Annotated in this window: 111 protein-coding genes, 2 pseudogenes, 2 CRISPR repeat arrays and 1 other annotated feature; of the genes and pseudogenes, 100 read left to right on the top strand and 13 right to left on the bottom strand. The window is 46.1% G+C overall.

Annotated elements, in window-relative coordinates; genetic code table 11:
* Positions 1–98: 98 nt before the first annotated feature.
* From ACQ4MX_RS03335 to ACQ4MX_RS03180, 32 genes are all read left to right on the top strand, one after another.
* A complete protein-coding gene (locus ACQ4MX_RS03335) occupies positions 99–1,136 on the top strand; it encodes an aspartate-semialdehyde dehydrogenase (RefSeq protein ID WP_134910072.1) in 1,038 nt (345 codons plus the stop codon).
* A gap of 36 nt (positions 1,137–1,172) precedes the next feature.
* On the top strand, positions 1,173–2,390 hold the full coding sequence (gene dapG, locus ACQ4MX_RS03330; protein ID WP_431089372.1) for an aspartate kinase: 1,218 nt from the start codon (positions 1,173–1,175) through the stop codon (positions 2,388–2,390).
* 40 nt (positions 2,391–2,430) lie between these two features.
* On the top strand, positions 2,431–3,312 hold the full coding sequence (gene dapA, locus ACQ4MX_RS03325) for a 4-hydroxy-tetrahydrodipicolinate synthase (RefSeq protein WP_431089370.1): 882 nt from the start codon (positions 2,431–2,433) through the stop codon (positions 3,310–3,312).
* Positions 3,313–3,665: 353 nt separating this feature from the next.
* Positions 3,666–5,345, top strand: a complete 1,680-nt coding sequence (locus ACQ4MX_RS03320) for a ribonuclease J (RefSeq protein ID WP_134910066.1) — start codon at positions 3,666–3,668, stop codon at positions 5,343–5,345.
* A 237-nt stretch (positions 5,346–5,582) separates the two neighbouring features.
* Positions 5,583–6,437 (top strand): ClpP family protease, encoded by an 855-nt coding sequence (locus ACQ4MX_RS03315; protein ID WP_431089369.1) that lies wholly within the window; start codon positions 5,583–5,585, stop codon positions 6,435–6,437.
* On the top strand, positions 6,434–6,646 hold the full coding sequence (locus ACQ4MX_RS03310) for a YlzJ-like family protein (RefSeq protein ID WP_134910062.1): 213 nt from the start codon (positions 6,434–6,436) through the stop codon (positions 6,644–6,646). Before ACQ4MX_RS03315 ends, ACQ4MX_RS03310 begins: the two co-directional genes overlap by 4 nt.
* A gap of 103 nt (positions 6,647–6,749) precedes the next feature.
* The gene (locus ACQ4MX_RS03305; RefSeq protein WP_431089368.1) at positions 6,750–9,419 is read left to right on the top strand and encodes a DNA translocase FtsK 4TM domain-containing protein; all 2,670 of its coding nucleotides are present in this window, start codon (positions 6,750–6,752) and stop codon (positions 9,417–9,419) included.
* 223 nt (positions 9,420–9,642) lie between these two features.
* Complete coding sequence (gene sleB, locus ACQ4MX_RS03300; protein WP_431089367.1) at positions 9,643–10,494, top strand: spore cortex-lytic enzyme; 852 nt, start codon at positions 9,643–9,645, stop codon at positions 10,492–10,494.
* 157 nt (positions 10,495–10,651) lie between these two features.
* Positions 10,652–11,932 carry an EF-P 5-aminopentanol modification-associated protein YfmF gene (gene yfmF / locus ACQ4MX_RS03295; protein ID WP_134910055.1) on the top strand — a complete coding sequence of 427 codons (1,281 nt, stop codon included), beginning with the start codon at positions 10,652–10,654 and terminating at the stop codon, positions 11,930–11,932.
* A 3-nt stretch (positions 11,933–11,935) separates the two neighbouring features.
* Positions 11,936–13,216 (top strand): EF-P 5-aminopentanol modification-associated protein YfmH, encoded by a 1,281-nt coding sequence (gene yfmH / locus ACQ4MX_RS03290; RefSeq protein WP_431089365.1) that lies wholly within the window; start codon positions 11,936–11,938, stop codon positions 13,214–13,216.
* Entirely contained in the window at positions 13,216–14,004 is a 789-nt protein-coding gene (gene ymfI / locus ACQ4MX_RS03285; RefSeq protein ID WP_431089363.1) for an elongation factor P 5-aminopentanone reductase, read from the top strand. Before yfmH ends, ymfI begins: the two co-directional genes overlap by 1 nt.
* Before the next feature lie 106 nt (positions 14,005–14,110).
* A complete protein-coding gene (locus ACQ4MX_RS03280) occupies positions 14,111–14,365 on the top strand; it encodes a DUF3243 domain-containing protein (protein ID WP_014281144.1) in 255 nt (84 codons plus the stop codon).
* 239 nt (positions 14,366–14,604) lie between these two features.
* Positions 14,605–15,378 carry a DUF3388 domain-containing protein gene (locus ACQ4MX_RS03275; RefSeq protein ID WP_431089361.1) on the top strand — a complete coding sequence of 258 codons (774 nt, stop codon included), beginning with the start codon at positions 14,605–14,607 and terminating at the stop codon, positions 15,376–15,378.
* 30 nt (positions 15,379–15,408) lie between these two features.
* Positions 15,409–16,527, top strand: a complete 1,119-nt coding sequence (locus ACQ4MX_RS03270) for a helix-turn-helix domain-containing protein (RefSeq protein WP_134910051.1) — start codon at positions 15,409–15,411, stop codon at positions 16,525–16,527.
* 84 nt (positions 16,528–16,611) lie between these two features.
* On the top strand, positions 16,612–16,776 hold the full coding sequence (locus ACQ4MX_RS03265) for a hypothetical protein (RefSeq protein ID WP_162833917.1): 165 nt from the start codon (positions 16,612–16,614) through the stop codon (positions 16,774–16,776).
* Positions 16,777–16,921: 145 nt separating this feature from the next.
* Complete coding sequence (locus ACQ4MX_RS03260) at positions 16,922–17,413, top strand: YajQ family cyclic di-GMP-binding protein (protein WP_025685003.1); 492 nt, start codon at positions 16,922–16,924, stop codon at positions 17,411–17,413.
* Positions 17,414–17,621: 208 nt separating this feature from the next.
* Positions 17,622–18,209 (top strand): CDP-diacylglycerol--glycerol-3-phosphate 3-phosphatidyltransferase, encoded by a 588-nt coding sequence (gene pgsA / locus ACQ4MX_RS03255; RefSeq protein WP_025685004.1) that lies wholly within the window; start codon positions 17,622–17,624, stop codon positions 18,207–18,209.
* Positions 18,210–18,304: 95 nt separating this feature from the next.
* The gene (locus tag ACQ4MX_RS03250; protein ID WP_431089359.1) at positions 18,305–19,573 is read left to right on the top strand and encodes a competence/damage-inducible protein A; all 1,269 of its coding nucleotides are present in this window, start codon (positions 18,305–18,307) and stop codon (positions 19,571–19,573) included.
* A gap of 248 nt (positions 19,574–19,821) precedes the next feature.
* Positions 19,822–20,883 carry a recombinase RecA gene (gene recA / locus ACQ4MX_RS03245; RefSeq protein WP_134910046.1) on the top strand — a complete coding sequence of 354 codons (1,062 nt, stop codon included), beginning with the start codon at positions 19,822–19,824 and terminating at the stop codon, positions 20,881–20,883.
* 195 nt (positions 20,884–21,078) lie between these two features.
* The gene (locus tag ACQ4MX_RS03240) at positions 21,079–21,828 is read left to right on the top strand and encodes a regulatory protein RecX (RefSeq protein ID WP_431089358.1); all 750 of its coding nucleotides are present in this window, start codon (positions 21,079–21,081) and stop codon (positions 21,826–21,828) included.
* A 377-nt stretch (positions 21,829–22,205) separates the two neighbouring features.
* The gene (rny, locus tag ACQ4MX_RS03235) at positions 22,206–23,750 is read left to right on the top strand and encodes a ribonuclease Y (RefSeq protein WP_014281153.1); all 1,545 of its coding nucleotides are present in this window, start codon (positions 22,206–22,208) and stop codon (positions 23,748–23,750) included.
* A gap of 76 nt (positions 23,751–23,826) precedes the next feature.
* Positions 23,827–24,621, top strand: a complete 795-nt coding sequence (locus ACQ4MX_RS03230; RefSeq protein ID WP_431091245.1) for a TIGR00282 family metallophosphoesterase — start codon at positions 23,827–23,829, stop codon at positions 24,619–24,621.
* 129 nt (positions 24,622–24,750) lie between these two features.
* Positions 24,751–25,011: a stage V sporulation protein S gene (locus tag ACQ4MX_RS03225; RefSeq protein WP_007430104.1), complete on the top strand. Its 261-nt coding sequence runs from the start codon at positions 24,751–24,753 to the stop codon at positions 25,009–25,011.
* Positions 25,012–25,136: 125 nt separating this feature from the next.
* Complete coding sequence (locus tag ACQ4MX_RS03220) at positions 25,137–26,150, top strand: dipeptidase (protein ID WP_431089357.1); 1,014 nt, start codon at positions 25,137–25,139, stop codon at positions 26,148–26,150.
* Positions 26,151–26,339: 189 nt separating this feature from the next.
* Positions 26,340–27,443: a low temperature requirement protein A gene (locus ACQ4MX_RS03215; RefSeq protein WP_431089355.1), complete on the top strand. Its 1,104-nt coding sequence runs from the start codon at positions 26,340–26,342 to the stop codon at positions 27,441–27,443.
* A gap of 112 nt (positions 27,444–27,555) precedes the next feature.
* Positions 27,556–28,128, top strand: coding sequence for a phosphate propanoyltransferase (gene pduL, locus ACQ4MX_RS03210; RefSeq protein ID WP_134910038.1), 573 nt, complete (start codon positions 27,556–27,558; stop codon positions 28,126–28,128).
* 295 nt (positions 28,129–28,423) lie between these two features.
* Positions 28,424–29,977 (top strand): tRNA (N6-isopentenyl adenosine(37)-C2)-methylthiotransferase MiaB, encoded by a 1,554-nt coding sequence (gene miaB / locus ACQ4MX_RS03205; protein ID WP_431089353.1) that lies wholly within the window; start codon positions 28,424–28,426, stop codon positions 29,975–29,977.
* A gap of 83 nt (positions 29,978–30,060) precedes the next feature.
* A complete protein-coding gene (locus ACQ4MX_RS03200; protein WP_431089352.1) occupies positions 30,061–30,513 on the top strand; it encodes a RicAFT regulatory complex protein RicA family protein in 453 nt (150 codons plus the stop codon).
* Between the two features lie 122 nt (positions 30,514–30,635).
* On the top strand, positions 30,636–31,058 hold the full coding sequence (locus ACQ4MX_RS03195) for a PaaI family thioesterase (RefSeq protein WP_431089350.1): 423 nt from the start codon (positions 30,636–30,638) through the stop codon (positions 31,056–31,058).
* A gap of 65 nt (positions 31,059–31,123) precedes the next feature.
* A complete protein-coding gene (locus ACQ4MX_RS03190) occupies positions 31,124–31,912 on the top strand; it encodes an NUDIX domain-containing protein (RefSeq protein ID WP_134910030.1) in 789 nt (262 codons plus the stop codon).
* Between the two features lie 67 nt (positions 31,913–31,979).
* Positions 31,980–32,546, top strand: coding sequence for a cysteine hydrolase family protein (locus ACQ4MX_RS03185; protein ID WP_431089347.1), 567 nt, complete (start codon positions 31,980–31,982; stop codon positions 32,544–32,546).
* Positions 32,547–32,662: 116 nt separating this feature from the next.
* Positions 32,663–34,126, top strand: a complete 1,464-nt coding sequence (locus tag ACQ4MX_RS03180; RefSeq protein WP_431091244.1) for a nicotinate phosphoribosyltransferase — start codon at positions 32,663–32,665, stop codon at positions 34,124–34,126.
* Between the two features lie 70 nt (positions 34,127–34,196).
* Here ACQ4MX_RS03180 and ACQ4MX_RS03175 read toward each other — a convergent pair whose 3' ends face one another.
* Positions 34,197–34,712 (bottom strand): MogA/MoaB family molybdenum cofactor biosynthesis protein, encoded by a 516-nt coding sequence (locus ACQ4MX_RS03175; RefSeq protein ID WP_431089346.1) that lies wholly within the window; start codon positions 34,710–34,712, stop codon positions 34,197–34,199.
* Between the two features lie 262 nt (positions 34,713–34,974).
* On the opposite strand from ACQ4MX_RS03175, the gene ACQ4MX_RS03170 reads away from it, so the two are divergent.
* The 3 genes from ACQ4MX_RS03170 (at position 34,975) to ACQ4MX_RS03160 (ending at position 38,591) form a co-directional block, all read left to right on the top strand.
* Positions 34,975–35,304 carry a four-helix bundle copper-binding protein gene (locus tag ACQ4MX_RS03170; RefSeq protein ID WP_431089343.1) on the top strand — a complete coding sequence of 110 codons (330 nt, stop codon included), beginning with the start codon at positions 34,975–34,977 and terminating at the stop codon, positions 35,302–35,304.
* 78 nt (positions 35,305–35,382) lie between these two features.
* Positions 35,383–35,637 (top strand) — a binding site (T-box leader).
* Positions 35,638–35,696: 59 nt separating this feature from the next.
* Positions 35,697–37,421 carry an arginine--tRNA ligase gene (gene argS / locus ACQ4MX_RS03165; RefSeq protein ID WP_431089340.1) on the top strand — a complete coding sequence of 575 codons (1,725 nt, stop codon included), beginning with the start codon at positions 35,697–35,699 and terminating at the stop codon, positions 37,419–37,421.
* A 201-nt stretch (positions 37,422–37,622) separates the two neighbouring features.
* Positions 37,623–38,591 (top strand): S-layer homology domain-containing protein, encoded by a 969-nt coding sequence (locus ACQ4MX_RS03160; RefSeq protein ID WP_431089337.1) that lies wholly within the window; start codon positions 37,623–37,625, stop codon positions 38,589–38,591.
* A 110-nt stretch (positions 38,592–38,701) separates the two neighbouring features.
* Here the strand turns inward: ACQ4MX_RS03160 and ACQ4MX_RS03155 are convergent, their stop codons facing one another.
* Both ACQ4MX_RS03155 and ACQ4MX_RS03150 read right to left on the bottom strand, forming a co-directional pair.
* Complete coding sequence (locus ACQ4MX_RS03155; RefSeq protein WP_431089333.1) at positions 38,702–40,894, bottom strand: ABC transporter ATP-binding protein; 2,193 nt, start codon at positions 40,892–40,894, stop codon at positions 38,702–38,704.
* Positions 40,894–42,651, bottom strand: a complete 1,758-nt coding sequence (locus tag ACQ4MX_RS03150; RefSeq protein ID WP_283655685.1) for an ABC transporter ATP-binding protein — start codon at positions 42,649–42,651, stop codon at positions 40,894–40,896. The genes ACQ4MX_RS03155 and ACQ4MX_RS03150 overlap by 1 nt, the downstream gene beginning before the upstream one ends.
* A gap of 589 nt (positions 42,652–43,240) precedes the next feature.
* Here ACQ4MX_RS03150 and ACQ4MX_RS03145 point away from each other — a divergent pair.
* Positions 43,241–43,543: a HesB/YadR/YfhF family protein gene (locus ACQ4MX_RS03145; protein ID WP_014281172.1), complete on the top strand. Its 303-nt coding sequence runs from the start codon at positions 43,241–43,243 to the stop codon at positions 43,541–43,543.
* A 135-nt stretch (positions 43,544–43,678) separates the two neighbouring features.
* Here ACQ4MX_RS03145 and ACQ4MX_RS03140 read toward each other — a convergent pair whose 3' ends face one another.
* From ACQ4MX_RS03140 to ACQ4MX_RS03130, 3 genes are all read right to left on the bottom strand, one after another.
* The gene (locus ACQ4MX_RS03140) at positions 43,679–44,191 is read right to left on the bottom strand and encodes a hypothetical protein (RefSeq protein ID WP_044644800.1); all 513 of its coding nucleotides are present in this window, start codon (positions 44,189–44,191) and stop codon (positions 43,679–43,681) included.
* Between the two features lie 200 nt (positions 44,192–44,391).
* A complete protein-coding gene (locus ACQ4MX_RS03135) occupies positions 44,392–44,835 on the bottom strand; it encodes a DUF441 domain-containing protein (protein ID WP_134910013.1) in 444 nt (147 codons plus the stop codon).
* A 22-nt stretch (positions 44,836–44,857) separates the two neighbouring features.
* Positions 44,858–45,829, bottom strand: coding sequence for a YpdA family putative bacillithiol disulfide reductase (locus tag ACQ4MX_RS03130; protein WP_431089329.1), 972 nt, complete (start codon positions 45,827–45,829; stop codon positions 44,858–44,860).
* 321 nt (positions 45,830–46,150) lie between these two features.
* On the opposite strand from ACQ4MX_RS03130, the gene ACQ4MX_RS03125 reads away from it, so the two are divergent.
* From ACQ4MX_RS03125 to ACQ4MX_RS03115, 3 genes are all read left to right on the top strand, one after another.
* On the top strand, positions 46,151–46,747 hold the full coding sequence (locus ACQ4MX_RS03125; RefSeq protein ID WP_044644797.1) for a metalloregulator ArsR/SmtB family transcription factor: 597 nt from the start codon (positions 46,151–46,153) through the stop codon (positions 46,745–46,747).
* A 446-nt stretch (positions 46,748–47,193) separates the two neighbouring features.
* The gene (gene rsgA / locus ACQ4MX_RS03120; RefSeq protein WP_431089327.1) at positions 47,194–48,291 is read left to right on the top strand and encodes a ribosome small subunit-dependent GTPase A; all 1,098 of its coding nucleotides are present in this window, start codon (positions 47,194–47,196) and stop codon (positions 48,289–48,291) included.
* Between the two features lie 76 nt (positions 48,292–48,367).
* A complete protein-coding gene (locus ACQ4MX_RS03115) occupies positions 48,368–48,706 on the top strand; it encodes a L,D-transpeptidase (RefSeq protein WP_431089324.1) in 339 nt (112 codons plus the stop codon).
* 43 nt (positions 48,707–48,749) lie between these two features.
* Here ACQ4MX_RS03115 and ACQ4MX_RS03110 read toward each other — a convergent pair whose 3' ends face one another.
* Entirely contained in the window at positions 48,750–49,769 is a 1,020-nt protein-coding gene (locus tag ACQ4MX_RS03110) for a flagellar motor protein MotB (protein WP_431089321.1), read from the bottom strand.
* A 216-nt stretch (positions 49,770–49,985) separates the two neighbouring features.
* Here ACQ4MX_RS03110 and ACQ4MX_RS03105 point away from each other — a divergent pair, with 216 nt between their 5' ends.
* Positions 49,986–50,138, top strand: a complete 153-nt coding sequence (locus tag ACQ4MX_RS03105; protein WP_200893384.1) for a hypothetical protein — start codon at positions 49,986–49,988, stop codon at positions 50,136–50,138.
* A 126-nt stretch (positions 50,139–50,264) separates the two neighbouring features.
* Here ACQ4MX_RS03105 and ACQ4MX_RS03100 read toward each other — a convergent pair whose 3' ends face one another.
* Positions 50,265–50,504 carry a hypothetical protein gene (locus ACQ4MX_RS03100; RefSeq protein WP_081473730.1) on the bottom strand — a complete coding sequence of 80 codons (240 nt, stop codon included), beginning with the start codon at positions 50,502–50,504 and terminating at the stop codon, positions 50,265–50,267.
* 393 nt (positions 50,505–50,897) lie between these two features.
* On the opposite strand from ACQ4MX_RS03100, the gene ACQ4MX_RS03095 reads away from it, so the two are divergent.
* From ACQ4MX_RS03095 to ACQ4MX_RS03005, 19 genes and pseudogenes are all read left to right on the top strand, one after another.
* Complete coding sequence (locus ACQ4MX_RS03095) at positions 50,898–51,218, top strand: hypothetical protein (protein ID WP_431089319.1); 321 nt, start codon at positions 50,898–50,900, stop codon at positions 51,216–51,218.
* Between the two features lie 67 nt (positions 51,219–51,285).
* The gene (gene essC, locus ACQ4MX_RS03090) at positions 51,286–55,281 is read left to right on the top strand and encodes a type VII secretion protein EssC (RefSeq protein WP_431089316.1); all 3,996 of its coding nucleotides are present in this window, start codon (positions 51,286–51,288) and stop codon (positions 55,279–55,281) included.
* A gap of 16 nt (positions 55,282–55,297) precedes the next feature.
* On the top strand, positions 55,298–56,140 hold the full coding sequence (locus ACQ4MX_RS03085) for a hypothetical protein (RefSeq protein ID WP_431089313.1): 843 nt from the start codon (positions 55,298–55,300) through the stop codon (positions 56,138–56,140).
* A 5-nt stretch (positions 56,141–56,145) separates the two neighbouring features.
* Positions 56,146–56,682, top strand: a complete 537-nt coding sequence (locus ACQ4MX_RS03080) for a WXG100 family type VII secretion target (protein WP_431089311.1) — start codon at positions 56,146–56,148, stop codon at positions 56,680–56,682.
* Positions 56,683–56,926: 244 nt separating this feature from the next.
* Positions 56,927–57,202: a WXG100 family type VII secretion target gene (locus ACQ4MX_RS03075; protein ID WP_013309990.1), complete on the top strand. Its 276-nt coding sequence runs from the start codon at positions 56,927–56,929 to the stop codon at positions 57,200–57,202.
* A gap of 205 nt (positions 57,203–57,407) precedes the next feature.
* Positions 57,408–59,432, top strand: a complete 2,025-nt coding sequence (locus ACQ4MX_RS03070; RefSeq protein ID WP_431089308.1) for a hypothetical protein — start codon at positions 57,408–57,410, stop codon at positions 59,430–59,432.
* Positions 59,433–59,508: 76 nt separating this feature from the next.
* Positions 59,509–60,261, top strand: coding sequence for a vWA domain-containing protein (locus ACQ4MX_RS03065; protein WP_025685035.1), 753 nt, complete (start codon positions 59,509–59,511; stop codon positions 60,259–60,261).
* Positions 60,262–60,273: 12 nt separating this feature from the next.
* Positions 60,274–61,110, top strand: a complete 837-nt coding sequence (locus tag ACQ4MX_RS03060) for a hypothetical protein (protein ID WP_431089304.1) — start codon at positions 60,274–60,276, stop codon at positions 61,108–61,110.
* 157 nt (positions 61,111–61,267) lie between these two features.
* Entirely contained in the window at positions 61,268–62,077 is an 810-nt protein-coding gene (locus ACQ4MX_RS03055) for an SDR family oxidoreductase (protein WP_431089301.1), read from the top strand.
* Positions 62,078–62,322: 245 nt separating this feature from the next.
* Positions 62,323–63,486: direct repeats of the CRISPR family, unit length 32 nt; unit sequence GTCGCACTCTATATGAGTGCGTGGATTGAAAT.
* Between the two features lie 88 nt (positions 63,487–63,574).
* Positions 63,575–63,844 carry a transposase gene (locus ACQ4MX_RS03050; protein ID WP_431089298.1) on the top strand — a complete coding sequence of 90 codons (270 nt, stop codon included), beginning with the start codon at positions 63,575–63,577 and terminating at the stop codon, positions 63,842–63,844.
* A 520-nt stretch (positions 63,845–64,364) separates the two neighbouring features.
* On the top strand, positions 64,365–64,685 hold the full coding sequence (locus ACQ4MX_RS03045) for a hypothetical protein (protein WP_431089296.1): 321 nt from the start codon (positions 64,365–64,367) through the stop codon (positions 64,683–64,685).
* Between the two features lie 371 nt (positions 64,686–65,056).
* Positions 65,057–67,546 carry a CRISPR-associated helicase Cas3' gene (gene cas3, locus ACQ4MX_RS03040; RefSeq protein ID WP_431089294.1) on the top strand — a complete coding sequence of 830 codons (2,490 nt, stop codon included), beginning with the start codon at positions 65,057–65,059 and terminating at the stop codon, positions 67,544–67,546.
* A 113-nt stretch (positions 67,547–67,659) separates the two neighbouring features.
* Complete coding sequence (gene cas5c / locus ACQ4MX_RS03035; protein ID WP_149094180.1) at positions 67,660–68,379, top strand: type I-C CRISPR-associated protein Cas5c; 720 nt, start codon at positions 67,660–67,662, stop codon at positions 68,377–68,379.
* Positions 68,376–70,331, top strand: a complete 1,956-nt coding sequence (gene cas8c / locus ACQ4MX_RS03030) for a type I-C CRISPR-associated protein Cas8c/Csd1 (protein ID WP_431089291.1) — start codon at positions 68,376–68,378, stop codon at positions 70,329–70,331. The genes cas5c and cas8c overlap by 4 nt, the downstream gene beginning before the upstream one ends.
* A 57-nt stretch (positions 70,332–70,388) precedes the next feature.
* Positions 70,389–71,264, top strand: coding sequence for a type I-C CRISPR-associated protein Cas7/Csd2 (gene cas7c, locus ACQ4MX_RS03025; protein WP_431089288.1), 876 nt, complete (start codon positions 70,389–70,391; stop codon positions 71,262–71,264).
* Positions 71,251–71,910 (top strand): CRISPR-associated protein Cas4, encoded by a 660-nt coding sequence (cas4, locus tag ACQ4MX_RS03020; RefSeq protein ID WP_431091243.1) that lies wholly within the window; start codon positions 71,251–71,253, stop codon positions 71,908–71,910. The genes cas7c and cas4 overlap by 14 nt, the downstream gene beginning before the upstream one ends.
* The gene (gene cas1c / locus ACQ4MX_RS03015) at positions 71,907–72,938 is read left to right on the top strand and encodes a type I-C CRISPR-associated endonuclease Cas1c (RefSeq protein WP_431089286.1); all 1,032 of its coding nucleotides are present in this window, start codon (positions 71,907–71,909) and stop codon (positions 72,936–72,938) included. Before cas4 ends, cas1c begins: the two co-directional genes overlap by 4 nt.
* 8 nt (positions 72,939–72,946) lie before the next feature.
* Entirely contained in the window at positions 72,947–73,237 is a 291-nt protein-coding gene (gene cas2, locus ACQ4MX_RS03010; protein WP_014281197.1) for a CRISPR-associated endonuclease Cas2, read from the top strand.
* 181 nt (positions 73,238–73,418) lie between these two features.
* Positions 73,419–74,614: a CRISPR direct-repeat array (repeat unit 33 nt; unit sequence GTCGCACTCTGTATGGAGTGCGTGGATTGAAAT).
* Positions 74,615–74,646: 32 nt separating this feature from the next.
* Positions 74,647–74,823: pseudogene (locus ACQ4MX_RS03005) on the top strand (terminase B); the annotation flags it as partial.
* A 16-nt stretch (positions 74,824–74,839) separates the two neighbouring features.
* On the opposite strand, the gene ACQ4MX_RS03000 reads toward ACQ4MX_RS03005, so the two are convergent.
* Positions 74,840–75,616, bottom strand: coding sequence for an IS630 family transposase (locus ACQ4MX_RS03000; protein ID WP_431089284.1), 777 nt, complete (start codon positions 75,614–75,616; stop codon positions 74,840–74,842).
* Here ACQ4MX_RS03000 and ACQ4MX_RS02995 point away from each other — a divergent pair.
* From ACQ4MX_RS02995 to ACQ4MX_RS02890, 22 genes and pseudogenes are all read left to right on the top strand, one after another.
* Positions 75,609–76,160, top strand: coding sequence for a hypothetical protein (locus ACQ4MX_RS02995; protein WP_431089282.1), 552 nt, complete (start codon positions 75,609–75,611; stop codon positions 76,158–76,160). The genes ACQ4MX_RS03000 and ACQ4MX_RS02995 overlap by 8 nt on opposite strands.
* Positions 76,161–76,186: 26 nt before the next feature.
* Positions 76,187–76,423, top strand: coding sequence for a hypothetical protein (locus tag ACQ4MX_RS02990; protein ID WP_431089280.1), 237 nt, complete (start codon positions 76,187–76,189; stop codon positions 76,421–76,423).
* 177 nt (positions 76,424–76,600) lie between these two features.
* Positions 76,601–77,143 carry a hypothetical protein gene (locus tag ACQ4MX_RS02985; RefSeq protein WP_431089277.1) on the top strand — a complete coding sequence of 181 codons (543 nt, stop codon included), beginning with the start codon at positions 76,601–76,603 and terminating at the stop codon, positions 77,141–77,143.
* 92 nt (positions 77,144–77,235) lie between these two features.
* Complete coding sequence (locus tag ACQ4MX_RS02980) at positions 77,236–77,907, top strand: hypothetical protein (protein WP_254328648.1); 672 nt, start codon at positions 77,236–77,238, stop codon at positions 77,905–77,907.
* Between the two features lie 770 nt (positions 77,908–78,677).
* Positions 78,678–79,358, top strand: a complete 681-nt coding sequence (locus ACQ4MX_RS02975; protein WP_431089274.1) for an RES family NAD+ phosphorylase — start codon at positions 78,678–78,680, stop codon at positions 79,356–79,358.
* A gap of 823 nt (positions 79,359–80,181) precedes the next feature.
* The gene (locus tag ACQ4MX_RS02970) at positions 80,182–81,579 is read left to right on the top strand and encodes a helix-turn-helix domain-containing protein (protein WP_431089273.1); all 1,398 of its coding nucleotides are present in this window, start codon (positions 80,182–80,184) and stop codon (positions 81,577–81,579) included.
* 394 nt (positions 81,580–81,973) lie between these two features.
* On the top strand, positions 81,974–82,141 hold the full coding sequence (locus ACQ4MX_RS02965) for a Spo0E family sporulation regulatory protein-aspartic acid phosphatase (RefSeq protein ID WP_404519201.1): 168 nt from the start codon (positions 81,974–81,976) through the stop codon (positions 82,139–82,141).
* Between the two features lie 43 nt (positions 82,142–82,184).
* Entirely contained in the window at positions 82,185–82,379 is a 195-nt protein-coding gene (locus ACQ4MX_RS02960; protein ID WP_044649082.1) for a hypothetical protein, read from the top strand.
* Positions 82,380–82,502: 123 nt separating this feature from the next.
* Positions 82,503–82,877, top strand: a complete 375-nt coding sequence (locus tag ACQ4MX_RS02955) for a DnaJ family domain-containing protein (protein ID WP_431089270.1) — start codon at positions 82,503–82,505, stop codon at positions 82,875–82,877.
* A 131-nt stretch (positions 82,878–83,008) separates the two neighbouring features.
* Positions 83,009–85,543: an ATP-dependent helicase HrpB gene (gene hrpB / locus ACQ4MX_RS02950; protein ID WP_431089268.1), complete on the top strand. Its 2,535-nt coding sequence runs from the start codon at positions 83,009–83,011 to the stop codon at positions 85,541–85,543.
* 288 nt (positions 85,544–85,831) lie between these two features.
* Entirely contained in the window at positions 85,832–86,416 is a 585-nt protein-coding gene (locus ACQ4MX_RS02945) for a general stress protein (protein WP_134909975.1), read from the top strand.
* Positions 86,417–86,567: 151 nt separating this feature from the next.
* Entirely contained in the window at positions 86,568–87,740 is a 1,173-nt protein-coding gene (locus ACQ4MX_RS02940; protein ID WP_431089266.1) for an acyltransferase, read from the top strand.
* A gap of 167 nt (positions 87,741–87,907) precedes the next feature.
* Positions 87,908–88,547: pseudogene (locus ACQ4MX_RS02935) on the top strand (CatB-related O-acetyltransferase).
* Between the two features lie 250 nt (positions 88,548–88,797).
* Positions 88,798–89,160 carry a helix-turn-helix transcriptional regulator gene (locus ACQ4MX_RS02930; protein ID WP_014281229.1) on the top strand — a complete coding sequence of 121 codons (363 nt, stop codon included), beginning with the start codon at positions 88,798–88,800 and terminating at the stop codon, positions 89,158–89,160.
* A gap of 19 nt (positions 89,161–89,179) precedes the next feature.
* The gene (locus ACQ4MX_RS02925; RefSeq protein WP_431091242.1) at positions 89,180–90,184 is read left to right on the top strand and encodes a Gfo/Idh/MocA family protein; all 1,005 of its coding nucleotides are present in this window, start codon (positions 89,180–89,182) and stop codon (positions 90,182–90,184) included.
* Between the two features lie 289 nt (positions 90,185–90,473).
* Positions 90,474–90,851, top strand: coding sequence for a DivIVA domain-containing protein (locus ACQ4MX_RS02920; RefSeq protein ID WP_431089265.1), 378 nt, complete (start codon positions 90,474–90,476; stop codon positions 90,849–90,851).
* A 100-nt stretch (positions 90,852–90,951) separates the two neighbouring features.
* Positions 90,952–91,386, top strand: coding sequence for an Rrf2 family transcriptional regulator (locus tag ACQ4MX_RS02915; RefSeq protein ID WP_431089264.1), 435 nt, complete (start codon positions 90,952–90,954; stop codon positions 91,384–91,386).
* A gap of 23 nt (positions 91,387–91,409) precedes the next feature.
* On the top strand, positions 91,410–91,913 hold the full coding sequence (locus tag ACQ4MX_RS02910; RefSeq protein WP_431089261.1) for a metallophosphoesterase family protein: 504 nt from the start codon (positions 91,410–91,412) through the stop codon (positions 91,911–91,913).
* A gap of 29 nt (positions 91,914–91,942) precedes the next feature.
* Entirely contained in the window at positions 91,943–92,266 is a 324-nt protein-coding gene (locus ACQ4MX_RS02905; protein WP_134909965.1) for a (2Fe-2S) ferredoxin domain-containing protein, read from the top strand.
* A 133-nt stretch (positions 92,267–92,399) separates the two neighbouring features.
* Positions 92,400–92,681, top strand: a complete 282-nt coding sequence (locus ACQ4MX_RS02900) for a hypothetical protein (RefSeq protein ID WP_431089260.1) — start codon at positions 92,400–92,402, stop codon at positions 92,679–92,681.
* Positions 92,682–92,786: 105 nt separating this feature from the next.
* Positions 92,787–93,389, top strand: a complete 603-nt coding sequence (locus tag ACQ4MX_RS02895) for a nitroreductase family protein (protein WP_134909962.1) — start codon at positions 92,787–92,789, stop codon at positions 93,387–93,389.
* A gap of 262 nt (positions 93,390–93,651) precedes the next feature.
* Entirely contained in the window at positions 93,652–94,575 is a 924-nt protein-coding gene (locus ACQ4MX_RS02890) for an NAD(P)/FAD-dependent oxidoreductase (protein ID WP_431089259.1), read from the top strand.
* Positions 94,576–94,585: 10 nt separating this feature from the next.
* Here the strand turns inward: ACQ4MX_RS02890 and ACQ4MX_RS02885 are convergent, their stop codons facing one another.
* Positions 94,586–94,915 carry a hypothetical protein gene (locus tag ACQ4MX_RS02885; protein WP_431089258.1) on the bottom strand — a complete coding sequence of 110 codons (330 nt, stop codon included), beginning with the start codon at positions 94,913–94,915 and terminating at the stop codon, positions 94,586–94,588.
* A gap of 141 nt (positions 94,916–95,056) precedes the next feature.
* The gene (locus tag ACQ4MX_RS02880) at positions 95,057–95,377 is read right to left on the bottom strand and encodes a winged helix-turn-helix transcriptional regulator (RefSeq protein WP_044645595.1); all 321 of its coding nucleotides are present in this window, start codon (positions 95,375–95,377) and stop codon (positions 95,057–95,059) included.
* Between the two features lie 292 nt (positions 95,378–95,669).
* Between ACQ4MX_RS02880 and zwf the strand changes: the two genes are divergently transcribed.
* From zwf to ACQ4MX_RS02845, 7 genes are all read left to right on the top strand, one after another.
* Positions 95,670–97,172, top strand: a complete 1,503-nt coding sequence (gene zwf / locus ACQ4MX_RS02875; protein ID WP_431089255.1) for a glucose-6-phosphate dehydrogenase — start codon at positions 95,670–95,672, stop codon at positions 97,170–97,172.
* Between the two features lie 56 nt (positions 97,173–97,228).
* On the top strand, positions 97,229–98,122 hold the full coding sequence (gene gnd / locus ACQ4MX_RS02870; protein ID WP_014281240.1) for a phosphogluconate dehydrogenase (NAD(+)-dependent, decarboxylating): 894 nt from the start codon (positions 97,229–97,231) through the stop codon (positions 98,120–98,122).
* Between the two features lie 149 nt (positions 98,123–98,271).
* Positions 98,272–98,946, top strand: coding sequence for an SOS response-associated peptidase (locus ACQ4MX_RS02865; RefSeq protein ID WP_014281241.1), 675 nt, complete (start codon positions 98,272–98,274; stop codon positions 98,944–98,946).
* Complete coding sequence (locus ACQ4MX_RS02860) at positions 98,925–99,194, top strand: hypothetical protein (RefSeq protein WP_137062855.1); 270 nt, start codon at positions 98,925–98,927, stop codon at positions 99,192–99,194. Before ACQ4MX_RS02865 ends, ACQ4MX_RS02860 begins: the two co-directional genes overlap by 22 nt.
* Positions 99,195–99,365: 171 nt before the next feature.
* On the top strand, positions 99,366–100,574 hold the full coding sequence (locus ACQ4MX_RS02855; RefSeq protein WP_431089251.1) for an MFS transporter: 1,209 nt from the start codon (positions 99,366–99,368) through the stop codon (positions 100,572–100,574).
* A gap of 55 nt (positions 100,575–100,629) precedes the next feature.
* Complete coding sequence (locus tag ACQ4MX_RS02850) at positions 100,630–101,076, top strand: OsmC family protein (RefSeq protein ID WP_431089249.1); 447 nt, start codon at positions 100,630–100,632, stop codon at positions 101,074–101,076.
* A 67-nt stretch (positions 101,077–101,143) separates the two neighbouring features.
* Positions 101,144–102,229, top strand: coding sequence for a lactonase family protein (locus ACQ4MX_RS02845; protein WP_431089247.1), 1,086 nt, complete (start codon positions 101,144–101,146; stop codon positions 102,227–102,229).
* Positions 102,230–102,654: 425 nt separating this feature from the next.
* Here the strand turns inward: ACQ4MX_RS02845 and ACQ4MX_RS02840 are convergent, their stop codons facing one another.
* A complete protein-coding gene (locus tag ACQ4MX_RS02840; RefSeq protein WP_431089245.1) occupies positions 102,655–102,930 on the bottom strand; it encodes a transposase family protein in 276 nt (91 codons plus the stop codon).
* Between the two features lie 409 nt (positions 102,931–103,339).
* On the opposite strand from ACQ4MX_RS02840, the gene ACQ4MX_RS02835 reads away from it, so the two are divergent.
* The 7 genes from ACQ4MX_RS02835 to ACQ4MX_RS02805 all read left to right on the top strand — a co-directional run bounded on the left by ACQ4MX_RS02835 (position 103,340) and on the right by ACQ4MX_RS02805 (position 110,800).
* On the top strand, positions 103,340–104,203 hold the full coding sequence (locus ACQ4MX_RS02835) for a LysR substrate-binding domain-containing protein (protein WP_431089243.1): 864 nt from the start codon (positions 103,340–103,342) through the stop codon (positions 104,201–104,203).
* A gap of 214 nt (positions 104,204–104,417) precedes the next feature.
* A complete protein-coding gene (locus tag ACQ4MX_RS02830; RefSeq protein ID WP_431089241.1) occupies positions 104,418–105,662 on the top strand; it encodes a cation:dicarboxylate symporter family transporter in 1,245 nt (414 codons plus the stop codon).
* Between the two features lie 140 nt (positions 105,663–105,802).
* Complete coding sequence (locus ACQ4MX_RS02825; RefSeq protein WP_431089239.1) at positions 105,803–106,495, top strand: aspartate/glutamate racemase family protein; 693 nt, start codon at positions 105,803–105,805, stop codon at positions 106,493–106,495.
* Between the two features lie 39 nt (positions 106,496–106,534).
* Positions 106,535–107,953 carry an aspartate ammonia-lyase gene (aspA, locus tag ACQ4MX_RS02820; RefSeq protein ID WP_431089237.1) on the top strand — a complete coding sequence of 473 codons (1,419 nt, stop codon included), beginning with the start codon at positions 106,535–106,537 and terminating at the stop codon, positions 107,951–107,953.
* A gap of 81 nt (positions 107,954–108,034) precedes the next feature.
* Positions 108,035–109,411, top strand: coding sequence for an NAD-dependent malic enzyme (locus ACQ4MX_RS02815; protein ID WP_431091241.1), 1,377 nt, complete (start codon positions 108,035–108,037; stop codon positions 109,409–109,411).
* Between the two features lie 550 nt (positions 109,412–109,961).
* Positions 109,962–110,117 carry a hypothetical protein gene (locus ACQ4MX_RS02810; protein WP_170970838.1) on the top strand — a complete coding sequence of 52 codons (156 nt, stop codon included), beginning with the start codon at positions 109,962–109,964 and terminating at the stop codon, positions 110,115–110,117.
* A gap of 173 nt (positions 110,118–110,290) precedes the next feature.
* A complete protein-coding gene (locus tag ACQ4MX_RS02805; protein ID WP_431089236.1) occupies positions 110,291–110,800 on the top strand; it encodes a hypothetical protein in 510 nt (169 codons plus the stop codon).
* A gap of 142 nt (positions 110,801–110,942) precedes the next feature.
* Here ACQ4MX_RS02805 and ACQ4MX_RS02800 read toward each other — a convergent pair whose 3' ends face one another.
* Complete coding sequence (locus ACQ4MX_RS02800) at positions 110,943–111,569, bottom strand: FMN-dependent NADH-azoreductase (protein ID WP_137062865.1); 627 nt, start codon at positions 111,567–111,569, stop codon at positions 110,943–110,945.
* 275 nt (positions 111,570–111,844) lie between these two features.
* On the opposite strand from ACQ4MX_RS02800, the gene murI reads away from it, so the two are divergent.
* The 5 genes from murI (at position 111,845) to ACQ4MX_RS02775 (ending at position 115,137) form a co-directional block, all read left to right on the top strand.
* Positions 111,845–112,648: a glutamate racemase gene (gene murI / locus ACQ4MX_RS02795; RefSeq protein ID WP_134909943.1), complete on the top strand. Its 804-nt coding sequence runs from the start codon at positions 111,845–111,847 to the stop codon at positions 112,646–112,648.
* An 89-nt stretch (positions 112,649–112,737) separates the two neighbouring features.
* Positions 112,738–112,968, top strand: a complete 231-nt coding sequence (locus ACQ4MX_RS02790) for a hypothetical protein (protein ID WP_431089234.1) — start codon at positions 112,738–112,740, stop codon at positions 112,966–112,968.
* The gene (locus ACQ4MX_RS02785; RefSeq protein ID WP_431089232.1) at positions 112,944–113,234 is read left to right on the top strand and encodes a hypothetical protein; all 291 of its coding nucleotides are present in this window, start codon (positions 112,944–112,946) and stop codon (positions 113,232–113,234) included. The genes ACQ4MX_RS02790 and ACQ4MX_RS02785 overlap by 25 nt, the downstream gene beginning before the upstream one ends.
* Positions 113,235–113,248: 14 nt before the next feature.
* On the top strand, positions 113,249–113,671 hold the full coding sequence (gene fosB / locus ACQ4MX_RS02780; RefSeq protein WP_431089230.1) for a metallothiol transferase FosB: 423 nt from the start codon (positions 113,249–113,251) through the stop codon (positions 113,669–113,671).
* A gap of 65 nt (positions 113,672–113,736) precedes the next feature.
* A complete protein-coding gene (locus ACQ4MX_RS02775; protein WP_431089228.1) occupies positions 113,737–115,137 on the top strand; it encodes an MATE family efflux transporter in 1,401 nt (466 codons plus the stop codon).
* The last annotated feature ends 206 nt before the right edge of the window (positions 115,138–115,343 follow it).

The following is a 115,343-nucleotide window of genomic DNA, read 5'->3' as shown; positions in this document are numbered from 1 at the left end:
AGATGATTCGATGATGCATCGGGTCTGATTTCTTGTTGGCGGTGGATGCTTTCAGAATAAAAAAATGGTTTTTTAGTCGAGAAGGGGAGATACACCAGATGAGCAATAGAAAGTTTAATGTAGCTGTCGTTGGAGCGACAGGCGCTGTAGGAGAACAAATCGTAAGTCTGCTGGAAAAACGGGATTTTCCTGTGGATAAAATTAAATTTCTTTCTTCGCCTCGTTCTGCCGGCACTTTAATTAGCTTTAAAGGTCAGCAAATTCCAGTAGAAATTGCAACCCCCGACAGCTTTGAAGGAATCGACATTGCCTTGTTCAGTGCAGGCGGAGACGTAAGTAAGGAACTGGCACCACATGCTGTTCGTCATGGTGCGGTTTGCATTGACAACACAAACGCCTTCCGTATGGACCCTACAGCTCCTCTTGTCGTTCCTGAGGTGAACAGCGACAAAATTGCCGAGCATCAGGGGATTATTGCCAACCCGAACTGCTCCACCATCCAGATGGTAGCTGCTTTGAAACCATTATATGATCAGTATGGCATTTCCCGTATCATCGTATCCACATATCAAGCGGTGTCCGGGGCTGGAAGTCGTGCCATTGATGAACTGAATCGTCAAAGTGCAGCGATCCTTAACGGTGAAGAAGTACAGCCAGATCTGCTGCCAGTCGGCTCATTGCCGGTGAAACATCAGATCGCTTTCAATGCTATCCCGCAAATCGACAAATTCCAGGACAACGGCTATACACTGGAAGAAATGAAAATGGTTCGTGAAACGAAAAAAATATTAGATGATGAATCTGTGGACGTAACAGCAACGTGTGTCCGTATTCCTGTCGTATACGGACACTCGGAATCCGTCTATGTAGAGCTTAAAAAAGATTATGATTTGGAAGAAATCCGCAATCTGCTTGCTTCGGCACCGGGTGTAACACTGGTAGACGATCCTGCTGCGCAGCTCTATCCGCTGGCATCCGAAGCCGCAGGGAAACCTGACGTATTCGTAGGACGTGTACGCCGTGATTTGGGCAACAGCCGTGGATTGAATCTGTGGGTTGTATCCGACAACCTGCTCAAGGGAGCGGCATGGAACGCGGTGCAAATCGCCGAGATTATTGCTGCAAATGCGGAGTAAAGTTCCTGAAGCAGGGAGTAAGATGGGGGAAAAACAATGAGTATTTTAGTTCAGAAATTTGGAGGCACCTCGCTGTCCACACCCGAAGCGCGTCAACTGGTGTTGGGACATGTCAAGCGGGAGCTGGAACAGAATGTTCAACTGGTTGTCGTTGTGTCGGCCATGGGGCGGAAAGGAGAGCCTTATGCCACCGACACGCTGCTTGATTGGGCTGCGTCTAACGGCGACAGTCTTCCTAGGCGCGAACGGGATTTACTGCTGTGCTGTGGTGAAATTATTTCTGCCGCTACATTGTGCAGCCTGATGGAAAATGAAGGTATTCCTGCTACGGTGCTGACCGGGGCACAAGCGGGCTTTATTACGGATAATCAATACGGCAATGCTCGTATTTTGGATATAAAGCCAGACCGTATCGTGGAAGAGCTGAACCAGGGTCGTGTTGTCATTGTGACAGGCTTCCAGGGACAGACTGCAAACGGTGATATGACCACCTTGGGTCGTGGAGGCAGCGATACTTCCGCTACCGCTCTGGGTGCTGCTCTACATGCGGATATGGTAGATATATATACGGATGTGAACGGCATCTTGACCGCCGATCCGCGCATTGTAGAAAATGCAAAGCCGCTTGCCCATGTCAGCTATACGGAGATTTGTAATATGGCTCATCAGGGGGCTAAGGTTATCCACCCCCGTGCCGTTGAAATCGCCATGCAGGCGAATATTCCTGTTCGGGTTCGTTCTACCTTTTCCGAAGGGGAAGGAACGCTGGTCACCCATCCGGAGGGCTTTAAGGACGTACAGGCAGACATCGTTGACCGTTTCGTGACAGGTATTGCGTATGTCGGCAACGTCACACAAATTACCGTAGAATTAAAGCCTGGCTCGGAGCATTTGCAATTACAAGTATTCAAATCCATGGCTGAGCATGGAATCAGCGTCGATTTTATTAATGTAACTCCATCCGGGGCAGTTTATACCGTGTTCGATATTGATGGAAGCAAAGCGGTTGAAGTATTGAACGGACTGGGCCTGGAGCCTAAAATTTTGGCAGGATGCGCTAAAGTATCCGTCATAGGCGGCGGTATCAATGGGGTACCGGGCATTATGGCAACGATTGTGGAGGCACTGGCAGAATCAGACGTACAGATTCTTCAATCGGCAGATTCCAACACAACAATTTGGGTACTCGTAAAAAAAGAAGATATGGTGCAGGCTGTACGCGCATTGCATAATAAATTTGAACTCCATCAATAGGCGCAATGTCCGTGCTCGGACTTGCAAAAAAGGAGGCAGCATGGTGAATTTCGGCAGACTGATTACTGCAATGGTGACACCCTTTGATCGGCAAGGAGAGATTGACTGGACTGCACTATCCTCGTTGATTGATTATTTAATAGAAGAACAACATTCAGAGTCTCTTGTCGTATCAGGAACGACGGGCGAGTCCCCTACCCTGAGCGATGATGAAAAAATCAAGCTGTTTGCATTTACTGTAGAAAAAGCAGCCGGACGATGTAAAATCATTGCCGGTACTGGCAGCAACAATACACGTCACTCCATTCATCTGACCCGTGCTGCGGAGCAGGCAGGGGTAGACGGTGTTTTGCTAGTAGTGCCTTATTACAATAAACCGAATCAGGAAGGGATGTATCAGCATTTTGAAAGTATTGCAAATTCCACATCCCTTCCAGTCATACTGTATAATGTACCAAGCCGTACCGCAGCCAGTCTGACGGCAGAAACGACGCTGCGTCTCGCGCAAATCCCTAACATTGTGGGAACCAAAGAATGCGCGTCGCTGGCGCAGATCACACAGATTGCAGCCGCAGCTCCGGAAGGATTCTTCATTTATTCGGGGGATGACGCTTCCGGGCTGCCTGCTATGGCTGTAGGTGCTTATGGAATTATCAGCGTGGCAAGTCATGTGGTAGGCGCAGAAATGAAGCAGATGATTGATGCACTTGTAGGGGGAAACGCACAGCAGGCAGCAAAATTGCATCAGCAGTTGTTTCCGGTTTTCAAGGGTTTGTTCGGCTGTCCTCATCCGCTGCCTAATCCGGTGGCTGTAAAATATGCGTTGGAGTTACGGAATGTTTCGGTCGGTTCTGTCCGGTTGCCGCTTATTCCTCCGACCGAAGAGGAAGCAGAATTTATTAAAAAGTTATTTGCCCGCTAATCGGCAAAAATGACTTTGAAATGTTAAATGAATATGAGAAATCATCCTTGTTAAAGGTAGCCGGGAGTAAAAAACCGGAGAATTTGTATAGTCTGACAAGGTACTTCGGCATGAGGGCGTTCTTATAGGGCGCCCTTTTTGTCGTACCTTTTAACCATGCATAAAGATAATTGAACAGGGAGTAATGGTTTTAGACGGGAGCGGGAAACCTATGCGTAACGAACAGGATGACTTGTTTTTTCTTATTTTAATCATGTATAATGAGGTCAAGTGACTGGGTGCGGTATTCTTTTGAAAATTAAATAAATAAATCAAGGTACGACGTCCAACTACCATAGGAGGTTTAGATTCATTTGTCTAAAAAAACAAACAACGATAAATTGATGATTTTCGCTTTGGGCGGCGTCGGTGAAATCGGGAAAAATATGTATGTCATTCAATACGGCAATGACATTGTCGTGGTGGATTCGGGTCTGAAATTCCCGGAAGAGGACATGCTTGGTATTGATATCGTTATTCCTGATATTTCCTACCTTACGGAGAACCGCGACAAAGTAAGAGGCATAGTGCTGACTCATGGTCATGAGGACCATATTGGCGGTTTGCCTTACGTGCTGAAACATTTGAACGTACCGGTATACGGTACCAAATTGACGCTGGGACTGGTGGAAAACAAGCTGAAGGAAGCGAATCTGCTTGGCGAAACCAAACGTATTTTGATCAATGCTGATTCCGAAATCAAACTGGGTTCCACGCTGAAAGCAACATTCTTCAGAACAAACCACAGTATTCCGGATTCGGTAGGTGTATGCATTGATACTCCTGAAGGCGCTGTTGTTCATACAGGTGACTTCAAGTTTGATCATACTCCGGTTAACGGACAATATGCAGATTTGCAGCGTATGGCTGAAATCGGCACACGTGGCGTACTGGCTCTTTTGTCAGACAGTACCAATGCGGAAAAACCGGGCTTTACTCCATCGGAAAAGAGCGTCGGCATCGTGCTGGAAGACATTTTCCGTAAGTCGAAACAGCGTGTAGTTGTAGCTACTTTTGCTTCCAACGTACACCGTATTCAGCAGGTCATTAATGCTGCGGAATCGACAGGACGCAAAGTGACGGTTATCGGTCGCAGTATGGTTAATGTCGTAGGGATTGCTTCCGATTTAGGTTATTTGGAAATTCCGGATGGAATGCTGATTGAGCCTGAGGAAGTTGGAAAAATGTCAGCGGATCGCGTAGTTATTCTCTGCACAGGTAGCCAAGGCGAACCGATGTCCGCTTTGACAAGAATGGCACGTTCCACACATCGTAAGGTGGATATTCTCCCTGGAGATTCGGTCATCATTGCTGCTACACCGGTACCGGGTAATGAAAAATATGTAGGTCGCACGATTGATGAATTGTTCCGTTTAGGTGCCAATGTTTATTACAGCGCAGCTAATCCGGGAATTCACGTTTCCGGACACGGAAGCCAGGAAGAACTCAAACTGATGCTGAATCTGATGAAACCCAAATTCTTCTTGCCAATTCATGGTGAGTTCAGAATGCAACGTCGTCATGCCCTCCTTGCCGAATCGGTAGGTGTAGAGCCAGACAACATTTTCATCACGGATATCGGTGAAGTTATTGAAATTCAGAACGGTGGAGCACGCAGAGCTGGTAAGGTTACAGCGGGCAACGTGTTAATCGACGGACTGGGTGTAGGAGATGTAGGGAATATCGTATTACGCGACCGTAAATTGCTGTCACAGGACGGTATTTTGGTTGTTGTTGTCACCCTGAGCAAGCAGGACGGCACGATCAAGTCCGGACCGGATATTATTTCCCGCGGTTTCGTATATGTCCGCGAATCGGAAGGTTTGCTGGATGAAGCGAATCGCATTGTCTCAAGCACACTGCATAAGCTCATGAGCGAGAATGTAAATGAATGGGCTTCCCTTAAAACAAACGTCAAGGATGCGCTGGGTCGCTTCTTGTATGAGCAAACTCGTCGCAGACCGATGATTTTGCCAATCATTATGGAAGTGTGAGTCAATTGAAATTTGCTCGAAAACCTGAATTAAAAACTTAAGTCACAGGCACACAGTCGCCTCTCTTCCCGCAGGAAATATTGGACGGTTTCCGCGGGAGGGGAGGCTTTTTTGGCTTTTCCGGGTGAGGAAATAAGGGGAGCCATGGGGGCGGGTATAAAATATTCCATTTCCATCCCATACTATAGGGTGAATACGGGTCACAAAGACGCGTAAAGCGAAAGGAAGATTACCCACATGGAACAATACAGCAACCTATCATCCGGCAGACAGGAAACGGAAGCACCGGATCAACCTATGCCTGAAGTCGGGCAAAGACCCATTTCCCCCGCTATGGAGGCCTTGCAGCAACTGGGACAAACCTCCATGCCCGGAAGCGAATCGAATATTTTTTGCATGACAATTATCGGTCAGATTGAAGGACATTTGATTTTGCCACCCCAAAACAAAACGACCAAATACGAGCACATTATTCCCCAACTGGTGGCAGCAGAACAAAACCCCCGTATTGAAGGCTTAATGATACTGCTGAATACAGTAGGCGGGGATGTAGAGGCCGGACTGGCTATTGCTGAAATGATCGCTTCAATGAGTAAACCGACGGTAACGATTGTCATTGGAGGCGGGCATAGCATCGGTGTACCTATCGCTGTCTCTTCCACCTATTCTTATATTGTCGAGAGCGCGACAATGACCATTCACCCGATTCGTATGAACGGCTTGGTCATTGGGGTGCCACAAACGTTTGAATATATGGAAAAAATGCAGGAGCGTGTTGTGCGTTTTGTGGTTTCCCACTCGCGTATTACCGAGGAGCGGTTTAAGGAGCTTATGTTTAAAACCGGTGAACTGAATCGGGATATTGGTACCGCGGTTGGAGGAGCCGATGCAGTGAAGTATGGCTTAATGGACGCCGTTGGTGGCATCGGAGAAGCGTTGAAACAACTGAACACCATTATTGAATCGCGTCGTCAGCAAAACGGAATTACAGGGACTCAGCAGCAGGCTCCGTTCGTACCTTTTCCCCCCAATGCTACAGGGAATCCGACTGGAACGCTCCCAAATGAGCATAATGGGGAGTTGCCCCAATGACATTATATACGGTAATGCCAATGGAAATGGTGTGGGAGGGCATGTGGAAGGAGACGGAGACGTTCGCGGAGGTTCGGGTTGACGGTTTACTCATGCAGGTACAGCCGCTCGAAAGTCGCAGGGGGATTATCGTCCGATTGCTGGACTGTCCACTGGAAACTTACCTTAATCCGCGTTATGAGCCTGGACAAGTCATCGAATGGTCGTAGAAGGTGTCGAGTAGGACGAAAATAGGTCGTTTAATGTCGAAAAAGAACATATGTGCGGATACCCAGTGACGTGGTATAATATTCTTCTGGGGGGTGACCTTGAATGTCCAGAAGAAGGAAAAGGAAAAAGAAAGCCGCGTTTGGCGGAGTTTTAAAATTCGAAATTTACGGCATTGTGCTGATTACATTGGCGGTCATTGCGCTGTCGGGTGAAGCGGCGGTCGGTCGCTCGCTATCCAAGATGTTCGGGCTTGTACTGGGGAAATTTTATTTTGTCATACCCCTGATCGGCATTTATTACGGTCTGATGGTGATGATTCATCGCAAATGGCCGAACCAGTGGAACTCGCGTAAAACGGGATTGCTACTGCTGGTATTTGCCTTTACGCTCATGAGCTCTATTTCATCTATGGAGCAGCGTTTGGGGCCGATCAATGCACTTCAACCGGGCGGAGTGATGAGCCAGATACATATAGATATGCGTGAGCAGTTGCTGTCACCTGACAAGGAAGGCCATACCTCAATGCTGAACAAGGATATTAGCGGGGGGTACATCGGGGCATTGCAGCTTACTGTGCTGTTGTGGCTGTTTGGTCTTACGGGTGCCAAGCTGATTATGATTGTAATGTTTGTGATTTGCTTTATGTTGCTGACCCAGCTATCTTATGTGGATCTGGTGCGCATTGTTCGGACGAAGCTGCTGGCGGCAGGGGGAAGCGTTCGGAAAAAATGGATTGGTAAAGCCACTCCACTTTCGGCATCCGGCAGAGGTACGGGGAATAAAAAAATCAAGTCCGAGTCGATTCCTGCTTATGAGGAAGATATGGATGATGATTTTGATGAAATGCAGCCTCCGGCGCGTAAGCAGCCGATTTTCTTTCAGCTGTTTGGCCTGAAAAAATCGGCTGGAGAGGACGAGAATGATCGTTTCGTTCATGCTGACGAGGATGATCATGAAGCTGAGGAAGCACAGCCCTTGTGGAGAAATGCCAAGCAAGCAGATGAATTGTCCGATACTGCTGAAAACTTGGATGAGGAAGCTTCTGTTCCGATAAAAAGGTCACCGATTATTCGGGATTTCTTCGAGCAGGTGAAGCAAGAGGAAAGAAGACCTGAGGATGAATCTGAGGCATCCCTGGCTGGGTCAGAACAGATGGATTCAACTTATGATGAGCCGCTGGATGATAACTTTATGGATGCCACTGTAAATATAGATGCGGACAGTGCGGCAGCAACAGGCCATAATAAACTGGACAGTACAAATGGACAGGCCCAAATGAACGCAACGGGGACATCAGGCGAAGAGGTTGAAGCCACAGCTGCTGCCATTCCTGCTCCACCGCCGCCCAAGCCCTACAAGCTCCCGTCGTTCCGTTTGCTTTCCAAACCACAAAACGTGGGCAAAGGCATTGGGCAAAAGGATTACATGCAAACGGCACGCAAGCTGGAGGCCACATTGGAGAGCTTTGGCGTACGGGCGAAGGTACTTGAGGTGGTCCGTGGACCTGCGGTGACGCGCTATGAAATTCAGCCGGACATTGGTGTGAAGGTTAGCCGCATTGTGAGTCTGACGGATGACATTGCGCTTGCGCTCGCTGCGAAGGATATTCGTATGGAGGCTCCAATCCCGGGTAAATCGGCTATCGGCATTGAGGTTCCGAATAATGAGGTTTCTATTGTAACGATGCGTGAGGTTATGGAGACGACCATTTTCCAAGAGTCTGTATCCAATTTGTCCATTGCCTTTGGACGTGATATTGCAGGACAGACGATTGTTGGTAATTTGGCCAAGATGCCCCATTTGCTTGTAGCAGGAGCTACCGGTTCGGGTAAATCGGTGTGTATCAATGGTATCATCACGAGTATCTTGTACAAAGCGAAGCCGGATGAGGTTAAGTTCCTCATGGTCGATCCTAAAATGGTGGAGTTAAACGTGTACAATGGGATTCCGCATTTGTTGGCACCGGTCGTTACCGATCCGAAGCGCGCTTCACTCGCTTTGAAAAAAATTGTAGTAGAAATGGAAAAACGTTACGAGTTATTTTCCAAATCAGGAACCCGTAACATTGAAGGGTATAATAATTTGATGAAAGACAATCCTGCTGCGTTCCTACCTTACATCGTCGTCATTGTGGACGAGTTGGCGGATTTGATGATGGTAGCTGCGGGCGATGTGGAGGATGCGATTGCACGATTGGCTCAAATGGCGCGTGCCGCAGGCATTCATCTTATCATTGCAACGCAGAGACCGTCTGTTGACGTAATTACCGGGGTTATCAAAGCCAATATTCCTTCGCGTATCGCCTTTGGTGTGTCCTCGCAGGTAGATTCCCGTACAATACTGGACATGGGCGGAGCCGAGAAGCTGCTCGGACGTGGGGATATGCTGTTCATGCCAATGGGTGCTTCCAAGCCGGTTCGCGTTCAGGGAGCGTTCATGAGCGATCAGGAAGTGGAGAACATCGTTAATTATGTACGTGAGCAAGGTGAAGCACAATATGATGAAACGCTTGTACCTGAGGTAGAAGAAGTATCGGCTGATGCCGATGAAATGCTGGATGAGCTGTACGATCAGGCCGTCAACATCATTTTGGAGGCCAAGCAGGCATCTGTATCTCTCCTTCAACGTCGCATGAGGATCGGCTATACACGTGCGGCCCGGCTGATTGACTCTATGGAGGCTCGTGGAGTCATAGGTCCTTACGAGGGAAGCAAGCCCCGTGAGGTGCTTATTTCAATGGAACAATATCAGCAAAACAAAGTAAGTTCCTGACCAAAGGCTTTAGTGGAAATTACATCCAAAATCGCTGTTTGTAAGTATGGTGTTGGTTTAAATTCGACAACACTATGCGTACAGACAGCGTTTTTTTGCTTTTTTTAGGAATAGGAACAGCCGAATGAAAGAAGATTAAAAGGGTGAATAGCTTTAAGCAGAGCTTGTCATAATAAACGTAGCCATCCTGTTAATCCCACAAAAGAAAGGTAGAGCGCAGCATATGAAAAAGACAATGGTCTGGATTTGCACGGGTATTTTCGCAGCCTCGGCTATCACGTACACAGGACTTATTGCGAACGTCTCTGCGCAGCATGCAGAGCCGCTGAGCACACAGCAGGAAGTACAAGTAACAGAAACAGAGCCTTCCCAAGCGACATTTAGCACGGAGGCGGTTAATTACGGTTCCTATGGTCAGGATGTATATGAACTGCAATCCCGTTTGAAGCTGCTGGGCTTTTTCGGGGCGGAAGTGGACAGCCATTTTGGCAGCAGTACAATGAAGGCTGTCAAGGGCTTTCAAAAAGAGTTTGGCATGACCCCTGACGGAGTGGTGGGTGCAAAAACAAAGTTAAAGCTGGTGAATGCAACTCCTAATTGGAAACCGACGGAAGCTCCTTTACATCGTAAAAACAAGAGTTCCACTCAGGGACAGACAACGGACAATAATAGTACGAATCAAAGTGATGAAACGATGGGATCGGCTAACACGATGGGGTTGTCTGACAACGATCTCAAAATTATGGCTAACGCAGTCTATGGTGAATCTCGTGGCGAGCCATTTGAAGGACAGGTTGCTGTAGCGGCGGTTATTTTGAACCGGGTAAAATCGCCCAGCTTTCCGAACACACCGTCGGGAGTTATTTTTCAGCCGGGGGCCTTTACAGCCGTGGCAGATGGTCAGATATGGCTATCGCCAAATGAAACCGCACAGAAAGCGGTACGCCAGGCATTAAATGGCTGGGACCCGAGCGGAGGCTGCCTGTATTATTTTAATCCAAAAACAGCCACCTCCAAATGGATTTGGAGCCGTCCGCAGGTGAAGACCATCGGACAGCACATTTTCTGTATGTAAAACGCCGAAGCAGCCGGGAGCTTGTCTCCGGTTGCTTCTTGGCTTTTGCATCGTTAGAATAAAGATTGGTACACTTTACCTCTTTACAAGGAAGCATGACGGTAGCAGTTGCCCACCAAAGGATAGACGAAATTGACGTCACAAAGGAGTTTTGGACTTGAACAAAACAGGTTTCGAGCGTGGTACGAGCAGACAATTAAGGATTCATGTACTGCCGACCAAGCGCTTCAAGACGTTTGCCATATCATTGTATGTAGGAACTCCGCTACGGGAGGAAACCGTAACCCGAGTAGGTCTTGCGCCTTTTGTGCTGCGTCGTGGTACGGAATCATATCCTCAAACCACGCAATTTAGAGAGCAATTGGAGCAATTGTACGGTGCCGGCTTTGGATTCGATGTATATAAACGCGGAGATTATCAGATCGTGCAATTTCGCATGGATACCATTAATGACAGCTTCGTAAACAGCCCGGACAGCTTGCTCGATCGTTCGTTTGCCTTTCTTGGAGAAGTGCTGACGAAGCCTGCCTTGGAGAATGGCGCGTTTCAAACCGGATATGTCCAGCAGGAACGGGAAAATGTACGGAAGAAGCTGGAATCTATAGTCAATGATAAAATCCGTTATGCGGGAGAGCGCTGCATGGAGGAAATGTGCAAAAATGAGCCTTATCGTTTGCATCCCCTCGGTCAGCGGTCTGATCTGGACAGTATAGATGCGAAGGGCTTGTATCAGGCTTATGGAGAATGGCTGAACAACGCCAGCATGGATTTGTATGTGGTTGGAGATACGACGTTGGAGGAAGTGGAGAAGTTCGTAGACCGCTATTTCCAACTGAACCGTTCGGAAGTAAAGGGCTATGCCCCTGAACAACCCAAAGCCGTGGAGCGTGATGTACAAACGGTGGTAGAGCGTCTTGATGTAAATCAGGGCAAGCTGAACATGGGATTACGCACCCCGATTACGTATGGTGATGATCGATATGCCTCTGCATTGATGTACAACGGGATTTTAGGCGGTTATCCTCACTCCAAGCTATTCGTCAACGTGCGTGAGAAGGAAAGCTTGGCGTACTACGCATCATCACGGTATGACGGGCACAAGGGCATAGGCACGATTCAATCCGGTATCGAAATTCCCAATTATGAAAAAGCGGTTACCATTATCCGCAAGCAATTGGAAGATACGCAAAATGGGGCGATTACCGAGCTGGAGATGACTCAAACACAGGCGATGATCCGCAATTTATTGAAGGAAATGCAGGATTCCGCTTTTGAAATGATTGCTTACGATTTTAACAGACAGCTTTCCGGCAAAGAGCGGACGGTAGATGAGCTGCTGAGCCAGGTGGAGGCCGTCAAGGTGCAGGATGTTCAGGATGCCGCCCGGACGTTCCGACTGGACACCATTTATTTCTTGAGAGACCAGAAGGGGGAATAGCGGGTGGAGCACATACCTTATGAGCATTTGCAGGAAACGCTGTACTATGAAGTGATGGATAACGGATTACACGTCTATGTTTTGCCCAAACCGGGCTTTCAAAAGACATACGCTACATTTGCAACCAAATACGGTTCGGTCGATAATCATTTTCGCGTTGAAGGTCAGCAGCCGGTTAAGGTGCCGGATGGCATCGCCCATTTTTTGGAGCATAAAATGTTTGAAGAGCCTCAAGGCGATATTTTCGCTACTTTTTCCTCCAACGGAGCATCGGCCAATGCATTTACGAGCTTTGATCAAACGGTATATCTATTCTCCGCAACCGAGCACATTCAGGAGAATTTGACCACACTGATCAATTTTGTACAGCATCCTTACTTTACAGATGAGAATGTGGAGAAGGAAAAAGGCATTATCGGCCAGGAAATCAATATGTATGAGGATAACCCGGACTGGCGGAGCTACTTTGGTCTGATCGAAGCGCTATACAAGGTCCATCCGGTGCATATTGATATTGCAGGTACCGTTCAATCCATCAGCACGATTACGAAGGAAACGCTGTATAGCTGCTATGAGGCTTTTTACCACCCGAGCAATATGATCCTTTTTGTGGTAGGCGGAGTGGACCCGGCAGAAGTAATAGAACTGGTGCGTAACAATCAGGCGAAAAAGGATTACAAGCCGCAAGGAGAGATTGAGCGGATTTTTGATGAAGAACCTGCTACTGTGGCAGAGAAGCGTCGTGAGGTAAAGCTGGCGGTTTCTCTGCCTAAGCTGTTGTTCGGATTCAAGGAAGCCAAGGTAGGCCTAACGGGAAAAGAACTGCTCCGTCATGATCTGGAGACCAAGCTGATGCTCGATCTCTTGTTCGGCTCCAGTACGCAACTGTACCAAAAGCTCTACGATGAGGACCTCATTTCAGACAGCTTCGGCCATGAGTACAACAGCACGCCACAGTATGCGTTCTCTGCTATCGGCGGAGATACAAAGGACCCTGATCGGCTGTTGGCGCGGATACGTGAAGAGGTGGAGTCCATCCAGAAGCAGGGCTTCACGGCGGAACACTTTGAACGGGCACGTAAAAAGAAAATTGGCGGTTACCTGCGCATGCTCAATTCGCCCGAAAATATTGCGCATGAGTTTACGAGACATCGCTTTCGGGATAGTGATTTTTTCCAACTGCTCCCGGTCTATGAAAGCATTACGCTTGAGGATGTTAACCGCCGTCTGAAAGATCATATCCAGTGGGATCAGATGGCTATATCGCTGGTGGTGAGTCCGTAATGTCCAGGGAGAGGGAACCGATAACCACCAAGGACGGGGAATTAAAAGCTATTGGTGATACGACTGTGCTGATCACAGGAGCAAGCGGCGGGATTGGAGCGGCTATTGCTGAGCGTTTTGCGGCTGTTGGGATGAACGTGGTCATTCACTACATGAAATCCCATGAAAAGGCGAATGAAGTTGCCCGTCGTTGTATGGCTTATTCAGGCAAGGTGATGACCGTGTCAGCGGACCTGCGGAGCAAGGAACAGATTGTACGCATGCGCGAGAAACTGGAGAATCACGGGATGAAGCCAGATATTCTTGTGAATAACGCGGGATTATCTCATTATGGATTGCTGACGGATGTGTCGGAAGAGGAATGGGATGAAGTGATGGCCGTCAATGTGAAGGGAACCTTTCTGTGTACGCAGGTATTTATGCCACATATGATTTCCCAACGCTATGGCCGTATCGTGAATGTGTCATCTGTATGGGGAATATGCGGCGCTTCGTGCGAGGTGCTGTATTCCACAACCAAAGGGGGTATTAACGCATTCACTAAAGCGCTGGCTCAAGAAGTTGCGCCTTCAGGAGTAACGGTCAATGCTGTAGCTCCGGGAGCGGTGGATACGTCGATGCTGGATCATCTGGACGAAGGGGAAATCTCCAGTCTTGAAGAAGAAATTCCTGCCGGTCGATTGGCTCGGCCTGATGAAATTTCGTCACTGGTTTATTTTCTGGCGCTTCCTGAATCGGGCTATATTAATGGGCAGGTCATAAGTCCTAACGGAGGATGGGTAACTTGATGGGAAGTACAGATTTTGGAGGAAACCTTCCAGTATAGTGAGCACCTGAGAAGAGCATATTATAACTGTTGATTTTAAATCTGAATCATCTAAGGAGGATTTAAGTATGTCAACAGTTGTTCAGAATTTCGATACCTGGAAGAAGTTCCTTGGTCAGCGTGTGGAACAGGCGGAGAAGCTGGGAATCAGCCAGGATACCATTTCAGAGCTTGCTTATGAAATCGGTGATTTTCTGGATGAGAAGGTCGATCCGGCTAACCACTCCAACCGCGCACTGAAAGAACTGTGGGGAGTTGCCGATGAGGACGAGCGCCACACTATCGCCCGGCTGATGGTCAAATTAGCCAAAAGCAACGCATAAGCAGGAACCAACATGAAAAGCTCCCTTTTGGGGGCTTTTCTGTAATGGTTACAGAGCTGTTCTTGTAATTCCGTTGTAATTTATATATCATAAACGTGATCGAGGCTTATGTGATTTGTGTTGAATACAGGAAGCCTTTGTGGTCTCAATAATTGGTTTTGTCGAATGGTGTTATTTTATGATACAATAAGGCTTTGATTGGAAATGTTGACGGTTTTGAATGTGAATGAGGTGCTAATGTGACGGAAGAAATGAAACAGTGGTACATGGAGTACAAGATACATAAAAATCGTCCCGGATTGCTGGGAGACATTGCTTCCATGCTTGGTATTCTGGGAGTTAATATACTAACGATCAATGGTGTTGAAGGCGAAAGACGGGGGATGCTGCTGGAAACGGACGATGACGAGAAGATACGTATTCTCGGTGATACCTTAAAGAAGGCCAGCAATATTACAGTTACGGCCTTACGTACCCCGAAGCTGGTCGATATATTGGCAGTAAGACACGGACGTTACATTGACCGGGATTCGGATGACCGCAAAACATTCCGCTTTACACGGGAGGAGCTTGGGTTACTGGTCGATTTTTTGGGTGAAGTATTAAAGAGGGATGGCAATCAGGTCATTGGACTTCGAGGAATGCCCCGTGTGGGAAAAACCGAATCCATTATAGCCAGTAGCGTATGCGCCATGAAGCGCTGGACTTTTGTGTCTTCAACGCTGCTACGGCAGACGGTGCGCAGCCAGCTCTCCGAAGAGGAAATGAACCCTAACAATGTTTTTATTATTGACGGCATTGTGAGTACGATTCGGTCAAATGAAAGACATTATCACCTGCTTCAGGAAATTATGAGCATGCCGAGTACAAAGGTTATTGAGCATCCTGACGTTTTTGTACGTGAATCGGGATACAGCTTCGACGATTTTAATATCATTATTGAACTTCGCAATAATCCGGCTGAGGAAATTACTTATGATACCTTTACAGCCAGTTATACTGAAGATCTTTAAATAAGCGTAATTATACAAGGAGATGATGACATGTCAGAACTGGGTCAGCAATTAAAGGAGGCCCGGCTGCAAAAAGGATTGAGCCTTGACGATGTTCAGGAAATGACGAAGATACGCAAACGTTATCTGGAAGCCATTGAGACGGGCGATTACAAAGTGCTGCCGGGAAGCTTTTATGTCAGAGCTTTTATTAAAACGTACGCTGAAACGGTCGGTTTAAACCCCGACGAGATTCTGGAAGGACATAAAAGCAATGTGCCTGAACCGGAGCCGGAAGCTGTCATGGAGCCTGTGACACAGAAACGCTCCAGCCGTCCGGCTTCGATTGGAAATCTCAAATGGTTGCCGACAGCTTTAATGTGGCTTTTTCTGGTTCTTATTGTTGGGGTTATTTATGCTTATTGGGTGAGTAACAACCATACGGCTCCAAAAACAGCCGAGAATACAACACCGATTACGACACCGATTACGCCCGCTCCTGACAGTACTAATAAGGGGACTACGACACCGCCACAAAATACGACAACAACTCCTCCTCAGGGTAGCGGTCAGACGACAACGCCGAATAACGGTCAAACGGCAGCTCCCAATGGTGGCGGCGGACAAACCACTCCTGATACGGGACAAACGGGGCAAACCCAACCGGGAGGGACAGGTACAGGAACGGATACGACCACTCCTGACAGCAGCCAGCAGCCGAACACCACTACTCCGCAACAAGGTGTAACCGTGGCTCAGGATGGCAAGCAAGGTAAAACGACGATTTTCAAAGTTTCCAGTGCAACAGGAGCTACAGTCAAGGTCGATATTAAGGCAACGGGAGAAAGCTGGCTTGAGGTGTACAAGGGACAAAACTCACGTGGCGAAAAGCTGAGCTATGGCATGACCAAAAGCGGAGATGCTATGTCCTTTGACATCGGTCCGGAAGGTTTGTATATCAAATCAGGACGTTCTTCTGCCACGGATATTTCCGTAGCAGGTCAACCGATAACTGATAATAAATCGACGACTCGTGTTTTGATACAGCCAGGAGAGGCTTCTTCGACCGGAACGAGTGCCGGGGTGAGTGGTACTACTATGGATTCGACTACAGGCAGTACGAGTTCAACACAGAGCGGTACAACTTCTTCGACTACTGGCGGTGAATAAACCTTCTATTGCGCGGAAATACTAATGACTGTAATTCATGGGAAGCCAGTCATTTCATTTTCCGCAAAGTGAGGTGTATACATTATGACCGTCAGCTGGATTGTGACAGGGCTTGGTATAATTGTCAGTCTACTTGGCTATTATCTAACCCCAAGTGCATGGGGCTATGGCATACTAGGCTTTGGTCTTGCTCACATTGTGCTCGGACTTCTGGATATGTTCCGGAATCCGACCCGCAGCCACAGTTAGATATGTTGACCGTGGAATGAAATAAAGGCGTTTTTGTCAGCTTGACTGGCAAGAGCGCCTTTTTAGTGAGCGGATTATTGGATTTTTGTAAATGACTAGCCTATAATTAGTTATTGAACTTTGTTGTGGAAAGGAAAGTGAAACGATGGCTTCAGAAAATTCATTTGATATCGTCTCCAAAATGGATATGCAGGAATTGACCAATGCGGTTCATCAGACGGAGCGTGAAATTGAAACAAGATTTGATTTTAAGGGGAGCAAAAGTAGCCTTAAGCTTGAAAAGGAAGCTCTTACGATTGCATCGGAAGACGAATACAAGCTCAATGCGGTAATTGATATTTTGCAATCCAAAATGGCCAAGCGCGGTTTATCTCTTAAAAACGTGGAGTACGGTAAGCTGGAACCAGCCTCTTTGGGTTCAGTACGCCAGCGTCTTGCACTCAAGCAGGGGATTGATCAGGATAATGCCAAAAAAATTAACATTCTTATCCGGGACTCCAAGCTGAAAGTGAAAAGTCAGATTCAAGGTGATCAGATCCGCGTGACTGGAAAAAACAGGGATGATTTGCAAGCAGTCATTCAGTTGTTGCGCAAAGCTGATCTGCCATTGGAGCTTCAATTTACGAATATGAAATAAAGCCGTTTTCCCTCATGCAGATTGTAAGAAAAAATGATGCTTGATGCGCGGCAGGTTATTTTGACATGCGTTTTGCACCATATTATACTTGTAACGAAAATGCAGATGATCAGGTGTATAGCGGTAGTCAAAACGATTTACATAGGATTGAATTCAATCCGAAAACTGCCATTTTTAATCAAGTACGATAATCAGGGGAGAGTGTGTTGTGAATTTACCCAACAGAATTACAATAACGCGGATTTGCCTCATCCCGGTGATGATGCTGGCCTTGCTGGTGGATTTTGATTTCTATCCGCCGCCGATTGAGATCGGAGCTTTCAAGCTGCCGTATAATCAGTTGATTGCGGCTATTATTTTCCTCATAGCCGCCAGCACGGATGGTCTTGACGGATATTTGGCCCGTAAAAATAACATGGTCACCAACTTGGGAAAATTGCTGGACCCTCTTGCGGATAAGCTTTTGGTAACTGCTATTTTGGTTTCTTTGGTGGAATTGGGCAAGATTGATTCGTGGATTGTTGTTGTCATTGTTAGCCGTGAGTTTGCGGTTACCGGTCTGCGTCAAATTGCTTTACTGGATGGCTCTGTGGTCGCTGCAAGTAACTGGGGCAAAATTAAGACTGTCATACAGATCGTTGCCATTGTAGCGTTACTCATTAATAACTTCCCGTTTGTTTTTCTGGGTATTCCGTTTGATTTAATAGCGATATGGGCGGCTGCGTTAATTACCATTTACTCGGGCATTGACTATTTTGTAAAGAACAGTCATTTACTCCGCTCCTCCAAGGTTTAACAGGATACGTTTCATGGAGACAGCGATAGGGAGTTTGCTTATTGCTGTTTCTTTGTATAATTCCCACAACATTCGCTCTACAGGAGGCAGAAACGATGAAAGCTGAAATCATCGCAGTAGGAACTGAATTATTGCTTGGACAAATTGTGAATACAAATGCCCAATATTTGTCACAAGAGTTGGCTACGATTGGGATTGATGTATATTTTCAGACGGTTGTCGGCGATAACATGGATCGACTTCAGGAAGCGGTGCGTCTGGCTCAGAAGCGTGCGGATATTATTTTGTTCTCGGGCGGTTTGGGACCGACTCAGGATGATTTGACAAAAGATGCAATTGCCGCTGTGCTGGGACGTAAATTGCATATAGACCGTCTCGCTATGGATAAGCTGGAACAGTTTTTCCGTAATCGCGGGGTGGAGATGACCGAGAATAACCGCCGTCAGGCGCTTTCTATTGAAGGAGCTAGCCCTCTTGAAAATGAGACAGGGCTGGCTGTGGGCGATGCGATTGCACAGGAAGGTAAATATTATGTGATTTTGCCTGGTCCGCCGAAGGAACTTAAGCCGATGTTCGAGAATCAGGCAAAACCTTGGTTGCTCCAGCAAGCACTGAGCGGTAAGGAAATGCCGATTTATTCGAAAATGCTAAAGTTTGCAGGTATCGGTGAGTCTGCTCTCGAAACCCGGTTGCTGGATCTGATCAAATCACAGACGGACCCGACCATTGCTCCTTATGCCAAGGAGGGAGAGGTCACGATCCGTATATCCACCAAGGCGGCCAGCGAGAGCGAGGCGCTGGTCAAGCTGACGGCTACGGAAGTAGAAATTCAGCAGCGTCTTTCGGAATACATGTATGCGAGCGAGGACGTCACGCTGGAGAAGGTTATTGTGGATTTGATGGCCAATCTCGGACTGACTGTTAGCGCGGCGGAAAGCTGCACAGGTGGAATGCTGATGGAGCACATCACTTCCGTCCCGGGTAGCGCAGTTATGTTCCAAGGTGGTATCGTATGTTATTCCAATGAAATGAAGAAGAAGCTGCTCAACGTGCCACATGATTATTTGGAGGGGGACAATGCGCCCGGCGCAGTAAGCGAAGAAGTAGCCCTTGTACTTGCGGAGCAGGCAAGAATGGTCATGGACACTGATTTCGGACTCTCAGTTACAGGTGTAGCTGGACCCGGATATTCTGAGCGGAAGCCAGTCGGTCTGGTTTATATCGGTATTGCCGAGCGTGACAAGGAAACTGAGGTTTACGAGCTGAAGCTGAGCGGGAATCGTGAAACGATCCGGTTGCGGTCTGTTAAGGCAATCCTGTACAGATTATGGCGCAGACTGGTGGAAAATGAGAAGCTCTCTTAAGGAGCTGTATACGACGCGAGTTTTCATAGAGTTGTTTTAGATAGACGATTAATGGTATAATCATATTATCGGAAGAACCGTTGCAAAAGCTTTTTTGCCTGCGGTTCTTTTTTTGATTTAAGAGACAGATGGAAGTATAGAAGAGAACCGACCAAACAAAAAAAACGAATGTATGTTCGAAAAAATGCTTGGCAAGCGTGTCAAAACAAGGTATTATTAAACTACAAACAATGAAGGATGTGAGTTTATTGTCAGATCGTCGTGCTGCGCTGGATATGGCGCTCCGTCAAATAGAAAAGCAATTCGGTAAAGGTTCCATTATGAAGTTGGGTGAGTCCACCCATATGCAAGTGGAAACTATTACCAGTGGTTCGATTGCTTTGGATATTGCGTTAGGAACGGGCGGCTTCCCGAGAGGCCGAATTATTGAGGTATATGGGCCAGAATCATCCGGTAAAACAACGGTAGCTCTTCACGCTATAGCAGAGGTACAAAAAACAGGCGGACAAGCCGCTTTTATCGACGCCGAGCATGCTCTTGATCCGTCGTATGCCAGCAAGCTGGGTGTCAATATTGATGAGTTGTTGCTATCGCAGCCAGATACAGGAGAGCAAGCACTTGAGATTGCCGAAGCGCTTGTACGTAGTGGAGCGGTAGACATTGTTGTTGTTGACTCTGTAGCGGCACTTGTGCCAAAAGCGGAGATTGAAGGTGAAATGGGAGATTCCCATGTTGGTCTTCAAGCCCGTTTAATGTCACAGGCATTGCGTAAGCTGTCCGGTGCTATTAACAAGTCGAACACCATTGCTATCTTTATTAACCAATTACGTGAAAAAATAGGTGTTATGTTCGGTAACCCTGAAACTACACCAGGTGGACGTGCTCTGAAATTTTATTCTACAGTTCGTTTGGATGTCCGCCGCATTGAAAGCTTGAAAAACGGTAATGATGTTGTTGGTAACCGCACACGTATTAAAGTGGTGAAGAACAAAGTCGCACCTCCTTTCCGTCAGGCGGAAGTGGACATTATGTACGGCGAAGGCATCTCCAAGACAGGCAGTTTGATCGACATTGGTACGGAGTATGACATTGTCGATAAGAGCGGAGCTTGGTATTCCTATGAAGGTGAACGACTAGGTCAGGGACGTGAAAATGCGAAGCAATTTTTGAAGGAAAATCCGAACATTGCTAGCACGATCGAACAAAAAATTCGGGTGGCCAGCAATTTGATTACGACGGTAGCTCCGCCGACAGAAGAAGAGTTGGCACAGCAAGCCAAGGAAGAACAGGAATTGCTGGAGCTTGAATAAAGCTTGGTGAATCCTGGTTTGTGAACTGGAGCCAGGGGTTATGGCACAGCCGTTTGAATAGCATGATTCTGATGCCCTGCACAGTTGTGCAGGGTATTTTTGCATCGAATGTGGCCTGCGTGTCAGCTACATTTTACTTTTGCGTGGCGGGCGTTCTCAGCTTGCTTTCGTGAATATCAAAGTGAGGGAAGCACATTGCAATTGGAAGATGAAGGTGAACACACTTCGAAGGAAAATGAGCAGCAAGGCATTTCCCTTTTTCCTGATCATGAGGAATTGATGGTTACGAGGGTGGAACAGGGGCAGGGTAGGAAACGCGGAAGATACACGATTCATTTTGGCCCGTATTCATTGTCCATATTGGAAGATGTAATGATCAAGTACAATATGTTCAAAGGAACGACTTTCGTCAAAAAGGAACTGGAAGAAATCGTTCTGGCGGATGAAAAGCAACAGGCATACGTGCACGCGCTTCGTTATTTGGGACGAAAGCCGCGTACACGTCAGGAGATTGAGCAGCGTTTGACGCAAAAGGAAATGGGTCAAGCTGTTATTGATGAAGTGTTGAACCGTCTGGAGCGGGAGCGACTTGTGGATGACGATCTATACGCCCGTCAGTGGGCAAGGCAACGCATAACGAGCCAGCGGAAGGGGAAGATGTGGGTAAGGCAGGAACTGCGTCAAAAGGGCATCTCTAAAGCCTCTATCGGGGAAGCTTTAGGTGAGGTCAGCGATCAGGAGGAATGGGAGAGCGCTTTGGTTGTCGGACGCAAGAAATGGAATCAGGTGCGTGGAGATATAATGGAGAAAAAACGCAAAACGTATCCCTTTCTCATGAGGCGCGGATATTCGGGAGATATGACACGCCGCGTAGTTAATCATCTCACGATGGCCGAGCAAGATGGGACTTCCGATGACGAGGAATTATCGCAGTGGGATGAATAGTTGTTAAACAGCCGGGTATCCATTAGCTGGCACAAGTGAACAGAATGAGCTGGCAATCGTATGGAAAGCCACATGGTAATCTACTAAAGTTTGCATTCCCTTGACAATGCCATTTGTCAAATAATAAAATATATATGAAACGATGCTTGTGGAACACCCTTTTTCCTTCCAAAAAAGCGGAGTCCATGGGTACGTTCTCATCGCCAAATAACAAGTGATGCCGCTATGCCAGGCGGAATTGTACATGTGAAAGCATGTGCATATGAAATGAAACGGCTGCGTGCCGTTATCTTAGTTTGACGATCAAAGCTAATGTGACAATTGCAAAAAGTCCCAAGGAATGCCTTGGAGGAACCAACGAGGAGGTGAACAGTATGATGATGACTGCGATCTGGTTCGTTCTCGTTGCTGTAGCCGCGTTATTCTTTGGGTTCGGGATTGGTTATTTTATTCGCAAATCTATTGCAGAAGCTAAAATCTCCAGTGCGGAAGAAGCTGCCGCGCAAATCGTGGAGAACGCGAAAAAAGAGGCAGAAGCGCTGAAGAAGGAAACGGTATTGGAAGCGAAAGATGAAATTCACCGCATCCGTGCCGAAGCTGAAAAGGAAACTCGTGAGCGTCGTAATGAAATTCAACGGCAGGAACGAAGACTGCTGCAAAAAGAAGAGTCGCTGGATAAAAAATTGGAATCGCTGGAACGTAAAGAAGAACAAGTGGCCAACAAAGAGAAACGAATCGATGAAACCCAGCAGCAGATTGATTTGATTTACAAGAGTCAGGTAACTGAGCTGGAGCGTATTTCCAATCTGACGACGGAAGATGCGAGAAGTATTATTCTGTCCAACGTAGAACAGGAAGTTCGTCATGAAACCGCTCAGATGATTAAGGAAATTGAGCAACAGGCCAAAGAGGAAGCGGACAAAAAGTCTCGTGAAATCATCACACTGGCCATCCAACGCTGTGCAGCGGACCATGTGGCGGAAACGACGGTTTCCGTGGTCACATTGCCGAACGAAGAAATGAAAGGCCGGATTATCGGACGTGAAGGCCGTAATATCCGTGCGCTTGAAACCCTTACGGGAATTGACCTCATTATTGATGATACGCCGGAAGCTGTTATTTTGTCCGGATTTGATCCGATTCGCAGAGAGATTGCGCGTACTGCGCTTGAGAAGCTCGTAGCGGACGGACGGATACATCCGGCTCGTATTGAAGAAATGGTGGAAAAATCCCGTAAAGAAGTGGATGAACGAATCCGCGAATATGGCGAACAAGCCACCTTCGAGGTGGGTGTGCATAGCCTGCATCCGGATTTAATCAAGATCCTGGGACGTCTCAAGTTCCGTACAAGCTACGGACAGAACGTATTGAAGCACTCGATGGAAGTTGCATACTTGACAGGTCTGATGGCCGGAGAACTGGGCGAGGACGTTACACTGGCAAGACGGGCAGGGTTGCTGCATGACATCGGGAAGGCGCTGGATCACGAAGTGGAAGGATCACACGTTGAAATTGGCGTGGAACTGGCGAAGAAGTACAAGGAACACCCGGTCGTCATCAACAGTATTGCTTCACATCACGGCGACTGCGAAGCGACTTCGGTGATTGCCATGCTGGTTGGGGCGGCAGATGCCCTTTCGGCAGCAAGACCGGGAGCGCGGCGTGAAACACTGGAGACGTACATCCGTCGTCTTGAGAAGCTGGAACGTATTTCCGAATCTTTTGAAGGCGTGGAAAAATCGTACGCCATTCAAGCTGGACGCGAAGTTCGCGTCATGGTGCAGCCAGAGAAAATTGATGATGCGGAAGCATTCCGACTGGCTCGCGATATAACGAAAACGATTGAGAATGAACTGGATTATCCGGGACATATCAAGGTTACCGTCATTCGCGAGACCCGCGCGGTAGAATACGCAAAATAAAAGCAATTTAACGAAAAGTGGCCGCTGTTTGTAGGGCCACTTTTCATTATGTAAGGCATACCAGGGAGGGTTTTCTATCAACGTACTATTTATTGGAGATATTTTCGGTAGTGTAGGCAGAAAGGCATTAAGGGAAAATCTCCCTTCGCTAAAATCAAAATACAACCCGCATATTATTATCGTGAACGGGGAAAATTCAGCTTCAGGAAGAGGTATTACTCCAGCCATCGCCAGAGAATTTTTTGATTGGGGCGTACATGGTATTACAATGGGTAATCATACTTGGGACAATAAGGATATATTTGATTTTATAGATGATGAGCCGCGTATCATACGTCCGGCAAACTTCCCGCCAGGAACGCCGGGGCGAGGCTATACCGTGGTGAAAGCTGGAGGCAAGGAGCTGGCGATCGTTAACTTGCAGGGCAGAACCTTTCTGCCACCCATCGATTGCCCGTTCCGTGCAGCAGATGACATCGTAGATGAATTGCGCAAGAAGCATAAGCACATTCTGGTTGATTTTCATGCCGAAGCGACATCGGAAAAAATCGCTATGGGTTGGCATCTAGATGGCCGTGCTTCAATTGTTGTTGGTACACACACCCATGTGCAGAGCAACGATGATACGATTTTACCGCAAGGAACTGCGTATCAGACAGATGTGGGCATGGTAGGTCCCTATGAAGGAGTACTTGGCATGCAGAGAGACGCCGTGTTGCAGAAATTTCAGACTCAGCTTCCGGTACGTTTTCAACCGGACAACGGAAAATGGCATTTTCACGCAGTTAGCGTAGAGTTGAATGACACCGACGGTATGGCGCGTAAAATCCAGAAAATTAGACTCAAAGAAGATGAATGGCGGATGGATTAACGTTTTTGGAAGCTCATTAAGGAAAGAATAAGGAAAACTGTCACCAAAAAGCAGGAATTTTTTGCTGACCCTCGAATAACATCTAATAGTGGAATCAAACCATCATCATTCCCAGGGGAGGTACTTACTATGGATGTATTAAAAGTATCAGCAAAATCCAATCCCAATTCAGTTGCAGGCGCACTCGCAGGGGTACTGCGTGAACGCGGAAATGCCGAATTGCAGGCGATTGGAGCGGGTGCACTGAACCAAGCCATTAAAGCTGTCGCCATTGCCCGGGGATTTGTCGCACCAAGCGGAGTGGATTTGATTTGTATTCCTGCTTTTACGGATATTGTTATCGACGGAGAAGACCGGACTGCAATCAAGCTGATTGTAGAGCCAAGATAATAAATGCTAGTTGCCTGAGCCTGTTTACGATGGTGTAAACGGGCTTTTTTGCATGGAAGTCGCCTGTGTTACATAGATTGTAAATAGCCTTATCACGTTGTAATCTATGAATGGAGGTAGGATGCATGAACAGTAGACTACACACGAAATGGTCGGTTGCAGATTTGCATTGTGATGTGTTATGTAAGATGCAGCTTAATCCGCAGGTGGATTTTAGTCATCCGTCGCTTGATGTTACAAGAGAGCGTTTGTTAGAAGGCCGTGTACAGTTGCAAACATTCGCTATATATATTTCCCAGGTGTTGGGTACGCCAAGATTTGAGCATGTAATTCGTCAGGTTGAACTGTTCAGACAGCATATGATATCCCCATCTGGCGGGTTGAAGCCGCTATTGTGGAAGGAAGACTTGGAAGAATGTAAGGATACATCAGTGGGACATCGGGAAGGCAATGGAATGCAACAACTTCAAGGATCACTCTGGGCACTGCTATCGCTGGAGGGAGTGGACGCGCTGGAAGGGAATCCGTTTTATGCTGAACTGTGCTATGCCTTGGGAATCCGTTTGATCGGGCTGACGTGGAATTATGCAAATTGGGCGGCTGACGGCATTATGGAGCAAAGAGGCGGCGGCCTGACGCGCAAGGGGCATGAGTTGGTCAAGCGCTGTAATGAGTTAGGCTTGCTGCTAGATGTATCGCATTTGTCCGTAAAAGGCTTCTGGGAAGTTCTGGAGGCCGCGTCGCAACCGCCGATTGCTTCGCACTCTAACTCCTTCGCGATATGTCCTCACCCACGTAATCTTCGGGATGAACAGATTCGTGCGCTGATCGCGTGTAACGGACGGATCGGTTTGACTTTTGTCACGATGTTTCTCAAAGAGCAGGGTACAGTGACCGCTGAGGATTTGCTACCACACATTGAACATCTTTGTTCACTAGGCGGCGAACGTCATTTGATGTTTGGCTCTGATTTTGACGGTATCGAGCGTCATGTGCAGGGACTGGAGCACTCGGGAAAATATCCGGGTTTTGCAGAACTGCTGCTGAAGCATTACCCTGAGGAGCTGGTCAAGGGATGGCTGGGAGGACATGCGCTGGAATATTTGCAAACGAATCTGCCTTCCAAAATGTCTTCTTAAATAGCTATTTATACCCGTTATTTTTGGCTACGCACACCCTTGACAAAGCGAGATATATTACGAAATAATTGGAGCATCCTAGAATGGCATGGTGCTAAAATAACGCTTGCCGAAATATGACATACGTTGGAGCGAGCCTGACGGGTCACCATGCTATACTGCCATATCAGAGAGGAGCTCCATTACATAATGTTGATAAAAAAGGTTACCTGGCTTGAACTCTTTTATGACTTATTGTTCGTAGCCGCTGTCTCCAAGGCCACTCATGTTTTACTACATGTTGAGCATGGTAGTATTTCTTGGGAGCATCTGGAAAAGTTTATTTTGATTTTTATTCCGATATGGTGGGCTTGGGTGGGACAAACTGTCTACAATAATCGATTTGGTCAAGACAGTATAACGCATCGAATCTTTATGATCCTCCAATTGTTTTTCGTGTTAATCATGACCGCCAGCCTTAATATAGATTTTGATGCGTATTATGTCTCTTTTTTTGTTGGCTATATTGGTTTAAGGGGCTTGACTGCCGTTCAATATTTACTTTCGGCACCCAAAGAAACGGCTCATAAACAGGAAACAGCTCGTTTTTTCGGTACCTATTTTTGGATCGGAATAGTCATCTCCAGTTGCTCCCTCTTTTTTGACTCTTGGGTTCGATATTTGATTTTATATGCTGGTATTGCTGTTGATATCCTCGTGCCTTTGATTGGCCGTAAAAAATTGGTGATCACACCTATCCATACGGAGCATCTATTAGAGCGCTTTGCACAGTTCACTTTAATTCTGCTTGGCGAATCGGTGATCAGTATGCTTTCTGTTTTACAATCCGATCATTTTACGCTCTCTTCCGTTATATTTGCTGCCTTGGCTTTTGTATTGGTCATCGCAATCTGGTGGCAATATTTTGAGAATATGGAGAAGCGGGTAGATAAATCAAAACAAACAGCAGGGCAGACCATTATTTATGGTCATTTGTTTATTTATTTTTCACTTAGCATGCTGGCAGCATCGATACAGCTCTTGTTTTTGGGACAGGTCGCCTATATCTTTGTAGTTTGTTTTACCTTTGCTTCTGTTCTTATTTACTTTTTGTCGGTTCTGCTGGTATTTCATCGGTACAGATTAAGTCATCTTAAACCAAGTCTTAGAGTCATTCTTTTCTTAACAGGAATACTCTGTGTCTTGTTTGTCCTTAATGTATTTATTGTTGTTCCCTCTCATCTCGTCGTAGCTGAAATCATGCTGTTCTTTATCCTGTTCGCTAAAATGACAGTTCACGATATTAAAGGCTGAATAGGGCGAAAAACGGAACTTTGTCCCGCTCTCCTTTTCTTTCTTGGCAAAGTAGGAGTATAATAGCATAGATGTGTAAAGTATTGTATAGAGAAAAAGGAGTGACCATACGATGAGTAAAATCGTACCTGTCGGCGTCTCCGCACGCCATATTCACCTGACTCAAGAGCATATTGAAATTTTGTTTGGAGCAGGCTATCAACTGACTGAATTTAAACCATTGTCCCAATCAGGACAATTTGCCGCAAATGAAACGGTAGCCGTAATTGGTTCTAAGGGCCAATTTGATAAGGTTCGTATTTTGGGACCCGCTCGTCCGGCTTCCCAGCTTGAAATCTCTCGCACAGATTCCTTTGCTATTGGGGTAAAAGCACCTGTACGCGAATCTGGCAGTATTGACGGTACACCAGGAATCACAGTAAAAGGACCAGCCGGAGAAGTGGAACTGCAAGAGGGTGTAATCGTAGCTGCTCGTCATATTCATTTCCATACATCTGATGCAGCGAAATGGGACATTAAGGACAAGCAGTTGCTGAAAGTACGCGTCGGCGGCGAACGTGGTCTTGTATTTGAAAATGTTCTTGCGCGTGTGTCCGATTCTTTTGCTTTGGATATGCACATTGATACAGATGAAGCGAACGGAGCCGGTGTGAAAAACGGTGACAACGCTGAAATCGTAGACTAATATACGTATATAATGCTGAAAGGCTAAGGGTCCGATTCTTGCTAAAGAGTCGGGCTTTTTTACATACTAAGGATTCTCAAAAGGGTTACCTATAAAATTATGGACATTAGATTCACTGCGTAACCAATTGGCGTTCACGGGGATATATGGCGATGACTTATAAATCATGCTATAATTTAGTGTAATGCCTTTTTCAAAGGAGTTTTTACGGGTTTAAAAGAGATTTATCCATATGCTAAGATACGGTAAAAACGTAATTGGTGTGAAATAGATGGTGTAAGGAGTGACCAAAGGAATGGCCAAGGAAACGAAAGATTACTCCAAATATTTTGATTTCTCGGATGCAAAGATCATTTCTCAGGATGAGCACAGCAAGAAGATCCGCATTCGCGGACGTGAGATCAATATTATGGCGGAGCCGAATCATAGAAAAGAAAAGCAACGCGGTAAAGAGGATGTACAGGTATTGTACGATAATGCAGTTCCGGATGAGCTGAAGCATATCGGCGAGGGAAAGCATTACATCGTGTACACATTCGGTTGCCAGATGAACGAGCATGATTCCGAAACGATTAAAGGATTGCTGGAACAAATGGGTTATCAGGCGACAGAGGATCGTAAGGAAGCGGACATCATCTTGCTGAATACATGTGCGATCCGTGAAAATGCTGAGGACAAAGTATTTGGTGAGCTGGGTCACCTCAAGCATCTCAAAACAGAGAAGCCAGGTATGCTGCTTGGCGTGTGTGGATGCATGTCGCAGGAAGAAAGTGTCGTCAACCGGATTTTGCAAAAGCACGGTTTTGTCGACATGATTTTTGGTACCCATAATATTCACCGCTTGCCGCAGCTCGTTAAGGAAGCACTCTTCAGCAAAGAAATGGTGGTCGAGGTGTGGTCCAAGGAAGGCGACATTATCGAAAACCTGCCGAAGAAGCGCGAGGGTATGCGGGCTTGGGTAAATATTATGTACGGCTGTGATAAATTTTGCACCTATTGCATTGTTCCCTTCACACGCGGTAAGGAAAGAAGCCGTCGGCCCGAGGATGTCATTGCTGAGGTACGGGATCTGGCACGCCAGGGCTTTAAGGAAATTACCTTGCTGGGTCAGAACGTCAATGCCTATGGTAAGGATTTGAAGGATATGAATTACAGATTCGGGGATCTGATGGACGATATGCGTAAGATTGATATTCCGCGTGTACGTTTTACAACATCACATCCGCGTGATTTTGATGACCACTTGGTTGAAGTGCTCGGTAAGGGCGGCAATTTGGTGGAGCATATCCATCTGCCTGTTCAATCCGGCAATACGGATATATTGAAGAAAATGAACCGAAAATATACACGTGAGCGCGTTCTGGAGCTGGCGGCGAAGATCAAAGCGGCTGTTCCGCATGCTTCGCTGACAACGGATATTATCGTAGGTTTTCCAGGCGAAACGGACGAACAGTTTGAAGATACCGTTTCTCTCGTGCGCGAGGTCGGTTACGACTTTGCCTACACCTTTATTTATTCTCCACGTGAAGGTACGCCAGCCGCGTCCATGGAAGATAATGTTCCTATGTCGGTCAAAAAAGAGCGTCTCCAGCGTTTAAACAATGTGGTGAACGAAAACAGCCTCCGCTTTAATGGTAGACTGCGTGGCGAAGTGGTTGAGGTGCTGGTGGAAGGCGAGAGCAAAAATAACAGCGAGGTGCTTGCCGGCCGGACCCGTTCCAATAAGCTGGTGCATTTTGAAGGCTCCAAGAATCTAATCGGTACCTTTGTGCAGGTGAAAATTACGGAGCCTATGACCTTTTACATCCAGGGTGATTTGGTTCAAACTGCCGTGACGGTTAACGGTTAACAAAATAGCGTAGCAAGGTTTGCATGTGGATCAAATATGAGTTGTATGTACGACCGTATAAGTGAGAAAAGGAGCGATGGACAGTGACAGAGGAGCGGTTGCAACAGTCAGAGCATCAACCGACGGCGCGCCAGCATGATCATTTGGTCAATCGCGATATGATATTGGCGAAAGCCCAAGAGTTGGCGGGTATTTTGGGCAACAGTGAGGAAGTGCAGGTATTTCGGAAAGCAGAAGACAAAATCCGCGATCATGAGCGCATCCAGCATCTGATTGCAGCGATGAAGAAAAAGCAAAAGGAAATTGTGGCCTTCGAATCCTTGAAGAATCAGACGATGATTGCCAAAATAGAGGTCGAGCTTCAGGAGCTTCAAGAAGAGCTTGACGGTATTCCGATTGTAACGGAGTTTCAACAAAGCCAGGTGGAAATTAATGAGTTGCTGCAAATGGTTATCATGGCGATTCGTGATACAGTTGCCGAAAAGGTGAATGTAGAAGAGGGAAAAAGTACTTCTTCCTCCAATTGCAGTGACTAGAATGATGTATGGTGTGGAGGCTCAGCCTCCACGCCTTTTTTTCAGGAGTAACTTGTAATGATACGTACTGTGCCAGACTTCAAGAGTAAATAGGACATCATAGAAAGGATGAAGGCTAGGAAATGGATATTTTGCGTAGTTTGGTAGAGGGTGAAGTAAATACATTTTGGGAGTATTTGGGCTGTGAATTGATCGAAGCTGATGCAAAAGAGGTACATATCGCTTTACAGGCTGGACCACAACATACCAACGTGGTGGGTATTGTTCATGGTGGCGTACTCACAACATTGATGGATCAGGCGATGGGGATGGTGAGCATGGTTTCACGCAATATGGAATTATGTGTGACGACAAATCTGAACGTTCATTTTTTGTCAGCGATGAAACAAGGGCGATTGGAGGTTAAGGCACGAATTCTCCATCAAGGGGGGCGTACTATAACGACTGAGGCGGAAGTGAAGAATAGTGAAGGAACGCTCGGCTGCATGGCTACGGCGACATTCCGGGTATTGCGTAAACAACCAGATCATTTGGATAAGGCCTGAAGCTTGACAAAACTTTTTATTATGTCATAATGAATTTATCAAAACGATATAATGTGGTGATGCCAATGGATAACGAACGTATAAACGAAGAGACGCAGAAGGCGTCGTATAACATTAAGAAATATCGCACCCCGGATGGTGCTCCGGCAGATATCGTCATGTTCACCTTAACCAAGCGGGAGCGCAAGACGGTGACAAAGACGTTGCCGATTCGTGAGCTGAAGGTAATGCTTATCAAGCGTCGTAGTTGGCCGTTTGCCGGACGTTGGGCGTTGCCTGGGGGCTTTTGTCAGGAAGATGAATCCATTTATGGAGCTGCCAAGCGCGAGCTGTTAGAGGAAACCGGCGTGGACGGCGGCCATCTGGAGTACCTAGGTGTGTATAGTGGACCTGGGCGTGATCCGCGCGGGTGGATTATATCGCATGCGTTTTTTGCACTGGTAGAGGAATGGATGCTGGAGCAGCGGCAAGCGGCGGATGATGCTTCCGAGGTTGGGCTGTTCACGATCCGTGAAGCGCTGGAGGAATTAGAGCTGGCGTTTGACCACCGGGACATTATTGTGGATGCCTACCGGAAGATTCAGTTGCAAATGCTCCAGACGACGATAGCCAAGCAGTTTTTGCCTCTGCATTTTACATTGGGCGAGCTGTATCAGGTCATTCAAAGTGTCGTACCGGATTTCGAAGAGCCGAACTTTATTCGCAAAATAACGTCGACTCGCAGCAGACAGGGAATATTGGAAGAGGTACGGGACGAGAACGGCAAACCGCTCAGCTCCAATCAGTATTCACAGAGACCTGCACAGCTTTATCGTTTTAGTGACAGGGTGCCGCGGTTGTCTATCTACACCTAATGTATTGTAGTAGGTCACGTAAAGAATGCACACTCCCCAACTTGAGGATGAAGGAGCTGACTGAACGATGAAGGCATTGATTGTTATTGATTATACGAATGATTTTGTGGACGGCAGTCTGCCTGTTGGACAACCGGCAATAGAGCTGGATGAACGGATGGCAGCCATTACGCAGGCCTATGTGGATCAAGGGGACTTTGTCGTAATGGCAGTGGACCTGCATGAGGAAAATGATATTTATCACCCGGAAAGCAAGCTGTTTCCTCCACATAATATTCGTGGAACCGGGGGACGAGATCTGTATGGCAAGCTCCATAACCTCTATGCTACACAGAGTGATTCCATCTATTGGATGGATAAAACACGATACAGCGCCTTCGCTGGCACGGATCTGGAACTCAGGTTGCGTGAACGAGGTATTACGGAAGTTCATTTGATCGGTGTGTGTACGGATATATGTGTACTGCATACGGCTGTAGACGCTTATAACAAAGGTTTTGCGATTACGGTATACAAGGACGCTGTGGCGAGCTTTAATCAGGCCGGACATGATTGGGCTTTGGGTCATTTTCAGGGCAGTCTCGGAGCCGACGTATGGTCGGCTGAGGATACGATTTTACGCCAGAAGAAGTAAATAACTTAACGATTGTGCAGCAATATCCGATAACAGAATGGAGTCGGATATTGCTGACGGATGGACAAGGCGGTACGCCGCTGCAAAACCGGGGACAGTCAGAGAGGATGATTACGATGCAGTCAACGAGCCTCGCATTACATACAGATAAATATCAAATTAATATGATGTACGCCCACTGGGTGAACGGAAGTCACCAGCGCAAAGCTGTGTTTGAGGCATATTTTCGCAAGCTGCCTTTTGGCAATGGATATGCGGTGTTCGCAGGTCTGGAACGCATTGTGAATTATATTGCAAATCTGCGCTTTACAGAGGAGGATATCCGTTACCTCTCAGAGCAAGAGGAGAAGTATGATCCCATGTTTCTGGAGGCATTGCGCCAGTTTAGGTTTGGCGGAACCGTTCATTCGATGAAAGAAGGGGCGCTTGTTTTTCCGAATGAGCCTCTGGTACGCGTCGAAGGAACGATTATGGAAACACAACTGGTTGAGACAGCGTTGTTGAATTTTATGAACTACCAAACGCTGATTGCGACGAAGGCGTCGCGCATCAAGCAGGTGGCAAGCGGAGATACGCTGCTGGAATTTGGAACACGGCGGGCGCAGGAAGCAGATGCGGCGATTTGGGGAGCACGGGCAGCTTATGTAGCGGGCTTTGACGCAACTTCTAATATGCTGGCAGGTGAGCACTTTGGTATTCCGACCAAGGGAACACATGCTCATTCCTGGGTGCAGACCTTTATGAGTGAGCAGGAGGCTTTTGACGTGTATGCGAAGGTTTTACCGGATCAGGTCACACTGTTGGTGGACACCTTTGATACGCTGGAGAGCGGCGTTCCCCATGCGATTCGGACAGCGAAGATGCTGGAGAGCCAGGGCAAACGTATGAATTCAATCCGCCTGGATAGTGGTGACTTAGCCTATTTGTCCATTCAGGCGCGGGAAATGCTGGATGCTGAAGGCTTGGATTACGTACAAATTGTAGCCTCCAATGATTTGGATGAAAATACGATTTTCAACTTAAAGGCCCAAGGTGCGCGTATCGATGTATGGGGTGTGGGGACACAGCTCATTACAGCTTCGGATCAACCTTCTTTGGGCGGGGTGTACAAGCTGGTCGAACGGGAAGTAGAAGGCGAAATGCTGCCGACGATTAAAATTTCGGGTAACCCGGAAAAGGTTTCCACACCGGGCAAGAAGGATGTATATCGTATTATAGATAAGAAGAAAGGGAGAGCTGTCGCCGATTATATTTCTTTTCCGGACGAAGATCGTCCGCGCAATGGAAAGCGGCTGAAACTCTTTAACCCGCTGCATCCGTATATGAAGAAGTATGTGGAAAATTACGAGGCAGTTCCGATGCTGGAGCCTATTTTCGTAAATGGGCAGAAAGTGTATGAGCTTCCCGGGCTGGATGAAATTCGCGCATACCATACTTCCCAGCTGCAACTGTTCTGGCCGGAATATTTGCGGAAGCTGAACCCGGAAATTTACCGTGTAAATCTCAGTGAAAAGGTATGGGGGCTGAAACAAAAGCTGATCGACAGCTATATGCAGCCAGAAGTGGAAGAAAAGGAATAGTTTTAAGAGGCACCCTGCAAATGATGGGGTGCCTCTTTGTGTTTCAGAGCGTGAGAGGGAAATCTGTGTGTTATTTGTAAATCTCCCTCATGACATGCCGCAGCTCAGGTATAATAATGCGCTCCATCGCCAAACGGACGGCTCCACGCGAGCCTGGCATAGAAAATACGGCTGTCCGGCCCACGGTGCCAGCCACAGCACGACTCAATATCGCTGCTGAACCTATATCCTCAGCAAAGCTTAAATAACGGAAGATTTCCCCGAATCCGGGCAGTTCCTTATCCAGCAGAGAGGATACGGCTTCAAATGTGGTATCACGCGGGGAAATACCGGTGCCGCCTGTCAAAAGTACAGCCTCAATGTCATCGCGTTCAGCGGCTTCGGATACGAGCTGCCGGATGCCGTCAAAGTCATCTTTGACGATAACATATCGGGCTACCTGATAGCCGTTCGTTTCCAGCAAATCCATCAATAGGCGTCCTCCGGTATCTGTCTCTACGGTACGGGTGTCGGAGACGGTTACAACCATGCAGCTAACCTGCTGCGGGGCCTCCAGTCGATGCTCCTCTACAGAAGATATATTCATTGCAGTGCTCACTCCTCAATCTATGGTTAGACATACTCTTTTTTTACAATAGAGGAATGATCGCGGGTATGCAAGTCAATAGTGGACACGAGGAAGCGGTGTGATTTATTCCCTTGCACGGATGGATTGGAATATAGTACACTTCCTTACATAAGTCAGGATTTTTTGTTTGGTTATTGATGAAAGCGTGAACAACGGTTGATTAATCTCAATTGTCGGCGGGTAATAATACAGCAGGGTCACAACAGGGAGGTAATGTATTATGAAACATTCATACCAACAATGCGTGGATGCTTGCCTGGCATGTATGAACGCTTGCAACGTCAGTTATGTGGCGAGCTTGAAGGAATATGATTTGGCTATGCTGCGCGAGTGTATTCGAGTGAGCCGGGAATGTGCAGAAATATGCGGGTTTGCCGCTCAAATGCTGGAACGCGGAACGGAATTTGCCGAGCAAATTTGTGAGCTGTGTGCCAAAGCCTGTGAAGTATGTGCTGCTGAATGCGGTAAGCACGCCCATGAGCATTGCAAGCAATGTGCAGAAGCCTGCCGCCGTTGTGTTCAGGCATGCCGCCAAATGGTGGCTGTGTAATTACATATAATCGAGTCAGCGCCTGAACAGAAAATAAAACATTGCTTTCTACAGGATAGGTTTGTATAATGATGGGAATTAACGTCTTGGAACGGGAGAGTAGCAGGGGAGCCATATCATTACAGCGAGCCGGAAAAGGTGGAAGCCGGTATGAGGCCCAACGTGAAGCGCACCCGGGAGACGGTTGTTCCAACACGGAGTTCCGTTAGTAGTTCAGCCCGGCAGACACCGTTATTTGTCATTAGAGTGAAATCGGCGATTATGCATAGTTCATTGCACAATCCGATTTACGAAGAGTGGTACCGCGGGGATATTGAAGTTCTCGTCTCTTGAATAATTCAAGAGGCGGGAGCTTTTTTTGTTAGATTCTAATGAAAAAAGGAGAGAAAGCCATGCTGTTATCGATCGCTACTCAGGCTATTTCTGCCCATACGGGCTTGGAGGAAAAGGAGATTTCCTCTTTATTGGAGGTACCGCCACAGCCGGAATGGGGGGATGTAGCGTTTCCCTGTTTTTTGCTGGCTAAAAAGTTTAGGAAGGCTCCGCAGCAAATTGCGTTGGAACTGGCGGAGACCATATCCCGTAAGGAAGGACTGACTGCATCGGCACCAGGAGCCTATGTCAATATAACACTGGGGCGTTCCGTTCATATTCCACTGATGCTGGCTGAATTAAACAAACCCGAATTTTTCAAGCCAGTTCTTGGACACGGACAGCGGGTAGTGATTGATATGTCTTCACCCAATATTGCCAAACCGTTTGGTATCGGTCATCTTCGCTCTACTGTTATCGGCGCTGCACTGTACCGCATTCTCGGGGAAACGGGGTATGTTCCGGTTAGTGTGAATCATCTGGGGGATTGGGGAACACAGTTTGGTAAGCAAATTGCGGCTTATAAAAGATGGGGAAATGAGGAGCAGCTACAGCAGGATCCGATTGGGGAATCGCTGAAGCTGTACGTGCGTTTTCATGAGGAAGTCGAGCATGACCCGTCTTTGGAGGACGAAGGTCGAGAATGGTTCCGCCGTCTGGAGCATGGAGATACCGAGGCTCAGCGACTATGGGAGTTTTTTGTTGAAGTCAGCCTGCGTGAATTTGATCGCATGTATCAGCGTCTGAACATTACATTCGACCATGTGCTGGGAGAGAGCTTTTACAATGATAAAATGCAGGCGGTTGTTGCCCAATTAAGGACGAAAGGTTTGCTGGAGGAAAGTGAAGGTGCGCTTGTGGTGCGTTTGGAGGATAAAGGACTGCCGCCTTGTCTGATCTTGAAAAAGGATGGGACTACCATCTACCCGACACGTGATTTGGCTACGGCGATTTATCGTCATGAGGTTATGAAAGCTGATCGGTTGCTGTACGTGGTAGGTGGAGAGCAGCAGTTGCATTTCCGGCAGGTGTTTGAGGTGCTAAAGCGTGCAGGGGAGACGTGGGCGGAGCAGTGTGAGCACGTGCCGTTTGGTCTGATGCATTTTGCAGGTAAAAAAATGTCCACAAGACGCGGCAAAGTCGTGAAGCTGGAGGAGGTGCTGGATGAAGCGGTAGCCCGCGCTCTATCTATCATCACTCAGAAGAATCCCAATTTACAGGATCAACAGGAAATAGCCGAGGATGTCGGCATCGGGGCGATCATTTTTGGCGACTTAAAAAATAACCGCCTGAACGAAGTAGATTTCTCACTGGAAGACGCGTTAACCTTTGAAGGTGAGACAGGGCCTTATGTACAGTATACCCATGCTCGTATACGCAGTCTTTTGGAAAAAGCTCATGCTGGCACTGGTACGTTGGCTGGTTCTAGTATAGATGTTCCCGCGGGGGAACGTCATGCACCTGATTCAACGTATACATCAGATGAAATGCTGGGGGATGCAGGCTGGGCGCTGCTTAAGCAACTGGTTCGTTATCAGGGTCAACTGGTGCGTGCGGCTCGGCAACTGGAACCTTCGGTTATCGCGAGGTTTGCGCTGGATACGGCGCAGGCGTTCAACCGCTTTTACGCCAAGGAACGGATTGTCGATGGTGGGCCGTGGCGCATTCAGTTGGCTGAACAAACTGCTGATATTCTGGCACATACGCTGCAACTTCTTGGTCTGAAAGCACCCTATCGGATGTAGCCAAATGGCCTGAGGAAAAATGCCCGCAAAGTGAGTATCCTTAGAATGTAGCCTAGGACGTGAGCAGAAAAGAGTTAAACTGGTTACACTAACTGTAAGTATCGTAAGCTTTTTTACAATCAATTTTGGAGTATCTGAAACATTTGTTGATAGTATTGCGTCGATAAGTATAGAAACATAGTAAATCTGGAGGTGCATCTCATGAAAAAAAACAAAAGCGTGGCAGCAGCTTTGCTCGTGATCTGTTCGTTGGCAGTGGCTACGTCAGCTTCTGCCTTTAGTGATATAAAAGGAAGCGAGCAGGAGAAGATTGTAAGTTCGCTTCAGAACAAAGGGATTATTCAGGGCATTACCAAGGATAAGTTTGCGCCTGATCAATCACTTACGTATGCACAAGGGGTGCATTTGGTCGTTAATGCGATGGATCTTCAGGTTATGCCGGATTTCACGACGGGTTCCTTCGCAAATATTCCGTCTTCGGCATGGTATGCCAAGTCTTACCGGATTGCGGCTCAACACCAAATTCCTTTGTCACCGGATATTGATCCAAGCACGCAGATGACAAGAGAACAATTCGCGAATATACTGTACAAAGCGGTTAGTGCAACCGGAGAATATCCAACAGTCCGCATGTACATTAATGTGGCGGATGGTAAGAAGTTGGACCAAGATTCAAGCGAAGCGGTTCAGTTCCTGCTGTTGACCAAAATTGCAAAATTAGATGAAAAGAGCAACTTTAATCCGGAACGTAAGGTAACCCGAATGGAGGCAGCAGAGATGGTCTATAATGCATCCGAATTTGTGCGAAATCATAAACCGATTGAATCTACTCCAGAAAATCCGGCTGAGCCTTCAGATCAGGGCCAGCAAAATGGTATTAGTATGAGCGTAGAGAAGGTGAATGACCAACAGAATAAGGTAACATTAACCCGGTTCCAGGCACCCAATCCCGGTTACGGTATTGAAGTGGATCATATCGACTATGTAGATGACGCCAATGCAGTGATTTACTACAAGTTGACAAGTCCAAAGCCGGGGGAAATGAATATCCAGGTCATTACGGATACCCAAACCAGTACCCTGGTGGACAGCAAGTATAAAGTTACGATAAAGGCAGTAGAGGGAACCGTTTTTCCTCCTACAGGACCAGGCACCTCGGTAGCCCAATAATAGTTGTAGCCTACACACGAAGCATGTGTTTAGAAAAAAGTAAAACAGCAAGCCTCCATTGTATTTATCTGGAGACTTGCTGTTTTTTTATGCATCTTTGTGGGCTTTTTTTATGCGCTTCCTCCAGCCAAGCCAGGCCCGTTTTGACCTGTGCCCGGTTTTTGCAAGGAGCTGGTACCTGCTCGGGTATCGGCTTTTTCAGAAGTCGCAGCTCCTGCTGCAACAACAGTTTGCTCTGCAAGCAAAGCTTCCTGTTCCGACGATGCAGTAGAGGATGCATTTATATCTGTTCCCGCTGTTCCTGACTGGAGCTGATACATCTGGAAGTAACGACCGCCGTGAGCCATGAGTTCGTCATGGTTACCGCGTTCGACAATCTCACCCCGATGCAGCACCAGAATTTGGTCCGCACTGCGGATGGTCGACAGACGGTGAGCAATGATGAAGGTAGTACGCCCTTTCTTGAGCACCTCCAGCGCAGATTGGATAAGCGCCTCGGTTTCAGTGTCAATATTGGCAGTAGCTTCATCGAGAATCAGAATCGCCGGATCAAAGGCCAACGCGCGGGCGAAGGAAATGAGCTGACGCTGCCCGGCTGATAAAGTACTTCCTTTTTCGATCACTGGCTCGTCAAAGCCTTGTGGCAAGTGGGCCAGCAGTTTGTCAGCCCCAACATCACACAGTGCTTTGTTCACCTGTTCTCTGGTAATCCGGCTATCTCCCAGACTTACATTGGAGGCTACTGTACCTGTAAACAAATATGGATCTTGAAGAACGATTCCCATATGATGGCGTAGCCACTGCTTCGGAATGTCCTTGACAGAGGTTCCGTCAATGGTGATCGTTCCTTTTTGCGGATCATAAAACCGGAACAGCAGGTTAATAATCGAGCTTTTGCCTGATCCGGTATGTCCGACGAGAGCAACCGTTTGGCCGGGATGTGCAGTAAAGGAAATATGTTTAAGGACAGCATCCTTTTTGTAGGCAAAGGTTACGTCGTCGAACTCCACCAGACCTTTGTAACGCGGCATCGTGCCGTCTGTTACCTGTTCTCCGGTTTCATCCATCAGTTCAAATACCCGTCCCGAGGATACGATTGAAGCATCCAGCACTGCAAGCTGGTTGACCATACCAGTCATCGGTTGGAACAGTCGTCCCAGTACATCGACGAAGGCGTATAGTACGCCTAGTGATACAGCACTGCCAGTCGTGCCAAGCGCCTCGGCTCCGAAATACCACAACACGACGGCAAAGGCAAGATTTCTCAGCACATTAACCAGATTGTGTGAAGTGAAGGCGTTCAAATTCAGCATTTTATTCTGATGCTTCATATAATCATCGTTCAGTTCTTCAAACTCATGTTGCGTTTGTTTCTGGTGCCGGAACACGCGAATAATGGACATCCCTTGAATAGATTCGTTGATAATTGCATTAATCTCACTGAGTCGGGACCGAATAATCGTATTAAAGCGGGTGGCGACTTTGCGGTACAGTACAATCCACAAGATCAGTAGCGGTACAATGAACAGAGAGATCAGACCCAGTCTGAAGTCCAGCAAAAAGAGTGCGACATATACCCCGGCCATCGTCACAATACCTGAAGTGAAGTTCGACAGTACGGCCACGAATAAATCTTTTACCGCTTCTGTGTCATTCGTAATACGGGATACGACCTTACCTGCGGGCAGATTGTCAAAAAAGTAAACTGGCAGCCGTTGAATGTGTGCGTAGAGGTCAAGCCGAAGCTTTTGAATAACCTTGTTGGCCGAGGATTGCAGCCAGTAGGTTTTGCCAAATTCAGCAAAGATCGAAATGACCAGAAAAAAGCAATACCAGCCAATCAGTTGAAAGATACCGGGCATTTCCGGCTTGTAAAAGCTATACAGCTCATCGGCTGTCAAAGCCTTGGCATCATAGCGAAAGGTGTCGGAGCCGCGTGTCACCGTCAGCGTGCCGTTCGCAAAGGAGCGGTTACCGTCAGCCACCTGTATCGAGCCATCAATAAATACGAAGGATTTTCCAACTTGTAAAATCCTTGCTTCACGCCCTTTGGGCTCCCCGGCCTCAAAGCGGTCTTCACGCTTAAAATGGGTTCCGGCATAACTTACGGTACCGTCCACACTAGTTGTCTCGTAAAATGGTTTTTCAATAGCGAGCATATGGTCGTCGATCATCGTTTTGGCGATGAAGGGTCCGGCCAGCTCAGCGCCTACCCCGATAGCCAACGCGATGAGTGCGGCGATAAAGCCCACTTTGCTCGTCAGGGCATACTGGAATAGCCTTTTACCGATATTGGGTTTCATTAGGATACCTCCCCTGAGGTCAGAACAGATTCCACTTGCTGCCGTTCATACTGTTGACGGTACCATCCGTCCGTCTGAAGCAGCTCGTTGTGGGTTCCTTCCTCAATAATGCGTCCTTGCTCCAGCACGACGATCCGGTCTGCATGTTCTACAGCCGAGAGACGGTGGGTGGAGATCAGAGTTGTTTTACCCGAGCGTTTACGCCGGATATTATCAATAATACGTGCTTCTGTTCGAGCATCGACCGCGGACAGTGCATCGTCTAGCACCAGAATATCCGGATCGCCGATAAAGGCGCGTGCCAGCGAAACACGTTGCTTCTGGCCGCCGGACAGGGCAATTCCTTTTTCTCCCACGAGTGTATCCAGTCCATCGGACAAGGTGCCTAAATCCTGATCAAAGGCTGCGGTACGGATCGCTTCCATGATGTCGTCATCATCTGCACGCGGTTTACCGAACTGAATGTTCTCGCGCACTGATTTGGAGAACAGAATTTGCTCCTGTGGCACGTAGCCGATCCAGCTGTGCAGTTGTTCAACAGCAATGTCCTCCAGCCGAGTGCCAGAGATTAAAATGTCACCGCTACCCGTCGGGTATTCATGCAGTAGCTGTTTGAGCAGGGTGGATTTCCCGCTGCCTGTTCGGCCGACGACACCTAGCGTTTCTCCACGTTTCAGCTCTAAATTCACATGTAACAGATTGTCAACAGATGAGGTTGGATAGCGGAAGGTAACATCTTTCATCGTAATGGACTCGGGGTGGTTAACCGTTACAGGCTGAGCTGCATCTTGTACGTCCGGCTCCACATGGAGAGTTTCGTTCACCCGATCGAGGGAAGCGCTACCGCGCTGCATAATGTTGATCAGCTCGCCAATGGCAAACATCGGCCAAATCATCATCCCCAGATACATGTTAAAGGATACCAGTTCACCCAGCGTGATATCGTTATGAAATACCAGATAAATACCATAGCCAAGTCCGATCACATAGCTAAGTCCTACGCATAAGCGGATCGTCGGTTCGAAGAGAGCATCCATTCGGGCGACCGCCAGATTTTTGCGAAATACGTCATCGGTAATATCGGCGAACCGTTTTTCATCCATTCGTTCCTGTACATAGGCGCGAATGACCCGGATACCTGCCACGGATTCCAGCACTTGGTCGTTCATATCGCCAAATGCATCCTGTGCCAGCGTGTAACGCTCGTGAACGGCTTTACCGTAAATGCTCATTGCCAGCGCGATAAAAGGAAGGGGCAGAACCGCCGCCAGCGTCAGCTTCCAGCTAATCAGGGTGCCCATGGCGACCAGCACGACGCTCAGGTAAACTGTAGAGTCAGTTAGCGTCAGCATGCCAAAGCCCGCAGTACTAGCGACGGAGCGAAGGTCGTTCGTAGCACGAGCCATCAGGTCACCAGTACGATTGCGTTCAAAAAATGGAGGTGTCATCCGCAGCAGATGGTTCATAAAGCGTGTGCGCAACAGGCGCTCCACCAGATTGGCACCACCAAACAGCTTGTGCATCCATATGTACGTAATGTAGTAGATGACGGCAAGAATGCCTAAAATATAAAAAATATAATGCCAGAGCGAGGACCATGAAATTGAACCGCGTACGATCTCATCAATAGCGCTACCTAGCAGCCTAGGCGGAGCAAGCTCCAGCACGCCAACGGCGATCAGCAAAAACAGCCCAATCGAGTACCGGCTTCGTTCTCTTTTAAAAAACCAGCTTAAATTTTTGAGTACCGAAAACAAGAGGAATCCCATCCTTTCATGAAAAGCTCATGCGAGAGTTGTTGTGCCATTTTGAATAAACAATAAGGCTTGCTACTACTAGCTTCAATCCGGTAACAGGCGCAAAAAAGGCATACCGTCCGCAGACGATATGCCTTAAATCTCAATATCATATGGCGCGCAGATGTTTTCAGCACACTCACCACTGAAAAACTGCTCAAACGCAGGCAGCCACTCGTATTAAACCATACAACGTGAATGGCTCAATTCCGAAGGATGCGTCAGGGGAGATGCTCCGGTATGTAGTTGTTGTGTTTGTAGAGTTGGGTAAAAGGCGAGATGAATGTTTAGCACCGGTAACACTCCTTTCTTCTTCGAATTGGATTCATTCTGAACATGAGTAATCGTTCAATTTGGTAATTAATTTCAAAATGGATCTCGTATGGTTGAATCTTAACACCGTCTTTTGCGAATTGTCAAACCTTTTTCAAAAAAATGTATATCAATCGCTGGAGATTTTCATTTGAGCAAGGGGCTGTTGGTGGTCATTCTAAACAATGCTATGATATAGTTAACAGGACAGAATTGTACAAGGAGATGAGCATAACGCATGAGCATACAGGTAACTGAACCAGCGGCACAGTGGTACATCAAGGAGCTTGGTCTGAACCGTGGAGATACCATCCGTTTTTTTGCCCGCTATAGTTCTGGTGGTGGATTACATCCGGGCTTCTCTCTGGGAATTGCCGTGGAACCTCCGCAGCACCCTGTACTACAACATGAAGCGGCTGGCATCACGTTTTATATGGAGGACCAGGATTATTGGTATTTGAAGGGTCATCATCTGGAAGTAAAGTATCTGGAGGAACATGACGACATTATTTACACGTATGCCGAGGAAGAGCAGTCTTAATGCTCTAACGTTAGAAATAGCGAGCAGGTGAACCGTTTGGGTCATGAAAAAACGGCGGAATATCGCATGACAGGGGATTAAACCTGTGTGTGATACTCCGCCGTTTTGTTGTCCTTGGGGCGCGTGTGCTGTATGTTAAGGGTTGTTAAGCATCGGACCATCCACCGCAAAATCAAAATCGTCAATGTCGTACACATGTACAGGTACGGAAGCTTCAATAATGCGATGAATCCAGTCCAGTTGATCTGTCAAAATGGGTAATTCTTCACGCTGGGCTGTTAGCACCAGTTCGGTCTCGATTGGATCAAAATATTCTCCGTAATGCGCAGTATCGACGGCATTAATGACGATCAGTGTGGTGTTAGCGTCGAACAGGATCGGCAAGCTTTTGGCCCAGGGCATCTGAAGCGCGCGCCGGATTTTTTTCTGATTCAAAGGTTCCTCAAAATAGCTGATCAGTTCGCTTACCTTTCGCTTCACATGCTGATCGTCCGCAGGATTATCCATGAGCGGTTCCGTGCTATCCTGAAATTCGTATAGCTCCAGCAACGATGTGTAAGGCACTATATATTCCACAGGGGCGGGAGTTGTAAGTAGTTGGCCATATATGGCAACCATTACAGCTTCCGTTACAAATTGTCGGGACATCGGTCAAGCCTCCTGCATTTACCAAATTATGCGATAAGAGTATAACACAAAGCGGGACTAAATTCAGCCCTTCATGCAGATTGCTCGGGTTCATTCGTTTTTTACGTTGACTGCCCTTTTCAATTTGTCTGCCGCTGGTCAAATACGTTTTTTTATGGATGGCATCTGCCAGTGGCCAGACAAAGGATACGCGGGGAAGCCTAAGTTCGTCCAATTAACAGCGACAGCAGCCCAGCGGCGATGAGCGGTCCTACAGGAACGCCTTTGAAGAAGGCGACACCAATCACGGTTCCAATAAGCAAACCCGTCACAATGATGGGCTGTCCGGACATCAGGGTTACTCCGCGGCCGCCAAGGTAGGCTACCAGGATGCCAATAGCAATAGCGAGCAGCGACTTCCAGTGAAGGAAGGACTCCATCACCTGGCTAATGCTGATTTTACCGCTGGCCAGTGGGGTCATCACACCAATGGTTAGAATGATGATCCCGATCGTCAATCCATACTTTTCAAGCCAGGGGAAAGCAGTATGAAAATGGGTTACCCGAAGTAGCAGTAGTACGACCATGGCAATCGTGACGGTGGAGTTGCCGCTGACAATTCCAAGACCAGCCAGTACCAGCAGGATGAGTGAACTGTAATCCATATATGTGTTCTCCTTAGTTCATTTAGCTTTGAATATGCTCAGCGATTTGGCGACCGTGCCAGCGGCCTGTTTCAATGAACACCTCATTGGCATTGCTGCCAGAAGCGATGACACCCGCCACATATATACCCGGTATATTGGTCTCCATCGTGGAAGGGTCATATTCCGGTTTGTCCAGACCCTCGGCCATGTGGACCCCTACAGACTCCAATAGCTTCCGTTCCGGGTGAAATCCGGTCAGTGCCAGTACAAAATCATTTTCGAGCCGGAAAGCTGCTGCCTCCAACGGGGTGACCACTACATAATCCGGATGAACTTCAGTGATGCGCGCGCCCAGATGGAGCGTAATTTTTCCTTTTTGCACCATGCTGTCGAACAGTGGGCGAACCCACGGCTTAATGTATTCAGACAGTTCGGTTCGGCGATACACCATGTCAATGGTAGCCCCGACACGTACGAGTTCCATCGCTGCATCCACCGCAGAATTGCTGCCGCCGATGATTGCGACCCGCGTGCCTGTATAGGGATGGGCTTCACTGAAATAATGAGTAACTTTATCTAATTGTTCCCCGGGAATGCCCAAATAGTTCGGATGATCAAAATATCCTGTAGCCACGACGACATAGCGTGACGAATACGTTTTGGCTATTCCCTGCTTGCTCACCGTATGTACAGTAAATGTAGTATCATCCTGTCGTGTGATCGTTTTTGCTTCCTCATAATGACGGATGTTCAGGTTATAATGTGCAGCTACCTTGCGGTAATACGCCAGTGCTTCATGACGGTAAGGCTTGTCATTAGGCGTACTGAACGGAACATCGCCAATTTCCAGCAGTTCAGCCGTGCTGAAAAACTGCATGTTAGTCGGGTACAGAAAAATAGAGTGAACAATGTTGCTTTTTTCGATAATGACGGTTTGCAAGCCTCTGCGGCTGCATTCGATTGCAGCGGACAGCCCGCAAGGCCCGCCTCCGATAATGACTACGTCGTGCATCTCGATGAACCTCCCGTTATATTGGTCTGTTGCGCCTGTTTTGCAGTAGTATGGTAGACGTTTCAAAGCGCTAATTCATAAAAATTTGAAAAGGTGAAACAATTGAATATATGCAATCTCTGCACAAAAGTCAAGTAATATCATCCTACCGCAATGCGTACACAATATCCAGCCGTTTTCAGAAAGAAGTAAAAGAATGATACGATTGACAGCTATTTTTAACAATCATATAATTAGATATATATCTATTATTGTGTGTAGAATTTAATTTTTCACGCAAAGTATATGGAGAGTAGTTAGTGATGAAAAGAGGCGTTAACGATGCAACTGGATAAAATGGTCAACTATCATAAAGCGCTTGCTGATCCTACGCGTATGCGTATATTGCTGCTCTTGTCACGTGGAGAGATGCATGGTCAGGCGTTGGCGGAAAAACTGAATTTATCCCAACCGACTGTCACGCATCATGCTTCCAAGCTTCGTGAAGCGGGGTTAATCAAGGAGCGGCGTGATAAGAATACGGTATATTTCACACTAAATCCTGAACTGATCAGGCAGCATGCCGAGGCGACAGTGCGGTTTATTTTTGAAAAAGGAGAGGGGGAGGAAGAAATGTCAGAGGTTAATGAAACGCTGGAAGCGACAGTCTTGCGTAATTTTTTTTCCAAGGACGGCAAGCTGCGTCAAATTCCCTCGCAATACAAGAAAAAGCTGATCGTGCTTCAAATGCTGGCAGAAAAGCTGGAGCCGGGCCGCGTGTATCCTGAACGTGAGCTAAACGAGTGGATTAAGCAGTATCATGAGGATTTTGCGACAATTCGGCGTGAGCTGATTATGCATCAATTTATGTACAGGGAACGTGAAATGTATGAATTGAATCCACGTGAGATGTGGACGCGTTGGGATCAAGTGCGCTAAAAGAAACTTGAAAAGATTTTAAAAAAGGTTTGCGGCAGACTTGACAGACGAATTGTGGACTTGTATGATTAAGGAAATTTTAGGAGGAGGCGATGTTATATGCGTACGAACATGAATGGATTGGTTCAGCAGCAGTATGACGTTGTCTCCCGCACGGATGATGCATAGTTGAAGACTATATGAAATAAGTATAGTTTTTACATGGCATTCGGTTGAGCAGTAGAACCGATGAAATCCGCAGGGAGTGATTCCCTGCGGATTTTTTTATGATTAGGGCCTTGGGATAGCCTCGGCCTGAATCATACACCCTCCGCAGGGGTTTCCCTACGGATTTTTTGCGTTGTTTGCTCGCGGGAGAGAACATTTACAAGCACCGAATAGCACGAAAATAAAAAAACATCAACTTTAAACATTAGCAATAAACGATGATTCACAGGAGGAAAACAATGAGTATACATGAATACGGCTGGTCTGATTACTGGAACGGCTTTTGGGATCAATGGAAACAAAGCTTTGAAGAACGAGCAGAAAATACACAGGTACGCCCTGCCCGTCTGATTGCCGATTATGGTCAAAAAGTAAAGCTTATGACTATGGATGGAGAACGCTGGGGAGTTGCTTCCGGCAAGCTGAGACATGCTATCGTCGATCCGGCAGAAATGCCGGCTGTGGGGGATTGGGTGGCTGTCATCGTGCCAGATGGAGTCTCTGATGCAGTCATTCATGCCGTGCTGCCACGTAAAAGTCGGATATCCCGGCAGGCTGCGGGCTTTGAGACGAAGGAGCAATTGATTGCGACAAATGTAGATACCCTCTTTCTCGTCAATGCGCTGAATCATGATTTTAATGTGCGCAGGCTGGAGCGGTATTTAATTATGGCGTGGAACAGCGGGGTCGATCCGGTCGTTGTGTTGAGCAAAAGCGATCTTTGTCCCGATGTGGAAGAGCGGGTGGCCGAAGCGGAGGGAGTGGCCCCCGGTGTGCCAGTCATCGTTATTTCTGTCTTGCAGAACGAAGGGAGAGAGCAACTGGAGGCGTTTCTTCAACCCGGCCGCACAGTTGCCTTGACAGGCTCATCCGGCAGCGGCAAATCAACGATTGTGAACTGGCTATCCGGGGCCGAAGTTCAGCTTACACAGGATGTGAGGGAAGAGGACAGTCGAGGGCGTCATACGACCACCCACCGACAGTTGTTCCCCATATTGAAGCAAGCCGTTCTGCTGGATACGCCGGGAATGCGTGAACTGAATCTGTGGGATGATTCCACCGGGGTTGCCAATACCTTCGCGGATATTACTGAAATGGCACAAAATTGCCGTTTTGCAGACTGCAAGCATCAGGGAGAAGCGGGATGTGCGGTAGAGGAAGCTGTGCAGCGTGGTGAGCTATCTGAATCCAGAGTGAACAACTATCGCAAAATGCAGCGGGAGCTGGAGTATCAGGCACGTAAAGAAGCAGATCGGCGGAAAAAGGATCAACGTTCAAGCACAAATCAGGGCCGAGGCGGTAATCGAAGTGGCTGGAGACGTGATGTGGAGTGGTGAGATGAAGAAAGGTTATTTGTAAAAATCACAAGAGAATCTGCGGTGTGGTCGGCATATCCTGTAGAGGGGTGAGTATATGCCGAATTATAGTATTGTAGTGAGTTTGTCGGATCGTCGTCTGTATTTAAAAGATGGCGATCAGACTGTACTTAGTTATCCGGTCGGTATCGGTAAAATCGCTACACAGACACCGCACGGACAATTTACCATCATTAATAAACAGCCTAATCCCGGCGGCCCCTTCGGAGCGTTCTGGATGGGGCTGTCCAAGCCGCATTATGGCATCCACGGCACCAATGCGCCTTGGTCCATTGGCAAGCTGGTGTCGCATGGTTGCATACGTATGCAGAACAAGGATGTGCTGGAGCTTCAGGAAAAGGTTAGCATCGGCACGCCGGTCACCATACAGCCTTAGTGACCGACAAGTTACACTACCCTGCAAGCCATGTGCTGTCCAATTATGATTTGGGTTGAATAGGGATACGGGCTTCAATCCGTTTGGAGCCCTCTTTGTCGTCTGCGGATTTAACTAGCGTGCCGGAAAGATGCTCTCCGCTTGCTCCATACACTCGTTTCGCATTCGCCCACATGTCTTCATTAGGCTCGAAAATGATAACCATGGTGTAACGATTAGCCAGGCTCGGTTTTTTGACCCTCATGCTGAAAGAGCCGTCAGGCATGACTCTGGTTTGATCATCATAGCCGAACTGCCAGCGTCCCGGGAAATCAATAGTGAGCTTGACATCTGATCCTTCCAGCAAATTACTGCGCGCATATACATGATAATAGTTGCCTTCCTGCTTCACATCCGGCTTGATCCACACTTTGGGGCTACCGTAATCCTTTGGTTTGTTCCAGACAGGCTTAACCAGCGGGGTGCTTTGTTCCTGCTCAGGATCAAACTCCGCGCCAATTCGGACTTCTTGCCGAAGCTGTTCCTTTTCTTCGTATTGATATACATAGGGGCCTTCCAATTTCTCACCACCGCTGCCGTAAAGATTGCGTATCGGGTCGTCTTGGTCAGCCGGACGGAACAAAACCGTCAGATCCATGCTGCCCTGTATGCCTGGCCGTTGCACACGAAGTACAAAGCTTCCGTCCTTTTGAACAGTTGCTTCGTCCGTGTACCCGGTGAGCAGGGAGTTTTTGACCGCGAGATTACCCTTAATCCGCGCTCCGGCGGGGAGGTTGGAGCGCCCTGTGACCTTTACGGTTTTTCTGTCTATATTTACGTCGCCTGATATTTCGACATAACTGCTGCCTTGTTGGTGTACAGGGGTGCGATTGGCAGCTCGTTCATCTAGGGAGGACGTATTCTGGTTTGGGTTGCCGGTAACAGTGTAGGCGCGGGCCTCAGCCTCATGTTGGGCCATACTGCGGGTAGAGGCTTTTTCCCTGCTACATGCAGACAGAATTGTCAGCAACAACAAAGTGTATAAAAATATCCAGCCTATTTTAGCCAATCTGTGCTTTTTCATAGTTTCTGCTCGCTCCTTGTTCATAGCTTCCAGATTTAAAGCGGTCAATCCTTTGAAACTTTATGTATTTACCCTTTTTAAAGGTTATGTAATCCTGCCTGTTTTATCCAACAGGGTGCCTACGTGTTTAAACTACTAGCAGAATGGTTAAAAATGGATAGCCTGATCATCCCCTTGGAAAGCAGGGGCAGCATGTTATAAAGGAGCCTGAGTCATATGTCCATTGATCGTTTTATTCTGAAAAAGCTGGACAACTGCCGGGAAGAGCATACACGCGCTAATTTACTGGAACTGTTTAGAATACGAATTGAGAAGGCGCAGAAGTTGGAACGAGGCGGCAAAAAAGGTTATCGCAAAAGAATACTATAAGCAGATTGTTATAAAATGATAGGCTCGGCTAGCTACATGTATCATGTTTCAAAGCCGCTGATACGGAGAGAGTGCTTAGTCACTCTCTCTTTTTTGCTATGATTGCGGAACAAAAAAAAGTCCCTCTTAGTAGAGGGACAGTGCCAATGAATCATTTTCACTAACGCTATGCAGGATGGCTTCACAACCGACAATTTCTATACTGATCAAAGAGTTAAGACATTTTTGAAGGGCACGCTTGCCTCTGGAGATTTTGTTCTCCAAAGTGTTGCTTAGAAGTTTTAACGTTTTTTGTACAGGTTGTTTGTTTTCTTGGTTGAAGTATACGGGAATACGTTTGTTTTGAAATGTAATTAATGTTCTCACAAAAATCACCTCGCTTGAGTTATTTCATGGCTTTATTGTAGTGCCCGTTTCTTAAAATTACCTTAAAAACACCTTATAAAAACATAAAGGTCTGAAAAATTTACAAAGTGTTCACAATACTCTACAGACAATCAAATTTGCTTCTAATCCATCGACAAAATGGCGTATATGCGAATACTGCAAAACTATGAAAGTATAACATATTGATTCTTATGACTCTTTTAAGATATAAAAATACAACTAAAGTCGTGATTTGATAGCTCGAGTGGGTAGTTTGTAACAAATTGACAGTCTAATAGGCGGATGCTACAGTTACGATAGCCATATTTCCATAGAAAATAGGATGTTTGTGTGAGCTTTACTGTATATATTAAGGATCGGGAGGGATGACAGATGATCCTGACCGTGCTTTCGGGACGACAGGAAACAGAGTGGTTTGACATCGAGGTGGCTGATGAATACTCGGTGGATCATTTGAAGCTGATGCTGGGTGTGCGTATTTTTGGTGAGCCTCCTGCGGAAGGAATGCAATATATTATGGAAGCAAAATTCCCGGAGGGTCTTTGGTTCAGAGTGGATGACGAACAACTGCTGATAGGAGCGGGTCTGCGGGAAGGCTGTACGGTGCGTATTCAGCGCGCTTTTTCGACAACCCGGGACGAAGCTCCTGTATATGGACGTCGTTCGCTGTTTCAAAGTGAAAAAAATGGGTAAATACACACATGAAATTATATGAAACCTTGGTAAAATGAAATAGTAAGCAAAAAGGGGGACTTTTGTCTTGAATGTATTATACCAGCGCTCCCCGAGATTAAGACCGGCGCTCCGAGAGGAGAAGCTGGAGATTTTACGGCCTCCGGCTGAGCCGAGCAAGCCGTCTTTTTCCATTATATCTGTACTTATTCCGTTAATGATGACGTTGGTAACGATTGGTTTTTACGTATATATGAGCAAAACAGGCAAGATGGGCAACAGTAACTATCTGATGTTTCAGATGGTTACTGTGGTCATGATGCTTACATCCTATACCATTCCTTTTTTCGTGTATTTGAACAATAAGAAGGAATACAAGCGCAAGCTGGAAGAACGTGACCGGATGTACCGGGAACAGCTTCAGAAGCATCGGGAAGAGCTTGAATTGAAACGCGAAGAGCAAATTCGCACGTTGTATGAAATTCACGGTGACCCGCAAATTTGCGCTCAAATCGTCAAAAACCGTAACAGCTCTCTCTGGGAGCGTTCGCCGGAGGACGAGGATTTTTTGCAAGTGCGTATTGGAACCGGACAAGTTCCGTTTCATATCAAGCTGCAAATCCCGCGTCCGGACGGCTATGACCGAGACCCATTGCTAGGGGCAGCAGATGAACTTGGGGAAGAGTTTCGTCTGGTGGACGCTGCGTCCATTGCATTGCCGCTGTTCCAATCCAAGGTGGTTGGGCTGGTTGGAGAGCGAGAGCACACTCTGGCAGCATTAAGAGTGATTCTGGCACAGGTGGCTGTTCGTCACTCGCCGGATGAAGTGAAAATGGCTTCCTTTTATGATGAGCGGGAAGAAAATGAATGGAATTGGATGCGTTGGCTTCCGCATGTGTGGGACGATGACAGAACCGGGCGGATGATGTCAGACCGCAGCAGCAGTGCCCATCAATTGGCCGACTTTCTGTTTGCCAGATTGAACCGCCGTAAAAACACCCGCAACGAACGTAATGGAAAAGGGATGGAAATCCCGTGTTATGTGGTTGTTTTATCAGATAGCCAGCTAATTGAGGAAGAACCGCTGCTTCCGTTGCTGTTGGAGGACGGACGGGCAATTGATGCGTGTACCATCGTGCTGGCTTCCCGTAAGGAAGCTTTGCCGATGCAGTGTCAGCTAATCGTGGAGGCTTCCAGGGACCAAGGCGTATATGCTCGCAAATCCGAGTCACCGGAGGTTGAACAGCAAAGCTTTAAACCGGATCGTCTGTCGAGAGAGGAAGCAGATGCATTGGCACGATATATGGCTCCTATTCGCTTGAAGCGTTCCTCGGCTTCGGATATTCCCCCTGTGCTGCCTCTGTTCGATATGATGAGCGTAGCGGGTGTGGAAGAACTGGACGTGACAGAGCGTTGGCGTCGTAATCGTCATCCTGATACCTTGCCTGTGCCTATGGGAGTGCGGGCAGGCGGCAAGAAGATCATGATTAATCTGCATGATAAAATCGAGCGCCAGGGACACGGTCCCCACGGCTTGATCGCAGGTACGACAGGTTCGGGGAAAAGTGAGGTTATTCAGTCTATCGTAGCCTCCCTTGCTGCTGAGTTTCACCCGCATGATCTTGCATTTATGCTGATTGACTACAAGGGCGGCGGCATGTCCAATACGTTCGTTAATTTGCCTCATGTAGTAGGCACGATTACGAATTTGGATAATAACCTGATCGAACGCGCCAAAATTTCATTAAAAGCAGAACTGGTTCGCCGACAAAAAATATTAAACGATGCAGGCAATTTGCAGCATATTGATGAATATTACAGATTGCTCCGGCAGCGGCACGCACAACCGCTGCCTCATCTGGTTATTATTATTGATGAATTTGCACAATTAAAACGGGATCAGCCTGAGTTCATGGATGAGCTGATCAGTATTGCCGCCATTGGGCGGACATTGGGTGTCCATCTGATTTTGGCGACTCAAAAGCCTGCCGGCGTGGTGGACGATAAAATCTGGAGTAACTCCAGATTCCGTATCTGCTTACGGGTGCAGAGCGAAGGCGACAGCCGTGATATGTTGAAAATACCGAATGCCGCGTGGATCACGAAGCCGGGACGAGGGTATTTTCAGGTCGGTAGTGATGAGGTGTTTGAAGAGATGCAGTTTGCCTGGAGCGGTGCGCCGTATGTAGGCAACAGCGATATTTCTTCCGCACTTCCTGTGCATGAGGTTAGACTGAACGGCAAGCGTGAAGCGCTGCTGACTGGCGGCGAACGGGCAAGCTCAGGCTTAAAAGGAGAAGAAGCTCCCAAACAGCTCCAGATATTCATTGATTATATTGCAGAAGAAGCTGCCAAGGCAGGGATCGAACGGCTTCAGGGACCGTGGCTTCCGCCGCTGCCTGAATTGCTGGATTTAACTGATTTGTCTCCATGCGCCGAAACGGACAGTGCAACAGCGCCTCAAGAGCTGAAGGCGGTCATGGGTCTGGTTGATGATTTGCCGAACCAGCGACAGGAGCCGATTTATGCATCGCTGGATCATGGTCATTGGGCAGTGTACGGTATGCCGGGCATGGGTAAAACGACCTTTTTGCAGACAATGCTGATGTCGATGGCTCAGCGCTTTCATTCGAATCGTTGGAACGGTTATATCATTGATATGGGTCGAACGATGCGCGACTTTGGGGAACTTCCCCAGATCGGTGCTGTTATGATGGCAGAGGAGGATGACCGAATCAAGCGGTTGTTCCGCTATCTTTTCAAGCTGGTGGCTGTACGCAAGGACATGATCTCCGAAGCTGGTGTCAAAACGATAAGCTCTTATCGACATTCTGTTGTTGAGGATGTGCCGCAAATTATCGTAGTCATTGACGGCTACCTTAATTTCCGTAATGCTTATCCAGATGAAAATGAGTTACTGGAATCTCTTTTGCGTGAAGGTGGAAGTCTCGGCATTACATTTATTATTACAGCGAATCGGATTACCGATGTGTTTGAGAAGTTCCGAAGTAATATTCCGAACGCCGTTTCTTTTGAAATGTCTGATCCGAGTGATTATTATTATGCGGTAGGACGACCAGCCAAAACACCAGGGCCTCTAATCCCGGGCCGGGCTTTGGTTAAAGGGCATATCCCGCCGCTGGAATTCCAGACGGCGTTGCCTTCACCCGGAGAAGATGAAACGGAACGTTCAGCGCGGTTGCGCCGCAATATCGCGGGCATCGTACAGGAATGGAAGGGCAAAAACGCCCCAGCCATTCTTCCGTTGCCCGAGCGAATCCCGTTGGCGGAACTGCTTCAGCAGTGGGACGGGACGAGTGGGCCTTCGGGCGCGCTTCCTTATGAGGTGCCTGTAGGGCTACAGAGCGACGATCTGGAGCCTTTCTTACTGAATCTCAAGGAGGGTCCTAATTTTATCGTGGGCAGTCCTATGGAGGGAGGGAAAACCTCTTTCCTCATGAGCTGGATCATTTCGCTGGCTTATTACACATCGCCGAGTCAATTGGAAGTCTATACGGTTGATACCCGCTATGGAGGCGGGGGATTATCCCGATTGCGACATCTTCCTCATGTCAAAGCTGCTGCTGAAAGCGAGGAAGAGCTTGGACCTTTGGTACAGCAAATTTATGATATCGTTCAACTGAGGAACAAGGACGGAAATGATCCCGAATTGCTGCTGGTCATTGATGATGCGGATATGCTAAGCAAGCAATTGAACGATTTTACGATAAAGGATCAGCTTTCTGCCATTGTGCGGTTGGGACGTGATCGCAACGTGCATGTCGTGCTCTCGGGCGTGCCATCTGATTTCCCAACCTTTGGCGTGGACTGGTTTAATGATGTTAAGGCAAGTCAAAGTGGCATGCTTTTCGGAACACTGGATTCGAATGATTTATCGTTCTTTCGTATCCCCTATTCAGAAGCGAATGCCGCCGCTGGTGGCCTAAAAGTCCTGCCCCCTGGGCAGGGATACTACGTACGGCGCAAATTTACCAGGATAAAAGCGGCAATTCCCTTCTCAGAGCAAGTGAACTGTGAGGATTGGATAACGAAAATTCGTGACCGATGGCATGTTGTAGTTTGAAGGGAGGTGGCTCATAATGTTAACGTTTCAAGCTTCCAAGCAGAAGTTAATAACCCTCAAGTCGAAGGAACTGTTTTTCCTGGCAGGCGTATTGGGTTCTGACAGGCTGCTTGGGGTGGAAGATCCGTTTAAGGGCTATCTGGCAGAAGAGTTGGCGGAAGAGTGGGAGCAGGTAAAAGCCTCTCTTCTGGAAAAGGGTTATCTAAAGCGAGTAGATGAGGGTACTGAGTTGGCAATGCCCCCTACCGTTTTTTCAAGGGTTGCTATCGCGGGATTATCTAACCGGGCTTGCCGCATACGCTATGCGCGGGGCGGCAAGCAGTTCGAAGGTTACCTCCATTGCACGAACGAGCGTGTCGTGGAGCTAGTAAAATCCGTTGATGAACCCGATGAGTACCGCCTGTATGATCTGGGTAACGTGGAGAAGGCTTGCGAGACATTGATTGATAAAATGGGCTGGGTAGATCGGCTCGTGCCTGAATCTCCTGCGCTCATGTTCTCCAAGCAGGCATTTAATGAAATTTACAAGCAATCTGCAGGAGACAGTGTTTCTCAGATTAACAGCAAACTGACCGAGGCGAGCGGAGATGCAGAAGGTTCTGCGAGACTTGCCCAGTCATTGAGTTCCCGTATAGCCGAAGGAGAACTGCAATTACTGGTCTGGAACGGCAGGGAGTGGGAATCACAGCGAGTCGCCTTTGTCCTGTGTCCAACGATGAACTGGATATTTCGTATGAGCTCTAATGGCAACGGAGATTGGCTTATTGCAGCCATGGCATCAAGAGATCAGTTTGTGGATTTATTATTGAATTGGTTGAGACAGTCGGCAGTGACAGAAGAAGTGACAGAAGAAGGGTGATGGATATGCGCATTCGAGTTGAACCGGATGTGCTTCGGGGGCTTAGCGGGCAGCTACAGCATGCGGCGGAGCAAATTCAACAGTTAACAGCAGGGTTGGAGCAGGCGTTACAATCGCTTGATTGGGATGTATCTGCGCGTGAGTCGGTCTTGAGTCATTGGATGCAGGCCAAACGGATGTCGGAGCAGATTCATGCTTATCTCCATACATCAGGTACACAACTGAATCGGAAGGCAGAACAGTTTCAGTCTGTTGACCACAACTATCATACGATTTTGTCATTTGCCAGCCAACCATTAGGACGGCCAGTCACGATGCTGGATTGGTCGAATCAGCAGTCACCGTCTATTTTGCCCGGGCAACCTTCGGAAGGAAGCGGTCCGATTTCGGACCCGCTGTCTGTCGTGCATGCCATTGCTGGTGTACAGTCGTCGGATGCAGGTACACTGAACCAGGATATTTTGAAGCAGGCAACTTCCAGCAACCCTCAGGAATGGTATTTTGCTGACCCGGCTATAGTTAGGGATCAGCCTGTCGCTTAGTAGATTCCCGGGACTCTCATGCTTAGATGTGAGGTTCCTATACATTCAGTTCATAGAATCCTGATTCCTTGGGACTTATTGGGTGCTTATTCTATTGATATTATGCTGTTAGGTGCTGTTTTATAGTCAAAAAGTGGGGTTAATACAATTAGGACCTTCGCCTTTTGTAGGAAATTAAATAAACATAGTACAATTTGAACCAGTTAAACAAAACATTAGTTTTCATCAAGGAGGAATTCATAATATGGCAGGACGTATTTTAATTACCCCGGAACAGGTCGATCAGGTAGCTAACCAATTTAAACAAAGCGGTGAACAAAGCCAGCAGATCGTTTCCAGCTTGACACAATCCATTTCAGGTATGGAAGGTCAATGGGAAGGTATGACCAAACAACGCTTTTTTCAAGAGTTTCAGGAAGCCAGCAAACAAATGCAAGCTTTCGTAACGACTTTGAACAGCATCAGCCAGGAACTGACGGCTATCGCTAACAAATTCCGTACTGTTGACCAAACGAAGTAAGATGCGTGATAAGCATCACCTTATAATATACCACTCTATGAAGAAGCAATATGGTTGAATCATTTCTTATGGTCTGTACATTGGTATAGTGGTTATCAGGAAAAACCGGGCGATCTTCGGACACCCGGTTTTCTTGCCATCCATAGATTGATATAATAGGGTGAGGAAACTAGCATACTGAACGATGTAAGGAGAGGGATGTTCCATGTCTTTTCAACCGAATCCGGGAGATGAATTGATCATAAACGGCACAGCCTATGTGATTGGGCGACATCCTGTTGCACCCGGTTTGGCTTATGCTCAAGCAGGGCGGCAGGGGATCGTATACCAGCTCAATGCCAAAAGCGGAGCGCCGCATGAGGCTAAAGCCCTTAAAGTGTTTTTTCCAAAGTTCCGTATCCCGGCTATGGTTTATCAATCTGAGCATATGGAAGCGTACGGGGATATTCCCGGTTTGCAGGTATGCAAGCGTGATGTGCTCACTCCAGAAAGAAACGGAAGTCTGATCGCCGAGCAGCCTGATTTGTTGTATGCAGTGCTGATGCCATGGATTCATGGGACGACATGGTTCGATTGTCTCACAGCTCAGCAGCAGCTTAAGGCTTCCGATAGTCTGGCTTTGGCCCGGGCGCTGGCAGGGATCGGTTCAGCTATGGAGCAAAAAGGACTAGCGCACTGTGATTTATCTGCGCCGAATGTCATGCTTCCGTTTTTTTCTGAAGTGGAACTGCCTGAAGGCACATCAGCTGTAGAATTGGTCGATGTGGAACAAATGTACAGTACCAAAATGGATCGTCCGGATGCTTTATTGGCAGGTTCGCCGGGGTATGCTGCGCACCGTACCGTTCACAGCGGATTATGGAGCGCGTATGCGGATCGTTTTGCAGGGGCCATTATTATCGGCGAAATGCTGGGATGGTCAGACCGTGTGGTGGTCGATAAAGCGTGGGGCGAAAGTTATTTTGACCAGCATGAAATGCAGACGCCTTGCGAACGTTATTATATTTTACGCAAGTCGCTGGAAGCCCGTTGGGGAAGCAAAGTGGTGGAGCTGTTTAGCCGTGCCTGGGATAGTCAGGATCTGAGCAGTTGCCCTACCTTTGGTGAATGGCTGGTTGTACTCAATGCACTTACCGAGCAAGAGATTCCTGTTGAAGTAGAGACGGTGGAACCCGAGGCGACAGAGGCAGCAGCATTAGCTACTGGCGAGTCCGGGGAAGCTGCATCCTCCTTGGTTGCACCGCTCCAAGCGGAACAAGCTGCGATACTGAACCAGGCGGTCGAGGAGCAAGGAGGGCATGGGGTGACGGACAAGCTGTTCCGGCAGGCGCGTGAACTGGAGAAGCAAAACAAGCCTGCTGCAGCCCTAGAGGTATATCGGTCGTTGTATCATTTTGTAGAAGACGGCAGCCCTCTGCATGTGGAGGTATCGGCTGCCATTACGGGGCTGGAGGAGCAGTTGAACCCCAAGCCGCCTGAGCAGCCTGAAAAATCAGCAGCCTGGTTCCGCTCCAAAACGTTCATTGTGACAACGGCGGCGGCTGTCGTTCTGCTGGCTGTTGGCATTCCAGCCGTGAATATTCTGGCGGATCAGTCCAATCAGCGGCAAATCGAGGCCACCAAGCAGGAAGAAGCCGCAAAGGCGGCGAAAGCGAAGCTGGCTGCCGAGGAGGAGGCCTCTCAAAAGGCACTGACGGAGAAGCAACGGCAGAAAGCTGAGCAGCAGGCTAAACAACAGGCTCTTGCTACTCAAAAGCAGCAGGAAGAGCAGAAAAAACAACAGGCCCTTGTAGCTCAGCAAGTCAAATATGAAGCCTACCTTGCTCAAAAGGAACAAAACAAGCAGGCGGCCGCCAAGCTGGCAAAGCAGAAAGCGTATGATCAGCAGGCGAAATACGAAAAATATTTGACTTGGAAAAAGAACGAGGCTGCCCGCGCAGCGCAGGAAGAGGCAGCACGTAAGGCGGCGACAGAGGCGAAGCAAAAGCAAAAAGCATCAATTCATGCAAGTAACAAACAGAATGTTCTACAGCTTATTTCCCTGTATAACAAGGCTTATGCCTCTCAGGAGGGTGGAAGCACGGCAAAGGCGAAGGGTTTTGCCAATCGTTTTAGAGCGTTGTACGAAAGTAATTCTTCCTATTATCGTTCGGTAGGCGAAGTCGGGTATCGGGCTTCCTCTATCTATAACTTTTTAAGCGATACGAAATTTAGACTGCCTAAAATTTAATTTTTTTTATATTTTCATATCTTGAATGAAGTGGCACAAGATGATAAAAGGTAACTGAGGGGAGCGTGTGCAAACGATGAATTATACCATACAGGCTTCTCAGCGTACCCCCGCCCTGATCATTTACCTGATTGACATTAGCGCGTCAATGAACATGCTCATGGAGGGGCGGCGGCGAATTGATGTGGTCTATGAAGCCATATCACTGGCGATCCGGCAGATGGTTTTCCGTTCGACTAAAGGGAATCGGCTGACTGCACGCTACCGGATTGCGATTTTGGCCTATAGTGACGACGTATATGATCTGCTCAACGGTGTGAAGGGGATTGATGAAATTGCGGCGATTGGTTCGTTGCCCGATTTGACACCCAAACGGTTTTCAGATTCGGCAAAAGCTTTCTTGCAAGCCGAACGTATTTTACAGGCGGAGCTGCCGGGGATGCAGGATTGTCCTGCTCCTTTGGTTTGTCATATGACAGATGGTGTATCCACAGGTGATGATCCGGAACCGATTGCGAAGCGCATTATGAGTATGAGCGTACCGGACGGCAATGTACTGGTGGAAAATATATTTTTATCGGACAGGTTACTGGAAACGCCTATTCAGGACCCCCGCCGCTGGAAAGGTCTTACGCATAATACGCCGTTACAGGATGAACATGCTGTGAAATTGCGTAATATGTCTTCTGTACTTCCTGAAAGCTATCGGGAAATGCTGTTTGAGGCAGATTATCAGCTAGGTGAGGGAGCAGTTATGATGCTGCCCGGAACCTGTCCGGAACTGGTGTCCATTGGTTTTCAAATGTCGGCCGCAACGCCTGTACGGTAAGGAGGTAAACGCATGAATCCACTGCTGTCTCTGCTCCCCACGAGCAAAAGGAAGGGAATGAATGCACGGCTGGCACAGCATTTTGCCTACATAAGCTCTCAGACGGGCGATCAGCCACTATCGACGCATCATAGCCGCTTTATGTGCCGTTATGGTTACGGAAGATCTGCTGAATCTGCCAGTATGGGTGAAAGCGGACAGGATTTCGCCGCAGTGCGTATTCATAAATCCGTCTGTTGTTTTGTTCTGTGTGATGGTGTCGGGCTTAGTTACCAGGGAGATTTTGCAGCCCGCTATTTGGGTTCCTCTTTGCTGGATTGGATGGAACAGGGGCAGGATCTGTCTGCCGATAAACTGGGGCTGTACCTCGAACGTTTGGCAGGCACGGCTGCGGAGGAACTGGATCGGCAGCCTCTGCATCATGAATCGGGGTTGATGCGTTCGGTGCTGGAGGATAAACGTCGTCAGGGAAGCCAGGCGATGTATATTTGCGGTAAAATCGAGCTACCGAAGCGCGGCACCCGTGGGCGTCTCAGACTTGCCTGGCAAGGAGATTCACGATTGCGGCTATGGAACGGTTCGGAGGAGATCAGCCAATTATTTGATCATACCTTCTCTACATCGGAACGCTGGTCCACAAGCCGTGGGCCGATTGGAGGTAAGCCTCATTGGTACGAAAGAAGCATACCCGCAGATATGTCGATGAGATTACAGGTATACAGTGACGGGTTATCCGATTTGGACCCTATTCGTGAGCCTGTCCCTGATGAGCAGATACAGGTTTTGCTGGACGCCTCCCATACCGGAGGGCTTGATGATGATGCTGCATTTATTGAATTGCAGTGGTAAACGGAATAAGGAAAGGACGTATGCATCCATACTGATGGCTGCATAACGTCCTTTTTTGATGAATACATAGAAAGAAACTAACGGTTATGGTGATTATAAAGTATACCTTTTTGGGTAATCTTGTGATTATACAGGATACTGAAAGGGAGCGATACATATGAGCTATACACTGGCAGGAGGCGCACGCTTTGAAGGTAAAACAGCTCTGATCACGGGAGCCGGTTCTGGTATTGGCAAGGCATCGGCTATTCAAATGGCCAGAGAGGGAGCGAATGTTGCACTTTTTGATGTCAGTAATGAACGGATTGTAGAGACGGAGAGAGAGATTAATGCTATACGTGAAGGTGCCGCTCGGGCTTTTGACGTGGATATTGCCGATCCGGTGCGTGTGGAAAAAGCCGTTTTGGAAGCGGTTGAGCTGTTTGGCGGGCTGCATATCATTTTTGCCAATGCGGGGATTAACGGGGTGGTCGGACCGATTGAGGATTTGAGCATTGAGGATTGGCGGCAGACGCTGTCTACGAATCTGGATGGTACTTTCCTGACGGTGAAGTATACCGTACCGCATTTGAAAAAAAACGGTGGCGGCAGCATTATCATTACCAGCTCTATTAATGGAAATCAGCGCTTTACCAGCTTTGGAATGTCAGCCTACAGTACGTCTAAGGCAGGCCAAACCGGGTTTGCTAAAATGGCTGCGCTGGAGCTAGCCAAGTTCCGTATCCGTGTCAATGTGATCTATCCGGGAGCTATTTCGACGAATATTGACGAAACTACGGAGAAATCGGAAAGGTTAAAGCAGATTACTATCCCTGTCCAGTTTCCCGAAGGAGGGCAGCCGTTGGCTGATGGACCCGGTCAACCCGAGCAAGTAGCTGATTTGGTAACGTTCCTGGCCTCCGATCATTCGCGTCATATTACTGGTGCGCAAATTGTGATTGACGGGGCAGAGTCCTTATTGTTTTAGTGCTAAAGAATTCTCTGTGAGGGAAAAATGTTTTGTGGTATCCTGAGTGTAATATCTTGGTTAAGGTGCGAATGTGAAGCTCACATAAAAACCCCGGATCCTTCGCACCTCGAAATTTGTCGAAAAGGATTAGAATCCACTTTCTATAATAGAAGTCAAGGGTGGATTCAAACTTTTTTAGCATCGTTTTTTTCGAAAATGTATGGAATTGATATCATTAGGGTATGAATTACTGCATTTTCGCTGTCGCACTCTATATGAGTGCGTGGATTGAAATCATCGTTCATAGCAATAATTAAAGAAGGCTTCTGTCGCACTCTATATGAGTGCGTGGATTGAAATATTCGTCCTATCCAGCGGCAATGGCATCCTTACCAGTCGCACTCTATATGAGTGCGTGGATTGAAATCGTTGTTATCCGACATCCTAAATCCTTCCTTCGCTCAAGTCGCACTCTATATGAGTGCGTGGATTGAAATACAAGCGGTAACAACCAAGCTTTTTTCTCTACGATGTCGCACTCTATATGAGTGCGTGGATTGAAATTACCAGTATACCGAGTTTGGCGCTGGCTGCAGCTCCGTCGCACTCTATATGAGTGCGTGGATTGAAATTTTCGGGACTCGGCGGAAATGGTGTGTTATTTACGTCGCACTCTATATGAGTGCGTGGATTGAAATGGTACTGGGAAGACGTATATGATGAAGTGTATAGCAGTCGCACTCTATATGAGTGCGTGGATTGAAATACGCCTCTAATGATGTAGTCACCTTCGTTAGCTCTCGTCGCACTCTATATGAGTGCGTGGATTGAAATATCGTACCACCAGCCCTTTACCTTTCTGGTGAGTCGTCGCACTCTATATGAGTGCGTGGATTGAAATTTGTTAGTTGTTAGCTGTTTGTTAGCTGTTTGTTGTCGCACTCTATATGAGTGCGTGGATTGAAATCAAAAAGCCGAATTGTGCGTGAATTTATTACCAACGTCGCACTCTATATGAGTGCGTGGATTGAAATCGGTAGTAGCTGGGCTAATGGCTAAGTTGCTAATGTCGCACTCTATATGAGTGCGTGGATTGAAATCTTAATGTCCATTTTGTGTGACCAACGATGCAGAGTCGCACTCTATATGAGTGCGTGGATTGAAATCATCAATAACTTTATGTCTAATCAATACCTCATGTCGCACTCTATATGAGTGCGTGGATTGAAATAATCCCAATGGTACACAAACCATCGACGCTACTCGTCGCACTCTATATGAGTGCGTGGATTGAAATATCCTATCAGCAATCGGAGGCAGCACGTACCCAGTCGCACTCTATATGAGTGCGTGGATTGAAATTAAGAGGTTAAAGAACTTTTAGAAGGAGCATAAGTCGCACTCTATATGAGTGCGTGGATTGAAATATATGAATGTTGGATCGGCTACACTTAATTGGACAGAAAAATTAAGGGCTAGTAGAATGGAAATTTCATAATCAGGAGCGGGTCTACTATGCCCAAACAACGACGTACTTTTACAGCGGATTTCAAGAGGCAAATGGTTCAGCTATACGAGAATGGAAAATCGAGGGCAGATATTGTGGATGAATACGAATTCAGTGCATCTGCACTAGACCGCTGGATTAAACAGGCTCAAACGACAGGTTCGTTCTCAGAGAAGGACAATCGTACTGCCGAAGAGAATGAGCTTATTGCCTTACGCCAAGAAAACCAACGTCTTAGAATGGAAGTCGACATTTTAAAGCACATGGGACGAAAGTAAAGGCCATTCAGCAAAATTGTGACAAATACTCGGTATCAGCACGGATCGAGGAAGCGAGCTTAAGAATAAATGGATCGACGAAACCCTTGAAGCCTTTCAAATTAGCCGATCGCTTAAGCATGAGAGGCTGTCCTTATGATAACAGTGAACTTGATAGGAAGTTGATAAAAGGAGTTGGAGAAAAACGGACAGGAACTAAGTGTAAAATAATTTCGCGAAGAGGCACAGAGGATTAGGAGGAAAGACGGGAGTTATGTTTTAAAAAGAATGAGAAAACCCGCCATGGGCGGGCTCTACAATATAATTCTATAGTTTTCAATCCACGCCTTTCAGCGACATGCCGAGTGTATCATAAATCGTTAGTTTAAAGCAATTTTTTTAATTAAAGGATACGCTGCAAAACATAAATTCTTTTGATCTTTTGAGAGGTGTATTACTGTGATTTATATAAAGTTCCTATAAAATTATATTGTATATACTTTCAATATGTTTATTAGTGAATATAAGGAGGCGCCTAAAGATGGATAAAAGCATTCTAAAAACAGAAAATATTTTGGGAAAATTTAGTGTTTTGTTGCAAGTTGATAGATTTAATTATGATGAGTTATTAGATTATTGCCGCACAAAAGGGTTGCTTGTAGACGAAATTAAAACTTGGATTAATGTTTCTGAGCAACCTAATGAAATAAGAATTAAACAGTTGAAAGAAGAACTTAGAGCTACAAAGCAGAAATTGAAGGCTTTGACTAATGAGATGAAACAAAAAAATTATGCATTAGCAGACATTACAACAGCAATAATTTTACGAGAAAAAAATCTAAAAAACCTTAATTTTTTATAATTACTTTATACGTTAGTACCAACGATTAAAGGAAACTAAATAGCCAAAATTTCTTACGTTTCCAATAGCCATTAACTAGGGAGGATTCCCCTCTCGGATTTAGCAGGCTGTTGTTACTAATCAAACTGCTTTTGGGAAAACATCCATAAATCTAAGTGTGGTAATATAGAGGAAATTCATTACTGCTAACAATGGAATAAGTGCTAAAAAGAATAGGTGACAAGGCTTATAATGGGATATTAGTTTATATCAAAGAAATGAACAGAACGTATACAAAAGATAATGCATGAGCATGAATTGAATTTTATTGGTGTTTACTTGGAAAAAGGTTATTCTCGAAGGGGAATTATAAAATTAAAGGAGATTAAAAAATGGACTATATCGCCCACATACGGGAAAGTGACCAAGAAATTCAGACGGTAGCAGACCACCTGTTGGAAACTCAACAGCTAGCAGAATCTTATGGTGCCAAAATAGGTATTCGACATATTACCGGACTCGCTGGTATGCTGCATGATTTGGGCAAATACACAGAAAAGTTTCAAGATTACATACGTTTGGCGGTGCAAAATCCTGACAATCCACCGAAACGAGGAAGCGTAGATCATTCTACCGCTGGTGGAAAGTTATTATACAATCTTTTTCACATTCAACCTCAAGGGACATTTGATAAGCAGGATTTCATGAACAAAGCTTTATTATCCGAAGTTGTAGGGAATGCAATTATTTCACACCATGCATATCTGCAGGATTTTTTAGACCCCGACCTGGAATCAAAATTTTTGGATCGGGTGCGTGATCGAGAGCTGGAAGGATTTGATCATGCAGTCGGCCTTTTTTATGAGCAGGTGATGGAGAAATCTGCATTTTACCATTATGTGAATCAAGCAGGGGCCGAGTTGGCTCATTATATGAAACGGGATCATAATTCAGACGTTGAACTCAAAATGATGTTCTTATCCAAGTTTGTTTTTAGCGCTTTGATTGATGCGGATCGCACGAATACCCGTTGTTTTGAAGAAATTAATATTAAAGGCGAAAAGAATGACAATGAACCGATGAATCGTCAACAGCTATTTCAAACGTATTACGAAAGATTAATGGAGCGTATTAACGCTCTGCAATCAGGAGAGGCTGCCGACACAACCATTAATTTGCTTAGAAAACAAATGTCCGAGCAATGTGAGCAATTTGCAGACAAGCCTTCCGGGATACATACACTCTCCATACCCACTGGGGGTGGGAAAACGCTGGCAAGTTTGCGTTATGCCCTGAAACATGCAGTTACATTTGAAAAAAAGCATATCATCTACGTCGTTCCATTCACGACGATTATTGAACAAAACGCTCAGGAGGTTCGCAAAATTATACGGGATGACGCTAACATTCTGGAGCATCACTCGAATGTGGTCATGAACGAGGTAGAAGATATAGATCGTGAGGAGCAAGAGCTTGAAGATGTTGTTGTGAATACACATCAAAAATTAAAGCTGGCTAAGGATAATTGGGATTCGCCTATCATTTTCACGACCATGGTGCAGTTTTTAAATGTGTTTTATGCAGATGGCAGCAGAAATATCCGTAGACTTCACAATTTGAGCGAGTCTGTCATTATTTTTGACGAGGTCCAAAAAGTCCCCACACACTGTATTTCATTGTTTAATCAAGCGCTGAATTTTTTGAAAACGTATGCCAGTTCAAGTATTGTTCTTTGCACTGCTACCCAACCGGAATTGGATTTTGTACATAACAAGCTGGACATCGAGCTGGATGCGGAAATAGTGCATGATCTCGATCATGTCATAGAGAAGTTTAAGCGGGTTGAAATTGTTGACAAGGTGACGAACGGCACTGTAGATACGGAAAAGCTTGCCGATTTTGTTGAGCAAAAGCTCGCTGATGAATCAAGCGTACTCGTTATTCTCAATACAAAAGCAGTGGTCAAAAATCTATATCTTCGACTAACAGAAGGAAACAGTGCAATCCCGATTTATCACTTAAGTACTTCCATGTGTCCGGCTCATCGCAATCGCATATTGGAGAAAGTAAAACAACATTTAGAGCATAAGGAACCTGTCGTTTGTATCAGCACACAGCTCATAGAGGCAGGAGTGGATATAAGCTTTACCTGTGTCATTCGATCCTTGGCTGGTCTGGATTCGATTGCACAAGCGGCAGGCCGATGTAATCGCCACGGAAGAGATGAAACAAAGCAGGTGTATGTCATTGATCATGAAGAAGAGAATCTCAAGCGGCTCAAAGAAATTAAAATCGGCAAAGAAATTACCAGAAAAATGCTCATTGACTTAAAACGTGACAAAACCTGCTACGGTGGTAACGTATTATCCGCACAGGCTATGGAAATATATTTCCAAAAATATTATACCGAGCTGGCAACCGACTTGAACTATTTTATACCTAAGCTAAGAAAAAATATGACTGAGCTATTAACTGTTAGTCGCAGTGAAAATACGTACTATCGCTCTTACTACGATGAAAAGGGCACGATTCTTCCTTTATTTTTAGCGAATAGCTATAAGACCGCAGCAGAATACTTTCAGGTCATTAAAGATCATACAACAGCAGTTATCGTTCCATATGGAGATGGAGAGAAGGAAGGAAAAGAGATTATCGCTGATCTCAACGGACAGCAAAGCATAGAGGACCTCAGTAGTCTGCTCCGCAAAGCACAGCAATTCACCATTAATATAACGAACAAAGACAAAAATCAATTAAGTCACAATAAAGCGCTGATTCCTTATTTGGATGGAAAGATATGGGCTTTGACTGAGGGGGCCTATGATGATTTATTTGGGCTGAATCTTCACAATGATAGTTTGCATGATGGTTTTATTCTCTAAGAATGCCTTTATGGGAGATAAAGAGCCTATATTCTGCATTGACTGACCATGCCAAAAGTAATATTCTGGTACTATGTTTAGATAAAAAGACCTAGAAAGGAGGAAGCTTCCAGTTGAGAAACGCAATCGAATTTAGAGTGTATGGCGATTATGCACTGTTCACTGACCCGCTAACCAAATTGGGTGGTGAGAAACTAACATACAGTGTCCCCACCTATCAGGCATTAAAAGGGATCGTAGAAAGTATTTATTGGAAGCCTACGATTACGATCGTTATAGACAAGGTTCGTGTTCTAAACGCCATCCGAATGGAATCCAAGGGGATTCGGCCTATGGAATATGGCGGCGGTAATACGCTTGCTAATTATACTTATCTCAAAGATCCTTGCTATGAGGTTCAGGCTCGTTTTGTTTTTAATCTACATCGTCCTGAACTGGAATATGACCGCAATGAGAACAAGCATCATAACATTCTCAAACGCTCGCTGCTTGCGGGTGGACGCAGAGATATTTTTCTGGGTACACGCGAATGCCAGGCTTATGTAGAGCCATGTGTTTTTGGTGAATCCCCCGGTTTCTATGATAATTATGGAGACATTCATTTGGGAAATATGGTGCATGGAATTAACTACCCGGATGAGACAGGCAGGAATCAGTTGGAGGTGCGCTTGTGGAAGCCCGTGATGAAGAACGGGGTCATTGAATTTATTCCACCGGAGAAATGCCCACAAGTTCGTATCATAGGCGAAATGCATTCCAAACAATTTGGTGAAAATAACGTTCAATCTGCAGATGAGCTGCTTGCAGAGTGGGAGGGGTGGGGCATGAAATGAGCTGGCTGCTAAATCTATATGAAACGTATGAATCCAACATTAAATGTGTCGGTGTGTTTGAGAAAAAGTATAATGATCGCGAATACACGCTGCTGCCCATCTCTCATACAACTCAAAATGCACAAATTGAAGTGGAAATTACGGAACAAGGCGATTTTCATTCAGCCCGAGTGCTGGACAAAGATGAATTTAGCACATTGATTCCTTGCACGGAGAAATCGGCCAGCCGGGCTGGCTCTGTCGTAGCACCTTATCCACTGCATGATAAATTAAGTTATGTTGCTGGAGATTTTGTCACCTATGGTGGAAAGATCAAAAAAGAAGAGCCTTTTGCTGCTTATATTCAGCAGTTGGAAGGGTGGGCTAATTCAGAATATGCGACTCCCAAGCTGAAAAGCATCTATCGTTACTTGAGCAAGCGTCGACTGATTAAAGACTTGTCAGACCAGTCTGTTTTATACCTTGATGAGAATCAAAAACTGATAAGCAAATGGGACAAGAAGTATGAGCATTTAGCTGCGGAAAAACCACGTATATTTACGGCAGTTCCCGGTGAACTGGAGAGCGTATTTATCCGTTTTAATGTGTATTCACCAAATCAAGCGTTAACTAAAGTTTGGCAGGATAAAGAGCTATTTGATTCATTTGTTGATTATTACAGTAAATTGCTGGGCGAAGAAGACATTTGTTATGTCACCGGGGAGAAACTCCCGAGCACAGATAAACATGCGAATAAAATTAGAAATTCCGGAGATAAAGCAAAGCTGATTTCGGCCAATGACACAAGCGGATTCACGTTCAGAGGACGATTTACTCATAGTAATGAAGCAGCAAGCATCAGTTATGAAGTATCCCAAAAAGCTCATAATGCCTTAAAATGGCTGATTCATCGCCAAGGGAAAATCATGGAGAGTCGTGTCTTTCTCGTCTGGGGAAATGATGATACGAATGTTCCGATTTGTACCGACAATGACAACATCTTTGCAATGGATTTTGGCTCTGAATCATCGCGGCCGATAGCAATCAAAGGTCATACTAACGAGGAGTTTGCTTTTGATCTGGCCAAAGCACTATCGGGTTATCGTAATAAACTGGCTATCAAATCGGCGTCCAAAGCAAACGTCAATATTCTTGTGCTTGACTCAGCGACAACGGGACGCATGGCTGTTCTGTATTATCGGAATTTGGATAAAAAATTGTATTTTGACAAGCTGATAGACTGGCATTCTACATGCGCCTGGCTGCACCGTTATCAGAAGGACGAGCAAGGTGAGTTGCTACAATTTTGGGGAGCGCCGGCGACGAAGGACATTGCTTTTGCGGCCTACGGTCCGAAGGCGAATGACAAGCTCGTTAAAGGTCTTATGGAACGAATGCTTCCATGTATCGTAGATGGTCGAAAAATTCCGCAGGATATTGTAAGGAGTGCTACTCACCGTGCCTCTAATCCGGTAGCTATGGATAAATGGGAATGGGAGAAGACACTGAGTATAGCATGTGCATTGATTAACCAACGGGAGGGATACAATGTGGCATTAGATAAAGAAAATATGGATCGCAGTTATTTATTTGGCAGACTGTTGGCGATAGCTGATGTGATGGAACGAAGCGCATTAGACAAGGATGAGAAGCGATCCACTAATGCAATTCGATATATGAGTGCTTTCTCACAACATCCAGAAAGAACCTGGAGGACCATACAGAATGCCTTGCAGCCACATCAGGCCAGACTTGGCAAACGCTTAAACTATTATTCCAATATGATTGATGAAGTAGCCTCAAAAATACCCATGGATGAATTTAATAACAAACCGCTAACCGGCAAGTATTTGCTCGGCTTGTATAGTCAACGCTATGAAATCTATCATAACACGGATAAAAAGAATCATGAGGGCAATAACACAGGGAATGACGACGACCAAGACAGCAACATCGCAAATGTGAAAAAATAATACTGATCATAAGAAATGTTAAAAATATAGAGTTTACATTCAAAGGAGAATAATAACATGACTATTTTAGATCATAAAATTGATTTTGCAGTTGTATTGTCTGTCACGAAAGCAAATCCCAATGGTGATCCTCTGAATGGTAATCGTCCGCGGCAAAATTACGATGGCTATGGCGAAATTTCGGATGTGGCGCTGAAACGGAAAATAAGAAATCGTCTGCAAGATATGGGAGAGTCTATTTTTGTTCAATCTAATGATCGGAAATTGGATTCTTTTAGTAGTTTAAGAGAACGTGCAGATGCAAATCCTGAGTTGGAAAAATTCTTTAAGGGCAAGGAAGGTTCCAGCGATGAATTTGCCAGAATCGCCTGCCGGGAATGGATGGATGTTCGTAGCTTCGGTCAAGTTTTTGCATTCAAAGCGGCTAGTAAAGGAGCAGGAGTATCCGTTGGGGTAAGAGGTCCTGTATCTATACATACGGCAACCAGTGTTGATCCCATTGATATTACAAGTATGCAAATCACTAAAAGTGTAAACTCCGAACCGGGGAAAGAAAGAGGTTCCGATACGATGGGGATGAAGCATCGGGTGGATTTTGGTGTTTACGTATTTAAGGGAAGTATCAATACGCAACTAGCTGAAAAAACAGGATTTACCTATGAGGATGCCGCAAAGATCAAGGAAGCGCTAATTTCCTTGTTTGAAAATGACGTATCATCCGCTCGTCCTGACGGTAGTATGGAAGTCCATAAAGTATATTGGTGGGAGCATCATTCCAAACTTGGACAATATTCATCGGCTAAGGTGCACCGTTCTTTAAAGGTGAAATTGAAAGAAAATACAGACGAACTCAACAGATCTTTTGATGATCATTATGAATGCATACTCACACCACTTGAAGGCTTAGTGCCCCGTGAATATCCAGAACTATAACGAAGAGGATTATTTGCTGCTATCCGGTATTCAGCATTTTAATTTCTGTAGAAGACAATGGGCGCTTATTCATATCGAGCAGCAATGGGAAGAAAACGTGCGGACGATCGAGGGGGATCATTTACACCGAAAAGCGGATCAGCCGATGATTCGTGAGAAAAGAGGCGATAAACTCATCGTACGCGCGTTGCCTATACATTCCAGAGAGCTTGGTATTACCGGAATCTGTGACGTCGTAGAGTTTGTACGGGATGCTCATGGGGTTCCGCTGGCAGGGGAGGAAGGGATGTACCTTCCTTTTCCTGTTGAATACAAGCGTGGCAAACCCAAACGAAATGATTCGGACCATTCCCAGTTGGTCGCACAAGTGATGTGTCTTGAAGAAATGCTTGTGTGTGATATTGCAAAAGGCTACTTTTATTACGATGAGATCAAGCATCGGGTAGAGGTCGTGATCACTGCTGCTGACCGTGAGCGGGTGCGAACAAGTTTGCAGGAAATGCAGCATTACTTTGAGCGAAACCATACACCTAAAGCGAAAGCGGGGCCACATTGCCTAAGTTGCTCGCTTCAACACATATGTGTGCCGGAGATTTTGAATAAAAGATCTGTTTCCAGTTTCATTGAAAGCAGGATAGCTGAATGAAAAAATTACTAAATACATTGTTTGTTACCTTGCCGGATACGTATTTGTCACTGGATGGGGAAAATATCGTTATCAAACAAGAAGAGGCCATTCTTGCACGCTACCCTTTGCATAACTTGGAAGCTGTATGTACTTTTGGCTATGCAGGGGTAAGTCCGGGGCTGATGGGTGCTTGTGCATCACGCAATATAGATTTAACCTTTATGACGCGAACTGGACGTTTCCTAGCACGTGTAATTGGAGAGAGTCGTGGAAATGTGGTGCTCCGAAAAGAACAGTATCGGATTTCCGATGATGACAAAAGAAGTGCTCTTGTAGCCAGAAATATGATTATAGGCAAGATATATAATAACAAATGGATTTTGGAGCGAGCGACAAGAGACTATCCCCTTCGTTTGGACACGGATCAAATGAAGAAGGTGACCGCTTCTTTAGCAGGGGCTATGCAGCAAGTCCGCGAAGTGGAGGATCTGGACATTTTACGGGGTTTGGAGGGTGCAGCGGCGGTACAGTACAATTCCGTTTTTGATGAACTGATTTTGCAGCAAAAGAATGATTTTTACTTCCATGGACGCAATAAACGCCCGCCGTTGGATAATGCCAATGCTTTATTATCTTTTGCCTACACACTGCTGTCCAATGATATGAAATCTGCTTTGGAAGCCGTCGGCTTGGATGCTTATGTTGGTTTTCTGCATAGGGATCGGCCGGGACGAGCTTCGTTGGCGCTGGATGTGATGGAGGAGCTTCGAGGAGTATATGCCGACCGTTTTGTCCTTACACTGATTAACAAAAAATTGATTCATGGTAAAGGATTTTACAGGAAAGAAAACGGTGCTGTGATTATGGATGATGACACGAGGAAAATAGTATTGAAGGCATGGCAGGAACGCAAACAGGAAAAGATTATTCATCCTTATTTGAATGAGAAAATGTCTTGGGGGCTTGTCCCCTATTCACAGGCTTTGCTCTTGGCTAGGCATATTCGGGGAGATCTGGACGAGTACCCTCCATTCTTGTGGAAGTAGGTGTGATCTTGTTAATTCTGATTACTTATGATGTAAGCACAGTGGACAGGGAAGGCAGAAAAAGACTGGCCAAGGTTGCAAAAAAGTGTGTAGATCACGGACAAAGGGTACAAAATTCCGTGTTTGAGTGCATTTTGGATTCGACCCAGTTTCGCCGTTTGAAGTATGAATTAGAAGAATTGATAGACAAAAAAGAAGACAGCCTGCGTTTCTACAATTTAGGAGATAACTATAAAAAGAAGGTAGAGCATATGGGTGCAAAAGAAGCTTACGATATGGAAAGCCCGCTGATTCTGTAAGGTGCGAATGTGAAGCTCACATAAAAACCCCGGATCCTTCGCACCTCGAAATTTGTCGAAAAGGATTAAAATACACTTTCTATAGTAGAAGTCAAGGGTGGATTCAAACTTTTTTAGCATCGTTTTTTGCGAAAATGTATGGAATTGATACCATTAGCGTATCAATTTCTGTATTTTCGCTGTCGCACTCTGTATGGAGTGCGTGGATTGAAATCCCGAAAGAAGAACGCAAACGTTTGACAAAAACTGGTCGCACTCTGTATGGAGTGCGTGGATTGAAATTGGTTAGGGATAAGCCCCTCGGTGTCGCCTATGCCGTCGCACTCTGTATGGAGTGCGTGGATTGAAATATGGCTACGATTCAGACCATACGTAACGTCCATGTCGCACTCTGTATGGAGTGCGTGGATTGAAATGATGGGAATAAAGGCTCTCAGGGCAATCCGACGGGGCGTCGCACTCTGTATGGAGTGCGTGGATTGAAATCTCCGGGAAGCGACGAGCTATTTCAAAAAGCTCCAGTCGCACTCTGTATGGAGTGCGTGGATTGAAATAAAGTCTTCTTTAGAAATCAGTGGGATGTGTGCATTTGTCGCACTCTGTATGGAGTGCGTGGATTGAAATCATGCTCTTACATCTTCTTTATCTGCACGGCGCGAGTCGCACTCTGTATGGAGTGCGTGGATTGAAATTCTCAGGAACTGTCCGATCATATCTTGAACCGTTTGGTCGCACTCTGTATGGAGTGCGTGGATTGAAATATATCCAACCAAAGGATAATGATGGATCTTCGGTACAGTCGCACTCTGTATGGAGTGCGTGGATTGAAATTATTTCGGAGTAATCCGCTCCCACCGCAATAGCTAGTCGCACTCTGTATGGAGTGCGTGGATTGAAATTGTCGTGGATTACGACTTTATTATGCAATATATTGTCGCACTCTGTATGGAGTGCGTGGATTGAAATTGAAACTGGCTGACAATAAAGGATTGACCATCGGTAAGTCGCACTCTGTATGGAGTGCGTGGATTGAAATTTATGTTCTTCATGTGTCACCTCCTAAAATTAAGTCGCACTCTGTATGGAGTGCGTGGATTGAAATCGCCAGCAGTACAGCAATATGAAACGGCAGAATGCGAGTCGCACTCTGTATGGAGTGCGTGGATTGAAATCTCGTCATACTTGAACTTGATCTGTTGCCATTTGGTCGCACTCTGTATGGAGTGCGTGGATTGAAATAATTTCAAAGCTCCAAGGAACTTCCATAGAGAACAGAGTCGCACTCTGTATGGAGTGCGTGGATTGAAATTGCACCTTGATATTGGCGAGTATAGTAAACTTCATGTCGCACTCTGTATGGAGTGCGTGGATTGAAATCCCACACGCGGCAATCCCAAAGCTCTATTTTGAAACGTATCCTCAAATGGACCAAAACCAAGATATACATGAAAAACTATGAGGAACGCTGGTTTGCTACGGCCCGGACAGCAACCAAGGCCGAAAATATGCAAGGGTTCCATGAAGATTATATGTTATTCATCGTAGAGGAGACATCTGGTGTAGACGATAGGATAATGGCGGCTATATAAACCGCAATTAAGATTATAACCTGACCAACAGGCGATCAATCGTTTCCAACGGCCGCTTATTGATTCGCTTCATAAACTGGCCGACATGAAGCTTAATCTTGTAGAACTTTTCAAAAAAGACGTTATTGACTACGTCGGATTTAAGCCACAGCCATAGTCCCTCGACCGGATTCAGGTTGGGACTATAGGGCGGTAGAAAGACCAAATGAAGGCGCGGATGTTCTTTCAGAAAAGGTTGTAACCCGGTGGCATGATGAATCCGGCTGTTGTCCAGAATGATAGCCATTGTTCCATTAGGGTACGCCGACAGAAGATCCTGGAGGAAGCGAATAAAAGCGTCCACATCGGCCTTTTCTTCTTCACGGTGATGCACCTGTCCGGTTTCATAGTTAATCGCGGCGAATAACTTGGCTCCTTCATGCTTCCCATACGTTGGTACTTTACGCTGCTTGCCGCGCGGAAACCAGTTATATTGCAGCGCCTGATAGGAACGAATCATCGATTCGTCTTCAAACAGCAGATGATCGATTTCTTCGGCTTCCACCTGCTTTTTAAGCTGGGCGAAGGTGTGCTTACGGAAAACCGCTTGGGTCTCCTCATCAGCTTTGGCCAGTGTATAGGTTGCTTTAGTGAAGCTGAAGTTCATGCGTCTAAGCATGGCGCTGATTCCGCGCACACTCATCGTAACGCCAAACTTTTGCTTGATCCATTTATAGGCGTTGACGTTGCACGATATGGAGACGATGAAACATCCATGTACGCTGGTATAGGTAAAAAAACGGTTGGACACGCACAGCCACTTCAAAGAAAGCGCAATGGTTATTGTTGGTAATGCCATACGCTTAGCCAAAGATATGCTGCTTAAACATCCAGAAGTTGAACATGTAAAGTTTAATGTTGATGATACAGGAGTCGGCGGTGGTGTCACGGATCGGTTGATTGAGGTTATCAACAAAGAAGGTTATGGCTGGGAGGTAGTTCCTGTCAAAAACGGCTCATCGTCTCTTGACGAATATTGCGCTAACCTGGTCACAGAGATGTGGCAGTCTATTAGAACAGATTTAGAAACAAACTTAACAAACTTCATCAATGGAGATCCGGGAGTCATGCAACTACCTGATGATGACACCTTGATTTCTCAGTTAGCCACAAGAAAGTGGAGAATGACCTCAAAAGGGAAGATGATCCTAGAGAGTAAAGATGATATGAAAAAACGTGGGCTCAAGTTTCCTGACAGAGCTGACGCTTTTGTTTTGACTTTCGGAGAATTTTTAGTTGAAGTATCAGAACATATTATGCTTCCTTCAATAGGTAGTGTGACAGTAAAAAGATAATAAAATGGTAAGGAATAAATCTCGTTGTGGAAGAATATTTGGAGATAGTTCGGCAGTATCGGCAGATTGGTTTTGTACGGCGCGAGGCGGCGATTACGCAGGCGTATACCTGTAGAGAGCATCAATCGACCAATGCGATTAGCAAGCAAACCGAAGAGATTGCTACGTACAACGTGGATAAGGAGGCAGAGCTTCAGGTAAAAGACTGCCTGCTGGAACTGACGATGAGCAAATTGTTCAGTATTCAGCGAGAGTTCTTTTAGACGGATTAAGTCTGAAGCAATTGGAATTTTAGCATCTGCTTAAAAGCTAGAAGTATTTGGAAGTGGATAATTTTTTTAAAAAAAGGTAATTTTTTATTTTAGTGCTTTAGACTTATGGAAATGATTAGGATTTTTATTTGCAATATATTTGATTAAAATGAAAAAGGAGGAAACAAGATGTCGAGACTTAGGAAAATGTTACTTTCTATACTTATGCTAGTTCTGTCTTTAAGTTTGCCTGTAGGGGCTTTTGCAGATCCAATTGAAACTCAATCAGGTAATCCCCCAAGCGAACAAGGATCTAAGTTAGAACATATTAAACTACCAGTTTCTCTTGAAATTCCTGATAGCCCAACTGTTAGTGATTCTGTATATAACTCCGTATATGATTCGGTTACCACTCAAAAAACAAAAATAATATTTGCAACTTTGGATTTCTGGGTAGATACTGAAGGAAATACAGCTTGGGCAAACTTCAGTATTACACCAGATGACTCTAAAGCTATAATTACCTATGTGTATATAACTCTACATTGGTCTAATGGGGAGGCCGTTAAATTTCAATATAAGACGAGAGCCAAGTACGCCCAAGATCAAGATTCGACAACCTATTCTAGTAAAGGAAGTCATACTGCAAAATTATATGGATATGTAACATCAAACTTAGGGACGTACAGTCTACCTCAAGAGGGAGTTAAGGTTACTTTTACAACAAATTAATATTTGTAATTTTAGCTAGGGAGCTGAGTAGGTTTTTTACTATACCGCTCCCTTTCTTTTTGTAATTCAAATATGAAATAGGTGGTGATAGAATGGGATTATTTGAAGAAGTACTCGCTGCGGCTCCAGTAGAAGGCGAAATTAAAATTAATCGAAATTTATCGAAAGTCGATAGACCTATATTTGAGATAGTTGACGTACAAAAATTCAAAGGGGAAACACTCACGCCTCTAATGCAATTTTATATTGCCCCTTTTATAACATATGATCCTAACTTCGTGTGTGACATACCTGTATCAAAGCCAGAAATTTTTAAAATAGCTCTTAATGAAATTGCACCCCATTTTGAGAAAGTAAAAGTAGTTAGAAGGGGGGAAGAAACTTCGCTTGTGGTAAGGAATCTAAAGGAGGAATCCAAGCTGATTTTTGATGAACTTCTTAAAGAGGGAGCATTAAATGAGCTTGTAAGTGATTTATACGGGAGTAAACACGACGATTCGCAAGATGAGAATTTTACAGAGTACAAAGTAAATCTTGCTGAGATTTCTACAATGAAACATAACGATTCAGATTCCATAATTGATTTTCTAAAAGAATCTACTCAAGATATTCTCTTATCTCCCCACAATTGGTTATTTGAAAATGATTTTAAGGAACATATAGCAACTCGAATATTGGCAAATGTGTGCAATTCCATGAAAGTTACGGTCAATTCTCAAAAGAATAAAATTGTTTGGATTGAAGTAGGCGGATTACATGTTTAACAGTGCTAAAATTAAATTGAATGAAAATTGAACGCTTTATGCCCCTGCACTGGACTTTTGATATGGTAGATTTATATTATAGAAAATAAAGTAAGGAATACACCGTAGCTTCCGAGCCACGGTATCGGGTCGGCCAAGGCGCCGGCTTTTTTTGATTTTTCAATAAACCATATAACCTCGCTGTTGGATGACGAGAGCGGCTTCCTGATTGTTGAGGGTCAAGGCGTTGTTTTCACTATGCTCGTGAAGACAAGGCTTATTTGAAAGGTAATATGAATGACAGCCAGCTCATTGCAACGCCGCCAGTGCTTAAGCGGCTCGTAGCAGAACTTCTGTAGATAATCTAAATGTGGTGGTGGAAGAGAGACGCTACAACGTAGGATGACACCTGCATGCTAAAGGCTGATAGCTAAGTGACTCCAGCAAGGGGATATAGGACATACTGCTCAATGGCTTTGACCAGTGCGCGCAAGGGAAGGCCCGGCTATGGCCGCGAACAAGGGTGAAACCTTGCAATAACTTAGAGGGCACCTGTAACGCACAGCGGTAGATTGGCAACGGTATGCAGGTTGCGGTTAAACGGTAAGTCATTTCATGCGGGGGAGAATGGCCCCGCCCACATTTTACATGGCATGTGCAGGCAGCAAGGCACCAGTTAACCAGCGGAAACATTAACAGCCTGGTCAGAACCCTTGCGCGGTTCAATTCTGCAGCGTGTCTATTAACTTCCTAACTTAGAAGTTCGATAAATAAGGAGAGGGGGCTATATATTGTATTTTACAAATGATGAAAACACACGTGAAGTTTATAATGAATTCAAAAGGAAATTTCTCTTATCACGGTATTTTATACATGAACAGCAGGATGATTTTATAGAATTTTTTTTACCAGTACTAAAAAAACAAATCGAACCGATTGACCAAGACAAAGTTTTATTTAGAGCTCGAATAAATAAAACCGGAGAATATTTTAAGGATCAAGACTTGCAAGCACCTCCACAAGGAAAAGCGGGTGGAGGTAGAATGAATCCCAAAGGGATTTCTTACCTGTATGCTTCTGAAACAGAAACTACTGTAATAACTGAAGTGCGTCCGTGGATAGGGGCCACAGTAACTATTGCAGAGTGCCAAACAAAAGCTCCATTAAAAATTATAAACATGATTCCAGATTCAGCTACTAGTAAGACAAATAGTTATAAGAGAGTTATTGGCCAAGAGTTTTCTAGGCCAGTGAGACCTGATAGCAGTGAAATTGACTACATGCCTACACAGTTTATTACAGAATATTTGAGAGACCAAGGAGTAGACGGAGTGAAATATTCCAGCGCAACCCACGCAGGCGGGATTAATTACCTTTTTTTAACCCTAATAATTTTAGTATTAAGATTAAGTGTAGCGTTGAAATTACGGGGATTAACTATGATTATCAACTATAATTTAGAAAAGAGGTAGTTTCTTTATGAAATCGCCGCACAATCAATTTGACGGCGATTTTTTGCGCTTATATAATGCACCTACTCCTTCCTCCTTAGTTACTAAGTATAAATGCTTTTATGCAAGAGCGCAGCGTTTTGCATCCCGCTAGGCGGGCATAGATCCTATAGCAGTTTATTTTTCGGGTTTAAATAAGCGCCTGTGTTGCTTTGGTGCTGTAAATACATAGGCAGATACAAGTCACTCATTTGGTTGGCTTTTTTTATTGCCTTTTGAAAGGATTTTAGTCTTGAAACGCCAATATTGCCGGCGCTTCAGGTAGTGTTCTTTCACCTACAGGTCCTGTCTGATTTAAAGGCTGTTGTCCATAACCAAGGATATCCACGGCTTGATATTTCTATGTTGGAAGAAATCATGCTAAAGAACATTCCGAACAGCTTGAAAAACAATCCTGATGGTCAGCAAAAGTGCCTCAAGGAGCGAATGGATGGAATGCTAAACCATTTCAACTCACTCAATCCAGATGATGCCCTTGTCTATTGGGATAGTGTGTCGCACTCTATATAGAGTGCGTTAATTAAAATTTATGATCAATAATTCATTATTTTTCATTCCCCACGTGCGTTCTAATAGCATTCAAAACCCGTGTGAAGTCTTTTCCTTGGGTTTATCAAATTTTAATCCTATCGCTCGTGCCACCATGTCCTTTTTGGACAAATTATGCCAAACGTAGTTTTTCCGCATGAGTTGCAAAAAAAATGTTGACAGTTGTTAATTTTTGGACAAAAATAGAAATTGATCTTTAAAATTATGGAATTTTTATGTGAAGGGTGGTTATGACTTGAAGCATACACCTACGATTTTAGCGGAGTTTGAAGAGTATCTAAAACAAAACGACTTGACTTTGGCTCAATTTGCGGAATATTCAGGAGTTCATCAAAGAACACTCAGTAATTGGATTACTCAACATCGTCCTGTTTCAGTACAACAGCTTGACCGAATCACGTTGGCCATGGGATTACCAGAGGGTTATTTTTACGAACTATACATAGAAAATTACATCATTGACCTTCCCCCGAATTGGCGGCGAATTGAGCCATTATTATATCGTTGTGCGGAGCTGGATAAGTTGAATGCGATCCAACGAATAGTTGGACAAATCATGGACAAGCTACTGTATGCTCCGAAACTCTTTGACGTAGCAGAGACTCTATTCGCACAGGGACGACACGCGGCTACGCAGATACTTTATGAGAGCGTTGCAGAAGTGGAAAAGTACCAGCATTCTGAACGCCTAGCTATCTGCCAGTATCGTCTGTTTACGATTCAGATTGGAGACGATCAGAACCGAAATCTCAAGGCTTCTACTCTATTCGAACCCTTTGTTGAACGGATGGATGAAATAGATCAACTTGATGCGTTGAAAGATCTGGCGAATGTGTATCGTTCTTTGCGTCAGTGGGACAAGCTTGATGCAACAGCTCGAAAAATGAGAGATAAAGCGGAAATTCAATATTCTATGAGACATAAGCAGAAGAAACGAGAGCATAATGAGTCCGTAAAGAAGCTGAGTCGTCCCATGTTTGTGTACATCACCTATTCTGATTTACTGTGTGCCAGTGTATGTGAAGCCCAAGGCGATTATGAGCAGGCATTAAAATATACATACGCCTATGCTGATTTAGATTGGGTCATAGAGACGGACGAGGATACCCAACATTGGGTTAACTTATTCAAAGATTGGGCAGAAGGTAATATTTACACATACAAACTTTTATCTGGAGATATAAGCGTGCTAAAAGATTATGCTAAATATATTGCTGCATCGCCAGATACCACTGAAAAAGAAATGGTTACAAAACTGTTGAACGTTATGATGGCGGCTAACCAATATAACATAGATGTAGATGATATACTTCGAAGGTTTAAAACGAAGATTGACTTTTTTGCTCAACAGAACCCATCTGCTGATATGTATACTCATCAAGTAGTACCAGAACAATCCACGCGTTTTAAATATGAATTAGCTAAATATTACTTAAATAGAGGTAGATACTCAATTGGCTTTAAGTGCTTGTTAGACGTTTTATCTAAATCATTAGCCATTAATAAAGAAGCTTTTTTTATTAGGTGCATAAGATTATTTGAACAGTTTAAAGAATTTGCAGACGTCAAAGCTTATGTAAAGTACGAAAACTTAGTTAGTCAAGGGAAAAAAGAAAAATTATTTTATTATTAGGGGCGATTTTTTTCAAAGTTAAATCGTATGTAAATCTTATAGGTTTGGTTAGACAATGTAAAAAAATGGGTCTATTGATCGTCGCAGCTAGCTTTTTGTTTATTGTGGCTGTACCTAATCATGCTTATAACCAGCACCATAGTATTCAGCTTCACGATACCATCGGGGGTTCTTAAAAGGGAGAGTAAGAAATAACACTCGCTAACCCCTTACGGTTCAAGGGTATTGTTGATTGCAAGTTTATCTCTGAGCAACTTGGACACAACTGAAAATGAACATAGATCGACATAAAGTGCCTCTGGAATGTTCCGGAAGCACTTTTTTTGTTGAGCGTATGATTAAATAATCCAAAAATTGACGTTTTACATTAGGATATGACACAGAAGGGGGAATCATGCTGATGAATCAAGGTGTGACTTTACTTCGTGTCGAGAGAGCCAGAAAAAGACTGTACCAAGTCCAGAAAAAATACGGATTTTTAACACATCCCAAAGTGATTGAACAATCCAGGAAACTGGATGATCTTTTGAATCAATACCAAACGTGCAAATCAAAATCTTAACGAACTGATAATTAGAGCAAAATTTAACCTGGAGGTAATAAAGTTGAATAAACGCAATGCTGTAACCCCTTTTGGGTGGAAAATCAAACAAAAGCTGGTTGAGAAACAAATTGACCAGAAAACATTTTGTGAGACATATCATATACCCCCTAGCCGATTGTCCAATCTCATTCACGGAACACGTAGGGCCAAGAAACATAGAACACAAGTATCCCAATTGCTTGGAATAGAAGAGTAATCCCTCCCCTCTTTTCCCCATGAATGCAGGACATCTTCTGGAGATTTATGCTACAGTGACGAAGGACCCATTTTTATGATCCAATATGGTTGTACATATGCTTATACGGAGTTGAGTTGATCTATGGGAATGTTCTCCAGAATGGCCGAGCAAAAAATTACCGAAGCCATGGCGAAAGGCGAGTTTGATAATCTGGCAGGAGCAGGCAAGCCGCTGGTTATTGAGGATTTATCACATGTGCCAGAGGAGCTGCGTATGTCGTACAGGCTACTGAAAAATGCGGGCATTTTACCGGAGGAGCTTCAATTGCAAAAGGAGTGCGTCCAGCTACGCGATTTGCTCCATGCTTGTCGTGAGGCGGGAGAGCAACAGCGCATTAGTCGCAAGCTGACTGAAAAATCGCTTCGTCTTCGTATGGTGCTGGAGGAAAGAGGGCTGAACGCTTCGTCGGTATTTTATGAATATGAGCCAGCTGTGCGTAAGCGGTTGGAGGAATAGAAGCGGAGCTTCGTCATTCAAACCATAATAATTACAGGTAGTGAAAAATTCACAGTAATGAAGTAAATTCGTTGCTCATATAGAAACAACACTTAGATTCTACGCATCCGCGTATCATTGGAGAGATTTCATTGACAGATACAGATAAACAACTGCCTATCATTCAAATTATTCCCGAGCTTAAAAATGCGCTGCAATCCCATTCGGCTGCCGTATTGATTGCACAGCCGGGCGCGGGCAAGACGACGGTTACGCCGCTGGAACTGTTGCACGAGCCGTGGCTGGCGGGGCAAAAAATATTGATGCTGGAGCCAAGGCGCTTGGCGGCACGTGCAGCAGCGGCGCAAATGGCGAAGGCGCTGGGAGAACAAACCGGGCAGACGGTGGGCTACCGGGTTCGCATGGATACAAAAGTAGGGCCGAATACGCGGATTGAAGTGGTTACGGAGGGCGTGCTGACCCGGATGCTGCAAAATGATCAGGCGTTGGAGGGGATCGGCCTGATCATTTTTGATGAATTTCATGAACGTAGCCTGCATGCAGATTTGGGCTTGGCGCTTGCGCTGCAAAGTCAGGCATTGCTGCGGCCTGATTTAAAAATATTGATCATGTCCGCGACACTGGAGGCTGAGCCTGTATGCCGTCTATTGGGGGACGCTTCATTGCTGGAATGTCCGGGTACGGTATTTCCGGTAGAGACGTTTCATATGTCCAAGCCTTCATCGGGCACATTAGAATCCTTTACGGCAGAGACGGTAGACAAGGCCCTTCATGCTCATGAAGGCGATCTGCTGGTATTTCTCCCGGGAGCCAGAGAAATTCATAGAACGGAACGTGAGCTGGCTTCAAGGAATTTGCCTGCACACGTCAAAGTAATTCCGCTGTACGGTAGTATGAAGCTGGAGCAGCAGGATGAGGCGATACGACCGTCGACTTTGGGTAGCCGTAAGGTCGTATTGGCAACCTCGATTGCCGAGTCCAGCTTGACGATAGCCGGGATTACGGTAGTGATAGACAGCGGGCTTTCGCGGGAATCCGTTTTCTCCGCGCGAACCGGCATGAGCCGTTTGACCACCGTTAAGGTGTCCAAAGCCTCCGCCGATCAGCGGCGCGGCCGGGCGGGCCGCCTTCAGCCGGGCGTGTGCTATCGGCTGTGGAGTGCGCAGGAACACGCCGCGCTCCCCGATGCCAGCCGCCCGGAAATCGTGGCGGCGGATCTGGCCCCGCTCGCGCTGGAGCTGGCCGCCTGGGGCGTCCGCGAGCCAGCCGAGCTGGCCTGGCTGGATGCCCCGCCTGAGGCGGCGTACCGCCAGGCCACGGGCCTGCTGCGCCAGCTCGGCTGCCTGGATGCCGCAGCCGATGGCACGGCAGGCGGCATTACCGCGCACGGGCGCGAGGTGTCCGCCCTGGGCGCGCATCCGCGCCTCGGGCACATGCTGCTGCGCGCGGCCGCCCTCGGCTTGGCGCCGACCGCCAGCCGCCTCGCTGCGCTGCTGCAAGAGCGGGATCCGTTCCGCGCCCATGGCGGAACGGATTTACGCCCGCGGCTGGACGCCCTGCACGAGGCGGCTCACGCCCGCAGCACGCACAGCCTGTTGCGGACGGCAGACGATACGGTGATTCGCCGTATCGTGCAGGAGAGTCGGCAGCTATTAGCCACGCTGCCGAAAGCAGCCGCAGGGCAGGACGAGCCTGACGGCTCCGGGGCCTGCGGGCTGCTGCTGGCCTTTGCGTATCCGGACCGGATCGCGCAGGGCCGGGGGGATGGCCGCTTTCTGCTTAGCGGCGGCCGGGGGGCGCGACTCCGACAGGTGGAGTGGATGTCGCGTTCGTCCTATCTCGTCGCCGCCGAAGTGGACGACGAGGGAGCAGACGGTGCCATTCAGTTGGCGGCCCCGATTGAACTGCAAGAGCTGATCGAGCATTGCAGCGAATTGCTGCTGGAGAAAGCGAACGTATACTGGGACAGCTCAGCGTCAGCAGTAAGGGCCCGTAAGGTATTACAATTGGGCTCGCTCGTTTTAAAGGAAACGTCCTATGAGCGTCCTCCGACAGAGGAAATCGCTGCCGCCTTGATGCAGGGTATCCGTGAAATCGGTCTAAAGCTGCTGTCCTGGAATCGGCAAACCCTCCAGTTGCAGGCACGTTTGATTTTTATGCACTTTTCGGCACCTGAGGATTGGCCAGACAGCACCGAGCCAGCGCTGCTGGATTCACTGGACTCGTGGCTGCTGCCTTTTGCCCTTGGAGCCAAAAATGTATCCGATCTGCAACGGCTGGACGGTGCCGCCTTGCTGCTGAGCCGACTGGATTGGGAACAGCGGCAGCAGCTTGAGCAGGAAGCGCCGACGCATATCCGTGTGCCCAGCAGCTCCCGTATTCCTGTCGATTATTCGAATCCCGAGGCGCCCGCGCTGGCAGTGCGGCTACAAGAGCTGTTCGGTATGCGAGATACGCCGCGTATTGGACGCGGACGCGTGCCGATCGTACTGCATTTGCTGTCACCTGCACAGCGACCTGTACAAGTGACTTCCGACTTGTCCAGCTTCTGGAGCGAGGCTTATTTTGAGGTCAAAAAGGATCTAAAGGGCAGATATCCCAAGCATTATTGGCCGGATGATCCGTTGGAAGCCGTGGCGACCAACAGAGCAAAGCCAAAGCGTTAAACAGCAGCTGTTTTGTCCAAATCAACACTGAACTCGAAAAATTCACATAAAAATGGAGTAGGCTGAATGGTGTAGTAACGTTCATTCAGGAAATCCGGGGATAACAGCGATGGGAAGCACCATCTGACTGCGTAGTGGCTCCATATGTAACTTTCCAGTATAGCTTATAGAATGGTTAAAATTTGAAGGTGATCGGTTTTTGAATTTTCGTAAAATCGTTTAAACGTCAGAATAGCGGGGTAATAAAGGACGAACCACTCAACACCAAAATATTGGGAGGTAACTACCATGGCTAATAACGTAAACGATTATAACGAAAAGAAAATTGTCGGTGTTTTTGATACAGAGCAAGAAGCATCTCGTGCGATTGGACAATTGCAAAGCAGAGGCATTCCAAGCAGTGAAATTTCTGTCATCACACGTGACCGTGACGAGCTGAGGACGATTAGTGAAGAGACAGGCACCAAAGCACCGGAGGGTGTGGCGACAGGCGCGGCTACAGGCGGCGTTGTAGGCGGGGTAGCTGGCTTGCTGGCAGGCATCGGGGCTTTGGCTATTCCGGGCATCGGACCTATTCTCGCGGCTGGACCTATCGCGGCTACCCTTACCGGAGCGGCTGTCGGAGCGGGAGCAGGTGGCTTGGTCGGTGGACTGGTCGGGCTGGGCATTCCGGAAGATGATGCGCGTCAATACGAGACCTACGTCGATCAGGGCAAGATTTTAGTGCTGGTGGATTCCGCTGATCATCACAGGGATGTGTATGATATTTTCCGCACCAACCGTTCTCTGAATGCGGATCGTTACAGAACGTATGATGATACGGTAGCGGATACCCGGACAGATGCGTACACAGATACCAGAAGAAACCTGTAACTTTATAGCTTACGCTTACAGCAGCAGTCTCCCCGAAAGGGAAGGCTGCTGCTTTTGCTTGCTTGCATTGGCACGTTTCTCCTTCTATATATTTTTACAGAATTGTCGCTATAATAGACTTATATATTTCTAGACATAACAGGAGAGTGACATGAGTCAAAAAGAGAGAATTTCCGAAGTCGCTTTGTTGAGAGGGTTGGCTTTTGCCGCCGTTGTTCTTCAGCATTCCGTTGCACATTTTGCGGTTGCGCAGGGGGCGCGCATCCAGGACGGAGTTTTGATGACACTTTTACTGCTGTGTTCCAAATTTGCGGTTCCCGTGTTTGTGTTTATCACCGGAATGGTGTTATTTTACAATTATGATGGACCCTTAAAGTATGGAACGTTTTTACGTAAAAGGTTCATGGACATCATCGTGCCTTATATCATATGGTCTCTTTTATACGAATTGGGAAATCAGCTTGTTCAAAGCGGAGGGCATCTTCACCCGCTAGATTTTTTCCAGAAGCTATTGAACGGGAAAAGCAGCTATCATCTGTGGTATATCGTTATGATTATCCAGTGTTATGTGCTATTTCCAGTGTTTCGTTATGCTGTCCGCCGTTTGTCAGCGTTATTGCCGTCAGCATGGCGACCCGCTGCATTGGCTGGAGTCGGCGTGCTGTACATCATGCTCATGTTCGCGGTGGGGCCGATGTACCGATTGATGGATGGGCTCCAGCTTCCGGTGGTTACTTCCTGGTTCACAATTTACGCTGATCGGAATGTGATTTATTTTTTCTTTTATTTTGTGTTAGGGGCAGCAGCCGGGATGAACGTCAAGCGCTGGAATGCTTGGGTAACCAAGGCGCAGATCGTATATTGGCCGCTATTTATTGTGATTACAGGCTACTTGCTGTATGAGATGATTGGTCTGTTTCAGACGCCGAGAGGCACGGTTTTTTCCTTTAACTACTTGTCTCTGCTGCGTCCGGTCATGGCTGTATATTGTGTCACGTCTATTTTTGTGGCTTATCGTGTAGCGACGTGGATTGCTCATAAGGGCGGACGTGCGGCGGGGTTGCTGACTGCCATCGGAACCTTGTCTTATGGAGCGTATCTGATGCACGCCTTTATGCTGCGTGTGACGTACTATTTTGACGAAACGTTGTTTGCAGACTGGAGCCACGTTCTTCGTACGCTGGCTTCGTTCGTTCTCTGTATGGCCTTTTCCATTGCTGGCACATGGCTACTGGCACGTTTGCCTCTGGGAAAATGGATAGTCGGGCTTCGAGTTCGTCCCCGCCCGGCCGGAGGCACGCCAGCCTTGCATAAGCAAGCCTGATTTGGTAATCCCAATCACATATGTTCACAAAAAGTATCCCGAAGCCCATGTAACAAGGCCGAGGGATACTTTTATTTTCTCCATTTGTTTAATGCTATGCATACTGTTAGACTTGGACGTGTCTTTTCATTTAAGGTGAATCTATAACATTGTAGGGGGGGTGCTACATGAGTGGTCCAGATCCAGGAAGCGTTTTCCCGATGAAAAATATTAGAAGTCTGTGTTTTTTGAAAAATGTAGTGGTTAATCCACATATCGAAATTGGGGATTATACCTATTATGACGACCAACATCATCCTCTGGATTTTGAAAAAAACGTCCTTTACCATTTTGATTTTATAGGGGACAAACTAAAGATCGGTAAGTTTTGCGCAATTGCAACCCAGGCCAAATTTATTATGAATGGCGCAAATCACAATACAAATGCGTTTACTACTTTTCCTTTTGGAGCGTTTGGTGGAGAGTGGGCAGTTGGTTTACCCAATTTAAGTGGAGGTTTCAAAGGGGATACCGTGGTTGGGAACGATGTTTGGATAGGTTACAATGCTACCATTATGCCTGGAGTTCATATAGGAGATGGAGCGATCATTGCATCAAATGCCGTGGTGACTAAAGATGTCTTGCCTTATTCTATTGTAGGAGGAAACCCGGCAAAATTAATTCGTTATCGGTTTGACGAGGAAACTATTGAACTACTCAAAACACTAGAATGGTGGAACTGGAATATCCAAAAAAATAACAGAATGTATTCCCGTTTTGACAAGTAACGATACGGATGCCTTAAAGAAATTAAGTAAGTCTTCGTAATCTGTAACTCTATTTTTTTAGTTTTTATTATATTATTTCAGTATATGAAAAATTCATAATAGAAAAAGACAGAATCACCGACCGCCACTTCGCCGACTATCTCACAACGCTTCATTTTATATCTCCACCTAACTTCAAACAGGTCACAAGGGAGAGATTGAAAATCCCACCTATCATTAGTGTATGGGCGCTGAGTGGTTTATAATGGAAGGTAAGATATAAGAGAATGGTGTGAAGAGGAGGCCGTGAAATGGCGTTTATGATATCCCAGCGGGCTTTTATCAAAATTTATCTGATCACAATGGTGGAGAAGCATCGCGGTTATGGATATCAGATGCTCGAATCGATGAAGGATGAGTTTAGTGGCTTTGGATATGTTCCGCCTCAGAGTGAGGTCTATCGGGCGCTGCACGAACTGGTGCAGGAGGGCGTTTTTTACCGTACCAAACGGTTAAAAGGAACAGATCCCCGCGTAGATTTTCAGGAAATTGTACTCTATCATTTTACAGATGATGGGGAGGAGAAAGCGCGACTGTACAAGAAGCAGGTCAAAACCGATTTGGACCGTTGCTTAGGTATGCTGCACAAAGCGGAGCAAGACAACTATTCCTGACCACGAAAGGATGAGAATGATGGGTAGAAAGCTGAAATGGGGAATTTTAGGCACTGCCGAGATTGCCAAAATAGCTGTAATTCCGGCGATTCAGCAATCCGAGCGCGGAGAAGTACTTGGAATTGCTAGTCGCAATGCGGATAAAGCCGCTGAGGCCGCCCAGGAGTTCGATATTCCGAAAAGCTATGGAAGCTACGAGGAATTGTTGGCTGATCCCGAAATCGGGGCGGTGTACATCCCGTTGCCGAACCACCTGCATGAAGAGTGGACGATCCGGGCCGCGGAAGCGGGGAAGCACGTTTTGTGCGAAAAACCATCCTCTCTTAGCTCAGCCGGGACAAGCCGCATGATTGAAGCATGTAAAAGCGCAGGAGTCATCTTCGCAGAAGCCTTCATGTATCGCTATCATCCAAAACATCGGCGTATTAAGGAAATTATCAATAGCGGAGAAATCGGTGACATTCGCGGCATGCACTGCACATTTACATTCAACAATACCGATCAGGCAGATAATGTGCGTTTCAATAAAAGCATGGGCGGCGGCTCCTTATACGATGTGGGCGTATACCCGATTTCGGCAGCCCGCATGTATTTGGATCGGGAGCCTGAGGCCGTGACGGTGCATGCCTTGTATTCGCCTGAGCACGACAACGTTGATATGATGGCATCCGGCTTGCTGGAGTTTCCTGGCGGGGTGAACCTTACCTTCGATTGCGGCATGTGGGCAGCGAACCGTTCCAATATGGAGGTACTGGGGAGTAAAGGCACGATTGCGATGCCCAAAATGTTTGGTTGGGAAAGATCATCTGTCGTCCCGCAAATTTTCGTCCATGTCGGTTCGGTTACACGCGAGGAACGACTTAAAGGTTACAATTCCTTTGAGCTGCAAGCAGATGCTTTTGCCAAAGCGGTGCTAGATGGTGCTCGGTTGCCATATGAACCCGAAGATGCGGTAAGCAATATGAAGGTGATCGACGCTTGTATCGAGTCAGCACGCAGCCGGAAACGGGTAGAAATCGGATAAACCGGATAAACGAGTCCTCAGAAAGCATAAAAAAGCAGCCTGTCACAGGGACAAGCTGCTTTTTTAGATGAAATGGATACATAGACATACAGAGAAGTGTGAAGTCTTCAACGATTACATATGAGTTATGACCTGCTCCATAGCTCCCCTTCGTGGTCTGAATGAATCTGTACATACTGTGTGTATGCTCTTTTATACCCGTTCATCGGGGGAGGCAATCAGCAGAGACTTTTATTCCCAGCCTAGAATGTGATATAAAAAGAATAGTGTGTTAAGGAGGGAATAACCGATGGATGAACATATGAAGCGTCGTCTGGATAAGCAAAAGCAGTTGTTTAAGCAACTGGGGATTCAACTGGACGCGCTCTCCATTCATGAAAAACAGTTTAAAAATAAAATGCGCGGCTATGATCCGGACGAGGTGGACGCCTTTCTGGATGAAGTGATAAAGGATTATGAACGCTTCTATGCGAATATAGCCGACCTGATGGACAAGTGGCAGGAGCAGCAGGCAACCATACGTGATTTGAAAAACGCACCCAAGCCTGCCGCCGATTTTAACGCACTTGACCGACGCCAACTGGAGGACATCGTTAAGCAACTGGAGTATAGCGTCCGCCAGCTAAAGGTGCGAGTACGCCCTGAAAATGACTATTTTCCGGAGTAAGGCGCAGTAAGCGCTGTGTCGGTGCCTCTCATTGTGGTATGATGGAACTATGCATATGTACACAAACATTTAATGAGGCACACATATAAAGGTGGTTAACATGAGTACCCATTTTTCCGTTAGTATCCATTGTCTGCTTCTTCTGGCTGAAGGAGCGCCGGAGCGGATGACTTCGACACTTGTCGCTTCCAGTATCAATACGAATCCGGTGGTTGTGAGAAGGATCATGAGCCGACTCAAGCAAGCCGGTCTGGTTGATTCCTCACCAGGAGCACGCGGCTTTCGTCTGAGCATGTCCAGTTCCAATATTAATCTTAAAATGATATATGAAGCGACCAGAGACGACGGCCCGCTGTTCGCTATCCATAGTGACAGCAATCATAATTGCGAGGTAGGCAAGAACATCGACGCTTTGCTGGACGGATTATATACCGTGGCAGAGCAGAAAATACAGGCGTTTTTCGAGACAGTAACGCTGCGGGATCTGGAGCAGGCGCTTCAGCAGCGGGTTGGGCAGCAGAGTTCATCCGTGTAAAGACGCCGGTAAGGAGAATTGCAATGAAAATCATCGTACTTTCAGATACTCATATGCCGCACCGAGGCAAAGCGCTTCCTGGTCGGCTTGTACAGGAGCTCAAAGGCAGTGACCTCATTCTCCATGCCGGAGACTGGACGGACTGGTTCGTATATGAAAGGCTATCCGAATTTGCACCTGTGCAAGGGATTGCCGGAAACAATGATGGAGTAGACATCGTAGAGCGTCTGGGCTATCAAAGAATCGTTGAAGTCGAGGGCAAACGGATCGGTATGGTTCACGGTCACGGCTGGCGCGGCTCGACAGAGAATATCGCGCTGAATACGTTTAAGGGAGAAACACTGGATTGCCTGATTTACGGACATTCGCATATTCCGGTTGTCAGAAAGTTGGACGCCCTGCTTGTCCTCAATCCCGGATCTCCGACAGACAAGCGCGGCGAGGACGAATATTCATTTATCGTGCTGACGATTGAAGCCGGGCAGATGGAAGCACAGCTTGTTCTTTATCCAGATAAGCATGAATAAACCAACAACCGTTGATTAAAGGGGAAGCTATGGCTATTTTTGAATTGGAACCGATGAAGCATCATGTGTTGATCTGTAATGGAGGCACGTGTATGCGACATGAAGGTGAAGAAGTTACACAAGCAATTCGGGATGAAATCCGTGAACAAAACGCAGAAGCTTATATTCATACGACCAGAACTCGTTGTAATGGCCGTTGTCACGATGCTGCGGTTGTGATTGTATACCCTCAAGGGGACTGGTATGGTCAGATGACGCCTGCTGCGGGCACAGAACTGGTGCAGAAGCTTGTTGCAGGAGAGAAGCTGAAACCACATCTTTTTCATGAGTGTACAGGGGAATCCAGTTCATAATAATTCAACAACAAACTATAAACAAGACGTGAGTAGAGAAAATCTTTGCGGAGATTTTCTTTTTTGCGTTTAATCCCTGACCTGGAAGGTAAAAGTATACTGTGGACACCAATCCGACAGGGAGGGAAGCGAAATGACCTCATTTGACGATGACCTGCACCATCAGGATGAGAAGAAGGGACAAGCGGGGAAAGGACAAACGGCGCATGACGATCAGGAACCACCCGTAAATCGGGATCACGCTGAGCAGTATCCGACGGAGCAGGAGAGCTTGTTCGACCGATTTGAAAGTGAACAGACGGTAGACGCCATTCCCGTAGAGGATTTGAAGATGGAACATCAGGAGGAAAAAGATAAGGATGTCACTAAGCATACCTCTTCCAGTGAGAAAAAATACAATGGCGGCCCATCATGAATCAAGGAACTGGTAATATTTAAAAAGAAATCTCTTGACTTTAAGACAAATACAATATATATTTAGTTACGAAAAGTAATTAATTTTTCTCAGGAGGTAACAAAAATGGCTAAAGATTTCTTCACAGCTCTGAAAGAAAGACGCTCCTATTACGGTATTAGCAAAGAACAAGTAATTTCCGACCAACGGATTCAAGAGATTGTAGAGGAAGCTGTTAAATATACACCTACCTCTTTCAACTCCCAAACTTCACGTGCAGTTGTACTGCTCGGAGAGCATCACGACAAACTGTGGAATATTACAGAAGATATATTGCGCGAAGTTGTAGGCAATGAAGAGCAATTTAAATCTACTGCTGAGAAAATGAACGGCTTCCGTAGCGGCTACGGTACTGTATTGTTCTTTGAAGACAACAATGTAGTGGCTGGATTGCAACAACAATTTGAAGCTTATGCGGACAACTTCCCAATCTGGTCTAACCAATCCAACGGAATGCTGCAATTGGTTGTATGGACAGCTTTGGAGCAGGAAGGACTGGGCGCATCCCTTCAGCATTACAATCCTTTGATCGACGAAAAAGTGAAAAATGAATGGAACATTCCTGAGCATTGGAAACTGATTGCTGAATTGCCATTCGGTAAACCCACATTCCAACCAGGCGAAAAAGAATTCCAACCTGTTGAAGAACGCGTAAAAACTTTTAAATAAGCCAGACAATGCAACGACGATTCAGGTTTGCCCTGAACAGAGCACTGTGGATATCCACAGTGCTTTTTGTCATTCCATTTTTAAGGAGTGCGCTTCTGGATATGCTTTTTTCTTTTTTTGTGAACGGGATGGTTCAGGGGTTAATTCAGGCGTAAGCGGGTGATGCTACGTTTGAATTTGCATGAGTGGGTTACATAGGTGTTATTGCTGCTTTACGCGCTTGTTTGGGATGGGTAAGTATGGATGAGGGAGGATAAAACATATGACATTCGATTGCATTATTGTTGGCGGAGGGATTGCCGGGCTGCAAGCAGCTATTCAATTGGGAAGATACAGTAGCCATCGGGTTCTGGTGATAGATTCGGGCTATGGTCGATCCACGTTGTGCCATCAGTATCATAATATTTTGGGCTTTCCTGACGGGATTTCAGGTGAAGAGCTGCGACGGCTTGGACGTAGTGAGGCCACGAAGCTAGGCACTGAATTTGTTCAAGGTAAGGCGGTAAAAGCGACCAAAAAAGATGAGCTTTTTGACATCCAATTGGAAGAGGGGAAGGTGTATTCCTCAAAGACGCTGCTGCTGGCAACGGGGCTGACCGATCGCTTGCCAAAGCTGGACGGGCTTCTGGCCTGCTTGGGCAATAGTGTGTATATCTGCCCGGACTGTGACGGATACGAGGTTCAGGATCGCAGTACGGTCGTGATGGGGGCGGGAAAAGCCGGAGCTTCTATGGCTCTGATATTATCAGCGCGTACTGACAACCTAGTTTATGTGAACCATGAGCGTTCAGAGGTGCCGGACGAGCTGATGGTGAAGCTGTGCGAGAAAGGAATTGGATACAGGGAAGAATCCATTTCCAGAATCATGACCGCGGAACCGGGACATTTTGAAGGAGTCCGACTGGCTAATGGAGAGGTTGTTGTGGCGGAGCGGGGCTTTGTGGCCTTTGGAGGCAACCATGTCCATTCAGAGCTGGCGGAGCAGTTGGGCGTGCATTTGCTGGATAACAAGCATATTGAAACTCACCCCCGCAGCAAAATGACAAATGTAGAAAATGTATGGGTAGCCGGAGATTTGGGGGCCCATGCCGAGCAAGCGACTGTCGCGATGGGAGAAGGAGCGATGTCAGCGATTTGGATACACAAAGTATTATCAGGTATGAAAACAAAAGAACCGCAGATCTAGGAGCTGCGGTTTAAAATGGTGGACGTGTGCCCGTGTGAAGATGAAGGCCGAAGCGTTCCAATTGCTCGCTCATGCCGTACTTGTGCAAAATTTCCGTTTGTTTGTTGCCGATCAGGTCAAAATGGGGATAGGGCTGACGCTGGTGAATATATTGGGGGTTCAATCCATTATTACTGCACCATAAACGCAGCTTTTCCAAATTGGAACACCCCACCTTTGTTACGGTTGTAATACCTGGAAAGCGATCATCCAGCCAGTAATGCGTCAGAAAAGCAATCTCACCGCTACTGACCTTTCTTTTCCAGGCTGAAAGCTCCTGCCGGGTAATGCCAAATGCCATCGGTCTCATCCTTTCTTGGTTCGCTCCGAAATTATGATCTGCTGGTAGGCGTACCATTACTTTCACATTATAGCCTGTATTACGATTCCTAAAGGGTAACACAATAACAGGAGACCGTGTATGACGATCTCCTGTTAGCGGTTAAAGCCATCTTTCGGCCCAGCTCTCTACGCCATTCAATGCATCACCGAGCTCCTTACCCTTCCGTGTCAGCGAATACTCGGTACGCACGGGCCGCTCTGTAATGACATTGCGAAGGATCAGGCCGCTATGCTCCAGCTCCTTAATGCGTTCGTTCAGCATACGTTTGCTAAGATCAGGTATGGAAACATGAATTTCACTGAATCGTTTGGGATGTTCCATCAAAGTATGAATGATGAGAGCGGTCCATTTTTTGCTGATGATCTGAAAGGACTGTTCCACCTTACCGCACAAAAGCTTAGGCTGCCTGTCGTCGCTCATCTGAATCCCCTCAATTTCATTGGTTGTTTTAAACAGTATACTAAAAGTAACTCTGTATACCAATAGTAACTATCTTGGTTTGTGCCAACAGTGACATTTTTAACAGTTTTTTCTCATTCCTTGCGTCAATCATACCACAGAAAACGTTATCATTACAGGAAATATCGAATGTTCACGATTTTGCTAAAATTTGATTGACTTGCCCCTTATTTTGGGTGTATTATGGGTTACGTTAATTCCTCAGGTAACTTTTAATAACCTCATCTTTTATAATGGGAAGAAGGAATAATTCATGGATTCAATGACATTTGTCTTATTTGGAGCGACAGGGGATTTGGCTAAACGCAAAATCTACCCTGCCTTGTATAATTTGTTTGTAGAAGGTAAAATTCCGGCTTCCTTTTCTGTAATTGGTATGGGGCGTCGTGAAGTAGCTGACGAACAGTTTCAAAGTAACGTAGAGCAATCCATCAAAGATTTTTCCAGACACGTGAATGATGACCGTGCACAGATGGATCAGTTCTTGAGCGCTTTCCGCTACAGTGCATTGAACGTCAATCACCCGGAAGATTATAAAAAGCTGTTACAGCTTGCTGAGCAACGTGAAAATGACTTGGGAATTCCGGGGAACCGCATGTTTTACTTATCGGTGGCACCGGAATTTTTTGATGTGATTGCCCTCAACATCCGGGAAAGCGGTTTGGCTGAAACGAAGGGCTGGAAACGGCTTATTATCGAAAAACCATTCGGACATGATCTGGAATCGGCACGCGAATTGAATGATCGCTTGAGCAGAACATTTGCTGAGGATGAAATTTATCGTATTGACCATTACCTGGGTAAGCCGATGGTACAAAACCTGGAAGCCTTGAAATTTGCTAATCCATTGCTTCAGGGTGTGTGGAACAATCAATACATTGCCAATGTGCAAATTACCGCTTCTGAAACTGTAGGCGTCGAGGAACGCGCTGGCTATTACGATCACTCCGGAGCTATTCGGGACATGGTGCAGAATCACATGCTGCAAGTGCTGATGATGGCGGCTATGAATAAGCCGGGACATGTAACGGCAGATCAGGTGCGTGACGAAAAAAGCAAGGTTATGGAGGCGTTACGTGCGCTCGATCCTTCCGATATTGCTTCCAGCGTGGTGAGAGGCCAATATACGAACGGTGAGATTAACGGAAAAGCAGTTCCTTCCTATAAAGAAGAGCCGGACATTGGACTGGACTCACAAAATGATACTTTCATTTCAGCTCGTCTGTGGATTGACAATGAGCAATGGTCAGGTGTGCCGTTCTATATTCGCACAGGCAAACGCATGAAGGAAAAATCTACACGTATCGTCGTGGAATTTAAAAAGGATAGCACAGACCCGTATGCGGCTCAAGGACAGCCTTCCGAGCCGAACTTGCTTACGATTCATGTGAATCCGGATGAAAAGGTAACACTGCGTCTGAACAGTAAGGACCCGCTGAATAACGGTCAACTGGAGACGGTGCTGATGAATTACACATCAGAGGCCAAGGATGTACCGGAAGCTTATGAGCGCCTCATCTTTGATGCGCTGCGCGGCGACTCCACCTATTTCGCTCACTGGAATGAAGTTGAGCTTTCATGGATGTGGGTACAGCCAGTGCTGGAAGCTTTTGCTCAAGGCGAAGTTCCGCTTCATACGTATGCGGCAGGTTCCTACGGTCCAGAGGCTTCTGACAAATTGTTGGAGGAACAGGGCTTTACGTGGTGGCTGGACCAAAAGTCCGAAAGTTCCGAAAAAGCGGTTGTTCGTTCGTAAACATGTACACATTACTACATTGAGAATATATTTTGCTACGGCAGGAGGCCTTTACAATGCAAGTTGGATTAATCGGTTTGGGAAAAATGGGCTTGAATCTCGGAAAAAACTTGATCGATCACAAGCATGAAGTTGTCGCTTACGACGTCAATGCAGCAGCGATTCAAGAAATGAAGGATTACGGTGCTACAGGTGCTCCCACACTGGAAGAACTTGTGCAGGCGACCCAATCCCCAAGAGTACTGTGGATTATGGTTCCCCATCAAATTGTTGATTCCGTGCTGGATCAGCTTCAACCGATTTTGTCCAAAGGGGACATTATTATTGAAGGTGGTAACTCTCATTACAAAGAGTCGATTGCTCGTCATGCCCGTCTGAAGGAATACGGTATCAGCTTCATGGATGCCGGAACCTCTGGAGGTATGGAAGGTGCACGTAGTGGCGCTTGTTACATGATCGGCGGCGACCCGGAAGCATGGGCGTTTGTTGAGCCTATTTTCCGCGATACAGCGGTGGAAAATGGTTATCTCTATGCAGGTAAATCCGGTAGCGGACATTTTCTCAAAATGGTTCACAACGGTGTGGAATATGGCATGATGGCCTCCATTGGTGAAGGCTTTGAAGTCCTGGAAAAAAGCAGCTTTGACTTCGATTATGAGCAAGTGGCACGCGTTTGGAACAACGGTTCGGTCATTCGCTCCTGGTTGATGGGCTTGACCGAACGCGCATTTTCCAAGGATGCAAATCTGGATGAAATCCGCGGGGTTATGCACTCTTCTGGCGAAGGTAAATGGACAGTTGAGGAAGCATTGGACATTCAGGCGGCAACTCCGGTTATCGCGTTGTCCCTGCTGATGCGTTACCGTTCTTTGGATGCAGATACGTTCAACGGGAAAGTCGTTGCTGCGCTGCGCAATGAATTTGGCGGTCATGCAGTAGAAAAGAAATAGTAACGATATAACTTAGCATCGATCCCCGCAGCTTCAAAATTGCGGGGATATTGCTATATGTTCTTGCCATGCGCTTTTTTGCTTTATGCATATTTTTCCTTGTATAACCGCACAATAGATGAAAAAGAAGGCGGAAGGATGAATAGCATATGTGCAAAAGGTTTTCGTTATCGGCTGATTTGGACGAGGTAAGGGATCATTTTGGCATACAACGGGTGATGTATTATTATAAAACGCGTTACAATATGAGCCCTACCCAGCATGTTCCCATCGTGCTGCATCAGGAGGGGGAACGGGTGCTAGATGAATTTCGCTGGGGATTTATCCCCTACTGGGGCAAGGATTGCGTCAATGCTGATTTGAATACGGTCCGAGTAAATCCGAGCTATCGCAAAATGGCCGAAACCCGGCGCTGTGTCATTCCTTGCAACGGTTTTTATTATTGGCGAAAGCTCGGTAAACGTATGTGCGCGGTGCGGGTAGTGCTTCCAGGACAGAAAATGTTTGCGGTCGCGGGATTGTATGAGGTATGGCAGGATAGCCGTAAGGAGCCGCTACGTACCTGTACGATGATGACGGTGCAGGCCAATGCGGATATTCGTGAATTTGACAGCCGTATGCCCGCCATTTTGGAATCCTCGAATATGGATTCATGGCTGGACCCGTCCATTAAGAACATCGATGAGTTGCTACCGTTGCTGTGCACATATGAACAGGGCGATATGAGCATCTATCCGGTAACCCCGCTGGTCGCCAATGATGAACACGATAACCGCGAATGCATTCAGGAAATGGATTTGCAATGGTCCTGGATCAAGCCTTAAATGAATATGGAGAATTTTCATTCACTACAGATCATAAGCTTCCCGCCGCCTGCATAGGTATGTATTGGGGAACAAGCGTCATGATCCGGGGAGAGGGGAAACGGCCGAAGGAGTATCTCATATGGGATGGAGGCGATTGGAATGAGCAACGATACACTCATCCAACTGCTGGTGCTCATGGTGACGATCATCGGTCTGGTCCAAAACCGGTAAGTGGCAGGTTCCAGAAGGCGGGAGAATTGCCCTAGGCAATCTTCCGCTTTTTTTCGTTTTCCTTTCAAGAGCGGCAACAAGAGATTTTTTTACTTTAAAATGCTCGCAGATGAAGGGAGCTTGCGGTACAATAGATGCTAAGCTACAGGTGACAAGACACCTGAATATACGGCTATATATGATGCATTTTTAAGGGAGAGCGAATCATGAGTGAATTGACTTCATTACCACCATCCAAAAAGCGAAAGCTGCTGTTTAGCGCGGGACTCAGTTGGCTGTTTGATGCCATGGACGTGGGGCTGCTTTCGTTCATAGCCGCAGCGCTGGCTAAGGAGTGGCATTTGGGTTCAGAGCAGATTGGTCTGCTGACTGCGATGAATTCAATAGGGATGGTGTTTGGGGCCGCTTTAGCGGGGATTTTGGCTGATCGCTATGGCAGGCGTGCGATATTAGTGTGGACGCTGTTGATATTTTCCGTTGCAAGTGGTTTGTCGGCTTTGGCGACCGGGCTTGGTGTACTACTGGTGCTGCGTTTCATTGCAGGCGTAGGCTTGGGAGGGGAACTGCCTGTGGCTTCGACGCTGGTGTCGGAATCGGTGCCGGTTCAGGAACGGGGAAAAGCGGTCGTTCTGTTGGAAAGCTTCTGGGCGGCGGGATGGATTCTTTCTGCGCTTATTGCCTATTTTGTTATTCCAAAGTACGGCTGGCAGATGGCCTTTATTCTCGGCGCAGTACCAGCCCTGTACGCTCTTTATTTACGCAAAGCGGTAGAGGATTCACCGCGATACAAGCAGCAGAGTGTCAAGCTTCCACTGCGTGCAAGACTGGCTTCCATTTGGTCAGGGCCGAACCGCAAGTCCACGCTAATGCTGTGGATTTTATGGTTTACGGTTGTATTTTCCTATTATGGAATGTTTCTGTGGCTGCCAAGCATTATGTTTATGAAGGGTTTTGAGTTGGTTAAAAGCTTTGAGTACGTTCTGATCATGACGCTGGCGCAATTGCCAGGTTATTTTACTGCCGCATATCTGATTGAAAAGCTGGGCCGCAAATTCGTGCTGATCGTCTATTTACTGCTAACGGCGGTGTCCGCTATTTGGTTCGGTACCTCGGAAACGGCAGGAATGCTGCTGGCTGCTGGTATCTGCTTGTCCTTTTTCAATCTCGGCGCGTGGGGAGCCATGTATGCCTATACCCCGGAATTGTACCCAACAGCGGTCCGTTCTACTGGTGTGGGTATGGCGGCTGCGTTTGGCCGTATCGGTGGCGTAATCGGACCTTTCCTGGTCGGTATGCTGGTCGGACAGGGCATGGCGATACAATCTATCTTTGTGATTTTCTTCGTAGCGATCCTGATTGGAGCGGCGGCGGTATGGTTGTTCGGGACCGAAACGAAAAATCGGGAGATCGACTAACCTTTACATTCACCTGTGTAAAGATTCATAATACAAGAGAGAGGAGTGACCTGAAATGGAGCATACCTTTCTGCTCAAGGCAGACTGGAACGGGGGGCGCAACAGCGACGGTCATATTGAGGCCGGACAGCTGCGGACAGCGATTTCGATCCCGGCAGAGATGGGTGGTCCCGGTGTGGGCACCAATCCGGATGAAATGCTGCTAGGCGCTGCCGCGACCTGCTATTTGATTACATTGGCGGCGATGATGGAGCGCGCTGGTCTTCCGGTGGCTTCACTGGCGCTGGAATCCGAAGGCATTGTCGATGTAACGAACAATGTTTTTACATATCGTCGAATTATCCATCGTCCGCGAGTTCATTTGGCCGCCGATGCGACAGAATCGCAGATCGAACAGGCATTGCGGCTGGCAGAGCAGGCAGAGAGCTCTTGCATGATCTCGCGTGCCGTAGCGGGAAATGTGGCTTTATCTACAGAGCCCGTCGTGGAACGCGCCTCTTAGCGCTATTTGAACCAGGAGCAATCATTCCAATTGCCCATTATTTTTCTAATTCGAGGAGGACACAACCATGACAGCACAACAAAAATTGCTCGTATTCGCAGGCTCTTACGCCGAATTGGAAGGCAGCGGAGTTTATGCGTACACTTTTAATGAAGAGACAGGGGTTCTTACATTACAGGATGAGTTCTCCGGATTGAAAAATCCAACCTTCCTGAACGTAGACGTGAAGAACCGGAAGCTGTATTCCATTGGGGAAACGACTTCTGCTACTGGAGCGAAGGTGGGCGAAGCTGCTGCTTTTGAAATCGATCCGGTTAAAGGGACATTTACTTTGCTTAACCGGGCGGAAAACGTTGGCGCAACAACCTGTCACATTCAGCGTGATCCATCCGATCGCTACCTGATCGTAGTCAGCTACCACGGAGGTATGGTGGGACTGGTGTCTCTAACCGAGGATGGTCGTATCGGCGAGTTGTTGGATGTTAAGCAGCATGAGGGCAAGGGAGCGCATCCTGAGCGTCAGGATCGTCCACATCCACACTCCAGTTTCTTTAGCCCTGACGGTCGTTTCTTGTTCGTACAGGATCTCGGTCTGGATCTGATCCGTATCTATACTATTGATGACAGCAAAGGACAACTGGTGCTTCATGGCGAAACGAAAACCCATGCAGGTGCAGGTCCACGTCACTTGACGTTCCACCCGAACGGTAAGTTTGCTTTTGTCATTAATGAGGTGGATTCTTCCATTACTTCTTTTGCGTATGACGTAGAAGCAGGCAAGCTTACTGAGCTTGAGAGTGTGCCTACATTGCCGTCTGATTTTACGGGCGAAAATACAACCGCTGAGATTGCTATTTCGGGGGATGGTGCTTATGTGTACGGTTCCAATCGTGGGCATGACAGCATCGTAGTGTTCGCTGTAGACGCTGCAACAGGCAAGCTGAGTCTGGTAGAGCATGTATCTGCTGAAGGTGAGCATCCACGCCATTTTGCTTTGACTCCAAACGGTGAGCACCTGCTCGTGGCAAACCGCGATACGAATAACATCGTTACATTTAAAGTGGACAAAGCTAGTGGACGACTGACCTACACGGGACAACAAGTAACTGTGTCCAAGCCGGTATGCGTGCAACCTTTTTACTTTTCTGTATAAAAAGGGCGTTACGTCCTATTATGATGCTGGATGACTGAGTAGCGGTATGCGGTTAATGGCCGCTACGAGGGCGGATCATTCTTCCGATCGCTGTTGCCCCCGGATTTCTTGATTATATGTTCAAGGGTAGAAATCCGGGGACAAAGGCGAACGCTGCGCTTCTTCAGAACGATTCCGTTCTCTCCGCTGCTTTTGGCGACCATTCACTTTTATACAGGACTAAAGAAATAAAGGACTATGTATATGTGTGATAGTTTCGATTGATTAACCAAGCATAGAAGATCTTTTAGAAAACGGTTCGTAGATTAATCTGCGACCGTTTTTCTTTTTACGCTTAGTCATTTCTAAAGAAGTTATTACCTATTACATATGAATATATGAAAATATTTTATGTATATATCTATCTATGAAAATGTATAATTTAACTAATTGACTCGGGGCATGCGGGCATGCATAAAGGTTTTCCAATCCCAAAAATCCAGATGTCGCCAATGCTTCGTATCGCTGTCATAGGCCTTGCACTCCGCACCACAGAGGGGACATGCGAATAAAGATCCTGGTTCAAAATCCAAATGAAGGTGCCAGGCTTGTTCTTCCCGGCTAAATTCGATATGTGTTAGTTTCCATGGTTCTTCCAGTTGTAAAGCCAGTTGAAACATGTCCATAATCCAATGTTCATCACGGTTTAAAGGGGCCCACATCGCTCATCCGCTCCTATTAACGTATTACCAAGCAGTATGGACTCTTTTTCTATGATTTAGACTTCCAGCCATGAGGTATAGCGACGAAGCATTTTAATAATAGGAGACAAACAAGTTAATCTGAATTTTTAGATGTAATAGGATAGAATTCATTAATATTTTAGCATCGTGAGGAAAAATACCTATCTTGAACCGTATTCCAAATGGGAATGTATGTTCCATCAAGTTGATAAGTTGTTTGGTGAAAAAAGGAAAATATTTGCTTGAGAAATGACATAGATGGATATGTTATATTAGGCATAGAAGTGTGAATGTGGGAAATCTCCGCTAGTCAATTAAAAAAACACTTGAAGCATTCATTAAGGGTACAATAAAAAAAGATTAGATGAGAAGAAGGGTGGTTATCGTTTTGAATATAGAAAATATTGAGGCATTCGTCTATGCTGTTCATTTAGGGAGTTTTGTTAAAGCTGCTGAGGCACTTTATCTTACTCAACCTTCTGTAACTGCCCGTATTCACTCCCTGGAACGTGAGCTCAATGCGGAATTATTTCATCGTTCTGGGAAGCAAATCTCAATAAATGAAAAGGGAAAGTCATTTTTACCATATGCAGAAAACATTTTACAATCTTACCAGGAAGCCAAATTAAGCTTGCACCAACCGATACTTACTCTGGATAAATTGAAAATTGGATGTGCTACCTCAATCGCGAATTACATTATCCCTGAAATTCTTCCTGCTTTTAAAACTAAATTCCCCAATGTGAACGTCAAAATTCTAACCGGACACTCTAATGATATATTAGACAAGGTTCTTAATAACGAGGTGGATTTCGGAATGGTTCGAACAGTTACACATCCCCAAATTGAATCTGAGATATTTCGTCATGATCCAATCGGATTGTTTGTCCCTATCAACCATCCTCTATTGCTCAATAGTCAGGTAACAATTGAAGAAGTCAGTGAAGAACCGCTCATATTTTTTGATTATGGATCGGTAGACTGGCTTATGATTTATGGCTTGTTTGAATCCAAAGATCTAAAGCCAAATGTGGTTCTTGAAGTGGATAGTATGGAGGCTGCAAAAAATTTAGTGGTAAATGGGATGGGAATTAGCTTTTTACCGGAGCATTGTGTGAAGAAAGAACTGGAAAGCGGGCAGTTATTCCGTGTGCCATTAGTCTCATCCGGGAGATTCGATGTAAAAATTGACTTTATCTACACAAAAGGAAACCATAAACCTCCATATATAGAGTATTTTATTAAAAAATAGCTGGCTACAACTGATCCAGAGTTTTTCAACTGATGAATATAACGATTGCCTATTATTTTATTTCTATATAGATTTATCCTATATAGAAATAAAATACATTTAATTTTCTACATGGCACCCTATAACTTAAAATAATTGCAGGTCCAAATAAGTGTAAGCGATTACAATTTGCTGACCGCAATCTCAGAATAAGAATAGGGGATGAAGGTTAAGGATGAAAAAGTTAGGACTAGCATGGCAAATACTCATCGGATTGGCTCTGGGAATTTTAGTGGGTGCCATTTTCTACGGAAATCCTCTAGTAACGGACATTTTGACGCCGATTGGTGATGTATTTATCCGTCTAATTAAAATGATTGTTTTGCCTATTGTCATTTCTTCTCTAGTAGTAGGTATAGCGGGCTCTGGAGATATGAAAAAATTGGGGAAGATAGGCTTTAAAACGATTCTGTATTTTGAAATTATAACTACTGTAGCAATAGTTATAGGTTTGTTCGCGGGGAATTTTTTCAAACCAGGATTAGGCATTGATATGTCGCATCTGGCCAAAACTGATATACACCAATATGTAAATACCGCAGAAAACGCTAGTCATCACAGTCTGGCTGACACGTTCGTTAATATCGTTCCGACAAACATCGTTCAAGCTATGGGTAACGGCGATTTGCTAGCCATCATTTTCTTCTCTGTACTGTTTGGGGTCGGTATTTCTGTAATTGGTGAAAAGGGTAAACCGGTGATTCATTTTTTGGAAGCCGTCTCTGAAGCGATGTTCTGGATGACCAATCAGATCATGAAATTGGCCCCTCTCGGTGTGTTTGCTTTGATTGGTGTTACAGTTGCTAAATTTGGCGTTTCTTCTTTAATACCGCTTGGCAAACTGGTAATTATACTCTATTTGTCCATGTTTGTGTTTGTGCTTGTCGTATTAGGCATAGTATCAAAAATGTGTGGCACCAGCATTGTGAAAATTTTAAAATTATTGAAGGATGAAATTATTCTGGCTTTCTCGACCGCAAGCTCGGAAGCCGTTCTACCGAAACTGATGCTTAAGATGGAACAATTTGGATGCCCAAAATCGATTGTATCCTTTGTCGTTCCTACCGGATATACTTTTAATTTGGCCGGCTCTGCACTGTATCAATCGCTGGCTACTCTATTTATTGTACAAATGTATGGTATCAATTTACCGATCTTGTCACAGATCAGCATAGTGGTGATATTAATGTTAACCTCCAAAGGGATGGCTGGTGTTTCCGGCGCTTCCCTGGTTGTTCTGCTAGCTACCGTAAATTCCGTAGGGCTTCCTGTTGAAGGTGTTGCGCTGATTGCTGGAATCGACCGTATTCTCGATATGGCTAGAACCGTTGTTAACGTGGTAGGTAACGGCTTAGCTTCAGTCGTTATTGCCAAATGGGAAGGCCAGTTTGATCATGAAAAATCAGATAGTTTAAAATAATTACCCTATCCTCTTTTTCCAATTGTTTCTGTTGGATATATAGGATTTCTATATTTGAATAAATTCTCTTGATATACACTGCTTTCCACTTAAGATTTATACTCTTAATGTGCAAAAGAAAAAAGTGGAGGGATATCTTCATGATAAAAACCGTTGGGATTATGGGAGGGATGGGGCCACTTGCAACAGTCGATTTGATGGACAAAATTATTCGACTAACCCCTGCCCAAAATGATCAGGATCATATTCATATGATCGTTGATAATTATCCTCAGATTCCGGATCGTACATTAGCCATAATGGGTAAAGGCAATGATCCCCTTCCCTTTATGAAACAATCTGCCAAGAGATTGGAGGATGCCGGTGCGGATTTGATTGTAATCGCTTGCAATACTGCACATTATTATTTGCAAGATATTCAAGAAACCGTTAGGGCTCCGATTGTTAATATGCCCAAAGAAACGGCAAGTTTCATAGGCGAGGCCGGTATAAGACGTGTCTCATTGTTAGCGACTGACGGTACATTGAAAACGTTGCTTTATCAAAACTCTCTCCGTGAGAAAGGTATTACTGTGTTGGAGCCTGATGAGATTACACAAGCTATCGTAATGGAAGGTATTTATTCAGTAAAAGCGGGACATATCGAAAAAGGCAAGCGTTTATTGGTGAACGCATTTCAAACGATGATTGCCAAAGGAACGGAGGCCGTTGTTGCAGCTTGCACAGAGATTCCAATTGTTTTGAATGAAGTAGACGGGATTAAAGTAATAGATCCAACTTATATTTTAGCCAAGAGGGTTGTAGATGTTGCCTACCGGGAGCATGTGTTGTAAATGAGACTTTGAAACTAGAAGTAAGGGAGTTAAAAACTCATGAATGAATATCGTAAAGAAAAAGATTTTCTTGGAGAAAAAGAAGTTCCATCTCAAGCCTACTACGGTATACAAACTGCTCGAGCATTAGAAAATTTTCCAATCACAGGCTATCGTATCCATGAATCGTTAATTCGTGCTATGGCTACGGTTAAAAAGGCGGCAGCGTTGGCTAATATGGAGATTGGGCAATTGAATCCACATATCGGGAATGCGATCGTATTGGCAGCACAAGAGATCATGGACGGTAAATGGCATGACCAGTTTATAGTTGATCCTATTCAAGGTGGAGCAGGCACATCCATCAACATGAATACCAACGAGGTTATCGCCAACCGAGCGATCGAGCTGCTGGGGGGAAGCAAGGGGGATTATTTCAAAGTGAGCCCCAACACACATGTGAATATGGCCCAATCAACCAACGATGCTTTTCCCACGGCGATTCATATTGCAACACTTTCTTTGATTGATAAGCTGATCGTCACGATGAAGGAAATGCTCGCAGCATTTCAGACTAAAGCTGTGCAGTTCGACGGGATTATCAAAATGGGCCGTACTCATCTGCAAGATGGCGTCCCGATTCGTCTTGGGCAGGAGTTTGAGGCCTACAGCAGAGTGCTGGAACGTGATATCAAGAGGATCAGTCAGACTCGCGGCCATTTGTACGAAGTTAACATGGGTGCAACAGCCGTCGGTACTGGTTTAAATGCCGATCCCCGATACATTAAACGGGTCGTTGAATATCTTGCCGAGCTTAGCGGGTTGCAGCTTACCAATGCCACGCACCTGGTGGACGGGACACAAAATACGGATGCTTACACTGAGGTGTCCGCCGCTTTAAAAGTTTGCATGATCAACATGTCAAAAATTGCCAATGATATCCGTTTGCTTGCCTCCGGGCCTCGCACCGGGCTGGGGGAATTGAGTTTGCCGGCACGCCAACCCGGTTCGTCCATTATGCCGGGCAAAGTCAATCCGGTTATGGCGGAGGTAGTGAATCAGGTGGCGTTTCAGGTCATCGGCAATGACCATACGATTTGTCTTGCATCCGAAGCGGGACAGCTTGAACTAAATGTTATGGAGCCTGTGCTCGTGTTCAATTTGCTGCAATCGCTCAGTATGATGAATCAGGTGTTCAACGTATTCCGGGTGTATTGTTTGGAGGAAATCGAAGCAAACGTAGAGCGCTGTAAAGAGTATGTGGAGAAAAGTGTGGGGGTCATAACGGCGCTCAACCCGCACTTAGGCTATGAGACAGTAGCGAGAATCGCGCGCGAGGCGATTTTAACAGGGCGTCCGGTACGCGAGCTGTGCCTTCTTTATAACGTTTTAACAGAAGAGGAGCTTGAGATCATTCTTAACCCATATGAAATGACGAATCCGGGTATCGCAGGAGCAGAACTTTTAGAAAAGAGTTAAAGAGAGGCGTGCAATAAACGCTTAACGAAAGCAAAGGGAGAGTGCCAAAAAATGTCAGTGTCAAGCGGTGCCAGCACTTATATGATGTTTCGGATTCAAAATGATAAAGGACGAACCCCCCTCAGCGATATCGCTGCAATAATTGAAAAAACGAGCGGGGATATTGTGGGGATTGATGTCATCTCGTCCGATCACACGAGCACCATCCACGATATCGCTGTGAACGTATTCGATCAAGCACACAGCCAATTGATCAGCGAGTCGCTTCAAAAGCTAAGTGGTGTCAAAATGATTAACGTGTCAGACCGGACTTTCCTTGCACATTTGGGCGGGAAGATTGAAATTGCCTCTAAAATATCGGTGAAGAGCCGTGACGACTTGTCACGGGTGTATACCCCCGGTGTCGCCAGCGTATGTACGGCGATTGCGGAACAGCCGAGCAAAGCCTACTCACTGACGATCAAACGCAATACGATCGCGGTGGTTACCGATGGAACGGCCGTTCTGGGGCTTGGCGATATCGGACCCTTAGCGGCCATGCCAGTGATGGAAGGCAAGGCTATGTTGTTCAAGGAATTCGCAGACGTGGACGCTTTTCCGATTTGCCTGGACATGAAAGACCCTGACGAAATGGTCCGAACCATTAAGGCCATGGCTCCGGCATTCGGGGGCATTAATTTGGAGGATATTTCGGCACCGCGTTGCTTCGAAATTGAGGAGCGTTTGAGACGGGAGCTAGATATCCCGGTGTTTCACGATGACCAGCATGGAACAGCCGTCGCCCTGCTAGCGGGTTTGTTGAATGCACTCAAAATTACCGGCAAGCAAATGTCGGAGATTAAGGTCGTTGTCAACGGCATCGGCGCAGCGGGCATCGCTTGCTCGAAAATGTTGCTGTCCGCCGGTGTGAGGAATTTGATCGGGGTGGACCGTAATGGTGCTATTCATCGGAATACACATTACGACAATCCTCATTGGACCGCGTTTGCTCAGATGACGAATCCGAATCTGGAAGTCGGCAACTTGTCCGAAGTTATCAAGAATGCGGATGTTTTTATTGGCTTATCGGCTCCGAATATTCTAAAGGTGGATGACGTTCGTTCTATGGCGAAGGACCCAATCGTCTTTGCCATGGCGAACCCGATTCCGGAGATTGATCCGGAGTTGGCCAAACCTTACGTTAAGATCTTGGCAACCGGGAGGTCCGATGGTCACAATCAGATCAACAACGTGCTTTGCTTCCCGGGCATTTTCCGTGGCGCATTGGATTGCAGGGCGAGCGAAATCAACGAAGCCATGAAGCTTGCAGCCGCACAAGCGATCGCTTCCGTTGTCACAGATGACGAACTGAACGAAACATGTATTATTCCGAGCGTATTTAATCAGGAAGTGGTAAAAAAGGTTAGAGATGCCGTGATTGAAGCGGCGTATCGTACTGGGGTTGCACAAAAAGCATGAGAGATGAAAATTATGGATAAATCCGTGCATCGTAACGAATGTACCTACTGAGCAGTTGTCGCTGAGAGTTCCTCGGCGACAACTGTTTTTTAATGGTTCAGTTCTGAAAGTTGATGAATTTCCTCTAGAATGGGTCAAAAGCACTAGCTAAACACAATCACACGTAAATCATATATCTTTTGAAAATACTTAACAAGCCACATATACAAATTTTAAAGTTACAAGTTACAAATAAGAAACGAATAATCTTGGCAGGAAAAGGGTACATATGTTATAAGCGGGACTAGAATCCTTCGAGCGAATCTACGACAAGCATTGCAAATTCATCATAGTGTTAGAAGCTTTTTAAACAAAGGTACACCGTTTTTGGAGAAGCAACAGGCAGTCTGCTCATAGTGTGGCAGAGATAAGCTGAGTAACGGAGCGGGCAGATGGATTTCGGAGAAGCGATAGCGCTACAGCCATCAGAGAAACCATGTGTTCGAGCAGTGCGCCACACAGACCAGCAGTCATGAATTACATCCATTTTACACAAGGAGGAGGAACCGATATGAAAATTATTATTACGCAAAAGGAAGCCGCCGACAAAGGAATCTGGACAGAGATTATGGGAATGTTCGCTGTAACCAAAGAGGACGAGGTATGGCAAAATGAAGAGTTTATTCTCACCGAAGAACAGGCACGTCAGGTCGGATTGATCAAATAGTGAGGCGTAAATAGGATATGTAAGCAAGTTTTAAGACCAAGTCTTAAAAAATCGTAACTTCTTTTTACGTATCTGATACACTTTTTAACCTTACAACGTTTATAGTAAGTGCATAAGGGTAATGAAGCTTACAGACACCGTGTACATACCCTAACGGTAAGGAGAGATCAGACATGATGAAACTAGCTTCGAAATGGACCGTATTGGCTTTAATGATGATGCTGATTACGACGGCAGGGGCGACAGCACAAGGCTACACGCCAGTAGCACCTGCTGAAAATCAGGAGACCGTTTATATAAACCAAATGGAGATCCGTAACGGACAAATCTATTTGTCGGCTGACCCGATTGAATGGTATGAAGGTGCGGCAGCAGATAAGGCATTTTTGGAGCATGAAGGAAACACAGGGTTGGACGGAGCACCGGATGGCTACTATATCGTGAATAATTCCGTGCAAAATGACGTGTACCAGGTTGCGCCAGATGCTTCGGTAGAGGTGCAAATTTACGATCATACAGGTCATATAGAAGATACAGATGTGAAATGGAACGAATCGATCCCTCTGGCACAGTTTGAAAAAGATTTTGCCAAAAAAGATGTACTGGATCTCAGCCAATTTCCATACCATGTGACGTTGCGTGACGGTAAGGTCGTTAAAATCGTGCAGCAGTTCATTCCTTAACATACAAGGTATTGCATAACAAACACGTGCTTTTCACTTGATTCATATCAGGGAAGCACGTGTTTTTTCATACGCTATAACAAAAAAGAGGATATCCATCCCAAATAGGGGCGGATATCCTCTTTTGTTCATATATATGGATTTAGAAGGATTTTGCAGCTTCTGTTGCACTTTGTACAGCAGCTTCAACAATGGCTTGTGCTTGATCTGGAGCTTGGTTATGTCCTTCCAGTACAACCTTCACGATGTCTTTCACACCGAAGAAGGATAAGATGTTACTCATGAAGTTCAAAGACATTTCGGCAGCAGCAGCAGGGCCTTCGGAGTATACGCCGCCTCTTGCATTCAACAGGGCTACTTTAGTTTCAGTTACGAGACCAACTGGACCCTCAGCAGTGTATTTGAATGTTTTACCAGCTTGGTTCAAGTAGTCAATGTACGTATGCAGGACAGCTGGAATCGTCATGTTCCAAAGCGGGAAAGCGAATACGACTTTGTCTGCTGCCAGGAATTGATCAAGGTAGCCGTTAGCTACGCCCGCCAGACGAGCTTCTTCAGCGTTCAGCTCCAAGCCTCTAGCGGATTTGAACGTGCCGTTAATCATGTTGGCGTTCAAATAAGGAAGCTCGACGGAGAACAGGTCCAGTTCAGTGATTTCATCGGATGGATGGGAAGCTTTGTAGCTTTCCACGAAGGCGTTATACAATTTAACGGTTGCGGATTCTTCGGCTGTACGATCATTAGCTTTGACAAATAATACTTTAGACATGATTTATTTCCCCCTAAGTAAGTTCAGTAAGTAAGTTACCTCGTAATATTACAATATAAAGATAATATCTGTCAACACTTCTATATTAAATTTACTTTGAAAAGCTACTTTATTTTTTACACTGTAAAATTTATGTGTTTCTTTTGCAAAATATCTGTTTTGCGGTAAAATTTAAATATGAGCCGATTAGAAGAATGGATTCAATAGGCGGAAAATGAAATTACCATGTAGTCAGCAGAATAGGTACAACAGATGAACGAAAAAAGGTGAGTAGCTTGAAGATTGGTTTTTTTGATTCAGGATTGGGTGGAATTACGGTATTATCTGAGGCGTTAAGACGGCTGCCAAACGAAAATTTTGTATACTTGGCGGATACGCTTCATGTTCCTTACGGGACGAAAACACCGCAAGAGGTATGCGGATACGTCAAGGCTTCGGTACAAACTATTTTAAAAGAGGACGTTAAAGCGCTGGTCATTGCCTGCAATACAGCCACGAGTATCGCGGTTGCGGAGCTGAGAAACGAATACCAGATTCCGATCATTGGCATGGAGCCGGCCGTGAAGCCTGCGGTAGAGATGAATCGAGCGAATGGTAAAAGAGTGCTGGTGTTAGCCACGCCGTTGACATTAAAGCAATCCGGTTATGCAGCACTGGTGTCCAGAGTTGATGATCATGGAAGTGTGGATTCGTTGCCTTTGCCTGAGCTGGTGCATTATTGTGAGCAGTTAAATTTTGACCGGACAGAAATGGCCGAATATTTTAACTGTAAGCTGGCTGCGTTCGATCTGGACTTATACGGTACGGTCGTTTTGGGATGTACCCACTATCCTTTTTATAAAGAGATCTTGAAGGGGCTGCTTCCTTCCCATATTCAGCTAATCGACGGAAGTCAGGGAACAGTCAGACGGCTAAAACAGGTGTTGTCTGATCGCAATTTGCTGGCATCTCCGGCAAAAGCAGGTCAATCGCAGGAGGGACACATTACGTTCCTGTGTACCAGTCAGGATGCGGACTATGTCCATAAAATGGAGCGTGCGCTTGAAATTTATGCGGAGCATGAGAAGATTTCTTTTTAAAGTAGATGCGGCTGGCGAACGGATTGAGTCAAAGCGATGAATTCCAGCGCCAGTCGCGTAGCAGATTAAAGACATGGAGGGGCCTTTTGATGGACGTTCAACTGATCCTAAAGGAGCTTCATGAAGTAGGTGTACTTGAAGGTCATATGCAAGAATTCAAGCCCTTGACTGGAGGAACTTCAAGCGAAGTGATTGCCGTCATGGACGGAGCCAAGCCACGATATGTGATCAAACAGAATGATCCGGTTATTGTAGAAGCGGAAGCGGAATTTTTACATACCTATTCACAGATTTCGTGTTTGCCGAAAATGGCACTTTAACGGGCATTATTGATCCTGATCCGGTGGTAGGAGAACCGTTATATGATCTGATATACGCCTTTTGCTCTTCACCGGACATGCTGACTGTCGATACGATTTTGCCAGCGGTAGAGAAGCTTGAGCCAGGAATGACAGGGAGTTACGAGCTGAACACGGAGGTGCTACAGGGATTATATTATCGAATAGCTACCTGCATTCGGCATCATCCAGAAAATCTCGATCAATATACAGAAGCGTGGACTTATTGGCTGAACAGGGTTCGCTGAAAGGAATAGGGAATATGAGTATACAAGGATGGAATCATATTTGCTTTTCAGTGTCAGATTTGGAGAAGTCGGTACATTTTTATCAAAATGTATTAGATGGAAAGCTGCTCGTCAAAGGACGTAAGTTGGCTTATCTGGACTGCCTGGGCATGTGGCTGGCTCTCAATGTGGAGGAGAATATCCCGAGAAATGAAATTCATCATTCCTATTCGCATATTGCATTTTCGGTAGCGGAAGCGGATTTTGAGGATATGCTTAACAAGCTGAGAGCTTTCAATGTCACAATTTTGCCCGGACGAGAGCGGAATGAACAGGACAAAAGGTCAGTCTATTTTACAGATCCGGACGGACATAAGTTTGAATTCCACACAGGACAATTGCAGGATCGCCTGGAATATTATAAAAATGAGAAAAAGCACATGACTTTTTATGATTGAGTAAGCGGTATCCATAATAATGTCTGAGTATATACAGGGTTCTCATCTGGGAGGAATACAGAAGTATGTCACTTTCGCAGGAAAGCGGCTCCAAGCAAGCACAAGTCGTGAGAACGATGACAGTTTTTGCAATCACTTGGCCGATCTTTATAGAAATGCTGTTTCATATTTTGATGGGCAGTGTGGATACATTCATGCTGAGTCATGTGTCGGACGAGGTTGTGTCGGCTGTAGGTGTGTCGAGACAGTTGATTGAATTTACGATTATTTTGTTCAATCTGCTTGGTCTTGGAGTCGGTGTCATCATCGCTCAACTATTGGGTGCACAAAAGCATGTGGATGCGAGCCGTGTTACGGCTTCGGTTCTGACCTTTAATCTGGTATTTGGTCTGGCGCTGAGTTTGATGTTTATCGTGAGTCGGGATTTGCTGCTGTCCTTTTACCATATTACCCCGACGATTAAGGAAAATGCCGAGATCTATATGATGCTGGCAGGGGGCTCGCTGTTTCTGGAAGCGCTAATGCTAACCGCAGGTCCGGTTATTCGTTCTCATGGTTTTACCAAAGACACGATGATCGTGGGCATTGGTATGAACATTTTGCATATTGTGGGGAATGCGCTGCTGATTTACGGCTGGTTGGGTCTGCCGCAAATGGGTGTGGCAGGAGCAGCGATTTCAACGGTGATTAGTCGTGTTGTAGCCTGTGTCTGGATTTTTATTCTGTTATACAAACGTGTAAGTGCGCCGATCCGTATCAAGTATTATGTACAGCTTCAATGGAGCAAGCTGGTGGCCATCCTGAAAATCGGCATTCCGGCTGGACTGGAATGGTTGTCTTATCAACTCAGCCAAATGATGGTGACCCGGTTTGTCAGCTTCATGGGGACAACGGCGATTGCTACTCATTTTTATACGAATACGATTGTGTACTTTTTTATGGTGTTCGGAATGGCAGTGGGTGAGGGGACGGAAATTATTGTTGCTCGCCTGATAGGTGCAGGAGATAAGGAAAAGGCGTATCACCAACTACTGCGCAGCCTGAAATGGTCACTGGTCATTACGATTGCGGTGATCGTGGTGGTATCCTTTTTCCGGTATGAAGTGATGGCGATCTTTACGGATGAGCCGGCGATTATTCAACTGGGAGCAGCGATTTTGCTGTTCTGTATATTGCTGGAGCCGGGCCGTGTGTTCAATCACGTCGTCATTAACTCCTTGCGGGCAGCAGGGGATGTACAGTTTCCGTTGATGATGGCGATCATCTCGATGTGGGGGATCAAAATTCCATTGGCATATGTGCTGGGTATTCATCTGGGATATGGTGTGCTTGGGGTGTGGATTGCGCATGCCTGCGATGAGTGGGTACGAGGCATTTTCCACTACCTGCGCTGGAAAGGTCGGAAGTGGCAGCACAAGTCACTATTGTCCAAGGCTGAACTTCAAGCGGATTCGTTGTCAGGCTGACGCTTGAAGTTGTAGTTTCTCAGGCATCTCTATACATAGGCATTCTCCATGGATATGGGGGGATGTCTATTTTTTTTACAAAAATAAGCAAAAGGGGGATGTTCAAACTTTTCAAAAATTGCTAGAATATAGTAACCTCGAAAGAGAGTTTCAGTAGAGGTTTTCTAAGTTTCGGTTTTGAAAGTTTTGGTTTTTGAAAGTTTCAA

The sequence above is a fragment of the Paenibacillus sp. 8b26 genome (genome assembly GCF_050626875.1).
Lineage (GTDB): Bacteria > Bacillota > Bacilli > Paenibacillales > Paenibacillaceae > Paenibacillus.
This window is presented reverse-complemented; position numbering and strand designations above follow the sequence as displayed.

Bases quoted from the DNA above. Each gene is read 5' to 3' on its own strand.
- ACQ4MX_RS03335 (WP_134910072.1), top strand. From the start codon at position 99: ATGAGCAATAGAAAGTTTAATGTAGCTGTCGTTGGAGCGACAGGCGCT.
- dapG (WP_431089372.1), top strand. From the start codon at position 1,173: ATGAGTATTTTAGTTCAGAAATTTGGAGGCACCTCGCTGTCCACACCC.
- dapA (WP_431089370.1), top strand. From the start codon at position 2,431: ATGGTGAATTTCGGCAGACTGATTACTGCAATGGTGACACCCTTTGAT.
- ACQ4MX_RS03315 (WP_431089369.1), top strand. From the start codon at position 5,583: ATGGAACAATACAGCAACCTATCATCCGGCAGACAGGAAACGGAAGCA.
- ACQ4MX_RS03310 (WP_134910062.1), top strand. From the start codon at position 6,434: ATGACATTATATACGGTAATGCCAATGGAAATGGTGTGGGAGGGCATG.
- ACQ4MX_RS03305 (WP_431089368.1), top strand. From the start codon at position 6,750: ATGTCCAGAAGAAGGAAAAGGAAAAAGAAAGCCGCGTTTGGCGGAGTT.
- sleB (WP_431089367.1), top strand. From the start codon at position 9,643: ATGAAAAAGACAATGGTCTGGATTTGCACGGGTATTTTCGCAGCCTCG.
- ymfI (WP_431089363.1), top strand. From the start codon at position 13,216: ATGTCCAGGGAGAGGGAACCGATAACCACCAAGGACGGGGAATTAAAA.
- ACQ4MX_RS03280 (WP_014281144.1), top strand. From the start codon at position 14,111: ATGTCAACAGTTGTTCAGAATTTCGATACCTGGAAGAAGTTCCTTGGT.
- ACQ4MX_RS03270 (WP_134910051.1), top strand. From the start codon at position 15,409: ATGTCAGAACTGGGTCAGCAATTAAAGGAGGCCCGGCTGCAAAAAGGA.
- ACQ4MX_RS03265 (WP_162833917.1), top strand. From the start codon at position 16,612: ATGACCGTCAGCTGGATTGTGACAGGGCTTGGTATAATTGTCAGTCTA.
- ACQ4MX_RS03260 (WP_025685003.1), top strand. From the start codon at position 16,922: ATGGCTTCAGAAAATTCATTTGATATCGTCTCCAAAATGGATATGCAG.
- ACQ4MX_RS03250 (WP_431089359.1), top strand. From the start codon at position 18,305: ATGAAAGCTGAAATCATCGCAGTAGGAACTGAATTATTGCTTGGACAA.
- rny (WP_014281153.1), top strand. From the start codon at position 22,206: ATGATGACTGCGATCTGGTTCGTTCTCGTTGCTGTAGCCGCGTTATTC.
- ACQ4MX_RS03225 (WP_007430104.1), top strand. From the start codon at position 24,751: ATGGATGTATTAAAAGTATCAGCAAAATCCAATCCCAATTCAGTTGCA.
- ACQ4MX_RS03220 (WP_431089357.1), top strand. From the start codon at position 25,137: ATGAACAGTAGACTACACACGAAATGGTCGGTTGCAGATTTGCATTGT.
- ACQ4MX_RS03215 (WP_431089355.1), top strand. From the start codon at position 26,340: ATGTTGATAAAAAAGGTTACCTGGCTTGAACTCTTTTATGACTTATTG.
- pduL (WP_134910038.1), top strand. From the start codon at position 27,556: ATGAGTAAAATCGTACCTGTCGGCGTCTCCGCACGCCATATTCACCTG.
- miaB (WP_431089353.1), top strand. From the start codon at position 28,424: ATGGCCAAGGAAACGAAAGATTACTCCAAATATTTTGATTTCTCGGAT.
- ACQ4MX_RS03195 (WP_431089350.1), top strand. From the start codon at position 30,636: ATGGATATTTTGCGTAGTTTGGTAGAGGGTGAAGTAAATACATTTTGG.
- ACQ4MX_RS03190 (WP_134910030.1), top strand. From the start codon at position 31,124: ATGGATAACGAACGTATAAACGAAGAGACGCAGAAGGCGTCGTATAAC.
- ACQ4MX_RS03185 (WP_431089347.1), top strand. From the start codon at position 31,980: ATGAAGGCATTGATTGTTATTGATTATACGAATGATTTTGTGGACGGC.
- ACQ4MX_RS03180 (WP_431091244.1), top strand. From the start codon at position 32,663: ATGCAGTCAACGAGCCTCGCATTACATACAGATAAATATCAAATTAAT.
- ACQ4MX_RS03175 (WP_431089346.1), bottom strand. From the start codon at position 34,712: ATGAATATATCTTCTGTAGAGGAGCATCGACTGGAGGCCCCGCAGCAG.
- ACQ4MX_RS03170 (WP_431089343.1), top strand. From the start codon at position 34,975: ATGAAACATTCATACCAACAATGCGTGGATGCTTGCCTGGCATGTATG.
- argS (WP_431089340.1), top strand. From the start codon at position 35,697: ATGCTGTTATCGATCGCTACTCAGGCTATTTCTGCCCATACGGGCTTG.
- ACQ4MX_RS03160 (WP_431089337.1), top strand. From the start codon at position 37,623: ATGAAAAAAAACAAAAGCGTGGCAGCAGCTTTGCTCGTGATCTGTTCG.
- ACQ4MX_RS03155 (WP_431089333.1), bottom strand. From the start codon at position 40,894: ATGAAACCCAATATCGGTAAAAGGCTATTCCAGTATGCCCTGACGAGC.
- ACQ4MX_RS03145 (WP_014281172.1), top strand. From the start codon at position 43,241: ATGAGCATACAGGTAACTGAACCAGCGGCACAGTGGTACATCAAGGAG.
- ACQ4MX_RS03140 (WP_044644800.1), bottom strand. From the start codon at position 44,191: ATGTCCCGACAATTTGTAACGGAAGCTGTAATGGTTGCCATATATGGC.
- ACQ4MX_RS03135 (WP_134910013.1), bottom strand. From the start codon at position 44,835: ATGGATTACAGTTCACTCATCCTGCTGGTACTGGCTGGTCTTGGAATT.
- ACQ4MX_RS03130 (WP_431089329.1), bottom strand. From the start codon at position 45,829: ATGCACGACGTAGTCATTATCGGAGGCGGGCCTTGCGGGCTGTCCGCT.
- ACQ4MX_RS03125 (WP_044644797.1), top strand. From the start codon at position 46,151: ATGCAACTGGATAAAATGGTCAACTATCATAAAGCGCTTGCTGATCCT.
- rsgA (WP_431089327.1), top strand. From the start codon at position 47,194: ATGAGTATACATGAATACGGCTGGTCTGATTACTGGAACGGCTTTTGG.
- ACQ4MX_RS03115 (WP_431089324.1), top strand. From the start codon at position 48,368: ATGCCGAATTATAGTATTGTAGTGAGTTTGTCGGATCGTCGTCTGTAT.
- ACQ4MX_RS03110 (WP_431089321.1), bottom strand. From the start codon at position 49,769: ATGAAAAAGCACAGATTGGCTAAAATAGGCTGGATATTTTTATACACT.
- ACQ4MX_RS03105 (WP_200893384.1), top strand. From the start codon at position 49,986: ATGTCCATTGATCGTTTTATTCTGAAAAAGCTGGACAACTGCCGGGAA.
- ACQ4MX_RS03095 (WP_431089319.1), top strand. From the start codon at position 50,898: ATGATCCTGACCGTGCTTTCGGGACGACAGGAAACAGAGTGGTTTGAC.
- ACQ4MX_RS03085 (WP_431089313.1), top strand. From the start codon at position 55,298: ATGTTAACGTTTCAAGCTTCCAAGCAGAAGTTAATAACCCTCAAGTCG.
- ACQ4MX_RS03080 (WP_431089311.1), top strand. From the start codon at position 56,146: ATGCGCATTCGAGTTGAACCGGATGTGCTTCGGGGGCTTAGCGGGCAG.
- ACQ4MX_RS03075 (WP_013309990.1), top strand. From the start codon at position 56,927: ATGGCAGGACGTATTTTAATTACCCCGGAACAGGTCGATCAGGTAGCT.
- ACQ4MX_RS03070 (WP_431089308.1), top strand. From the start codon at position 57,408: ATGTCTTTTCAACCGAATCCGGGAGATGAATTGATCATAAACGGCACA.
- ACQ4MX_RS03065 (WP_025685035.1), top strand. From the start codon at position 59,509: ATGAATTATACCATACAGGCTTCTCAGCGTACCCCCGCCCTGATCATT.
- ACQ4MX_RS03060 (WP_431089304.1), top strand. From the start codon at position 60,274: ATGAATCCACTGCTGTCTCTGCTCCCCACGAGCAAAAGGAAGGGAATG.
- ACQ4MX_RS03055 (WP_431089301.1), top strand. From the start codon at position 61,268: ATGAGCTATACACTGGCAGGAGGCGCACGCTTTGAAGGTAAAACAGCT.
- ACQ4MX_RS03050 (WP_431089298.1), top strand. From the start codon at position 63,575: ATGCCCAAACAACGACGTACTTTTACAGCGGATTTCAAGAGGCAAATG.
- ACQ4MX_RS03045 (WP_431089296.1), top strand. From the start codon at position 64,365: ATGGATAAAAGCATTCTAAAAACAGAAAATATTTTGGGAAAATTTAGT.
- cas3 (WP_431089294.1), top strand. From the start codon at position 65,057: ATGGACTATATCGCCCACATACGGGAAAGTGACCAAGAAATTCAGACG.
- cas8c (WP_431089291.1), top strand. From the start codon at position 68,376: ATGAGCTGGCTGCTAAATCTATATGAAACGTATGAATCCAACATTAAA.
- cas7c (WP_431089288.1), top strand. From the start codon at position 70,389: ATGACTATTTTAGATCATAAAATTGATTTTGCAGTTGTATTGTCTGTC.
- cas1c (WP_431089286.1), top strand. From the start codon at position 71,907: ATGAAAAAATTACTAAATACATTGTTTGTTACCTTGCCGGATACGTAT.
- ACQ4MX_RS02985 (WP_431089277.1), top strand. From the start codon at position 76,601: ATGTCGAGACTTAGGAAAATGTTACTTTCTATACTTATGCTAGTTCTG.
- ACQ4MX_RS02980 (WP_254328648.1), top strand. From the start codon at position 77,236: ATGGGATTATTTGAAGAAGTACTCGCTGCGGCTCCAGTAGAAGGCGAA.
- ACQ4MX_RS02965 (WP_404519201.1), top strand. From the start codon at position 81,974: ATGCTGATGAATCAAGGTGTGACTTTACTTCGTGTCGAGAGAGCCAGA.
- ACQ4MX_RS02955 (WP_431089270.1), top strand. From the start codon at position 82,503: ATGGGAATGTTCTCCAGAATGGCCGAGCAAAAAATTACCGAAGCCATG.
- ACQ4MX_RS02945 (WP_134909975.1), top strand. From the start codon at position 85,832: ATGGCTAATAACGTAAACGATTATAACGAAAAGAAAATTGTCGGTGTT.
- ACQ4MX_RS02940 (WP_431089266.1), top strand. From the start codon at position 86,568: ATGAGTCAAAAAGAGAGAATTTCCGAAGTCGCTTTGTTGAGAGGGTTG.
- ACQ4MX_RS02930 (WP_014281229.1), top strand. From the start codon at position 88,798: ATGGCGTTTATGATATCCCAGCGGGCTTTTATCAAAATTTATCTGATC.
- ACQ4MX_RS02925 (WP_431091242.1), top strand. From the start codon at position 89,180: ATGGGTAGAAAGCTGAAATGGGGAATTTTAGGCACTGCCGAGATTGCC.
- ACQ4MX_RS02920 (WP_431089265.1), top strand. From the start codon at position 90,474: ATGGATGAACATATGAAGCGTCGTCTGGATAAGCAAAAGCAGTTGTTT.
- ACQ4MX_RS02915 (WP_431089264.1), top strand. From the start codon at position 90,952: ATGAGTACCCATTTTTCCGTTAGTATCCATTGTCTGCTTCTTCTGGCT.
- ACQ4MX_RS02910 (WP_431089261.1), top strand. From the start codon at position 91,410: ATGAAAATCATCGTACTTTCAGATACTCATATGCCGCACCGAGGCAAA.
- ACQ4MX_RS02905 (WP_134909965.1), top strand. From the start codon at position 91,943: ATGGCTATTTTTGAATTGGAACCGATGAAGCATCATGTGTTGATCTGT.
- ACQ4MX_RS02900 (WP_431089260.1), top strand. From the start codon at position 92,400: ATGACCTCATTTGACGATGACCTGCACCATCAGGATGAGAAGAAGGGA.
- ACQ4MX_RS02895 (WP_134909962.1), top strand. From the start codon at position 92,787: ATGGCTAAAGATTTCTTCACAGCTCTGAAAGAAAGACGCTCCTATTAC.
- ACQ4MX_RS02890 (WP_431089259.1), top strand. From the start codon at position 93,652: ATGACATTCGATTGCATTATTGTTGGCGGAGGGATTGCCGGGCTGCAA.
- ACQ4MX_RS02885 (WP_431089258.1), bottom strand. From the start codon at position 94,915: ATGGCATTTGGCATTACCCGGCAGGAGCTTTCAGCCTGGAAAAGAAAG.
- ACQ4MX_RS02880 (WP_044645595.1), bottom strand. From the start codon at position 95,377: ATGAGCGACGACAGGCAGCCTAAGCTTTTGTGCGGTAAGGTGGAACAG.
- zwf (WP_431089255.1), top strand. From the start codon at position 95,670: ATGGATTCAATGACATTTGTCTTATTTGGAGCGACAGGGGATTTGGCT.
- gnd (WP_014281240.1), top strand. From the start codon at position 97,229: ATGCAAGTTGGATTAATCGGTTTGGGAAAAATGGGCTTGAATCTCGGA.
- ACQ4MX_RS02865 (WP_014281241.1), top strand. From the start codon at position 98,272: ATGTGCAAAAGGTTTTCGTTATCGGCTGATTTGGACGAGGTAAGGGAT.
- ACQ4MX_RS02860 (WP_137062855.1), top strand. From the start codon at position 98,925: ATGGTCCTGGATCAAGCCTTAAATGAATATGGAGAATTTTCATTCACT.
- ACQ4MX_RS02855 (WP_431089251.1), top strand. From the start codon at position 99,366: ATGAGTGAATTGACTTCATTACCACCATCCAAAAAGCGAAAGCTGCTG.
- ACQ4MX_RS02850 (WP_431089249.1), top strand. From the start codon at position 100,630: ATGGAGCATACCTTTCTGCTCAAGGCAGACTGGAACGGGGGGCGCAAC.
- ACQ4MX_RS02845 (WP_431089247.1), top strand. From the start codon at position 101,144: ATGACAGCACAACAAAAATTGCTCGTATTCGCAGGCTCTTACGCCGAA.
- ACQ4MX_RS02840 (WP_431089245.1), bottom strand. From the start codon at position 102,930: ATGTGGGCCCCTTTAAACCGTGATGAACATTGGATTATGGACATGTTT.
- ACQ4MX_RS02830 (WP_431089241.1), top strand. From the start codon at position 104,418: ATGAAAAAGTTAGGACTAGCATGGCAAATACTCATCGGATTGGCTCTG.
- ACQ4MX_RS02825 (WP_431089239.1), top strand. From the start codon at position 105,803: ATGATAAAAACCGTTGGGATTATGGGAGGGATGGGGCCACTTGCAACA.
- aspA (WP_431089237.1), top strand. From the start codon at position 106,535: ATGAATGAATATCGTAAAGAAAAAGATTTTCTTGGAGAAAAAGAAGTT.
- ACQ4MX_RS02815 (WP_431091241.1), top strand. From the start codon at position 108,035: ATGATGTTTCGGATTCAAAATGATAAAGGACGAACCCCCCTCAGCGAT.
- ACQ4MX_RS02810 (WP_170970838.1), top strand. From the start codon at position 109,962: ATGAAAATTATTATTACGCAAAAGGAAGCCGCCGACAAAGGAATCTGG.
- ACQ4MX_RS02805 (WP_431089236.1), top strand. From the start codon at position 110,291: ATGATGAAACTAGCTTCGAAATGGACCGTATTGGCTTTAATGATGATG.
- ACQ4MX_RS02800 (WP_137062865.1), bottom strand. From the start codon at position 111,569: ATGTCTAAAGTATTATTTGTCAAAGCTAATGATCGTACAGCCGAAGAA.
- ACQ4MX_RS02790 (WP_431089234.1), top strand. From the start codon at position 112,738: ATGGACGTTCAACTGATCCTAAAGGAGCTTCATGAAGTAGGTGTACTT.
- fosB (WP_431089230.1), top strand. From the start codon at position 113,249: ATGAGTATACAAGGATGGAATCATATTTGCTTTTCAGTGTCAGATTTG.
- ACQ4MX_RS02775 (WP_431089228.1), top strand. From the start codon at position 113,737: ATGTCACTTTCGCAGGAAAGCGGCTCCAAGCAAGCACAAGTCGTGAGA.